The following is a 102,693-nucleotide window of genomic DNA, read 5'->3' as shown; positions in this document are numbered from 1 at the left end:
CAAAGTTTGCGACACATCCAGGCGGAAGCGTCTCAAAGAAGCGGAGCAATTTTGCGCGCTTGATGGCTTTGTTGAAGATGACCCGGCCATTCCCAGAAATACCGTTCACTTGAAAAACATCGTTGGCCAAATCCAAGCCTACGGTTTTTACTGTCAGTGGGTGGCTCCTTTCCTAGCAGTCGATGATAACTGCACTTTGGCACATTCGATGCCGGTGGAGCAGGAGCCACCCACCTCATCCGCAACGGGCCGTCCTCACTTGGGCAAAGCGAGGCTCAACTACAAGCGGTGTGCAAGCCTACATTGCTGCGGCGTGGACGGGTGTAAATCTCATGAGACCCCTTAGTTTGGCTCACACGTTCGTCGATTGTCATGGGACGAACGACGCTTGCCTCACCTATCGGAATTCAATGCGACGACAACGTTGCCGCGCTTTCGACCGGTATCGATATACCGATGGGCCTCTGCCATCTGATCAAATCCGTACGTTTGATCAATGACGGGGTGAAGGCCGCCAGACGTCGCAATTTCAACAACGTTACGGACGACTTCAGAGGACTCCGACGATACGCCGCCAATGACTCGTCTTCCACCTAGTCGAGCATGGAAACCGCCAAACAAAACATCGAGCAGGCTTCCGGAAATGATGATCAGCCGACCCTTCGGCTTCAGAATGTGTCGCACGCGCGACCAACGGGCCGTTCCAGCGTTATCCACGACGATGTTGTAGCCGGCATCCTCTTTGGTGAATTCGCGACTTTTGTAGTTGATCACATGATCGGCGCCGATGCTTCGAACTAAATCTGTGTTTCCTGCGCAGCACACTCCAGTGACTTCCGCACCAAAATGCTTGGCAATCTGAACACATGCGGTTCCTGTTGACCCAGAGGCACCGTTGACCAGCACATTGTCACCGGCTTTCAATTTCCCTTTGTTGTTAAGAAAGTCATAGGCCGCCGTCCCACCAAAGCAGATTGCGGCTGCTTCCTCGAAACTCAGGTTCTTCGGTTTTGGGACAATGTTTCCACTCTCAGACATCAGAACATATTCAGCATATGCGCCAAACGAACTTCCGCCCGGAAAGCCAACAACTTCTTGTCCGGCTTCAATTCTAGTGACTTCATCCCCGACGGCATCAATCACGCCGGAGAGCTCGGTTCCCAGTACTTGTTTTCTCGGGCCGAAAACCCCGAAGACCAACCGCATGATCAATCCCATTCCTGGGGACGCAGTCAGCGAGCGGGCACGCCAGTCTCCGGAACTAACTGTTGTTGCGTGGATCTTGATCAGGACATCGTTTGGTCTTGGATCGGGTTTGGGAAGTTCTACGACTTTTATAACTTCCGGCGGCCCGTACTCAGTATTTGCATAGGCACGCATCCGAGCTGTCCTTCCGCTTGATCTACTGCTTGTAAAACTCAAGTACGTAGCATGCGCCATTTCTGGCGGATGAGGACTACTTCGGTGTCGGCATCTAGAGTGAGCACCCGAAGGATGCTGTACCCGAATTTCCCTTTATCTTCCTCGATCGCTTCATGGGTGATGCGCACCGACAGGCACGTCTCCGGCGGGATCGGTTTGGTATAGCGAATGTCGCTGATTTCCGCTCCGATCAACGGTTGATCGCCAAAGGGGCGCGCTTCGACCGCCAGGCGCATGGTGATCGCAAGCGCGTGCCAACCGCTGGCGACAAGCGATCCGAAGAAACTACCCGCCGCCGCAATCTCATTAATGTGCATTGGCTGAGGATAAAATTCTCTTGCAAACTCAATCGCAGCATCTTTGGTCAGTCGCATTGACCCACTGGAGATCGACTGTCCGACCGCAAGTCCTTCGGTCTCAACCATGCATCTTGGCTCCTTTGGTGATCTTATCGACGATTTTTTTCTCTGCGCGAAGGGCAATGCCGACGGTGTTGTGCTCATCAGGGCCATGTTCCGCAAAAACGGCCCGGTTGGCGTCATCATGACCAGTGGCAAACATCTCTTCGACATACGCCACGGTTTCGACGCCACGGTCCCGAGCGCGATTGCGGATATTGGCCAGCACATTGGCCGCGCCAGACAAAACGATCACCGGTTGAACAGACATCGGAAGGTGGAAGTTACCGTCACGGTCCCTATAGGGCGCACCGATGATGTCAGCGTTGGCGCCAGCAATGCCGCTCATCAAAAAGGCGGTTACATTCAGCTTCTGCCAGGTGGCGAGATCATCTCGGACAATGATGGCAATCTTGGTATCAAACATACTCTCGTGTTTCCTTCTTATATTAGCATGATCATCGACACTGCGAGGCCGAGGCCAAGCGCCATGTTGAACATCCGGGCAACCCTTGGGTTTTGTAGTAGTGTCTGCATCGCTGCACCGCTGGCAAGCCAGGGAAAACAGCCCGCAACGGCGGCAATGACAAAAACCGTACTCAGCGTCGCGGCTTAGTAGAACGCGGAACCCTCCGACACCATGAACGCTCCAACAATAGAGACCGATACAATCCACGCTTTCGGGTTGACCCATTGAAGCAAAAGAGCAGGCATGAGGCCAAATTCGAACTCACGGGCATATCGAGCTGTGTCTTTTGAAACCGGGGCGCTGGCAATAACCCAAGCCAGCCAAAGTATGGCTCCCATTCCGGTAATGCGTAGCGTGGCAAGCAAAAGTTTGTTTTCGAGGATTGCGGCGCCAAGGCCAAATCCTACGATAAAGAGGACCAATCCTGTCCCCAACGCAGTCCCTAGCAATGCGGGTATCCCACGCACTACACCCATCCTAGCGCCAATGGTTGTTAGCAGAACATTGGAGGGGCCCGGCGTCACTGATGCGATGAGGGCAAAAAGAAAGAATGCCGACAGTTCCATATCCGAGATCCTTACAAAAAGTGTTTCGTTTCATGTGACGTGCTACGACATTTTGTTCTGTATTGTGTGCAAGAATCCGTATATCATTCGGTAAGGTGGAAGGTTATCGAAGGTACTTCGGTATAGGTGAGAAATAATGGACATTGACCGAACGGATCGCAGAATTTTGGCACTTTTGTCGAACGATGCACGGATGACTAACAAAGAGCTCTCAAGCGAGGTTGGTTTAGCAGCCTCAAGTGTTCACGAACGCCTAAAGCGTCTGCAGGAGTGCGGCTTGATTGCGGGGGCCTACACCGACATTCAGTTGGAGCACTTGGGTCTCTCACTAAAGGCATTGCTGTTCGTTCAAATGGCAGAACATAGAAAGACCGATCTTGATCGATTTCTGCAGGAGGTTCTCATAACTCCAGAAGTGCGCGCCGGATGGATGATCACTGGCCGTTTTGACGCGGTCGTGGAGGTTCTGACAACAGACACCGCGCACCTACATCGGCTGGTGGTCGAACGGTTTTCGTCTCGCGAGGAAATCAGCCGGATAGAAACATCCATCGTCTTTGAAAGCGTTGCGCAGCGCGACCTTTCAGAAACGCTCGAATTGACTGACCAGCGTGGCTAATGCGGTTGGGCCTCAGTAAGCGGCAAATTTGAAACGCCGTCTTCGCCATGCGTGAGAAGCGGAAGTCGGCATATCGACAAAATGACCGCATCGTCTGCGACCGGTGAGTACGGGTATGTTAAAATTTTGCGCGTGCGGTGAATGTCCTTTACGACCTTCTCACCGTGGCTCTGCTTGGTTCCGGGTTTCTTTCTCATCTCCACTCCTTGGCGGTTACGATGAGCCAGAAACCCTCTCTTATCAAATCGACCTAAACTGTCCCATTGGTGCTGACGTCAGACATTCAAATAATTTGGGACTTTCAGTCCCATTGGAGATTGCGTATCAGGAACCGGTTCAAGCGGGATTATCCGTTCCTTCCGCAAAGTCGCTTTGCGTAATCCTTTCATTTCGGTCCAGCAACCCGCCGATGGATATATCATAGCGGCTCTTGGCGGCCATGGTTTCAATCGGCAATCGTAAGATGCGTACGGCCACCGGCTCTGCGGCACCATGGATCGTAACCGAGCGGTAGTTTGCGGAATGGTGAAAGGCCGAACGACCCAACAGCAGGCCATCAAGGTGCGAGACATTGAGGCACACGGAACCGCCCTTTGCCATTTCCCGGATAGCTCGGCTGGCGGAGGAACCGTGCCAATAGATATGCTCTCCGCTGAGCCAATAGAGCTTCGGCAGCGCCCCTGGCGTGCCGTACAGTATGAAGGACAGATCGCACAGATGGCCGCTGTCCAGAATACCAAATGCTGTTTCACGGCTGTCGTCAGCGTGTTCATGGCCACGTCGGACGCGGTTTGTTTCGGCGACTGTGAAATCGTTCGTTGCAAGTGGCCCCTCCACGCCGCCTCGGCTTGGGTGAGACACACCGCCCGCGATCTTACTCATAACCGTACCGATTTCATAAAGTTGACGTAAAGCATTTCGGCTGCCCCAAGAAAGTCGTCCATAGCCGCCGTTGCTGCGGCGTGCATGTCCGAAACACCGTTTTCTCCCAGAGCGACAATCAGCGCTTGGTGGTAAGCCGGGATCGCGGCCCAGTTATCTACGGTATCGGGCTCTACCTCGACATGATACTGCATCGACCAGGCATTGTGACCCACGCGCATCGCCTGGACCGGGCAAGTAGGTGAACGGGCCAGAATGGCCGCACCCTCAGGCGCCTGCGCAACCTGAACGGAATGCCATTGGAGGCATCTTTGCTTCACCGGCAGCCCCTGCATTAACGGATCTTCCTCACCCTCGGCAGTAAGTTCCACATCCAGCACGCCGATCTCTGACGGGCGCTGTGGCCCACATGTACCGCCCAATGCGTCCGCCAAGAGCTGATGACCCAGGCAAAGCCCAAGGAAAGGCTTCTTCATGTCGCGAACCCAGGTGCGTATAGCCGCCTTTTCGAGAATGAGCCAAGGATTTTCGTGGACATCCCAGACATCCATCGGGCCGCCCATTACCCAGAGGGCATCATAGTTATTCAGATCAGGGATCGGTTCTCCTTCATCCAGTTCCACCGCGTCCCATGCAATGCTGTCACGGGCGAGAAAGCGTCGTAAGGAACCTGGATGCTCGCAATCGACATGCTGAAAGACAAGAAGTCTCATATGTTTCACCTTTTTGCTGCCTCGGGATTCAAGTTGTGGGCTCGCAGGTTGCGGTGGTCCGCACGGAGATTGCTCGGACCAGGGCCATCGTCGCCTCGACACCGGCCATGGCGGCGGCGAGTATTAGCAAAGCGGCGCTGCCCATCTCCACGATCATCCAGCCTGCTACCAGTGGGAAGCCGAAGATGCCGATGAAATAAGTCAGCGCGAAGACCTGCAGGGTTTGTGGGAGGATGTCGGGATCTGCGTCATTGGCCGCCATTGCAGCAAGGATCGGATAGCTGACGCCGTACCCAATGCCGAACAGAATGGCCGTGAGCAGGTAGAGCGACAGGTTGCCTCCGCTGAGGAGAAACAGCACGACGGAACCCAACATCACGTATTGAAGCAAAGCGATGGTCATATAGGGATTGGTCCCGCCCTTGAACCGCGCCAGAAGCACGCGGAAGAGGATCACGGTGATGGTGTAGGCAAGGAAGAAGTCAGCATAGTCGAGGCCGCGCTCATCGGCAAAAACTGTTTGGAAATTGTTCATTCCTGCAAAGACCGCCGCCCCAAGGCACACCATGATCACCGGCAGCCGCGCGGGCGAACGCAAGATGGCCACGACACTGGACAGGGTGAGGGATGACCGCGCCTCAGGACCCTTGGCCTCGGAATGGCGGCGCACCGGACCGGTCAGGGCAAAAAATAACCCGGCAGAGACAAGGCACAATCCGGCAGTGACAAAGAAAGCGTCATTCACGGTCAGGCCGGCGTTTTCCATCATCGAGGCCATGACCGGTGACAGGCCAAACCCAGCCATGACAGCGATGGTCAGCATGGCAAAAAAGCGCACCCGTTCTGAAGGATCAATCAGGCGGGTCAGGACGATGGGAGGCAGAGCATAGGTTAGCCCCCAGCCAGCACCGAGCGCTGCGCTTGCGAAGACCAGCAGGAAGCCAACCCCGGTGGCGGCCCCGAACGATGCCAGTGATGCTGCGATCATCAAACCGGCCAGAGAAAGCGTTCGCATCCGGCCGATTTTGTCTGACAGATGGCCGGCGAAATAGACGGCGATCAGGGTGATAATTGTTGTGATGAAGAGCATCACGCCAACGACCTTTTCGTTGGCCCCAAAGCCTTCGAACAAGCGCGGCAGCATGAAGGTCAGCCCGTAAACGCCCGCCTGCAGGAAGACCGCGATATAGAAGATAGTAAACAGAATCGGACGGGACATCAGCCAAACTCCTTTGCTAAGTTAGCCGTCCTTGCCATGGATTTGGTTTTTTCTTAACATCCAATATCGAATAAAATGGGCATACCAATTTGCAGCAAACCTCATGGCTCGCCTTTTCGATTGACCGTTCTGCGAAGATACCCGTCTTCGAGCAAATCTGCGCGGCGATACGTGGGCGCGTCGTGTCCGGAGGCTTGACCGAAGGGACCGCTCTACCAGCCACAAGGGTTTTTGCGACCGAACTGGGCGTGTCGCGATCCACCGTAGTCACGGCCTATGAACAACTGGTGGCTGAAGGCTATCTGCGAAGCAGGCAAGGCTCCGGTTATGCTGTCTGCACGATCAGCGAAACCGAGCCAAATCCCAGCCCCGTGCCCTCAATCCGCCCCGCCGAAGACACAGCACTCCCGCCCATTCCCTTCGAAATCGGCCAGCCTGACACACGCCTCTTCCCCCACCGACAATGGGCCAAATCCGTTGCCCGCGTCTGCCGCACGAATCCCGAAGCAATGCTGGCCGGTGGAACAAGCTTCGGCAATCCCGCCTTGCGACAGGCAATTGCGGCGCATGTTGCGGAATGGCGGGGCATCGACGCCGCGCCCCATCAGGTCATCGTAACGGCGGGTTCGGCGGATGCCTTGGAAATCTGCATGTCCGTCCTGGCCGAGGCCGGAGACCAGATTGGCCTCGAAAGCCCCGGCTATTTGCCCGCCCGTCATTTCGCCAAGATGCGCGGTCTGAAATCCGTTTACATGCAGATCGACGACCAAGGTGCTGAATTGCCCCTAGGCACACCGAAGTTTGTTGTACTCACCCCTTCACACCAATACCCGCTTGGCGGCGCGATGTCTCCGGGGCGGCGGCTGGAGTTCATCCAATGTGCGGAATCCACTGGTGCGTGGATCGTCGAAGACGACTATGACAGCGAATTTCGCTACGCCGGGCGGCCCATTCCGGCGCTGGCCGGGTTCGACCGGATGAACCGGACCATCTATGTCGGTAGTTTCTCCAAAATTTTCTCGAACGCATTGCGGCTTGGCTACTTGATCGTCCCCGACATACTGCTGGACCGCTTTCGCGCTGCCATCAAACGCTCCGGCGTCAAGGCCAGCTACATGCCGCAACAGGCACTGGCGGAGTTCATGACATCAGGCGAGTTCTACCGCCACCTGCGCCGTGTCCGACGGGTTTATGGGGAACGGCGAAAGCATCTGGTGGACCAACTGTCCCGCGAATTTGCTATGTTTGGCACATTCGAAGATCATCAGGCCGGAATGCATATCGCCTTTCACTTGAATGACGGGTTGTCAGACAAAACCATCGCGTGCAGAGCGTCTGATGCAGGCATTGCCGTTCAGCCGCTATCTGCACTTTCTGGCAAGCCATATAGTATGAATGGGCTGGCTCTGGGGTTTTGCGGATATACCGAAGATGAGGCTGATAGTGCGCTTGAGAAGTTGAAAACGTGTATCACAAAATCTGTTGGTTAATGGGATTCACTGCTTCGGCCAGGGTCAGCTTTGCGCGGATAAAAGCCGTTGGTGCCGCTTGCAGCATAATGCAAAACTGGGCTCAAGGCGGTCATCAGAGGCGGTGCAGCATTGCCCCCTGCCCCAACTCAGACGAATCTCGCGGACGGCCCAAAAGAGAAGCCCATTCGGTCGGCCCACGCTGCGGTGTGGCTTACGCATTCCTGCCATTCGTGGTCTTGCAGCATTTGCCAATTACAGTTGATCGGAGTGTGAGGCGTGGCGTTACTCCTTTCTGACAACGTGGAAGCGATCAAGTAAGGATGCCAAGCGGCAATAGATCTGGCCGGAATGGGTTGCTTTTCCCTGAGACCGCGGCCATTCACGGTCACCGTGGTACATTCAATTGTTCAATCACCCCTGTCTTTGGTCGATCTCGGCTGGTCTCAGTTCTTTGGCAACCAGCTGGGAGCTGACGAGACGGGTCTTGCCCGGATGCGCATTGCGACTGTCCACCGATCTCGTATGACTGCTGTATCTGCAATCGGCCCAGTGAAGCTGAACCTGCCCGCCCAAACTACTACGGCAGATTTCGCCGTGGGGGACTGGATCTTGGCGGATCCTGCAACTCACATAGTCCTTCGCCGTTTGGAAAGACGTACCCTGTTGCAGCGTTGGACCGAGGGTGCTCGGACCCAGCAACTGATTGCCGCGAACGTGGACACGCTTTTCATTGTTACTTCCTGCAATGACGATTTCAATCAAGCCAGGCTGGAACGCTACCTGGCCCTTGCAAATGAGGCTGGCGCGACCCCGGTGATTGTCTTGACGAAAGCCGATCAAGCGCCAGATGTGCAACCTTACCGGCAGCAAGCAGAAGACCTTCAGCGCGGAGTGGCCGTCGTTGCTTTGAACGCAAAAACCCGAAATGCCGTGGTGGCTTTGGCTCCGTGGTGCAAATCGGGGCAGACGATTGCTCTTGTTGGATCATCCGGGGTGGGGAAGTCAACTCTGCTTAACACCCTTGCTGCCAAGCCAGCTGAGGACGCACAGCTTACTGGCGGCATTCGGGAAGACGATGCCAAGGGACGTCACACAACGACATCGCGCTCTCTCCACTCCATCGAAGGCGGTGGTTGGGCGATTGACACGCCGGGAATGCGTACGCTGCATGTCAGCGATGTCCGGGCAGGTCTGGACATGCTGTTCTCGGAGATCACTGAGCTTGCCCCCAAGTGCCGCTTTCGGGATTGCACCCACGCGCATGAGCCGGGCTGTGAGGTTCAGGCTGCGGTTGCGACTGGGCTGATCAACCCAGTTCGACTTGGCCGGTGGCGAAAGCTACACGAGGAAAATCGCAGCAACACCCGCTCTGAATCCAGGGCTCGTGGCTACTTGGCCCCAAACACCCGTGGCAGGCGACACTGAGTCCTTTCTTACTGTGCACGACCTGTGTTTCGCCGAGATCGAGCTCTCACAGCGCAGACCAGGCATCCTTGGTGTCCTGGAATGTTGCGATGCTGCTTCACCGTGCAGACATTGTCTCCCCTACAGGACTTCGACAAAGGGGTCCTATGTCCGAGCTTTCTTCGCAAAAGAAGAGCGCTCATTTTTCTTCATGTAAGTCCAGGCAATAAAACGACTGGTTTTTTGCCCCTGTGCCATTTCGACGACTTTGCAATCAGCAATCCTGGCTTTTCCCAAAATTCGGCTGAGGGGCTGGAGGTTATCTTTTTTCGACACCAACGAAGTAAACCACAGGCACTGGTCGGCGAACTCCATGCTCTGTTCAACCATACGGGCGAGGAACTTTATCTCCCCACCGGGACACCAAAGTTCAGCGTTTTGACCACCAAAGTTGAGTTTGGTTGAACGCCCCTTGCCAAGGTTCGCCCACTTGCGTTGGGTACCCTTTTTCGCTTTCTCGATAGACCCATGGAATGGCGGATTGCACATGGTTACGTGAAAAGCATCGTTGGGCTGGATCACGCCGCGAAAGATATTCACAGCTTTGCTTTGTCGCCTAAGGGTAATTTCCAACTTGTTTAATTCACAAATTTGCCTTGCCGATTTGATCGCGCCTGCGTCGATATCGACGCCAGTAAAGTGCCAGCCGTATTCGCTCTGGCCCGTAAGGGGATATACCAAGCTTGCACCGGTGCCGATGTCCAATGCCTTGATATGACGCCCCCGCGGGATTTCTTGGTTATTGCTGCCAGCCAGCAAGTCCGCGAGATAGTGGATGTAGTCGACGCGGCCGGGGATTGGTGGGCATAGATAGCCGGCAGGAATATCCTAAAAATCAATATCGTAATGCGCCTTTAGCAACGCCCGATTAAGCATACGAACGGCCTGCACGTCTTGAAAATCAATCGTCGCCTGACCGGCTAGGCTTTGGATTGTAAAGGCCTCAAGCTCAGGCGTCTGCGCCGTCAAGAGCTCGAAATCGTAACCTCGTGAGTGTTGATTGCGGGAGTGCAGCTTCGTCTTGGTGGTCATGGGGACGCCCTCATTACAATTTGGTGGACGTCACTCGCCAGACGATATGTTGCTTTTAGGCCCTTATAGACAAATAGTAAAATGTGGAGCGGTGCGGATCCTCCGCTGATGCGACGCCCCGACCGTTCATTTCGTGTGCTGCATCTGTATTTTGGTCTCGAAGCTGACTTTCTATAACGCGCAGCATTTCGCTGATCCAATAGGTGAGTCCGTCTACCCGGCCCAGAGCTGACATCCAGCCGCTGATCGCGATACTGCGGTCGCAGCCCGCATTGCCGCCGTTCGCTGCACCCGCAAAATCGGCGGATGGTCGAACTGACACATTGAGGGACAATGCTGTCCGTTCAACCTTCCTAAATCAATGTCAAGTACCAGCCCGAAACAGACATGACCAATCTTTACGCTAGGTGGAACGCCAATATCCTTGAAATTCAGGATCTCCTAGACCAAACCGACGCATCCCATACGCTACAAACTCCCTTCAGGTCCAACAAATCCGGACTAGAAACGAAGTTCGCTCCAATGCTTCAGGCAGTCTAAGCTTCATTTGATCAGGATTAAGCACGATCATACTAGGAGGCGATCACTTTGGATCATACAGGTATCCGATGCCACGTACGGTTCGGATTATTTCCGGTTTTTCAGGATTAGCTTCAAGCTTTCGGCGCAATCGAGATATTCTGATATCTATGCTGCGATCAAATGGGTCCCAAGTGCGGTCATGCGCCTGTTCCAAAAGCTGATCCCTGTTTAGAACACGCCCCCTATTTTCCGCAAAAACCTTGAGCAGGCTATATTCCATCGCAGTCAACTGGACTTCAGAACCATCGGCCGCAAGAAGCTTTGCTGCTTCTCTGTCTAGGGTAAAGTTTCCGAAAGGCACCTCGTTCCCGTCAGAGTTTCCTGTGGTCGCCTTTGTGTTTATGGATTCCCTTCGGAGTATTGCTTTTATCCGGGCTTCGAGCTCTCGAAGATCTACGGGTTTGCCAAGATAGTCATCCGCCCCCATTTCCAAACCTATTACGCGATCAATCGCGTCACCGGCGGCGGTGAGCATTATGACGGGCGTTGTATTCTCTGGGCGAAGAGATGTCAGAATTGAAAGACCATCTTCCTTGGGCATGTTAATGTCCATGATGATGACATCCACTGTGTTTACAGAAAGTTTCTCCCGGAGTTCTTCTCCGCCGGAGGCTGCCGACACCTTGAACCCACGTTTACCAAGATATTCCTGAAGCATTTCGCGCACGTCGATCTCATCATCGCAAACCAGGATGTGGGTTTTCTGATTATCCATCTGAGGCTTCCTTCTGATCGGCAAGCAACTGTCCGACAAGAATTCTAAGGTCTGAAGGGGAAACGGGTTTTTCCAGATAGGGCAAACCGGAGTCTCTTAGGAGGCCCAGAGAACTCTGTCCCATCGTGTCACCCGTAATATAGGCCGTTCTGTTTAACATTTCTGGGAAATGGGTCACCAATGCATCATAGATTTGGCGCCCATCGACACCCGGCATATTCAAATCGCTCAGGAATATGTCGTATTTTCGGGTACGAAGCCGGTCTATTGCCTCTTCGCCTGACAAGACGAAATCAACTTCGAACCCTTCTTTTCTGAGTATCTCAGCATTCAACTCGCCCACTTCAATCTCATCATCCACGACCAAAGCCCTGAGGTCTGCAGCGGTTGAGATCGGCTCAACCGGCTCGTCCACCTCTGATTTTAAACCATCGGCCGCGGGCAGTGCGATCCGAAAACAGGTGCAGGAATTGTCGGCCCGGTCGAGCCTGATCTGGCCGCCATGAGAAAGAATGATCCTGTGACAGAATGCCAATCCAATCCCGGTTCCCTCACCGACTTCCTTGGTGGTGAAGAATGGCTCAAAAATACGAGCGCGAATGCCCTTGGGAATTCCGGGACCATTGTCCTTGACCGTCACTTCCACCATGCCTGTGTCAGGCTTTGCTTCGGCCAACAACTCAATAAGGTCGCCGCGACCAGATGACGTCATTGCCTGCTCAGCGTTGATGATGAGATTGATGATGACCTGCGTAATCTGATCGGCATCCGCAGCGATTGGCGGTAAATTTGCCGGAAGATGTTGCCTAATGCTGATTTCCCCTGACTTGCTGCCAAACCCAACCACGTCAGCGGCCGTTTCAATCACTCCGGAAAGATCGACCGGTTCAATATTGCTTGGTTGCTGGCGTGCCATTGCAAGGAATGTCTTGACGATCTTGGCGCAGCGTTCGGCAGCATTGCTGATCTTTTCAATCCTGGTGGTCAAATTCGGATCGGTAACTTCCTCTTTCAGCATTAGAGAATGCCCCACAACGACAGATAGCGGGTTGTTAAGCTCATGTGCTACACCGGCGAGCAACTCTCCGAGCGCGGACATCTTTTCATTCTGGAACAGAAACTCTCTTTGTTTTTCAAGCTCGTCTTCGATTGCCAATTCGTCGGTTAAGTCACGTGTGCTGGAAACGATGACCTCTTCACCGTTGAACTTGATAAGGCGCGAAGAATCAGCGCCCCAGAACCTTCTTCCATTCGCATCGATGAATTCCATCCGCCGATCCTTGAGCGAACCAGCTTTCCAAAGGTCCTTTAAATAGCGTTCCCGTTCAGTCGGATCCGCATAATAAGACTTGGAGCAATCGGCAGGGCCAAAGAGCGCCTCGGTGTCAGGGGTGGCGAACAGAACCTTCCCTGTCTCGGCATTCGTCATGTTAATGGCCGCCGGATAAGCCTCCATCACCTGTCTGATAAGCGCGTCCGCTTCTTTTTGGACGGTCAAGTCAATGATACTGGTTACAATGACTTCTTCGCCTTTATAATCGACAAGTTGTGAAGAAATAGTGGCGGGAAATATGTTTCCGTTGGCATTGAGCAGATCAAGCTTGAAGTCATCAACCCGCCCATCTGCCAATAGCAGCGTTATGAAGTCTGCACGTTCTTCTGGATTGACATAATGTTCCTTAGCAGACTTGGAGGGGCCGAACATTTGAAGGGCTGCAGGTGTACGGTACAATATCTGGCCGTCACCAATTCGCGCCATTGTCACCACAGCGGAGCTGGCATCCAGCACCTTTCTAATCAGAAGGTCTCCGTCGCGTTCTTCGACCTCTGCTTGTTTTCTGTCGGTGATATCCTCGCGGGTAACAACAAAGCCGCCTAGTTGTGTGGGATGGACGGAAACCAGATAAGTTCGCCCGTCTGTCTCGGTCAGCTCGAAATCCTGGATAAATTCGACACCATTGGCCAGCCTGTCAGAAACCCACTGCTGTTCATTGCCGATGGCATCGGCATAGATACCCCTGCGCGCCGTCTCGCGCATCAGTATCTCCCAGTCCAGACCGGGCTCCAGTAAATCGGCAACACCCTTGTTCATCTCAGCATATTGCTGGTTGAACATCACAAGACGACGGTCGTCATCATAAAGGGCGAACCCTTCCTTGAGAGACTCGATTGCATCGCGCAGAAGATCTCGCGCCCTCTCGATTTCTTCAAAACCGTTCGCCATGTCCATCGTCATCCTGATTTTCTAAGATATCATTGTTTCAGTGCCATTTCAAAATCAGCTTCTAGTGTTTCAATTGTTTCACAAGGATCGCTCTTAGCCTAGATCAAGCTGCAATTTCCCATATTTTAAAGGCTGGTAGCCGTTTGTGTGAAGCGCTTCACACAACTACAACTGAAACACTTTGGTCGCCCGTCAGACATTACATTGAAACAATGGGGTGTCAGTAATTTCTCATCACAAACGCAAGTGAGTTATGAGTTATGACGATTTCATTCCAACCAACAGAACATATCAATGCGCCAATTGTTGCATTGCATTCTTCTGCATCAAGCAGCGGTCAATGGACCCAACTGGAAGAAGACTTCAACGGCAAATTTTCTGTCATTGCGTTCGACCTTCCTGGCTATGGTCGCGCACCCTTGACCGGTGATCTGTCGCAAAATGGAGCTGCGGTTTCCGCAGCCGCAGTCATCCGGGAAATTGAAAAAATCGGATGCGCTGTTCACCTTGTTGGTCACTCAAACGGTGGCGGAGTTGCGATTAAAGTCGCGCTGATGCGCCCCGATCTTGTAAAGAGCCTGACTGTCTATGAACCCGCAGCATTTCATTTTCTTCAGCACGGGAACCGCACAGGCCAGCGCCTGTTCCAGCAGATCCAATTCGTATCGGGGCTGGTGACGGCCGCGGCTGCGGAGGGCGATGCAGCTGCAGGGATGGCGCGTTTTCTGGACTTCTGGAACGGTGAAGGATTCTGGAGCAACCTGCCGACCTCGGCCAAGCAACGGTTTGCAGGTATGATCTCTTCGGTCATGACTGATTTTGCCAACGGCATTGCGGAAACCTGGGACTTAAAGGACCTGTCCGAGCTCGACGTACCAACACTGGTGATGACGGGTATGGAATCTCCGGAAATTACACAACACGTGTCTGCGGTCATTGCCAAAGCGTTACCCAAGTCGCGTTTCGCGCTCTTGCCAGAACTTGGACATATGGCGCCGATCTTCCAGCCCGAATGGGTCAATTCAAGAATACTCGAACACTTGAACAGCGTCGAAAGACCAATCGTGACCTGTGGTTGGCCCGGTCTGGTAGCTGCATAACCCGCTGCATTCACAGAATGCGGCATCTATTGAAATCGCTGGTGACGACCCAGCAAAACCCTCAAAGGATATGAAACATGGGCATTCAAACATCTATTAATCAAACGACTGACTTCTTGGCCATCAAGGCGAAGCAAAACGTCGCCTGGGGATCCGGGGATTATGCTAAGGTCGGCGTAACCCTGCAGATCACCGGAGAAGAGCTTGCCGAAGCGATGGCCATGAACCCGGATGCCAAGGTTCTGGATGTGGCGGCCGGGAATGGCAATGCAACATTGGCCTTTGCCAGACGCTTCTGCGACGTCACGTCGACGGACTACGTAGAGGCACTGCTAGAGGCCAGCAGCCAACGCGCAAAGGCAGAAGGTTTGTTCGTGAGCTACAAGGTTGCAGACGCCGAAGACCTCCCATTTACGGATCAGTCGTTTGACGCGGTTGTGTCAACATTTGGGGTGATGTTCACGCCAAATCAACAACAATCCGCTGCAGAACTTCAGCGGGTGGTGAAACCTGGCGGCAAGATCGGCATGGCCAATTGGACGCCAGAAAGCTTCATCGGCCAGCTTTTCAAGACCATTGGAAAGCATGTTCCGCCGCCTGCTGGTGTAAACTCTCCGGCTTTGTGGGGAAGCCGGGAGTGGGTTGACGAAACATTTGGCAACAATTGCGAAATCTCCTCGTTCCGACGCAAGAACTTTATGTTCCGCTATCGCTCTGCTGATCACTTCCTGGAATACTTCCGCACATTCTATGGCCCAATGCAGAAGGCATTCGAAGCGCTTGATGCGGCCGGACAGACGGCATTGCGGGGCGATATTCTGGCACTCATCGAGAAGTTTGACATTTCGACCAACGACTCTGTGTGTATCGCTTCTGAATATGCTGAGATCATAGTCGCGCGTCTCTAAAGTGGTGCGATGTATCTATGACGCCCTTCGGCACACGATCCGAAGGGCGTCGAATTATTGTTTTAGCAGCTGGCAGGTTTGAACTGATCTAAGGCGCGGTTTTGAACCTCGGCAGATTGAGCGCCTTTGTGAATTTACTGTGTTTGAAAGGGTTTTTGGATGACTGAACGCACACTGTATGAGAAGTACGGAGGCTTTTCCAAAGTCAGCAAAATCGTGCTCTCATTTTATACCACCCTACTGGACAGCGATGAGATCGGCCCGTTTTTTGACGACGTGGATATGTCTCGGATCGTTGACCACCAGACCAAGTTCATCGCGACCTTGCTTGGTGGACCAGCGTCTTACACGGACAAGCAGCTACGCCATCTGCATTCGCATCTTGAGATCAGCCACGCACATTTCGACGAGCTCGAAACCGTGCTCCGGCGCACACTCTTGGAACACGGTATGGCTGCCGACGATGTTGACGTGGTCGCCACAGAATTCGGCAATCGCCGCCCATTGATTGTCGGGTGAGCCATGACCATAGAAGCGATTAATGAACAGCTATTGCGCGCAATTGGTGTTGGTGTTGCGCTATTGGACCGGCAAACGTTCCAGTTCAGTTTCAGTAATGATACCTTCGACGAATGGTTCAGTAGTGAAAGTCAACCAGGCCAGCTGCAGCAGCTTTTCCCGGACTTGGATGTTAACGAAATGCAGAACGGTCTGGCAGATAGTGGGCGATACACCTCTGAAATCAGGTTCAAAAGGAAGCGTAGAACGCTGGTTATCGCGCTTGATTTCACGGCTGCGAACGAAGGCGTTCTTGTTCTTGTCTGTCAGAACATAACACGCATCAAGGAATTGGAATCCATGATTGATTCCTACTCGATGATGGTCGAACGGAACACCCGCGAGATCAAACGGGAAAAAGAGCAGGTGGAAAAACTCCTGCTCAACATCATGCCCCGTTCTGTCTACGAAGAGTACAAGACCTTCGGCGTTGTCACACCGCAACTGTATGATCCTGTGTCCGTTCTCATGCTCGACTTTGTCGGGTTTACGGAAATGGTTGCTTCGCAAGATCCCAGCGTTACCGTCACTGAATTGAACGATATTTACAGCGCGTTTGACCGTATCGGCGAACAATTCGGCTGTGAACGCATCAAGACCATCGGTGACGCCTATATCACTGTTGCGGGTTTGCCGGATCCAACGCCAGATCACGCAAAGGCGGTTGCCAACACTGCCATTCGATTTGTGCGCTACCTGACCAGACGCAACCTTAGTCATCCGCATCAGTGGCAATGCCGTATCGGCTTGTCCTCTGGCCCAGTTGTTGGATCTGTGGTCGGAATTCAAAAGTACGTCTACGATATCTTCGGCCCAGCCGTTAACCTTGCGACCCGACTTCAGGAGTTTTCTGATCCAATGGAGATCAGTGTTCAACACGAAGTAGCAGATGTACTCAAAGATCAGTTTGATCTTGAGAAAATTGGGTCAAGGACAATCCGAGGTTTCGGTGCACGGGAGGTGTGGCAGTTGTCAGACCGGAATTGAGCCACTATGGCAGTAATGCTGTCGATAATTGAGCGAGTTCCGCTAACAAACCTCCACAGCTTTCGTGGAGCGAACACCAAGACTCAGAACAATTACCGGCAATGCAGCGTTGGAGTCGTCAACTGAAGATTTGCACCAGAGTTTCGTTACACTTTGCAAGGTCGGCTTTCGGCGCATTGCGGACATTGATCTATACTCCACGTCGCTGCGGTGCGGCCCTAAGGAGATGGGGTGGATGGCTCCTGCTCCATCGGCGTCGCAATGCGCCATACTGCAGTTGTCTATGACTGCTAGGAAAGGAGCCACCCCATGCAGGTTACAACAGTCGGCCTTGATCTGGCCAAGAACATTTTCCAAGTACACGGGATCACATCGGACGGAACCGTCGCCTTCAATCGGTCTTTGAGGCGTGCGCAACTATTGGCGTTTTTCGAGAAGCTGGAACCGTGTCTCATTGGCATGGTGGCTTGTGGGTCGAGCCATCATTGGGCGCGGCAATTTCAGATACAGGGTCATGAGGTTCGCCTCATGCCTGCGATGTACGTGAAGGCCTATGTCAAACGTGGCAAATCTGATGCCATTGACGCTGAGGCTATCTGTGAAGCAGTCACGTGCCCGACGATGCGTTTTGTCGCGATCAAGACCGAGAAACAGCAGGGAGTTTTATTCCTACACCGTGCCCGTGACATGGTCGTGCGGCAACGAACCCAGCTGAGCAACCAGATAGTTGCTCTACACCTGCGCATCCTTTGGTATGAGAAACGCATGCAGCTAGAAGCGCGCAAAGACCCTCGGGTCATGTTGCTGAGAACAATCCCAGGGATCGGTCCGATCACCGCATCGGCCATCGTCGCGACCGCTGGTGACGGGCATCAGTTCCGCAGCGGTCGAGAGTTTGCTGCCTGATTGGGGCTCACACCGCTCAACCGATCAAGCGGCAAGGCGCGTCTTGGGCGGATATCAAAGATGGGCGACAGGTATGTAAGACGCTTGCTGGTGGCGGGCATGACGTCGCGTCTCAGGCAAATGAAGGTCAATCCAGACCGCGTTGATCCATGGGCCGTCGCTCTGCTGGAGCTAAAATCACCGAGACTGGCGACGGTGGCAATGGCCAACATGTCCGTCGTCAGAGTTTTTGGAACCAAGAGCGGCGTAAACTAAGTGAGTGTTTGGCTCATCTGGTTTGTGTGATTATGCTGCGCGCTGGCTGTGATGCAAGCGTCGCGCTTCGAACGTCTTCCGTTTGATCCTTTCTCGTTGTTCCAGAATGGCTTGATCACGCCCGAAGTAGACATCGGCGGGTGTGACGTTGTTTAGGCTCTCGTGATATCGCTGATGGTTGTAGTGATCGACGAAGGCTTCGATCTGGGCCTCGAGATCACCTGGCAGGAAGTAGTTTTTCAATAAGATGCGGTTCTTCAAGGTTTGATGCCATCGTTCGATTTTGCCTTGGGTCTGCGGATGATACGGCGCACCACGACTGTGTTTCATGCCTTTGTCCTTCAACCATTCAGCCAAATCGCCAGAGACATAACTTGAGCCGTTGTCACTGAGCAGTCTTGGTTTGTGGACGACATGGACCTGATCACAGCCGGAGGCCTGCAAGGCTAAATCGAGGGTGTCTGTCACATCCTCAGCCCGCATGTTCGTGCAGAGTTTCCATGAGATGATGTAGCGGCTGTAATCGTCCAGAATTGTGCTGAGATAAAACCAGCCCCAACCCAGAACCTTGAGATAGGTAAAGTCGGTCTGCCAAAGCTGGTTGATGGCTGTTGTCTTATGCTCAAACTCATTCGCGGCTTTCAGCACGATGAAGGCAGGGCTGGTGATCAGGTCATGCGCCTTGAGCGTGCGATACACCGTAGATTCCGACACAAAGTAACACTCTTGATCGGTGAACGTGACGGCCAGCTCGCGCGGCGACAGCTCCGTCTCTTTTAGAGCGAGATCCACAACCTTGCGCTTCACTTCGGTGGGTACCCGGTTCCAGACATGATTTGGCTTTGGTGATTGATCATGCAAACCAGCCTCACCGCGCTGCAGATACCGATCATACCAGCGGTAGAAGGTGGTGCGGGGGATACCCAGCTTGGCCAATGTCCGGCGTGCCGAAAGATGGCTCTCTTCGACCAACCTGATGATCTCCAACTTCTCAGATGCAGGATACCTCATTCTTGGTCGCCCCCATCGCCTGTCATGCTTTTTTTGAGCAGGCGGAGCTCGAGTGTTTGTTCCGCCACCACTTCTTTCAGATCACGGGCCTCGCGTCGTAGGTCCTTCACCTGCAAAACATCGAGGTTTTGCGCACCAATTCCCAAATAAAATGAACGCGAAGTCTCAGTGACTTTGCACACATAGAGCAAAGCGAAAAAGATCGTTATCTGATCAAAACTAAACATCGGTCATTCGCGCAGATCGCAGCAAATGACTGGTACGAGCCCAAATTGCCGAATGCTGCGTTGTTCGCCTAAGTCAGCTTTCGGATTTTGCCAGAACCGAGTTTACATACTTCTCTATGTCATCCGCGAGGTCGGCTTCCCAGAAACCTGCACGCGCCCTAAACACCATGCCTTGTCGTAGGTCGAACATCAGCTTGGCACGATCAGCGCTCGGGAAGTCTTGGGGTAGTGTTCTCAGTCCAACTTCCTTGTCGAAGCGCGCTTTTATGCGTTTGTCGGTTGACGTGATAGCATCACGCAGCATTTCGGCGGTGCCGTCCACGTGTCCGGCACTTGTTGCGACGCACGATACGAGGAAGCACCCTTTTGCCCCACTGGGATGATGTGTGGAATAGTCAATGACTGCCTCGAAAAATGCTCTGACGGCTTGGCGAATAGCGGGCGTGGTTTCCAGAGCAACCAAAGGTGTGCAGGCGTCGTTGGTCGCGTAACTGTTGATGGCTTCCAGGTAGAGGCCATGCTTGTCGCCGAACTCGGCATAAAGGCTGGGGCTGTTGATGCCCATCGAGTCCGTCAGCAACTTCATGGACGCCCCTTCATAGCCCTGTTTCCAAAACACACCGATCGCCTTCATGAGGGCATCGTCGCGGTCGAAGTTTTTGGGTCGTCCAATTTTTTTTGTGACGGTCATTACAAAAGTCCTTGACGTTTCGCTTTTGGTATTTTTATAACGATCATCACAAAACGCAAGGGCTAGCAAAATGTCGTCACAAAAAACATCTGCCGGATCACAGTTTCCAGAAGTCACCGTCCCCAAGCTAGGTGGGGGAGAGCTTTTGCTCGGCACTCCGCAAGAGGGCCATGATTGGAAAATTGCCGTCATTTATCGTGGCAAGCACTGCCCGATGTGCACCAGCTATCTGAAAGAGCTGGAAGCGCTGCTTCCCGAGTTTCATGCTCTTGGAGTGGATGTCGTTGCCGTTTCTGCTGATACGGAAGCCAAAGCAACAGACCAGATGGCGCTAGTGCAGCCTAGCTATCCGGTTGGCTATGATCTGAGCGTGAATCAGATGCACGAGCTTGGTCTTTACGTGTCCGATCCCCGTTCCGCAGAAGAAACGGATCGCCCCTTTGCGGAGCCCGGTATTTTCGTCGTGAATGCCAATGGACAAGTTCAGGTCACGGATATCTCAAATGCACCATTTGCACGGCCCGATCTGAAGACGCTGCTGGGAGGTCTTCGCTTCATCCGCAATCCTGAAAACAACTATCCCATTCGGGGGACACGCGCGGCATAAGGCTCAATTTCCATCTAACGCCCTAAAATTAATATACTAAATTGAAAGGACAAGCTCATGCGCTTGACATCCGCCCTCTCTACTATTGCCGTCATTGCTTCTTTGACGCTGCCAGCTTTTGCCGAAACGACAGCTCAAGCCGAAGCACGCGAAAGCCTTTTCGCCTTCAATGATCGTTTCAACGAACTTGCTGCCACATATGACGCAGCCGGTCTGATTTCTCTATATGACGAGGATGCGTTCTGGATCGCTCCAGCAACCCGCCCTGCGCAGGGTCGCGACGGTGTGCCCCGTCAGACGATCACCTTTATGAGCGAGAATAGAGGGGAGCTGTCGCACACAATTGAAGACCTTTTCATCTCTGATGATGGCACTCAAGCAGTCATGAAAGGCGTGACCAAAGCTTCCGTTGAAAGCCAGGAATTCGAGCTGGAAGGATCGTACATCTACGTTCTAGAGCGCGAGAACGACGACGCACCGTGGCAAATTGTGCTGGATATGTTCAGCAACTACACAACCGAGTGATCCTAATAACCAACTCTCCCTGAAACACGAGATTCCAAGAAAAGTCTTATAATGGCAATTTCTGAAAACCACCCGAACGCAACCGCCGTCAAAGAGACATTGGATGGTTTGATCCATGGCGTCTCAGGGCATTCCTTTGATGTTCTGGACAAGCTCTATCACCGCGACATGCAGACCTATGTTCTGTTGAATGATGGCACCTTGATGCGCAACGACAAGACCGGGTTTATGGCGTTTATCAAGGACAACATGGGCGCGTTGAAAGACGATAATCCGTGGGTGAAGTATCACTTGGTCGAGGCCGATGACACGCATGGGCACATCGTGGTCAGCCGAAAGAACGACGCGACAGGACGCTATCAGCTCATCTCGCTCAGCATTGACTTCGTGCTTGAAGATGGACGTTGGCAGATCACCCGCGAGATCATCATGACACGTGGTGAGGCAACAGACGCCTGAGCAGAGCGCCGTGGTGCGTCCTCACCTATGGCGGGTTGGCATTGCCACAAAAACTGCCCCTGATCGGAACGTTTAGGTGCTTACAGATGCAAGACACCAAAACCGGTGCACTGTCTGGCGGACAAATTGCGCGTTTGGCGATGCTGATACTACGGCTCAGAAACCCGAATTTCTACGTGCTAGATGAGCCGACAAACCATCTGGACTTCGACAGACAAGAAGCTCTTGAGGATGAGTTGATCACGCACAATGCATTGTGGCTGCTTGTCGGCTACGACTGCTGCTTTTTGCGTAATGCAGGCCATCGGTTCTGGATGATCATTGGGAAACGACTGGAAGAGGTTGAGGGTCCTGAACCGTTTCTGGCGGGAGAAATGGGGGAGTAGTAGGCCTTATTGTTCGACATGCTCGAGATGGGGTGAACCGTCCTCGGAGAGTTCATTGCCCCAGGTCTCATGAAGGGCTGTTCCGAGCTCGTAATTGTGTTTGGTGTCGGAAACTCCCGCTTGCAGCATTTGATTGGGGTCGATCACCATTGCGATAACGGCAAACTCCAAAAATAGATTGCCATTCAATTTTTTGCGTCTGCCACGCAGACTACAGATTAGGTGGGGCGTCGTTGCCCCACCTGCTAAGTTGTCAGCTTGTTTGGGCATTATGCCCGAAATAGAGGAACTCGCGATCCATGCCGGCAACGTCATCAGCTTCCAGTGATAGGCTGGCGGTGTCTAACATCTTGTAGCTATTTTGCGATTTTACCCATTCGTCTGCGTTTTGCAGGGTCGTCAACGTATAGCTGGTAGTCTCACTCAGGTAATGCGTTGGAATGATAATTTTTGGCTTGAGTTTGGTGACGATGTCATTGCCCTGCTGGTAATCCAGAATGTGCTGGGATCCGTCAACTGGCAGCGTCAACACATCGACCTGACCGATGGCGTCCCAGAATTCCTTTGGCGGATTATGGCGATTGTCGCCCCAAATCAAGGTGCGGATGCCGCCGGTTTCGACTAGATAGACCACCATATCCATGTGGCTGACATTGTCGGGAGGGCAAGCCTGTACACCGAACTCACCCAGCGCGTTTGTCCAGTCATACCAACCCGGTGCCCGACATACATGCTTGTCAGCAAAGCCTGTGATCTTCATGTCTGCAAATTCAAAATTACCTACCATCCGATCCAGTACCATCGTCGAAACTGGTCGGTGAATGGCGTCGTGATCGAAATGGGTGTGCGTTGACATGCAAATGTCCACCGGCGTTTCCGGGAATTCGTTTTTGAACCAAAGCCCCCACGCGCCCGACGGATCGTCTCGCCAGGGATCGAAGAGAACTGTCGCTCCGCCCGGGGAAGTAATCTTGATTGCGCAATGACCGAAATAGTCGATACCAACCGCGCCATCGACGGTACTGCCGGTTGTTTTCTGCAGCTCGATCACACCGTTGTTGTTGCCCGGCTGGGTCCAATCCGTGGATTGTGCTTCGGCCGGCGATGTACTCAGGGCAGTCGCCGCACCCCCGAACCCGGCGGCCCCGGCCGCCATGAAGAAGGATCGGCGCGACAGTCCCGGTGCCAAATGGTCCTTGTCACCGCGCAGCAGCGTCGGTCTCAGATTAAGTTCGTCTTTATCCATATCGCTTGTCCCTGTTGTCGAATGATCCGGGCTTGTCCTCGGATGACGCAAGGGTACCAATCAGGATTGCCTCAACAGGCATTGAATTTTCATGGGTAAAATATGGGGAAGACCCCCACATTCTATTGCATTGAGAGTAGCAAACTCCTCAGGTTCTGCCCGCTGCGACGCAAGCCAAGCTTTGAGCGAATATTGTTCCGGTGAAACTCGATCGTACTGGGTTCGCGCGAAAGCGTATGGGCAATGTCTTTGGTTGTTTGGCCGCGCATGATCATCTGCGCAATCTCCTGCTCGGTAGGTGTTAACATCTCGAATACCGTGGTGAGTTGTCCGCTCATTTCTGAGGTTATGGACTTCAGGCTTTCTTCGGCCAACTCCAAGTAGGCGCGTCCGGCGGGATCTCCCTCCAGTCTGCTGCGCAATTTGACCAAATGCGGCACGACCAGTCCTTTGATCTGACGTAGTATTTTGGTGTCGTACTCTTCCCGTGATGTTTCGACGCTGCCGAGCAGAACACGAAGCGCGGTATTTGCCTCCTCAAGATCCGCTGTGCGGTTGGCAACTCGCTGTTCCAGCTGGTCCAGCGTCGCCTGCAATTCTGTTTCAAGGGTAATGCGCCGCTCAATCTCGACCAGCAACTCAAGATCGGCCTCAATAACCCTCGCAAACTCCCGCAAGCCTTCACGAAACAGCAAGGCGCGTCGGTTGCGGCGATGGTCGAGGACACAAATGGTGCCAAATATCGATCCGTCCGGCCATTTTAGGGGGTAACCAATGTAGAACCGCATTCCATGTTCCATATCGTCATTGTCTATCCATTCAGGATCACAGGTTGCATCCTCGACCGCCAGCTCGCCATCTCGCTGCAGAACACCGTAACAGTATAGTTTTTCGTTCAGTGTGAATCGGCGGTCAGCGGAATACGGATTTCCCTCGGAATTGCTGGTGACAAAAACAGAATGATACGGTTCATGTGTGCGCATGACCAAACTTGCAGGCACGTCGGCAACGCGCGCGATCAGATCAACAATCCGCTGCCATTTCTTGACTGTCTCTTGCGATATCGACGGTTTCAAGTGATTGGACCATCCCTTAAACACTCGATGTAGTTTATTGATCTGAATCGTGATCCGACAAGTATCTTGTCCGATCTACACCTGAGTGATCATGAAATGTCCGAGCCAACTTAGCATACGGAGTGCGCCAAGTCAGCCGTTCCAACGTCGAACAACAAGCGTTCTCGTCTGGAATGAAGCAATCAAATTAAGTGAAGTGAGCTTGCTCTATCCGGAAGAGGTCGATGTCCGGAGCGAAATGGCTGCAGCGTGTGATTTAGTGCTTTTCGGCAATGATGGTTTTATGATGTTTGCGATGCTGTCCTGAAACGGCGAAAAGCCAATAATTATTGTCATTCATATTTGTGGCGTTTCGGCACCGCGCCCATGATTTGCGGAGATTGGCCGTGCAAGATGGTTTCAATAATCGGTGCGTCGCGAAAATTAAGAGAAGCCTGAAAAGTCCACCCGCTGGACACAGTTATTCCGCGACTTCAGAAATTTGGCCAAACCCAGAGCCCAAAGGCAAATCGAATTGCCGTTTTCGGATCATGTTCACTGCCTCGGTGCCGTCCAGTATCGCCGATGCGGAAATGATTAATTTGACTCGACACATGTGCTGGTCACGTCGTTTGATGAACCGGTGATCCCGCTCGATCATGTTGTTCAAAAATCTGGATTTGATGGTTTGTAATTTGGTTGGATAGGCAAAGCTTTTTTAGGTTTCGTTACTTCTCGAATACGGCTGCCTTTCCGCCACTCTTGTCGATTACGATCTTACTTGGAATCCCGTTTGACGAAAGTGCCTTTGCAATGAACCTTGTTTCTGCAGGACCGTTTCTTCACTCAGGCAACGTGAAATCAAGGGTGTTTCCCGCTTTGTCGACGGCTCGATAGAGGTACATCCACCTACCGCCAACACGCAGGGGTTCTGTGGCCAATTTTAACCATTGGAGCCGGGCAGGTTAGGCGGTGGCTGGCCAGCCGTATTCACCAGTTGAAAGCCAGTTCATGATCTACGTCAAAGGCGCGCAGTATCCGAAGGACGTGATCCTGTTCGTAGTTTTCTTTGATGTCCGTTACGGTATCTGCTGTCGAGACCTGGAAGAAACCATTGCTGACGCCGCGCGATGACGGAAGGGCTCGTGTGACCGATCTTGGCGAATGGTGGAATTTATACCAAGGTGAAGGGCTCGTGGGTTTATCTCTATCGAGCCGTCGAAAAATACGGCAAAACGCATGATTTCATGCTTCCTCGACGTCGCAATAAACCGGCCGCCACAAAGCTCTTTACCAGGATGCTGGAGGTCAACGGCATTCCGCGAAAGATCGTCATGGACAAAGGCGGCGCCAATACTGCCAGCATAAAGGTGATCGATAAGTTGTTCAAAGGCCTTGGTTGTCTGATCCCGATCGAGATGGTGAGGTGGAAATACCTCAATAACATCGTCGAACAGGATCATCGTTTCATCAAGAGGCGCACTCGACCCGCAAGGGGAATTCAAACCCGGATCTGTCCGTTTCGGCGGTTCGCCGAGCAGAAACTGGCGCAGAACGCCTGTGAGACTGGGGCCTACCGGAACGCAGCCGTGGCGGCGATGCTTTCCTTAGGGTCGTCCTCGCCAAGGTAAGGGCGGCTGACCATCGTATTCTGAACTGCCTCCCACGTCTCCTTCGAACCCGGAGCGGTCATCGATGCTACCGCCTTGCCAAAGCATTCGGCGCCGGGGGCAAACGTCCGGCATCAGTCGATTTGAACGATCCACCACACCAAGCTAGCCGCAACATTGGCGCCTGATGATAGACGAGGCAATCTCGATATTGGACTAACGAAAGCAGGGCCGTTCTAACCTTCAATCATTCACGTGAACGAATTCGGAATTGATAACACCGAAGTTTAGGACAGATGAAACGAACAGGGTCTCGTCAGTCGATCGGGCGCGATCAAGATAAAGATAATGGCAGAGTTCGCGACCCTGATGGACCGAAGGAAGTCTGCGACAAATCTGATCGCCAGCGATCCGCCATGTTCCGGTCAAAGATATCCCATTCATCCAGGCGAAGTTCATTGAGATCGTCCCATCGGGCATCCGCACTTCGGAATAAGGAGCACCGAAGGGTCCAATCGTGTGCTTTTCCTCGAATTCGTCGGAATGCAGCTGAACGAGTTGTTCATGTTCGATACGATCGCCTTCCCGCCCTTTGGGAAAGTCGAACGGCCACTCCGGCAGGCCAGATCCCAGCATGACCTCGGCATACGTCTGATAGACTGTCGGATCCTTGTAGATATCGAACCATGGTTTCATCCAATTCAGGTTCAGCCAAACATTGTTCACCAGAAACCGCTCGATGTTGCCTCGGGCGGCCTCGACGTTTCCTTGCTCATACTGTGCATCGGCCATAATCCTGAGATGCTGTTCTTTTATCTCGTCCTCCGGAATCCCCGATAGGAGCGTGAGTGCCCTGTCGCTGTCTCCGGCACGCAGATAGCTCCAAGAAAGATCACCTTTCTCGCCGGAATTCAGCCGGGGCGACAGCCGTTCAAACTCTTCGAATGCCTCGATCGCCTTGTCGTAATCACCTATCGCGGTCAAGCTCAGGCCGTGGACATATCGCAAGACTGGCTCATTGGGATTGCTGAACACGGAACTTCGCGCAATCGACAGGGCGCGGTCACGTTCGAGGTGTTGAATCAACATCTGGACCTGCAAGCCAATGGCCACTGGGTGCTTTGGATCGTTCTCCAAAACCTCGTCGATAGTGTCAGTTGCAATTTTGAGGGCGTCCAGTGTGAAGCGGATCGTATTGAAACTGCCTTCCCAGACCTTGAAATTGGCTTCCGCATATCCGAGCTTTGCTTCGACAAAAGCCGGATCCAGTTCGATCGCTCGTTCATATTGGCTGAGCGCTTCGCCGATGTCCGTAAAATCCTTGCTATCGAGCAAACGTTCAGCCTTGGCAAATGCAAGAAAGGCCTCTGGACTGCCTGTTGGCGCCGTTTCAAAAATGGTCCGTTCAACGGGATTGAGTTTGAGTTTCATTGCGCCGGCTGCGCCCAGTTTGAGCGTTACGACCATGTCGAGAAACTGATCCCGATCTCCGGTCAGGGACCGCTGCCAGATCGTGCTGTCACCCAGTTCCTCCGTATCACGCAGACGCGCCTGCACTTCGATCTGGCCCTTAGCCGTCTCTGCTGACCCATCGAGGACATAACGCAGGCCCAGGTTTTGCGAGACCTCGTCCAGCGGCACATCAACGCCCTCGTAGGCCAGAGTCGTGCTGTAGGTGGAAATGGGCATATGGCGCTGCCGCTCGAAAGACAGAAACAGCATTTCGGTCGCCGCATCGGCAAGGACTTGATCGCCGCCATCTTCAGACTCAAAAGGTAGGATCAGCAGGCCCGCCGTGCCTGGTGCGGTGTCCAAGAAAAGATCCTTGGCCGCAAATACGCCGATGACGGCCGCAAGGCAAAGAACTGCCGCGATCAACGACTTCCGGCGGCCGACGCGCAGCCGCTCTTTGCGTGCGACGATTTTGCCCGCATCTCCCGGATCGAGAAGGACACTGTAGGCATGCACGGGTTCAGAGATGTTTTTTACTGACAAAGTGCCCTGGTCCGCGAATCCGAGGGCGAGCTTGCCTTTGACATTCCGAAAAACCGCTTCGGACACGAGGATGCCTCCTGGCTCGGCCAACCCTTCGAGGCGCGCGGCGACGTTGACCCCTTCTCCGAAAATGTCATCGCCATCAACAAGAATGTCACCGACGTTGATGCCAACCCGATAGGTGATCCAGCGGTCATCGCTGATCTCGCGTGCTCTTTTGGTGATCGCGCGTTGAAATTGGGCGGCCCATCGGACGGCGTTGACCGCACTGCCGAACTCGATCAAGGCACCATCGCCAGTCGTCTTGACGACGCGCCCACCGCATTCTTCGACCGCGGGGCCAAACACTTCGTCCTGAATCGCCTTTTGCAGCGCGAGCGTACCAACTTCGTCGAGTTCCATGAGCCGGCTGTAACCAACCATGTCTACGGCCGCGATCGCCGCAAGCCTTCTCTTTCCGTTCAGCTCCGCTTTTCTCATTCCGCAGCAGCCCCGCAGTTGCGTTCTCTTGCTCGGATCATTGAACCATAGTTTCAGGGACGCAGTAAGTTTGGATTACGGGGATCTGTAATTCCGACATCTCCAATGACGCTATGTCCGCAGATCTGTCATCGGCACCCTCGGAATGTTACGCTGACTATCAACGTCCACTTTGTAGAAGCCGCATCACAGACGTCTTTCCCTATAGAGGGCAGCTTTGGGCCGTGATACGACCTGTTGGGCTCAGCCGTTGAACCAATTCGGTGCGTCGTCTTCTGACCAAGTTGCGTACCTTCTCATGACTAGCAAAAATACTTCACTGTCCAGGAATTGATCCAGCCACGCTGTTAAACTCTGCCACTCCTGCGCGTCAAACCAGGCCCGGTCTATATGCGCAAACTGGCGCACAAATGGTAGAAGCGCCAGATCGGCAAGGGTGGGGCGATCTCCGAAAAGCCAGGCCTGCCCGACTAACCGTTCGTCGAGGCTGAGCAAGTATCTTGCCGCTTTCCTGCGTTCCTCTTTGGGATCTAAATCCGGATGCCGCGTGGTGTATTTTGTGTGATCTAAAGCCGCCTTGAATGGACCATCATTTACCGTAATCAGGCCCCAACCTTCTTGAGGCATGTCCAAAAGCCGCTGTGGATCATTTTGTTGGAGCGCCCAAACCATGATTTCCAGACTTTCATCTATAACTTTGTCTGGAAGTTGAAGCGTGGGAACTGTTCCGGATGGGGATGTTTGTAAGAAGGCCTCTGGTTTGTCCCGTAAGAGAATTTCGCGCAGCTCGACTGTAACTCTTGAACTCGCCAATGCGAGACGGGCCCTTATCGCGTACGGGCAGCGACGGAACGTCCATAAGATAGGGTGGTAAGCCATAGGAGAATCTATCTCCAATCTACCAGCTTGGTCAAACCTCCCCTCGTTTCCCAATGGGACTGCTGCATTAATCGTCGCCTTTAGGGATTTTTGTATTTTTGAGGTTTCTCATGCCGCGAAGATCGCCATTCAAACATCACCGCTTCCCGCGCGAGATTATTCTCTGCGCGGTTCGTTGGTACCGGCGGTATCCGCTTTCGTACCAAGATGTTGTCGATTTGCCCTCCGAGCGTTGCGTCGAAGTTGATCGCTCGACCGTGTTCTGCTGGGTCCAGAAGTTCAGCCCGGAACTGACCAAACGAACCGAGAAGCACTTACGCCGCGCCAGTGTAGACTGGCATGTGGACGAGGCTTACATTCGGGTTGGCGGCAAATGGCGCTTTTTGTGAAGAGCGATCGAGGCGAATGGCCAGATGGTTGACTTCCGGCTCACGGCTCGGCGAGACGTTAATGCTGCCAAGACCTTTCTGAATGAGGCGATTGAACGCGTCCGGCTGCACCGACCTGTAACAATCGTGACTGACAAGGCCTACGCTTATCCACGTGTCATCCGCGAAATCAACCACCGATACGATCCGCATTTCGACAGCATCAGGCATATTGATCGACAGTGGCGGAACAATTTGGTCGAAAGTGACCATGCAGCGATGAAGCGCCCACTTGGGTACCGTCAAAGATTTCGATCCTTGCGAACCGCGAAGGCAACACTGAGTGAGATAGAGACGATCCGGACCATCAAACGCGGCCACATTTGTCATAAACAACCCGGTGTTCGAAGAGAGATCGACTTCATCTCATACCTGTTCGAGCATGTATAGTTCGGCCGCGTCCGCCGCGCCTGACCCAGCTTCAGCTGATTAATGCAACGGACTCGATCGGATGTAGCCTGGTGCGCCGCGCTGAATGAACAGATCGCGTAAGGCATCAATGACCTAGCCAGAGTTCAGACCGGTGTCCGAACTGGTTGTCGAATTTGATCAAAAATCGCTCGGTAGTAGAGGGCGAAGCGGTGGCCAAGAAACTTTGAAACGCGGCTAATGGAGTGATGGCGGCCCAGGGCAAACCTGACCGCGCGTTGTGGGCATCGAGGCCGCCGACATGATCCGGAAGGGGCAGCTTGGGGCTTCTACAAGTGAACCCAAATTAATTGCAAAGCGCGCAGCTTAGTTTCGCTTAAGTTTGCGCAACATCCAGCCGCTTTCAGGACTCTTTCAGATGCTTGCGGACAGTCGGATCGATCCTTGTACTTTGAGCTGGATAGATGCCGCAGGCGGCAATTGCTTCGCGGGCACTCACACGCTCGTGCAAGCGTTTCCAGATTGTTTTGGCAGCATAGGGGTGCGGGTAGGGGCGCCAGGCGACGCCCATGGTCATGCCGCGCAGATACTTTAGTTGCTGGCGGTGTGCGGAATACAAGATCGTATTGGCGACGCTTCCTTCGCGTGCAAGCTCGTGTTCGGTCACGAATATCCTGTTACCGCGCATTGTTACCAGGCCAGAGTAACGCGAAATCTGGTGAGTGCTCTTGTCTGGCGAGGTGGCGATTTCCCGGGATCGGATCGTGAACAGCCCATCCCATTCCTGAATGCGGATCAGGGAACAAAAGATCTTTCCTTCCCAGGACGGCGTGCAGAAATAGGAATGATAAAAGCCCACATATCGCCTTAGATTTTTCTGCTGGCCCCGAAACGGGCCCAGAAACGTGTCCGTTGGCGTATTCCCGGCTTGCGGCAGGGCACGCACGAGCATTCGTTCGAAGCTTGCTGTTTCCGCGAACAGGTCGGCTTCTGTCAGGTCGAAATGACGTGCAATGCGGCGCATGTTGTGGGCAGACGGCAGGCTGGCGCCATTCAGGTAGCGATTGAATTGCTGTCTGTTGACGCCGATATCACGGCAAATCTGTGAAATATTCCCATGCTCTGCGCATAATGACCGAAGGTTGGAAGAAAAATTTTCCGACACAAGAAAAACCTTTCGCGTTCTGACGCTATATCACGACAAGCCGCGTCAGTTCGCGTAAGATCGCACAATTTGCTTTAGCTGCAAATCGGTTTCTTCTTAGGCATCAACTCGCAACAGACAAGCACCCAGATGCCAATTGAAACCATCGAAAACACATGGATCACGCTCGCCGATGGGCAGCGGCTGGCTGCGCGCATCTGGTTGCCCGAAACCGGTCCCGCCCCTGCAATTCTGGAATACCTGCCTTACCGCAAACGCGACGGCACCGCGCCAAGAGATGAAACGACGCACACCGTATTTGCCGAGGCAGGTTATGCCTGCGTCCGGGTCGACATCGCGGGCACCGGGGACAGCGAAGGGCAGTTCGACGACGAATACTCCGAGCAGGAACTGCGCGATGGTGAAGAGGTCCTGGCCTGGATCGCCGCGCAGGATTGGTGCGACGGTCATATCGGGATGATTGGAATATCGTGGGGCGGATTCAACGGCCTGCAACTGGCCTTTCGGCAACCACCCGCATTAAAAGCGGTGGTCAGCGTCGCATCGACCGTGGATCGCTATGCGGATGACATCCATTTTATGGACGGGTGCCTGCTGAGTGACAACATGAACTGGGGCAGCCAGATGTTTGCCTATCTGACCCGCCCCGCTGATCCGGACCTTCGTACAGATTGGCGAGAGGATTGGTTGGCCCGACTTCAAAACGTTCCATTCTCTGCTGTGGATTGGCTGCGCCATCAGACGCGTGACGCGTTTTGGAAACATGGATCGGTTTGCGAGGATTGGTCCGCGATCCAAACCCCCGTCTTGGCCATCACCGGGTGGGCAGATGCTTATGTCAATGCGCCCACGGCATTGGCAGCCAACCTGAGGGTGCCAACCAAAGCCGTCATTGGGCCGTGGGAACACCGTTATCCTCATATCTCAAAACTCGATCCTGCAGACTTTCATTCCGAAGTGATCGGCTGGTTTGACCGCTGGCTCAAGGGGCAGGAAAATGGAGCCGAGGACCTGCCTGCTTACCGGACTTACATGCAGGAACACTTCAATCCGACGGCGCACAACTCTGCTCGGCAAGGTCGTTGGATTGCAGAAACCACCTGGCCGTCGCCGCATGTTTCTGAGCAGGTCTGGCATTTGACGCCCGGCGGGTTTTCTCGGGAACCGGCCACGGGCACGGTCGCAATAACATCACCCAGTCATGTTGGTGCGGAAGGCGGGTATTTCTGTGCGGGCATGCGGATCGACAATGAACTTGCAGGCGACCAGGCAAGGGATGATGCCCTGTCGGTGTGTTTTGACAGCGCGCCGCTGCAAGCTCCGCTGGAACTGCTGGGCCGCGCAAAGCTAAAGTTTCGATTCTCGGTGGATCAGCCCGTTGCCCAGTTTGTCGCAAGGCTGTGCGATGTCTCGCCCGAAGGTGTGTCCCAGCGCATCAGCTATCGTCCGTTGAACCTGTGCCACTACCGCAGCCACGAAACGCCTGAAACCCTGCAACCGGGTGAAATCTATGAGGCCGAGATTGGCCTGAACGAATGCGCGCACCGTTTGCGTGAGGGTCACGTGTTGCGGCTGGCGCTGTCGACGTCGTACTGGCCTATCGTTTGGCCAGCGCCGCATTCGGCAGAGGTGACTTTGCACTTGCGGGATTGCGCCCTCCATTTGCCAGTGCGCGACGTCACGCACGAGGTTCAAGCCTCGGAACCCGGCCCGGCGCAGGACTATCCGGTTCTTGCCGCTGAACAATTGCGTCCGCCATCCGCGCGATCCCATCGCACCAAGACCGACGATGGTCGGGTGGTTCTGGAGACGTTTGATGACTATGGCAAAACGCGTGACCCGTATCACGATTTGATTGTCGGCAGCGATGTTCACATGCACTACAGCATTCACCCCGATGACCCAACAACCGCGTGTTTCAAGAGCGCCTGGAATTTCACATTTGAACGGGCGGATTGGCAGGTCGCCATCTCAACCGAGTGCCGAATGACCTGCGACGTGCAGAATTTCTATCTCTACCGCAAACTACGCGCCACTGAAGGCGCAGATGAAATCGAAGTTTTGACGAAGGAATGGTCCGAAACCGTTCCGCGCGGACTTCTCTGACTTAATCCAAGGGAGGATACTATGAAGATCGAATGGACAAAGGCCAATGTAGGTCGGCGGGGGTTCCTGAAAGGTGCAACCGCGCTTGGGGCCGCCACGGCGCTTCCGATGGGGTGGGCGAACCGTGCGTTTGCGGCAGATGACGGTGTACTGCGGGTGCGGGCATATGGTGATGCGCAGAACATGGATCCGGCCCATTCCGTTGGTGTCGTTGAAGAAGAGGTTCATGCCTCGATCTACAACAAGCTGATCCAGTACAAACCAGGCGAGGAATGGGGCTGGCAGATGGATGCCGCCACGATGATCGAGCAGGTTGATCCGACCCATATCAAGTTCGCATTGCGTGACGATATCGGGTTCACCAATGGATTTGGCGCCATGACCGCCGAGGACGTCAAGTTTAGTATGGAACGGATCGTGGACGACGCGACCGACAGTCCGAACAAGCCCGATTTGGGGCCATTCAGCCACGTGGACGTAACCAGTGAGCGCGAAGGCACGATTGTGCTGAACAAACCGTTCGCACCGATCTGGTCGATCGCTCTTCCGTACATTACCGGCAACATCGTCTCAAAAGCCGCTGTCGAAGCGGCCGGTGGCCGGATCGGCGCTGATCCGGTTGCGGAATCCGGTCCTTACCTGCGCGACAGCTGGTCGCCCAAGGAAAAGACCGTTCTTAAGCGTAACCCCGACTGGAAAGGGGACGCGCCCAGCTGGGACACCGTCGAGATCTATCCAATTGACGATGAGAACACCGCCGAGATTGCGTTCGAGGCAGGTGAACTGGATGTAACCCGCGTATCGCTGGGCTCGGTCGAGCGTTATCGCGCCGGGGTTCCCAATGGTGGATCGTTGGTTGAAAAGCCGTCGCTCTACTATGTCTGGATGGGCATGAACGTTGAGCATCCAAAGCTGCAAAATCAAAAACTGCGGCAGGCGATTCAGCACGCAGTGGATGTACCCAGCATTCTGGAGGCCGCGTATTTTGGTGCGGCCGAAGCAGCGACCGGCATCATCGCTCCGGGCCTCGCCGGGCATCGGGCTTCTTCGCTGGTGCCACCGGCGGCGAATTTTGAGAAGGCGGCACAGCTGCTGGCGGAATCCGGTGAAACCAATGTCACGCTGACCCTCGACACGTTGAACAAAACGACCTTCACGACAACCGCTCAGATCATTCAGGCGACGCTGGCGCAGATTGGGATCACGGTTGAAGTCAACGTTCTGGAATCCGGAGCGTTCTGGGCATCTGGCGACAACGAAAACCTTCAGCTTGTTCTGAACCGCTTTTCGATGACCCCTGACCCGTATTATGCGACGTCGTGGTTCACGCCCGAACAGATCGGAAAATGGAACTGGGAACGCTTTAACAGTCCTGAATTCAACGAAATCCATGAATCCGCGGCTGCGGAAACGGATATCGCAAAACGGGCGGAAATGTATCAGCGCGCGCAGGATCTGATGGAAGAAAGCGGGGCCTATCGCTTCATCACTCATGAGGCAACGCCGGTCATTCACAGCGCCCGGGTCATTCCTGCACTGCGGCCAGATGGCCTGTCGTTGCTTCGCTATTTCGGCAAGGCGACCTGACCTCCCCAGGTCGACCGGGTACGGCGGGCGCGTAATGCTCGCCGTGCCAAATTGAACGCCACCAAGCCACAAGGAGCCAGTTGGCCATGCTTAGTTTTGCAACCCGTCGCTTCGGGCTGTCGCTACTCATCCTGTTCGTGGCGGTCACCGTCATGTTCCTGATGATCCGCGCCGTTCCAGGCGATCCGGTCCAGATCATGCTGGGCCCGCGCGCCACGCCCGAACTTCAGGCCCAACTCACAGCGGCGCTGGGGCTTGATCAACCGATCTGGAAACAACTTTTGATCTTTTATGGGAATCTTCTGCAAGGCGACCTGGGAACCGATGTATTTTCGGGTCGGTCCGTGACGGACATCGTGTTCCAGCAGTTGCCGTTCACTCTGGAACTGATTTTTGCGTCAATCCTGTGGTCTGCAAGCCTGGGCATCGCACTTGGTGCCTACGCGGCGGCGCATCCCAACACGCTGATCGACCGGATCGCCGCAGCAATTTCCGTCAGCTTCGTGGCTGCCCCGGCCTTTGTTGTCGCACTTTTGGCGCTGCTGGTATTCGCCGTGCATTTGCAGTGGTTTCCCGCCATCGGCGCCGGAGAGGGGTTCTGGGATCGCCTCGACCATCTGGTTCTGCCCGCCTTTGCCATCGGCCTCAGCTGGGTTGGCTATATTGCCCGGCTTGTACGCGCCTCGATGCTCGAGGTTATGGGCGAAAGCCATGTGCGCACGGCGCGCGCCTTTGGCATCGCCGAGCGTCGCGTGGTCATGGTTTATGCACTGCGGATCGCCATTTTGCCGGTGGTCACCGTGATCGGGGTAGGGATGGGCTTTCTTCTCAGCTCCGCCGTTTTTGCTGAAATCGTCTTTGCCCGACCGGGTTTGGGTAAGTTGGTTATCGATAGCATTACCACCCGAAACTACCCGATTGTTATGGGCTCGGTCCTCATATCAACGGCGTTGTTCGTGGTGTCGACCGCATTGGCAGACCTGATCAATGCGTTGCTCGACCCACGCGCACGCACGGCTCATTGAGGAGGGAGCGTTATGGAAAAATCTCGTTCCGAACTTGGCCAGATCATCATCGGCGTCGCCCGCGACCCGCTTGGACTTATGGGCTTGATCATCGTCGGTGTCATCGTGTTCTGTGCCATCTTCGCCTATTGGATTGTACCCTATGATCCGATTGCGATGGATATCAAATCTCGCTTGCAAGGACCGTCCGCCGCACACCTGCTAGGTACAGATCAGTTAGGGCGCGATACGTTTTCGCGGGTTATCGCCGGGGGGCAAGTTGCGCTCAAGGTGGCATTGCCTGCCGTGTTCGGCGCAATGGCGATTGGCCTGACGCTGGGCATGATTGCCGGGTATGGGCCGAAATGGCTTGATAATCTTCTGATGCTGTTCTTCGATACCATCCGATCTTTTCCAACGGTGATGTTTGCGCTTGCCGTTGTGGCCCTGATCGGACCCAGCCTTCAAACCGTGGTCTTCGTCGTCATGGCGACCTCAATCCCAACTTACGGTCGCGTCGCGCGAACCCAGACACTGACGCTGCGCAACTCTGAATTCATTCTGGCAGAGCGGTCGATGGGGGCTAGCATGGCGCGCATTCTGGGCGTGCATATGCTGCCAAATATCATTGGCGTTCTCGCTGTGTTGGCGGCCATGGATATCCCCACGGTTATCGCGTTGGAGGCGGGCCTGTCCTTTTTGGGGCTGGGTGTGAAACCTCCGACGCCCAGCTGGGGTGCTTTGCTTAAGGATGGCTATTCTCTGATCCGTCAAACGCCGTGGCTGGTGGTGGGTGGGGGCTTGCCGATCATTCTGGCAACGCTTGGATTCACGTTCCTGGGTGAAAGCCTGCGCGATGTGGTTGACCCGAAACTGAGGAAACAACGATGACCGACACACTTCTGGAAATCGACCACCTTAGCGTCGACTACGAAACCGGCCGGGGCGACCTCAAGGCTCTGAGAGACATCACATTCGACGTCAACAAAGGCGAAATAGTTGGCATTGTCGGGGAATCCGGCTGCGGTAAGTCCACTCTGATCTCGTCCATCCTGCGTTTGACAGCGCCCAATACGCGGTTCCGCGAAGGAGAGATCAGGTTCAAAGGGCAGGATTTGCTGCAATCATCGGAACGACATATGCGCGAACTGCGCGGGGCGGACATATCCATCGTCTTTCAAGACCCGATGCAAACGCACAATCCGGTTCTGACCATTGGGCAGCAGATGCTGGATATTCAGCACCGCTCCAAACAGTCAAAACCGGACAAGCTGGCCCACGCCGCCAAAATGCTGGGCGCTGTTGGCATCCCCGATCCCGAGGCGCGCCTAAAGCAATACCCGCATGAATTCTCGGGCGGAATGCGCCAACGGATCGCTATCGCAATGGCGTTGATGTCAGAGCCTGACCTTTTGATCGCGGATGAGCCGACCACAGCGCTGGACGCAACGCTTGAGGTGCAGATCATCGAACGTCTGCAAGAGCTGCAGCGCGAGTTTCACTGTGCCATCCTGTTCATCTCGCACCATCTGGGCGTGATTGCGGAACTCTGTGAGCGGGTGGTGGTGATGTATGCCGGCGCAGTTGTCGAAAGCGGCGAAGTGCGTGAGATTTTTCATAACCCAAAACACCCCTACACACGCCGCCTGATCGAATGTGATCCCGGTCATATCAAAGAACGCGCGCGTGTGTTGCCGACCATTCCCGGTGAAGTGCCTGATCTGGCCAACCTACCGGGTGGCTGCATCTTCCGCGATCGTTGTGATCAAGCAATGGCACGGTGCGCCACCGAAGTGCCGCCGTTGGATCAATTGAAAGAAGGCCATCACGCCGCATGCTGGCTGAACCACGAGGAGGTCACAACATGAGCTTGCTGAACGTCGTGGACCTTAAAACTAGCTATGGCCCAGTCAATGTTTTGGCGGGTGTCAGCTTTACCGTGCAACCCGGCGAGACTTACGCGCTGGTTGGCGAAAGCGGATCTGGCAAAACGACCGTGATACGCGCCATTGCGGGTCTTGCGCCTGCGCAGGACGGCTCGGTTACTTTTGAGGGGCAGGAAATTCGCGGCGCGCCGGAACGTGTCATGCGTCCGCTGCGCAAAGACATGGCAATGATGTTTCAGGATCCGGTGGGAAGCCTGTCGCCGCGTCTAACAATCCGCAGCCTGATCACTGAGCCTTACCGTATTCAGGGTATGAAAGACAAAGATCTGGATGCAGAAGCCAAGCGACTGCTGGAAATGGTCAATCTGCCCACGCATTTCGCAGACCGCTATCCCTATCAGTTGTCGGGTGGGCAAGCGCGGCGAGTGGGCGTGGCCCGAGCGCTGGCGTTGGAGCCGAAATTGATCCTCGCGGATGAACCGACCGCAGGCCTCGATGTGTCGGTGCAAGGTGAGCTTTTGAACCTGCTCAACGATCTGCGCGAACGGCTGGGTCTGGCGATGGTAATCATCACCCATAACCTCAGCGTTGTACGCCACGTGGCCGACAGAATGGGCATCATGTATCTGGGCCGGTTGGTAGAAGAAGGCACAACCGAGACGATTTTCAGAGATCCGCGCCACCCCTACACCCGCTGCCTGTTAAGCGCCAACCCAGAGCCGGATCCGGATGCGCGGTTGGAACGGATTGCCCTAAAAGGTGAACCCCCCAGCCTGCTCAAACGCCCCTCTGGATGTGAATTCCGTGAACGCTGTCCTTTTGCAAAGGACATTTGCACCCAGACTCCAGAATGGGAAGTGGACGGCGGCCACGGGCTGCGTTGTCTGGCGCCGTTATCGTAGTAGGAAGCCCAATGCCAAGTACACTTTTCTTCAACGGCACAATCCTGACAATGGATGCGCAGAATTCTTCGCCGGAGGCGGTTCTGACCGAAGGACACAGGATCAAGGACGTTGGAACCGAGGCCGATCTGCGCGCTTGCATGCCTGCGGATACTCAGGAACGCAACCTGCAGGGGCGCACTCTGATGCCCGCGTTTATTGACCCTCACGGGCATTTCCCGGATCCGGGGTTCATCCGGCTGTTCCGTGTTGACCTGTCGTCGCCTCCTTTAGGGGATTGCCGGACCATGGCGCAGGCGTTGGACAGGCTGCGGGAAAAGGCTAGTGCAACGCCCGAGGGTGAATGGATCATGGGAGTGTCGATTGACAATACATCCATTCTCGAAGGTCGTATGCCCACGCGGGCCGAGTTGGACAAGGTATCACAGCGTCATCCAATCTGGGTTATTCATGCATCGGGTCACAATGGCACGGCAAATTCTCTTGCGCTTGAGAAGCGTGGGGTAACCCGTCACACACCAGACCCGGACGGTGGCCGTTTTGGCCGTGACCCTGAAACCGGAGCCCTAACGGGATTGATCGAAGGTCTTTCGGCCATGGGAGAGATGGGCGATACCGATTTCCTGATTGACCGCGAAAGGTTCTGGCAGGGCTTTGATGCCTGCCGTGACGAATATCTGACCCATGGGGTGACCTATGCCCAAAATGCCTGGACGTCGCAAACCATGCTGGATCACTTCGCCAGCCTGCCCGCAGATCAGGATCCGGGAATTGATATCGAGCTGTTACCCGTCGGAAGACTGGAGCCAGAGCTAAGTACCCAATGGATCGGCACGAACTGGCCCGGCAACCCGCATTTCACACTAGGTCCGCGCAAACTGTTCACGGATGGGGCTTTTCAGTTGCAGACCGCGTATCTGTCTGTTCCGTATTTCAAGCCGGCTGATCCAGAACATCCTCGTGGGATGACTTACACCTCGCAAGAGCAGCTGGATGCTGATGTCAGCAAACTGCATAGCAGGGGTTTACAGATTCATTGCCACTGCAACGGCGATGCCGGCGCCGAGATGTTCATTGATGCGGTTGAAAAAGTACTGCGTGCGTATCCCCGCGCAGATCATCGGCACACCATTATTCATGGCCAGGCCCTGCGGGATGATCAATTAGAGCGTATGGCCCAACTTGGCCTTACCGTTAGCTTCTTTCCCGCGCATGTTTATTTTTGGGGGGAACGCCACTATGACACCTTCTTGGGCCCCGAGCGGTCCGAGAGGATATCCCCGGCAGCATCAGCCGAGCGGTTTGGCGTGCGTTATACGATCCACAACGACGCGTCGGTCACGCCAACACGTCCAATCCATCTGGCCCATTGTGCGGTAAATCGGAAAACCTCTTCAGGCCGTGTGCTTGGCGAGGATCAGAAGATCAGCGTTCTTTCAGCTTTGCGTGCCCAAACCATCGACGCCGCCTGGCAGGTGTTCAAGGAGGATCGGCGCGGATCTATCGAGACGGGTAAAATTGCGGACTTCGTTGTCCTCTCGCGCAATCCCCTTCACGATCCGAACCGTCTGAATGATACACAGGTGCTCGAAACGATCCGCGCCGGCCAAAGTGTTTTTGCTGCAACGTATCGCAAAAAAGAAATCGAGCACACCTAATGACGACCAAGCGTATTGCGATCGCGGGGTTTCAGCATGAAACCAATTGCTTCGGTGTGTCAAAAGCAGGTCTGCACAAGTTCGAGATGGCAGATTCTTGGCCCGGCATGTTGCACGGCTCACAGGTTATCTTGGAAACTGATGGTATGAACCTACCTGTCGCAGGTTTTGCCGCGGCGGCTGCCGCCGCAGGGTTTGAAATCGAGCCGATACTGTGGTGCTCAGCCGAGCCGTCCGCTCATGTAACCGATCACGCATTCGAAACGATTTGCGGGAAGCTGTTAGATGGAATTAAAGAAGCGGGTCACATCGACGGCGTTTTTCTTGATCTCCACGGGGCAATGGTCACCGAAAATCTTGCCGACGGCGAAGGAGAGATATTGCGCCGTGTGCGTGAAGCCGTGGGCCCCAAAATTCCAGTGGTTGCAAGTTTAGACCTGCATGCCAACATATCTGCTCAGATGGTGGAACACGCGGATTACCTGTCGATTTTTCGCACCTATCCCCATTTGGATATGGCAGAAACTGGCGCACGATGCGTTCCTGTCCTGCAGTGCCTTTTCGATGGCGAAACACTATTCAAAGCGTTCCGAGCGGTGCCTTATCTCATCCCCCTGCACGCGCAATATACTGGCGCTCCGCCCTTCGACGAAATCTATCAAGTTCCAGCAAGGTTGGAGCAGCAGGGAATCCTGGCAGAGATCGCTCTAGGTTTTACAGCGGCAGATTTCCCAGACACAGGCCCGTCTTGCGTTGTCTACGCTGCCACTGCCAACAAAGCTGCCGCTGCTGCAGACGAGATCGTCAATTTGTTTATGGCCCGTGAAGCGGATCTTGATTGCTCAATGCTGTCTTTGGAAGAAGCGGTTTTGACATGCCGCCAAAGTCGGAAAAAGCCGGTTGTTTTGGCAGATGTTCAGGACAACGCCGGTGCGGGCGGGACGTCTGATACCACTGGGTTGCTGGCAGCACTGATTGAAGGTGGTACAAAAAGTGTTTTGATGGGCCTGTTCCATGATCCGGAAAGTGCAGAACAAGCCCATGCGGCAGGTGAAGGTGCAATGGTCAAACTGGCGATCGGTGCAAAGTCCAACTTAGCTGGGCACGTTCCGATCAAAGCAGAGTTTGAAGTACTGGCCTTAGGGGATGGCACATGCCGCTATACTGGTGAAATGTATGGCGGTGGTGTTGCAACGCTTGGCAAGACAGCTGCATTACGGTTGGTTGGTTTCGAAGCCGAGATCGACCTCGTTGTCACAAGCCTACCTAATCAATGTCTGGATCGTGCACATTTTACTCATATTGGGCTTGATCCAACGCATTATTCCGTCGTCTGCGTAAAGAGCACGACGCATTTCAGGGCCGATTTTGAGCCCATTGCAGCCGACGTTTTTGCCGTTTCTGCGCCAGGTGCGTTTCTGTGCAATCTGGAGCAAGTCCCCTATTCCAATGTCTCAACCAGATTGCCCAACACCGCCAACAGATAATGGTGTCAAATGATCGACTTGGTGCCCAAGTTGGGCTTTGATCCAGTAACTCTTATGTTGTTTGAAGTAGGCGCTTATGGGTCCAAGTAGGTCTTTTTGCTAAGAAATGGTTTGTTACTCATCGCTGCCACCAAGAAGTGGACGATGAGAAAAACAAAGGCGAGCACCGGCGATGAAATCGTCAAAGAAATCAAGCGTGTTATGTGCAAGCAGAATTCCAGCGAAGAGGAGATTCGGATCGTACTTGATGGGTTTCGTGACGAGGACAGCGTAGCTGAGCTTTGCCGTCGTAAGGGGCAATCGCAGGGCTTCTAATTCAAGTGGTACAAGGATTTCAAGCGGCTCGGGTGACGGCATGTGAACGTAGCTTGTCTATGATGTTTGTTTGGGAACGAAACCAAGACGCATTATCAGGCGATGTAACAGGCGTTTTAAAACCCGTTTGTCCCTTTTTTGTTGGAGTATTTTGTCCAACACGATGCCATATTGATCGACCACGCGCCAAAGCGGTTTTGTCGCAAATTTTGGCTTGGTTCAAATCTATCGCTCTGATTAGGCGAAGTTTGCCTGTGAGCTTTGCAAATTGACGGAAACCGTTTGTCGAAGGCCCAAGCTGTCCATTCCGGATCATGTTGGCGGTCTCAATCCCCGAGAGTGTTGCCGCAGCCGAGATGAGGCGTTTGAAGCCGGCATCGGTCTCGTGAGCCGTATTCGGAATACCATTGGTGCACAGAGCATTGACGAAGAATTTCTTTGCGGACTTGGTGTCTCGTTTCTCGGATAGCATGAAATCAAGGGTTTGCCCGTCGCGATTTACGGCTCGATACAGATACGCCCATTCACCACGAACTTTGACATAAGTCTCATCCATACGCCAAGATGCAACGGTGTTGGTCTTCCGTTTCTGAACCGCGTGAGGGGCCAAGGGTGAAAACTTGACGACCCTGTGGTTAAGCGTTGCATGATCGACCATCACCCCACGTTCCGCCATGATCTCTTCCAGTTCACGGTAGGCGACGCCGTAACGGACATTCCTAAGTAGCATTGCAGACCAAGCCCCAGTAGGATCAAACCGCGCGAAGGTGCAACATGCCGATCAAGGATTGCGAGAAAGCAGACGGCTTTCAAAGAAGGGGTTTTGTCTCTACCTCAAATCTGAGCGTCGCCAAGCCTCACAGCATGAATTTGCCTGGGAAAAGCCCACCTAAAAACCTTCGAATAAGTTCAGCAGAGCGTCGTCGCGAAAAAATCTGCATATCGGTCAGGTAATTAACCCACATACCTTCCAGTAGGGCCAGCGTTCCGCTGGTGGCATCATTCACCAAGTTCGGATCATGCCCGTTTTGTTGGGCTATCTCCATGAACGCACGCCGCAAAGTCTCGACAAGTTTGGGATCCTGAGTGCTGCTGTATCGGGCAATACCTGGGTGTGAGCTCGCGATGCCTCGGAATGCATGCCAGATTTTCGTACTTCGTGGATTGAGCAAAGCTTCGGACAGATCAGCCTCAATCACAGCCATCACTCGGTCTTCGGGCGATGCATCCGAGCCCAGATCGGCCAATCTGTCCATCTCGGCATAATACTCAGTACTGAAATGCTGGGCCGCTGCCGTCAGCAAATTGTCCTTCCCCCCGAAATGCAAATGGATCATTCCGCGCGACAAACCGGAGCGCTCGCAGATGCGACTGACCGAGGTATCGGTGACTCCAATATCAGCAATAGTATCCAGTGTCGCCTTGATCAGGAGCCGCCTATTGGCTTCCGGATCGCGCTTAGAACTACGCTTTCTTCCTTTGGGCTCGGTCACTCTATTCAATGATTCCATTAGCTTAGGGTCTTCTCATATGGGTGGCTCACAGGAAGATTGACACGAAAGGCCTTTCTGGCGCAACATTAAATGGACGATCGTCCATTAGAGACTCGTAAGTACCGAGATGGGAGATAGGGTGATTTTTCGTAGCGAAGCGTCCCGGGGTTATACCCTCAGCGCACCAGCCACGGCATACGTGGGCTTTCTGGTGGCGGCGCCTTTGGTGATCCTGATCGCCTATTCATTCTGGACCCAAACCTACGTAACGCTCGACAAGACACCGACGTTGAAAAACTATAGCGAGGCGTTTGCTGATCCGCTGGTTCGACACTTAATGCTAAGGTCTATCTGGATTGCCGGAGCAGTTACGGTAGTTACTGTCGCACTGGCCTATCCCATCGCGTACTTCATCGCGATGAAGGTCCGGAAAAAGACCATCTGGCTTCTGCTCATCACCATTCCGTTTTGGTCCAGCTATCTGCTGCGCGTATTTGCCTGGAAACTCATCCTTGGGTTCAACGGAGTGATGAATTCTGCACTACTGATGCTTGGTCTGATCGACGAACCGCTCGACTTCTTGCTGTATAATGAATTCGCCGTCGTGCTGACACTTGCTCATGCCTGGGCACCTTTTGCGATCCTGCCGATCTACGTCTCGTTGCAGAAGATCGATCCAAGCCTGTTGGAGGCCGCCACCGACCTCGGCAACAGTCCTTTGCAACGCTTCATGCGGGTGACGCTGCCGTTGACCATCCCAGGGATCATTGCTGCATGCCTGATCATCTTCATTCCGACTGTCGGTGACTACGTGACCCCAGCGCTGGTCGGCGGATCGGACGGGAAGATGATTGCCAATCTTATTCAGGTTCAGTTCGGGGCCGCCAACAACTGGCCTCTCGGCGCCACACTTTCGCTGATCGCGATGCTGTCGGTCGGCTTCGTCGCCATCGTGTTTGTCATTACCGCCACCCGGCTAGGGAGGAGGATCAGATGAAGCGCCCCTCGACCTTAACAGCCTATGCTTTCCTGTATTTGGTTTTTCTGTATCTGCCGGTTCTGTTCCTACCCTTGTTCTCGTTCAACAGCGGCACAATCGTTGCCTTTCCGATCAAGGGTTGGACGCTGGACTGGTATCGGAAGCTGGGCGAGCAGGATACGTTGATCCAGGCCCTTTGGAATTCACTTGGCGTCGGCACTGTCGTCGCACTTCTATCCACCGCTATAGGGCTGTTCGCCGCCCGCGCCTTTGTTCGATACCGTTTTCGGGGCCAGCGTGCGGCCGAAGGTTTGGTGATGCTGCCTTTGGTTATTCCGGGCATTATCGTGGCTTCGTCAATGCTGGTTCTGTTTCTGTTTCTCGGTCTCAAGCCATCTCTGCTGACCGTTGTTCTGGGCCATACGTTCCTCGCCTTGCCGTTTTCCGTTTCGATCCTGAAGTCTGCCTTTGATGACTTTGACGCGTCGCTGGAAGAGGCATCTTACGATCTGGGCGTCGGCGTGTTCGAAACCTTCCGCCGCGTGACACTGCCGGTCGTTTCCCCCGGTATCATAGCCAGCATGCTGGTCACTTTTACGGTCAGCTTCGATGAGTTCGTCCTAGCCTTTTTCCTGTCCGGCAACCAGCCAACCCTGCCGGTCTATATCTGGAGCCAGATCCGTTTCCCCGCCAAGCTTCCAAACGTTTTGGCTTTGGGCTCTATCCTGCTGCTTACCTCGGTTCTGCTTTTGGTATTGGCCGAGTATTTCCGCCGCCGCTCATCCGCATCAGAGGTCCGATGACAGACAGAAACATCATAGAACTCAGGGGCGTCGAAAAGCGCTATGGCACATTCCTAGCAGCCAGCGGGATCAACCTCGATCTCAAAGAGGGCGAGTTTTTCTCGCTCCTCGGCCCATCGGGATGCGGCAAGACCACGGTGTTGCGGATGATCGCCGGATTCCAGGAACCGACTGAGGGTACCGTGCTGATCGACGGTCAGGATATGGAAGGTGTGCCTGCCAACAACCGGCCAACGAACATGGTCTTTCAGAGCTACGCCATCTTCCCGCACCTGAACGTTGGGAACAACGTGGCCTATGGCTTGCGGGGCAAGGCGCCCAAGGCCGAGATCGAACAGCGCGTAGCCGAGGCCCTGGAAATGGTCGAGTTGGGCGGTCTTCAGGATCGCGGCGCAAGTGAGTTGTCGGGTGGGCAGCGGCAAAGGGTGGCGCTCGCCCGCGCGCTGATCATGCGACCCAAGGTGTTGTTGCTGGATGAGCCCTTGTCGGCCCTCGACAAGAAACTACGCGAACAGATGCAGTTTGAAATGCGCAATCTCCAGCAGTCGCTTGGCATCACCTTTGTGATGGTCACCCATGACCAATATGAGGCGATGACCATGTCCGATCGTATTGGCGTGATGTTCAATGGACGGCTCAAGCAGGTGGATACACCAACCACGCTTTACGCCCGTCCTTGTGATCAGCAAGTGGCCAGTTTCATCGGTGAGATGAACATACTGCCTGCCCAGTTATTGGGCGAAACCGACAATATGTTGTCTATCGATGCAGCCGCCTTCGGGCGGATTGAGATTGAGAGAAATCCCAACGTTGCGACCAGCTCTAAAGACATGAACATCGGTATTCGCCCGGAACAATTGGAAATCGCGGCTGAAAAGCCAGAGGACTATCCATCAACGGTTCAGGGCACTGTCAGCAACGTCGCCTTCTATGGCGAGAACATTCACTATCACATTCAGGTGGAGGGAGCTGAGAAACCAATCTCGGTCTCAGTTCCAAACTATTTTCACACGGTCGATTTCAAACGCGGCGACGCAGTTTGGCTGGGGCTTCAGGGGGCAAGCGTGATCGATCTAGGTACAGACACAAAGTAAAATAGTGGGAGGATAAAATGAGACTACAGGGAATTGCGGCCTTCGTATGTGCGACGGCATTAAGCACGGGAAGTGCCATAGCAGGTGGCGCTGATCTAACGGTTTTTGACTGGTCGGGATATGAAGATCCCGGGTTCTTTGCCAGCTACATGGAAAAATACGGGGATGAGGCGCCGAGCTATTCCTATTTCGGAAGTCAGGAGGAAGCCTTTACGAAACTGAGTTCGGGTTTCACGGCTGATCTGGCGCATCCTTGTTCCGACGCGGTCCGAAAATGGGTCGCAGCCGACCTGATCCAGCCGCTGGATGAAAGTAAGCTGACCAACTGGGCCGATGTGCTGCCCGAGATCAAGGAAGTCGACGCCATCGTCCTCGACGGTAAGCTTTACATGTTGCCGTTCGAGTGGGGGAACACGGGCCTTATCTATCGCACCGACAAAATCTCAGGCGATGATATCTCGCTGCAAATGCTGGCGGACCCGGCCTATGCAGGCAAGATCGCCGTCCCGGATGCCGCGTCATCTGCATACGCCTTGGCAGCGCTGGCCACCGGAAACGCCGACGATTATACCAATCTGAGCGACGAGCAATTCAAGGAAGCATCTGATTTCCTGCGCTCGATCCACCCGAACATGCGCTTTTACTGGTCCGATGCGGGTCAATTTGATCAGGCCATGACCAGCGGTGAGATCGAATTGGGTTGGGCTTGGAACCAGTCGGAACTCAACCTGATCTGGAACGAAGTGCCTGCCGCTATGATGCGTGATGTCGATAAGGGCATCGCGACCTGGGCTTGCGGTTACGTGCATTTGAAGTCTTCCACGACACCGGTCGATCAGGTCTATGATCTGTTGAACGCGCTCACTGACCCTGCCAGCGGTCAGTACATCATCGACAACTGGGGCTACCCACATTCCAACGCAAAAGCGTTCGAAGTTGCCGATCAGGCCAACATCGAAGCCTATGGATTCTCGGATCCAAAAAGCTTCTTTGAAGGCAGTTTGTTCTTTGATGCGGTGAACCCCGAGCTTGAGGCGAAAATGCTGGCAGAATTTGAACGGATCAAAGCCGGCTTCTAACACAACCACTTTTCCGGGGCCTTACGGCTCCGGATCCCAGATATAGGAAAACGCGTGAACATGTCGAACGCGCACCCATATGCTCTGCTTTTTGAACCGGTTCAGATCGGACCAGTCACAGCTAGAAATCGCTTTTATCAGGTGCCGCATTGCACCGGGCTGGGGCATGTCCGACCGCGGGCGGATGCCGCCGTTCGTGGGATGAAGGCCGAAGGCGGGTGGGGGGTAGTCTCCAATCAGGAGACCGAGATTCACCCAACCTCAGACCTGTCTCCTTACGCCGAGGGGCGGCTATGGGACGGGCGCGATGTGCCCGCGTTGCGGCTGATGACGGATGCGGTACATACGCATGGGGCGCTGGCAGCTATCCAGCTGGTTCACAATGGCAACCATTCGCAAAACTTGCTGACCCGCGCTCCGGTTCTTGCACCTTCTGAGATGTCCGTCGATACGACGCATCCCAAGCAGGCGCAGGCCATGGATAAGGCCGATATCCGGGAATTCCGCCGCTGGCACCGCGAGGCCGCCTTGCGCGCGAAAGATGCCGGATTTGATATCATTTACGTCTATGCCGGACACAACATGACTTTGGCGCAACATTTCATGCTGCCGCATATGAACCAGCGTAGTGATGAATATGGTGGGTCGCTTGAAAATCGTGTGCGCCTGACACGCGAACTGCTGGAAGACACCCACGAAGCTGTAGGTGACAGTTGCGCTGTGGCGCTCCGGTTTGCCATCGATGAGATGGTGGGCGCTGACGGCATGCAGGCTTCAGAAGAAGGCCGTGCCGTGGTCGAGCTTTTGGCCGATCTTCCTGACCTATGGGATGTGAACGTTGCCGACTGGTCCAATGACAGTGCCACAACCCGCTTTCAGCCGGAGGATGGCTATCAGAACGCGTTTCTGTCGCACGTCAAACAGATCACACGGAAACCTGTGGTTGGTGTTGGTCGGCTGACGTCCCCCGATATGATGTTGTCGATGGTCAAAAAGGGAGTTGTCGACCTTATCGGAGCGGCGCGCCCTTCCATTGCGGACCCGTTCATTCCGAAAAAGATTGAAGACGGCAGGATTGACGAAATACGCGAATGCATCGGCTGCAACATCTGCGTCTCATCCGACAATCTGGGCATCCCGATCCGCTGCACCCAAAACCCGACCATGGGCGAGGAGTGGCGCCGCGGTTGGCACCCCGAGATCATCGCGCCAAAAAAGAGCAACGCGGATACTTTGGTTATTGGCAGTGGCCCTGCCGGTCTTGAATGCGCCACGCAAATGGCAAGGCGAGGATATCAGGTGACTTTGGCCGAAGCCTCAGCTGAATTTGGTGGACGTGTTGCAAAGGAAAGCAAACTTCCCGGCCTCGCGGCTTGGTCCCGCGTCGTCGACTATCGCCTGAATGATCTGAAGCAGCGCAGCAACGTCCAATTGTTCACCGACAGCAGGCTTGACGGCGATCAGGTGGCAGAGCTTGGCATCGAACACGTCTTTGTCGCGACCGGTAGCCATTGGCGCACTGATGGCATGGGGCGCAACACCCAGCGCCACCAACCCACGATTAAGCCCGATGCCATAGTGCTCACGCCTGATGATATTATGAACGGCATTCTGCCCCCGGATGGACCGGTGATGATCTATGATGATGACCATATCTATCTGGCAGGGGTGATCGCTGAAAAACTGGCGACCGCCGGATACCAGGTGGTCTTCGTCACGCCAGAGAGTTTAGTTTCAACTTACGCCGTCAATACTTTGGAGCAGCCTCGTATTCAGGCCCGCCTGATCGAGCTTGGTATCGACATTCGCTGCAATCAGGTGCTGACGGCGGTTGAAGGTGACTTCGCGCGCATCGGGTGTGCCTTTACCGGTCGCGTAACGGATATTCCGTGTGCCTCGACAATTCTGGTTACCGAGCGCCATCGAGAGACAGCGCTTTATGACAGCTTGCGCGGGATCGGTTTGAAAACCCTCGAACTTATTGGCGATGCCGCGTCTCCGGGGTTGATCGTGGACGCAGTCTTCGCAGGCCACCGCGCGGCACGCGATTTTGAACGCCCAAAGGCAGAAGCAGACAAGGATTGGTTTCGCCGCGAGATAATCGATTTGGAGGAGACGTGATGAACAGCCGACCGTTTGAGTTAGATGCTTTGATGGCCTCGCACCAGTACGGCCACGCGCTGCCGCGTGAATTCTATACCTCGCAAGACATCTATAACTATGACATTGCCCAGGTCTGGAACCGTAACTGGCTTTGGGCAGGGCATGTCAGCCAAATCCCAAACCCCGGAGACTACTTCCTGTTCGACTATGGCCCGGAGAGTATCATCGTTGTTCGCGACCGCGAAGGCGAAGTTCGCGCCCATTTGAATGTCTGTCGCCATCGGGGATCTCGCGTCTGCACTGAACAGTCCGGCAACGCCCGAGTCCTTGTGTGCCCCTATCACGCCTGGACATATGAGCTTTCGGGAAAACTTCGTGCAGGCCATAACATGGGGGAACATTTTGACCCCTCCAAATTTGGGCTCTTTCCCGTTCAGGTGAGTGTCTTCAAAGGCCTGATCTTTGTCTGTGCCGATGCAAACACGCCATCGCTTGATCCTGTCCTCAGCCAACTTGCGCCTCTGGTCGAACCCTATGGCTTTGACGATCTGAAAGTAGCGCATACGGCGTCATTTCCCGTTCCAGCGAATTGGAAACTGGCGGTGGAGAACTATCTTGAATGCTACCACTGCGGACCAGCACACAAAGAATACTCTCGCTCTCATAGCCTGAAATCGCCTCAAGAAATGGCTGGCTTGGTCGAACCGCTAAAGGCAAGGGCTGTCGAAGTCGGCCTGTCACCTGGTGAATTGGCGCTTGTCGGCGACGCTGCGCCCACCCCATTCACCAGCGGGTACTATCGGCGCTATCCGCTTTACCAAGGCTATAAAACCGGCAGTAAAACGGGCGAGGCGCTGGCCCCATTGCTCGGAACCCTAAGAGGTTTCGATGGTGGCGCAACTGACTTTGATATTGGCCCGTTGAATTGGTTCCTGATCTATTCGGATCACATGGTCGGCTACCGCTTTATTCCACGTGGTCTACAGGAAACCGACATTCAGGTGGTCTGGCTGGTTCGCGCTGACGCCGAAGAAGGCCAAGATTACAACAAAGAAGACCTGACCTGGCTTTGGCATGTCACAACTTTGGATGACGAACGCATCATTCGCCACAACCAGTCCGGCGTTAATTCTCATTACTTCCAACCGGGCCCCTTGGGCGAAATGGAAACCGCGATCCAGGAGTTTTACGACTTCTATTTCGCCATGATCAGCCCGGAACCAGAACAAAGGATGGCCGGTCATGGCTGAGGCGAAATCACGCCGTCGCGGTGGTGGTGGGCGCGCCGCGCGCATAAAGGTGCAACAGGCGACCACGGGCAATGAGGCCGTACGTGGAGGCTTAAGTGGCGGACGTTACAAGCCGTTGACCCAAACAGATATGGAGAACATCCACCAAGCGGCCTTGACCGTTCTGGAAAACACCGGCGTTACTGACCATTTTCCGGAACTGCTTGATCTGGTGCTGCCCAAGGGCGCGGTGATGAATGACCTCAATCGGCTGTGCTTCCCCCGCGCGCTGATGGAAGACATCCTGGCTGGTGCTGCCAAGGAGTTTTACGTCTATGCCCGCGGAGAGCGTGAAGGCAAAGACGACATGCATTGCAAGGCAGAGAGCGTTTACTTCGCCAACTCTGGCACCGCCGTCACCACCTTCGATTCTGAGACCAAAACTTATCGGCCCTCGGTCTTGCGCGATGTGTATGATTTCACCCGTCTGGTGGACTGTTTGGACAACATCCATATGCTAGGCGACACGGTCTTGGCCACTGATGTGACCGATGATTTCGCCCACGATATGAACACCATATATGCGATGCTCGCAGGCAGCCAAAAGCCTGCCTGTCTGACCTTTCGCGACCGCAGCCATATCCCGCATGCTATCCGCATGTTTGATTTGGCCCAAGGTGGTGAAGGGGCTTTCATGAAAAAGCCAAGCGTCATATTTGGCGGCTGCCCCATGGTTTCCCCCTTGCGGATCGGCAAGGAAAACATGGAAATCCTGATCGATACCGCCAAGCTAGGTCTGACGGTCGATTTGGCGGTGCCTCCTCAGGCCGGGGCCACAGCCCCCGCGACGCTGGCGGGAACATTGGTGCAAGCCGTGGCCGAAACGCTGGCCTGTGTTGCCATCGTAAACCTTATCACACCAGGCTGCCCGGTCTGCTTTGCCGCCTGGCCCTTCATCACTGACTTGCGCAGCGGGTCGTTTACCGGCGGCAGTGGTGAACAGGCTCTGATCGGGGCGGCAGCCATTCAGATGGGCAATTTCTATGGCCTTCCCACATCCGTTGGCGCAGGTATGACCGATGCCAAAATACCCGACGCGCAATACGGGTTGGAAAAGGCGCTGACTTTCACGCTTGCCGCTCATGCTGGTGCCAATCGTCTGTGCGAATTCGGAGGTATGATTGGCAGCCTGATGGGATGCAGTTTTGAAAGCATGGTTATCGATGACGAAGCGGGTGGTATGATCCTGCGATCGTTACGCGGGATAGAGGTCACAGATGAAACCATGGCGGTGGATGTAATCCACCAGTGTGCCATTGATCCTGGTCATTTCCTCGGCAACCCACACACGCTGAACTATATGAACAGCGAATTTGTCTACCCACGGCTCATGGATCGTGAGCGTACAGATACATGGGAAAACGAGGGTAAAACTGATCTGCTGGACCGCGCCCGTGACAAGTCCAATTCCATTCTCGACAGCCATTTCCCCAACTACTTCGGCGCTTCAGACGCTCAGGTGCGCGAAGAGTTCCCAATTGTGATGAGCGCAGAAAGTATGGCCCGCCGTGGATAACTCTAACGCCAAGCACTGGGATAACGACCACTTCCTGCACCCGTGGGAAGGTATGGCAACCTTGGGGGAAAACGATCGGACCTTCATCGAAGGTGCCAACGGCATCCACGTCATGAACGAAAAAGGCGAACGCTTGATCGACGGACCGGGAGGCATGTGGTGCACCCAGATCGGTTATGGGCGAGAGGAGATGGCCGAGGCCATGGCTGATCAGGCTCGAAACCTTGCCTATTTCTCGCCCTTTAACAACTCCAACTCGACTGCCGCGCGGTTCGCACGCGAAATCGCCAAACGTGCGCCGGGCGACTTGAACAATGTCTTTTTTACTACTGGCGGTTCCACTGCGGTTGATACGGCCATCCGGTTTGTTCATTTCCGCAACAACCTCTTGGGTCGGCCCGAGAAAAAGAAAATTATTTCCAGGCAAAAAGCTTATCATGGAAGCACTTATCTGGCGGCCAGCATCAGTGGAAAAGAGCGTGACAGGCTTTGGCTCGACAAGGCGGATGACCTCGCACATTTCCTGCCAGACGTGAACCCGCTCTATCGTGCGCCAGGTCAAAGCGAAGAGAGCTTTCTGAAAGAGAAAGTTTCGGACCTGGAAAACGCCATTGTGACGCTGGGCCCAGAAAATGTTGCCGCTTTTATCGCCGAACCGGTTCTTGCCTCTGGTGGCGTGATCGTGCCGCCAAAAGGATATCACGAAAGCTGCCTAAACATCTGCAGGAAGTATGATGTTCTATACATTTCCGACGAAGTAGTGACGGCTTTCGGGCGATTGGGCCATTGGTTTGCGTCAGAGGCAGTTTTTGACATTCAGCCAGACATAATCACCTGTGCCAAAGGAATGACATCTGGGTACGCGCCGATGGGCGCCGCGATTATCTCGGATAGATTGATCGCCGATGTTGCGGGAAAAGATGCAACCTTTTCTAATGGCTATACCTATTCAGGTCATCCGGTCAGCGCGGCCGCTGGTCTGAAAAGCATGGAGATTATAGAACGGGAACAGCTTCTCGAACACGTTCGGAACGTCGCTCCGATTTTTCAGGATCAACTTCAGCAACTGCGTCAGATTGACATCGTTGCCGATGTGCGCGGCATGGGGTTGATGGGATGCGTTCAATGCTCAATCGATGGTGATCCCCAGAGCGACCTGGGACGCGACTACGAAATTGGCGGCCAGATCGATATCGAATGCCAAAAACGTGGGCTACTTGTTCGACCTGTGATCAACATGTGTGTTCTTTCACCGCCCCTAATCATTAGCGAAAGTGAAATTGAGCAGATGTTTTCAGTCTTGCGCAAAGGGCTTGAAGCGACAAGTGCGTGGCTCGGCGGGATCAGAGGCCAATGAATTGCCTGAGCTCTTGTTGTGAATGTCCGGCGATCAGGATGCCATTGCAGCATTTGAGTTCAGCGCTCAATGGCAAGATTGGGCCGTTTCGCCGTGATTACCTCAAGGGGGCGTATGACTACATCCGAGTTCGGCAATGAGCCCATGGTTGCCATTACAATTTCTCGCTGCGCGCTCGCAGCACCGAAAAAATTGTGACGGCGTCGCTTCTCACACTGCTCCACAGCAGATAAGTCGGCCGTTGGTACTCGTAGCAGCGAGCATTGGATCGCCAATTTACAGATTGCGGGGCAAAGCGCCAATTCGCTGCAAGCGCACTTGGGGCTGCGTTCTTGTGTTTCGCAAACCTTAACAAAGGAACGCACACGGATCGCACATCGCCATGTGCTAAAATCTTGATCCGGCGAGACAGGCTGTCCATTCCTTCATCGATCACCGGGCGTTTGGTTTGAGATCAAATGCGGATATGTGACATTTACGTCAGCGGCAGTGAATAAAGGATCAGGGTTCTACTCGGGAGCGGTGAATTTTTAGGCGTACGCGCAGCACTGAAACTTACTGCAACACAGCGAAGTCGGTGCCGCATTACAAATTGCAGTACGGTCCTTCAAGCAAGACTTTTGAGGCGCGTGCGCCGATCCGTTGAGGCCATCATCTTAGACACGATTTTACGCAGCGACGTCGCCTTAATCGTCGCATGTTCGTGGTCAAGACCTTCGCAGCTACGTCGCGTGATCAACCGTCACACCACGTTCCGCCATGAACTCCTCCAGGTCGCGGTACGAGACGCCGCCGCGAACGTGGAAAAAGACCGCGAACAGGATTACCCATCGTGGTTGGTGCGCTCCTTTGAAGTTGATCTTTGGCACTCTTGAATAATGTCGCGGTCAATTCATCAGTTGGCTCAAACAACCCAAACGTGCAATTGCAGCTGCTCACGAGAGACGGGCAAGAAATTGGGTTTGGGTGTACCTAGGTCAAGTGCACCAACCCCAAAATGCACCACGAAGTGAAATTTATTTCGCGAACTGGTAATTTTCCATGAGCATGTTGACGGTTCTTTCGCCACACCTTTAGAAAGCAATTGTGCAAAAAAAACCAAATGACGAAATTTCTTGCATACGTGATGCTGGAGGAGAAACGCATCGCAATAGCAAGTGCATTCCGATGGGAGGAAATTCATGAACTTTTCGAAAGCAAACAACATTATCGCGTCCGCTGCTTTGGCGGTGGCTGGCATCACAGCCACCTCAGCGCAGGCCGAGGGCATAATGTGCGAGCCGGGTGAGACTTATGTTATGAACGTCATGGTCTCGGGCCATCCCTATTGGGTACCAGTCTATCAGGGCTTCAAACAGGCAGCCGAAGCCTTTGGATGCGAGACCGTGTTCTCGGGCACGCCGGACTATGACATCACCAAGCAGATCGCCTCGTTCGAGCAGGATCTGGTGAAATCGCCTGCTGGAGTTCTGCTGCACCCGATGCAATCTGACCCTTTCATCGAGCCGATCAACCGAGCCATCGATAACGGCACGGAAATCGTGACCTTTGCTGCAGACAGCCCAAATTCGAAACGTACCGGATACATTACGTCAGACAACCATGCCGAGGCCAAGTTTGCCGCGGAAGAGATTGTCAAACAGGTGGGTGACAGCGCCGAGTATGCGGTTCTGGAAAACCCGGGTCAGTCGAACCATGACCTGCGCGTGACTTCCTTGATCGCGTATATGGAGGATAACTATCCGAACATGAAACTGGTTGGGCGTCAGGCCACGAACCAGGACAGCAACGCAGCCTATCGCGCGACTGCATCGATCATTCAGGCCAACCCGAATGTTGCCGCGATCTGGATCCCCGAAGCCGGCTCGGCGGAAGGCGCGGTTGCCGCCAAACTTGAAGCGGAATCTAATATTCTGATCATGCATGCGGATGTGACGCCGACCACGCTGGAGCATATCCGTGCCGGCAATATCCACATGTCTCTGAACCCCAATCAGGGTGTGCAGGGCTTCATGGGTTTCATGGCGGTGCACCTGGCGAACCGGGCAGACGTTTTTGATCCTTTCAACGACTGGAAGACCAGCGGCTTCAACCCGGTTCAGATCCCGTTCATGGACAATGGCTTTGCGGTCATCACCAAGGACAATGCCGACAGCTTTGATCTGAATGTCTACATGGACGGACGCGATCCGGCCTGATCGGAGCACCCCCTCCGACAAACCGTCCGCGCAATTCCAGTTAAGTTCGCGGGCGGTTCTCTACCCGAACCGATACAAGTCCCCGAGACGGTGGTGCCATGCAAGATGACGTGATCCTTCGGATATCGAACCTCAGCAAGTCCTTTGGCCCGGTCAAAGCATTGCGCGGGATTGATTTTGAACTCCGCAAGGGGGAAATCCACGCCGTTGCAGGGGAAAACGGTGCAGGCAAGTCGACCCTGATGAACGTGATCGACGGGATATTGCAACCAGACAGCGGCAAAATCGTGCTGGACGGTGACCCGGTCAAAATCTCGTCTCCGACAATGGCGCAACAATTGGGTATTGGTTTTGTGCATCAGGAAATTGCCCTGTGTCCTGATGTGTCGGTGGCCGAAAACATCTTTATGGCCAAGACCAATGTCAGCCGGTCCTGGCTGATGGACTATCGAAAACTGGAACGCGATGCAGTCGATGTGTTTCGGCAGCTCAGCGATATTGATCCCTCGATCCTGGTGAAACACCTTTCGATCTCGAACCAGCAGCTGGTCGAGATCGCCAAAGCCCTGACGCTGGAATGCCGCATTTTGATCCTTGATGAGCCGACAGCCGCACTCACGGAAGCCGAAGCCCAAACCTTGTTCGGGATCATGCGCAAACTGGCGGATCAGGGGATTTCGATCATCTATATTTCGCACCGAATGGTCGAGATATTCAACAATTGCGACCGGGTTTCGGTGTTCCGGGACGGGCAGCATATCGTCACTCAAAACGTTGCCGAAATTCAGCCCAGCGATGTGGTCAACGCCATGGTCGGGCGGGTGATCGACAATCTTTATCCCCAAAAGCAAGAAATGCCTTCGGACGAAGTGATCCTGGACGTGCGCAACCTGACCGAAACGAAGCGCTTTCGTGATGTTTCATTCACATTGAACAAGGGTGAAATTCTGGGCGTCGCTGGTCTGATTGGCGCGGGCCGCAGTGAGATCGTCAAAGGTATCTGCCAGCTTGAGGGAGATGTCACGGGTGAGGTCTGGCTGAACGGTGAAAAGCTAAACCTGCGGAATTATCAGGACAGTATTGCCAAGGGGGTGGTGTATCTGTCCGAAGACCGCAAAGGGGATGGCGTGTTCCTCGATCTGCCAATTGCCGCCAATGTTTCCGCCCTGAATCTGGAGCAGGTGGCTAATGGGATTGGCCTGATTCAATCCGGTACGGAAGAGGCACAAGCCAAGGCGTTGGGACACAAGCTGAACCTGAAATGCGGATCGCTGAGCGATCCGGTGTCGTCTCTGTCGGGGGGCAATCAGCAAAAGGTGGCGCTGGCCAAAATGCTGTCAGTGAACCCGCGCCTGATTTTTCTCGACGAACCGACCCGCGGGGTCGATGTGGGCGCGAAATCCGAGATTCACCGCATTCTGCGCGAACTAGCGACCGAAGGCGTGGGGATCGTCGTGATTTCTTCAGAGTTGCCCGAACTGATTGGTGTCTGTGACCGCGTGCTGGTGGTGCGCGAAGGGCGCATCAGCGGGCAGGTCACCGGCGATGAGATGACAGAAGAAAACATCATGCACCTGGCCTCCGTCATGGACGCGCAGGACTCGGTCGCATGAGCGGAGACACGAAAATGGACAACACTGTAAATCTGACCCCCGCGGGATCATCCGACAGCGCACCGCTGCTAAAGCGCATGTTGCGTATGCGTGAGACGGGGCTGATCGTCATTATTCTGGGTTTGTTTGTGATTATGTCATTCGCGTCGCCCTACTTTCTGACCTGGGCCAATATGCGGGCGATGTCCATGGCCTTTGCGGTCGATGGATTGCTGGTAATCGGGATGACGATCCTGCTGATTTCCGGCGGGATCGATCTGTCGGTTGGATCGGTCACCGCGCTTGCGATGGTGATCGCGGGATGGCTCTTTCTCAGCGGGATAGATCCTTGGGTGGCCTCGGCCATGGCCATAGCCTTGTGTACGGCCATTGGTGCATTTATGGGGTTCTTTGTCACCCGCGTTGGCCTGCACCACTTCATCGTCTCACTCGCCATCATGGTGATTGCACGAGGTGCCTGTTTGTTGTTCACCGGAGGGCGGCCGCTTGGCTTGTATACCCTTCCTCCGGAATTCAAGTTCATCGGGCAGGGGTCCATCGGGCCGATACCGATTGTGATTGTGATCTTTTTGGTCTTCGTCATCGCCTTTGATTTCATGCTGCGGCGCACGACCATGTTCCGCAAGGTGTTCTATACCGGCAGTAACGAAAAGGCCGCCGCCTATTCAGGCATTCGCACCAAAAAGGTGATCTTTCTGACCACAACCTTGTGTTCGACGCTCTGCGGTGTGGCAGGCATCATTTACATGGCGCGGTTCGGATCGGCACAGCCCACATTCGGGCTGGGACTTGAACTGACTATCATCGCCGCCGCTGTCATTGGCGGGGCCAGTTTGAATGGCGGTTCGGGGTCGATCCTGGGTGCGATCCTCGGTGTGATCCTTCTGTCACTGGTTTCCAGCTCGTTGGCGCTGCTGGATGTGTCGGTCTACTGGCAGGACATTATTCGCGGCTCGATCCTTCTGGCAGCGGTCACCATCGACCATTACCTAAACAAGAGGCGCGGGTGATGTTGGACAAGAAGAAAGACTTTGAACTGATCCGCCAGATCCACACCGTCCTGGTGCTGCATTATCTGGAAGGACAGAAGCAGGCCGATATCGCGCGGGCGCTGAACCTATCGAACTCGAAGGTCAATCGCCTGATCACGCAGGGCCGCAAAATGGGCATGGTCAAGATCGACGTGGAAAGCCCGTTTGAAACACTGATGGACATAGAACGTGATCTGACTAGGTCGACGAGCCTGACTGAGGCCATCGTAACCCCCTCGGTCGCGGGAAGTGCAGAGACAACCCTGCAACAGGTCGGGCGTGCCGCGGCAAATCATCTGGTCGAAACCCTGCGGGATGGTGACGTCATTGCGATCACCGGAGGTAAAGCTATCAGCGCAACGGTTGAGGCGCTGGAAGTTGAACGCGCTTTTGATGTGACGGTAGTGCCTCTGACCGGCGGCATTCAGGGCAAGTATTATACCGACGTGAACCACCTTGCGACGCAGATGGCCGAGCGTTTGGGCGGCAAAACCATGTTGCTGCATGCGCCGCTGTTTGCTGAAAGCCGAGACCAGCGCGATATGCTGGAACAGGTGTCCTCCATCCGAGAGGTTTTGGATATCGCCCGCCGGGCCAATGTCGCGTTGGTGGGGATCGGTTCGATCGAACCTGAAGGTTCAAGCTATTACGATCTGCATCCGGTGCCCGAGGCCGACCGCAAGATGCTGGTGGGAATGGGTGTGATCGGAGAGTTTCTGGCCCATCTTATCCAAACCGACGGCTCGGTGTCGAACTATGCGCTGAATTCTCGATTGGTTTCGGTGGCTCCAAACGATCTGGCGCAATGTGCGCGGGTAATAGGTGTCAGCACCGGGGCGGAAAAGGTTTTGCCAATCAAGGCGGTGCTGAACGGCAAGTTTCTCAACTCGCTGATCCTGGACGAAGACACAGCGACCGCAGTCATACAGGAAATGGAAGGAACATGAGGATGTCGCATGACATGCTGACACGCGAAATCGGTGCGTCGGGGATCCAAGCCTCGGTCATCGGGCTGGGCACATGGGCTATCGGTGGCTGGATGTGGGGCGGTACGGATGAAGCCAAATCCATCGCGGCGATTCAGGCTTCGGTTGATGCGGGAGTGACCCTGATCGACACAGCTCCGGCATACGGGCAGGGCGTGGCCGAGGATATCGTGGGCAAAGCCCTTAAGGGACGTCGCGAAAAGGTTGTTCTGGCGACTAAATGCGGGCTGGTCTGGCATACGCACAAGGGCAACCATTTCTTCGACTATGACGGAAAACCGGTGCATCGTTATCTGGGCAAGGATGCGATCATCCATGAGGTCGAGCAAAGCCTGACCCGTCTGGGCACCGATTACATCGATCATTACATAACTCATTGGCAGGACCCGACGACCCCCATCGCCGAGACGATGGAAGCGCTGGATACTTTGAAACAGCAGGGAAAAATCCGTTCCATAGGCGCCAGCAATACCTCGGTCGATGAGGTGAAGGCCTATGTCGCCACCGGCCAATTGGACGCCATCCAGGAAGAATATTCGATGGTCAAGCGCGACATCGAAGGCACGTTGTTGCCGGTTTGTCGTGAGAATGGCGTGTCAGTGCTCAGCTATTCCTCGCTGGCGTTGGGTCTGCTCAGCGGCAAGATCGGGCCGGATCGCGAATTCACGGGTGACGATCAGCGCAAGGACAATCCACGCTTTTCTATGGCGAACCGCCAGAAAGTGGCGGACCTGATGGCGGCCATCGCTCCGATTGCCGAGACGCACGGCGCGACCCTGGCGCAGACCGTCATCGCATGGACGGTTCAACAACCCGGTATCACCTTTTCGCTGTGTGGGGCACGTGATGCAGCGCAGGCGGTGGAGAACGCGAAGGCAGGGCAGTTGCGCCTGACCGAGACCGAGATTTCCCAGATCAACACGCAAACCCAGGCTCATTTGAGCGATCTGGACAGCTAAGCCTCAACGCCCGGTTACGAACAGGACTATCATGTCAGATCAAAGACAACAAAACCTGACACGGTTGCGCGAAGACGCTGCGTTTGACGTGGTAGTCATCGGCGGGGGCGTGAACGGAATAGGGGTCTATCGTGAACTTGCTTTGCAGGGGCTGCGGGTGTTGCTGGTCGAGCGGAACGATTTCGCCTCGGGGTGCAGCGCGGCCCCGTCACGGATGATCCACGGCGGCTTGCGATATCTTGAAAACGGTGAATTCGATCTGGTGCGTGAATCCCTGCAGGAACGCGATGCTCTGCTGCGGAACGCGCCGCATATGGTGCGGCCTTTGCCGACGGTCATTCCGATTACGTCGGTCTTTTCGGGCGTGTTAAATGCAGCGGCGAGCTTTGTCGGTTGGCAGGGCAAGCCCTCGAGCCGTGGGGCGGTGCCGATCAAACTTGGTTTGACGCTCTATGATTGGGTCACACGTAAGCGGCGTATCCTGCCAAAGCATCACTTCAATAGTGCAAACCGGACCCGCACGGACTGGCCTGAATTGACGACCAAAGCCACGCGGTCGGCGGTGTATTACGATGCGCAGATCACCCATCCGGAGCGGCTTTGCGTTGAGATGATCCGGGACATGCAGGCTGCGGCTCCGGACTGTGTCGCCCTGAATTATGCGGAAATGACGCGGGACGGCGAAACCCACACCATCACGGATCGGCGCAGCGGCAAGACCATACCGGTTGAGCCTAAAGTGATAGTGAACGCAACCGGTGCGTGGCTTGACGATACAGTGCAAGCCTTTGGCAGCGGCGCGAACGAAAAAATGGTCTCGGGGACCAAAGGTTCGCACCTGATCATCGACAACCCGACCCTTTTGCAGGCGCTTGGCGGGCATATGGTCTATTTCGAAAATACCGACGGGCGGGTCTGCATCGTATTTCCGTATCAAGGCAAGGTGCTGGCAGGTTCCACCGATATCCGCGTCGACAAGGCCGCGCGTGTGCGGTGCGAACCCGAGGAATTCGACTACATCCTCGGTTCGCTTCAACTGGTCTTTCCAGGGGTTGAGATCGAGGCCGATCAGGTGGTGTTCAGCTATAGCGGTATCCGCCCGTTACCACGCAGTGATCAGGATTTTACCGGCCGGATTTCGCGCGGCCACTACACGCGGCGTCTGGATGGGAAAGTTCCGCAGTTCTGCATGATCGGTGGCAAATGGACCACTTTCCGCGCCTTCGGAGAGCAAACGGGCGATGAGGTTCTGGCCGTACTCGGCACGACACGCCGGACGTCCACCCTTGGGCTGGCCATTGGCGGCGGTGTTCAGTTTCCCGATGACCCGATCACTTTGCAAAGCCGGCTGGTGGATGAGTTCCACGTCACGCACGACCGGGCGCAGCACCTGGTCGAACATTATGGCAGTCAGGCCGATGATGTCGCGCTGTTCTGTCAATCGTTTTTGGACACACCTCTGATTGTCGACTGCCCCTACACCGTGGCCGAAATCATCTGGCTGATGCACACCGAGTTTGTCGAGACACTGTCCGACATCGTCCTGCGCCGCACCCCGCTGGCCATAACAGGACAGATTTCCGAAGCATTGCTGGACCGGCTGGGCCGCATCTTTGTCGAAGAACGCCAGCTTAGCCCGCAAGAAATCACCGATCAGAAAGAAACGCTGATCCATGAATTGTCCGAGTTCTTTGGCGTCTCAGCCGCGACTCTGACCGCACGAAACAAGGAACGGAGAACAGAATGCGTGTAAGCACCAAAGCCCGGATGAACCGGATGTTTACCAACGGTGGATGCCTGGACGTCGCGATCGACCACGGGGTTTGCAACGAGCCCAGCTTCATGGTCGGGCTTGAGGATATGGCGGGGGTCATGGACACGCTCATCGGGGCCAAGCCGGATGCGATCCAATGTACCTATGGGCAGGCCGATCTGTTGCAGGCGCGGCCCGAGAAGAACAAACCTGCGCTTGTAATGCGGATCGACATGGGCAACCCCTATAATGATCAGCGGCATCGGGTGATGTGGTCGATGTTGCAGAACGCCGATGAGCCAATCATCGGCGCGCTTGAGATGGATGCGGCGGCCGTGGTCGTCAACCTGTTCATGTTGCCTGATGAACCCGAACTCTTCCGCCAATGTGTCGAGAATATCAGCCGGGTACGCGCAGCTTGTCACAAGTACGGCATGCCGCTGATGATTGAGCCACTGGTCATGCTGCCAAACGATGTTCGCGGCGGCTATCAGGTGGACGGCGACGCTGAGAAGATCGTGACGTTGGTGCGTTTAGCCTCAGAAATGGGGGCTGACATCATCAAGGCTGATCCGACCGAAAACCCAGAAGATTTCCATCGTGTCATCGAGGCCGCGCGCGTGCCAGTTCTGGTGCGAGGCGGCGGCAAGGAAGACCTGAAGAATGTGTTAATGAAATCAGCGGCCCTGATGGCGCAGGGCGCGCAAGGGATGGTCTATGGCCGCAACATCTATCAGCATGACAATCCGAAGGCGGTTGTGGCGGCTTTGATGGCAATGATCCACAACGGGGCGGGCGGCGAAGAAGCGTGGGACATCTATAACCGTGGCTGAAAACCAGTACATATTGGGGCTGGACGCGGGGAACACGGTCATCAAGGCTGTTCTCTTCGACTTGCGGGGGCGCCCGGTTGCGATGCAGGCACTGGACGGTCAATCCTCGACCCCACAACCGGGGCATGTGGAACGCGACCTGAATGAGCTGTGGGTTAATGCACGGCAGGTGATTGCCGGTTGCATTGACACTGCCGGTATCAACGCGGCCGATATCATAGGTGTTGGGTGCGCAGGCCACGGCAACGGGCTTTACCTGTTGGACAAGGCAGGCGAAGCCCTGCTGGGCATTCAGTCTCTGGATACCCGCGCTGCAGGGCTGGCCGAAGAACTTTCCGACGCGGCAGGTGATGCTCTGCACAGCTTGTGCCTGCAAAAGCCCTGGCCGTCACAGACGCCCGTACTACTGGCTTGGATAAAACGCCACCGGCCCGAGATCTATGCCCAGACCGGCACGGTGATGCTGTGCAAAGACTTCATCACTCATAAACTGACTGGTGAGCGCGTCAGCGATATTTCGGACATGTCGGGCTGTGGTCTGACGCGTATGCCCGACTGCACCTATGACGATGGTCTATTGGCGCTATACGGGCTGAGTGATGCAAGCGAGATGCTGCCTCGCCTGATAGACCCGGCAGAGGTTGCCGGAACCGTCAACGCCGAAGCCGCGGCTGCAACAGGGCTTCTCGCGGGCACACCGGTGATCGGGGGCTTTTTCGACGTCGTCTCCAGCGCAATGGGCTCGGGTGTGGTGCGCGCGGGTGAGGCTTCGATCATCGCAGGCACATGGAGCATCAATCAGGTGTTTTCGGACGTGCCTGCTGTCAATGATGACCTGTTCATGGTGTCTGGCTTTGGGCCGAAACGGTTCATAAATATCGAGTCCAGTGCCACATCAGCTGCCAATCTGGAATGGTACGTGCGCGAATTCGTCGAACGCGGCGTACATCACGACGACCCTTTCGGTTACTGCAACGCGAAGGTGGCCGAGGTTCAACCAGCTGCAGATGATCCGTTCTTTCATCCGTTCCTTTATGGTTCGGGGCAGGGGGCGTCTTTCAGGGGTGGTTTCTATGGCGTTGCCGGCTGGCATGGCGAAAGTCATATGCTGCGCGCGTTATTCGAAGGCGTTTTATTCGAGCACCGACGTCATATCGAGGTTTTGAAAGCTGCGGGCGTCAGCTTTGGTCAGGCAGTTCTTTCGGGCGGCGGATCGCGCAGCCCGGTCTGGCCGCAGATGTTCGCCGATTGTCTTGGCGTCCCTATCTACGTGGCCGAGGCACAAGAAACCGGTGCCTTAGGTGCGGCCATCGGTGTGTCGGTGGCGACCGGTGCATGTGGTTCATATGAAGAGGCGATTGGCCAAATGACCCGCCGCAAATCCGAGTTCCTGCCGAATGCGGCTATGCAATCGCATTACGAACTGCGTTACACACAATACCTTGCGCTGATCAAAGCGATGCGCGGGTTTTGGGAGACTGCACAGAATTCGATCGAAAGGTAGTTATGATGAAAGCCGTGGGATTTTTGAAATCGCTTCCTATTGATGCCGCCGATAGTCTGTTGGACGTCGACCTGCCCGACCCGATCATGCAGCCCAACGATCTGCTGGTCGAGATTGAGGCGATCTCGGTGAACCCGGCGGATGCCAAGCGCCGCATTCGAACGGCCGCTGAACAGGACCACTCCGAGCCGTTCATTCTGGGATACGACGCTGTAGGAATTGTTTGTGATCTTGGTGCAGAGGTCACAGGTTTTTCAAAAGGCGACCGGGTCTGGTATGCGGGGGATGTCAATCGTCCTGGTTCCTATGCCGAGTTTCAGGCCGTCGACCATCGTATTGCCGCGTTGGCTCCGAGTTCAGCTAGCCCACAAGCGGCGGCGTCTTTGCCTCTGGTATCACTGACGGCTTGGGAGATGTTGTTTGACCGACTGCAAGTACCGACAAACGATACGCCTTCCAGCTTGTTGGTCATTGGAGGGGCGGGAGGGGTCGGATCGATAACTCTCCAACTGGCGCGCAAGCTGACCGGACTGCACCTGATCGCGACCGCCTCACGTCCGGAAACGGTTGACTGGTGCCGGCAAATGGGTGCCCATCAGACGGTCAACCACAACGATCTGATTGCCCAAGTTCGGATGGCAGGGCACGAAAACGTGGACTACATCACGCAGTACGCCGACACGGCGCAGCATTGGGACGCAATGTGTGAACTCATTACGCCGCAAGGCCGGATTGGGACCATCGTAGAGACAAGCGAAAAGCTGGACATCTCGGCCCTGCAGGGCAAGTCCGCCGCGCTGATGTGGGAGCTGATGTTCACACGATCCCTGTACGGCACAGCAGATATGGCGCGCCAAGGGCAGATTTTGGCACGTGTCGCCCGTCTGGTTGATGATGGCATCATCCGGACAACCGAACAAAAAACACTTCATGGCTTGTCAGCGGCCACGATTAAAGAAGCCCACGCGATCATTGAATCTGGCCGCATGATCGGCAAACTCGTCGTCGCATATTAATCAGAAAGACCAATACTCCATGACAGACGTCCGGAAACTTGATGGGGATTACGACTATATCATAGTCGGCGCGGGCACGGCCGGGTGCGTTCTGGCCAATCGCCTGACAGAAAATCCCAAAACGCAGGTGCTGCTGCTCGAGGCAGGGGGCTCAGACAACTACCACTGGGTGCATATACCCGTGGGATATCTTTATTGCATTGGCAATCCGCGCACGGACTGGATGATGAAAACCGCGCCCGAGCCGGGCTTGAACGGACGTTCGCTGGTTTATCCGCGTGGCAAGGTTCTGGGGGGATGCACCTCGGTCAACGGCATGATCTATATGCGCGGACAGGCGGCGGACTACGATCATTGGCGGCAGCTGGGCAATGCCGGATGGGGTTGGGATGACGTGCTGCCCTATTTCCTGAAATCCGAGGATCACCATGCCGGGCCCGCAGACATGCATGGGTACGGAGGGGAATGGAAGGTCTCGAAACAGCGCTTGGAATGGGACATTCTTAAAGCCGTGCAGGAGGGCGCCAAGGAATTTGGCATTCAACCGCGCGCAGATTTCAACGATGGCAGCAACGAAGGGACCGGGTTTTTTGAGGTCAATCAACGCAACGGTGTGCGTTGGAACACGGCCAAAGGCTTTTTGCGCCCGGCGATGAAACGGCCCAACTTGCGCGTTCTGACCCATGCTGAAACCGAAACGCTGTTGTTCGACGGCAAGCAGGTGATGGGCGTGCGCTATCTGCACAAGGGCGTTCAATATGACGCCTATGCCGGGTCCGAGGTCTTGCTGGCGGCGGGCGCGATAAACACGCCCAAAATTCTGGAATTGTCAGGCGTGGGCCGGGGCGATGTGCTGTCTGAACATGGCATCGTCTTGCATCACGAAAGTCAGGGCGTCGGTCAGAACCTGCAGGACCATTTGCAAATCCGCACAGTGTTCAAGGTCCGGAACGCAAAAACATTGAATACGATGGCGAATTCACTGGTCGGGAAAGCAAAGATTGCATTGCAATACGGCCTGACGCAATCAGGGCCAATGTCGATGGCCCCCAGCCAGTTTGGGATGTTCACAAAATCCAATCCCGATCTGGCCACACCCGACCTGGAATACCATGTGCAACCGCTGTCCACCGATAAGTTGGGCGACCCGCTTCACCCGTTCCCGGCGATTACCGTCTCGGTCTGCAATCTGCGGCCTGAAAGCGTGGGCACCTGCCATATTCAGGCGAAGGACATCAAAGCACAGCCAGACATTCGCCTAAACTACCTGTCGACAGAAAACGACAAACGCGTTGCAGCGAAATCCGTGCGACAGGCGCGGAAGATTATGACGGCGAACGCTCTGAGACCCTTTCAGCCTGAAGAAATCTTGCCCGGCCCGGCGATGGAGACAGAGGAAGATCTTGTGAAAGGTGTAGGTGATATCGCCACAACTATTTTCCACCCTGTCGGCACCTGCAAGATGGGCTCGGATGCATCTGCTGTGGTCGGTGCGGATCTCAGGGTGCATGGACTGTCGGGATTACGGGTGGTTGACGCATCTATCATGCCAAAAATCGTATCCGGCAATACGGCTTCTCCGGTTGTAATGATTGCTGAAAAAGCAGCGGATATGATCCGCAAAAGAACCTGACAAGTGACGTATATTGCGCATTGCGGATGTAAGCCGGGAAACCGTGCAGCAAGAGCTCCTCTCTGTTCATCCCACTGAATGTTCCGAAAAGCCTTTTTTTCTTAGTGCGTTGCGCAAAGATCCATCCAGAAGAAGAACGGCGGGAACGAAGAAAGCCATCATGCCCAGCCCAATCAGGACAAACCGGACTAGATCATGGGCTTCCGAAAACAGGTTTAGCCTGTCTGCCAAGAAAATGGGAATGCAAGCCAACGCAAGCGCCGGTAGCACTGCCCAAGACCTGCAGAGGATGACATGCCAGTGAATGCCGGCATAACGCTTCATGATGATTGCGTTGATCGAAAATACAATGATCGAAGCCACCACTTCGGACAAGGCAATAGCGGTTATGCCGAAAGACGCGGCCGACAGGATTGCGGCAATTGTGATCCCTGAATACAGCGCCATAATCCAAGGTAATTTCTGAACTTGACCAGCCAGCGTTAAAATCGCGGCGCTGGCATTGCCGCTGCAACGGATCAGGGCAGCAACAGCAAGGATACGTAGCACCGGTGTTGCGGGCTCCCAGCCGGGTCCCAAAATCCCGGCTGTCAGCGTATCCGCCATGAGGAAGACACCGATAAACAAGGGAACCACCCCATAATACAGAATGGGAAAGAAGCGCAGCGAAAGTGCCCCAAATCTAGACGTATCGCCATATGCATCGCGGCTGCGGCGAAAAAGATTCCATGACAATATACGGGTCGTTTCGCTGACGATTTCTTCAAATGCCGCGACAATGCGCTGCGCCGCACGATAATATCCGGCTGAGGTCGCGCCCAAAAACCCACCAATAATCAGGGTTGCGAAATAGATACGAACATTCACCACTAGACGGGTCATTATGATCTTTTTGGAAAAGGCCACTGTATCCGCAAGCGTCTCACGCCCCATGACTTTGGGTGTGGTTTTACTGACAATACATCCACTGATGCTCCAGATTACGGCGCCGCAAAGCCGTCCCCACGCCAGTGCCATAACACCAAACCCCTGATACAGAGCCCAAATCGCAACGGCCAGGTTCGCAACCTCCGCAATGGGCGTGATCAGCGCAGCAGCCGTCAACCGGTCCTGCCGGACCAAAACGCCATTGTATGCTGCACCCATCGAAGTGAAGAACATACCGACTGACAAAACCTGAAGAAGCGGCTTAGCAACGGGGTCAGAAACTATGCCCCCGATAGCGCTGCCTATCAAAACACCCACCGCAGCGATGGTAAAACCGCATAGAATAGCCACAAAAAGAGTTTCGCGAATGCGGTCCTCGGACCCATGCCATTGCATGATGTACTCTGACCAGCCTGCCATTGAAACTTGCGTCAGGATAACGACCATTGCGGCAGCCAAAGCAAAAACGCCAAACTCGGCAGGAGTCATCAGACGTACGGCCACCAAGAAGATCGCAAACTGCGTCAACTGGGTAAAAATCTTGGATACCGTGGTCCAAACCCCGCCACGCAACGCGGTATCCGCTTTTTTGGTCGACATTGTCATTGGCTCAACCTGTCTGGCGCATCAGCCCTGATGCCAAATTCGGGCTGGTGATCACCACCATTCTCGTCAGTGAAACTGGACGGCAATCCCAGCCAATACAGACAGGAGCGGGCGTCAAATCTATCGCAATTGATGCTTTCCAAAACGCCCCTCCTTTACGTGGCCACTTGGGCCCGCACATGTTCTGCACCCGGAGTTGCGTTCAGATTTCCGAGGATATCGCGATACAGAGTCAGTAAGGCGTCGCACCAGGCTTGCGGTGACAGTGAGATGAGGCCTGCACCCGTTCTGGCATTCGAAGCCATTTGCGCGATGCGATCATCGTCCGAAGACAGGCCGACCAATGCGGCAGCCAGCGCATCCCGATCTCCGGCAGCAAAGCTCTCGCCCATCTTTTGAGCGCAAATGTCCCGACTAATTAGCAGGCTATCCGATGCCAGAACCGGAACGCCACATAACAAGGCTTCGACCGGTGCCAAACCAAATGGTTCCGGACCCAATGTCGGCGCTACCAGCATCCGGGCTTTGGCCATAGCATGCTCTAACCCAGCGCGATCTTGCCAACCATCGAACTGGTGTTCGGGGAAACCGGCTTTCAGTTCTGCCAGATCCAGACCGCTGCCCACAAAGCGCATTTTGACGCCGGCACGCCGTGCGGCCTCGGCCAATAGGAAGACCCCTTTGTACTCGTGCAGATCGCCAACGTACAGAAACTCACTGTTCTGATGGCATGGCACCGGATCTGGCAAAAGAGGTTCTGACGGATTGGCTATAGCGACTACCGGGCCGGGCGTGCCGTCCGGAAACAGTCGGTGTTCCATGCCCGGGTGGATTAGCAAGGTCGTGACGTCCGGCAATAACTTGCGTCGCGTTCGGTTTTGTAGCGCTTGCCGCGACACCCGCCAGATTTTCTGCCCGTAACTACGCTTGTCACAGTTATGCAGTATGCATGACGCGGACATCGCAACGCGTGGACAGGTGTTTTGCTGGCGGAAATCAAAAAACGCGCCATTGGGACAACTCAGAAAGTAGTCGTGGGCGTGCATGACTGCGCGGCTTCTCACCGGCTTAAGAGGGCACAAAAGCGAAGGCGACAAAGTCTGATGATACCCATGGACATGGTAGATGGTACCCGGGCAGTCATTTTTTTTGATCCAAGTGGCTAGCCGCTTCTTAACCCTATGATTCCAGAGCCCCGACGCGGCTGCGGACAGTCCACCCTGATCCAACAAGCTTTGACCACCCATAGATATCAGCTCGACCCCAGTCGGCATCTGCCCCCCATCGTCGCCACAAAAAAATGTAACAGGGATGCCCTGTCTCGCAAGCAACCAGGCCTGAAGAACCGCAAGCTTGGAAGCCCCTCCGCGAATTTTTGCGAAGTCACTAAGTACCACCACGCGACTTGGAGCTGGGTTTGTCATTCGAAACGCGCCACTTTCTCAGGGTTAATCCTGCCGCGCGCCAAGTCGCCAAAGGCATGCAGGTTTCCTTTCAAGCGCCCCAACCGATCAATTTCAGGCTCGGAATTGAAAGACCTGACAAAGTTGCTCGCCAAGTTTCTACACATGATGTTCAGAGCGCGATTAAACGCCATCGTCCCTTTTCTATGCAGATAAAGCGGGTTGGCAATTTGCGAGTACCCAACACGCAAGCCGCTTGATCGCCCAACCTTGGTTCCTAAATGGACACCTCGCAAATTGCTCGATCGAACGATGCGACCATACGCAGCCATCTGGCGTGAGAAATCTACATCCTCAAGCCAAGCGTAAAGCTTGAGCCGCGTATCAAAGAGTATTTTGTCCAACAAAGCTGGTGCAGCGCGCAGCGCCATGTTGCAGCCATAGCAATTGTAGATGTCAGTAATTTCAGGAGTAATGGTGGGCGCTGTTCGCGAGACCATTTCCAAACCTCGCAAGTGGCTGATTCCCGGGCCATGTATTCCATCTGCCAAAACTGTCCCAGTTGCCATGACGACGTCGGTCCGAGACTTGAACAGATGTTCTAGGTTGGCCAGATAATCCGGCGCCATTAGAAAATCGTCATCCAAATACAGCAGGACATCTTCTTCCTGCAGCATGCTCAAGGCTGTGTTTCGTTGAATACATGAGCCGCGTTCGCTTTGAACGATGCAAACTGGGAATGGCAAATCGGCAATTTTATGCGCGTCAATATCGTCGGCCCGCGCAACAACTACGATTACGAGGTCTGGAAATCTTTTTTGGCGCGCTATGTCCAAAACTGTAGGAACCACAATTTCTGGGCGGTTTGTAGTCGGGATAGAAACGATTAATCGCATGATGCTAACACACTTTAGACATAATATTGCCGATAAACCGCCGCCACAGCCTGCATTGTTGACAGGTATTCGAACTCAGCGTAACCGTGATATTAATCATGAAAAAGAAAAGTCGAGCATAGCAAATGGCCCTCGTTCACGAGAATAAAGCGTTGCGTTTCAACATCATCGAAATGATAGAATCCGCGTCACCAAAGTTACTACGCAGGCTGGTGATAGGCGGTTGTCTCCTCTTCTGGTTAGTCGTAATTTTATTTGTTTTCTTCTGACCGCAATCCTAGGTTTCGCTACCGAGCGCCATCGCTCATGATCATCACTTTTATCGTCTTGAGAATGATCTCGATGTCGCGTCCAAATGACCGGTTGTTCACGTAATCAACATCCATCTGTACTCTTTCGGCATAGGTTGTGTTGCTCCGCCCACTGACCTGCCAATACCCGGTAATCCCCGGTTTGACCGAAAGGTAGTCACTGAAATGCTCGCCATAGTGCGACGCTTCCGCAGCAACGACCGGGCGAGGTCCGACAATCGCCATGTCACCCACTAAGACGTTCCAGAATTGCGGCAGTTCGTCTAAGCTAGTCTTGCGAAAAAACTCACCAACTGTAGTGATCCGCGGGTCATCATCCAGTTTCTGTTGAGCTTCCCACTGAGCGCGTGCTTCGGCGTCAGATTCCAGGATCCTTGCCAAACGCTCTTCGGCGTCTCGTGCCATCGTTCTAAATTTGAGGCAGTTGAATTCTTTGCCATCTCGACCGATACGTTTGTGCCCAAAAAATATGGGCCCACCGTCCGTTATCAAAATAACCAGCGAGATCAGAATAAGAAAAGGAGAGAAAAAGATCAGCGCAAAAAAAGCGAACAAACGGTCAAACAACGATTTGAGAAAAGTGTCTGAACCACCGTTGTACTTCTTTAATCGACAAGAAGATGAGCCACCGAGCAATGAAGACTCTACTTCAGCCCCACGATCAAAATTCGTTCTCATTACACAGCCAATCGTTAATACACTATACAAAATGCGCGACCCGGAAAACATCGGCCCGCAGTACAATTCCCCGCCTTTCAAAGTATAAGTAAATCCCTGTCGAAGCCGCAACTTTTTTGTAAAATCGAGAAAGGGCAGCGGGCGTCCTGTGGATAACCTACTTCTTCAAGTCAGTTTGTCGCCAGAAGGTCAACAGTACTCAAGTTTACCTCCGGACTGTTCCAGGCAGAAAAATCCAACAAAGCTAAACGCGATTCGAAAACCCTTCGGCAGAAGGTGCTAGCGGCTCAATCGTGCGGCCCGCGAAAACCTGTTCACGGGCAACGACGCACAGCCCCGAAATCGCCATAAGAAGCAGAGTTGGATCCGGTGTCGTTGCTGAAACTAACATGGCTGTCAATAATGTCAGCGCGCAAACGCGACCAGCGCTAAACAACCGTAGCGTGCCGCGATCGGCTCCTGAAGCTGGCAAACCAATTGCGCTGAAAATGAACATCAAAAAAGCAATCGTTCCGGGAAAGCCCACACTTCCCAAAAGAACGGATGCAATGCCATTCCCCCGCACTGAGCCGACTCCGGCCCCAAGCCCCCAGGTTTGGAAGAAAGTATCAAACCCAGCCGCAGCCCACGCGCCGCGTTCCCGTCCTGATAGGGAATCTTGTTTGGAAAAAACCAAACGGTCTAGAATATCTGAAACGCTATCCATCACGACTGGCACCAGAAGTAACGCACTGATCGCAATGGCGAGACACGAAACACCTATGACCATGAGATGCCCAAACCCACGAGACATACTGAAGCCCAAGAAAACTCTGAAATGCAGAGTCACGAAGAATATCCCTGCGGCAAGAGCGGCTATGCCTGTGCTGGACATGGCAAGCACGGCGCCAACAAAATTGGCTGCTGCCAAGATGCCGTGGCTTTGCGTTCTGACAACCAAGTAAGACATAAAAAAGTAAGTAAAGAACGCAGCCGAAGCGGCCCCATAAGCGGACGCTTCGGCATATCCTCCGATCACCCTACTGAACGGCCCCACCAGATGTTCGTTTAGAAGGGTATAGTCGGCAGTTCTGACTAGGCTCAAAACCGCATCGGCACCCAGAAGGTCTAAGAGTCCAAGAACCACGTTAAGCGAGGCGGCCCAAACCAGTCCTTTTTCAATGAACTCTGCCCCGCGCCGTCTGGCGACAAAAACTGTCGCTAGAAAGAAGGCAAAGGACAGCAGGATATAGACCGATTGCGCTATGTTGGAGTTTGTAGGCCGTAGCGGCAGCATTACAGAGCTGAAGAAGTTACTAACCTGTGGCCCTCTGTTTGTCACCGTCATCGGGAAAACAAGAAACTGCCCCTCGAACAGGCGCACAAGGACGATTCCGGAGAAAACAGAGTACAACGCAAAAACAAGAAGATAGACACCCGACGGGGGCAAACGGAATTCTGCCGACCCAGGCGCATGCGTAATCCGCCGTAAGATCAATAGAAAGATCGAAAGAATAGCCAATAAATTGGCAATGATCATTGAGAGACCACCGGCAACCAACGCTGCGAACATCCCAAATGGGATGACCGCTATGGCCATCAATATCCCATTGTCAGCATTTCGTGCGCTGAGCCAAAGCCACAATAACAAGAATGCGGCTGCAGCAGGATAAACAGCCATTTTCGTCCTCGCTTACAACCTCGGAGCGTGAACCCCGAACGGAACATCTATTAATTTGGTCAAATTCACTGTTTCGTCTGTTACTTCGACAAGCATCGTTGCCCGAATCGGTTATCGGCAAGCGGCATATCGAAAATCGTTCTCTGTCAAAGTAACTGAGCATATTCAGATCGCGAACCGGAAGCACTAACACCCCAAAATTCGAGCAGCAATTGCCAACTATCTCTCACAATGTTTCTGAACTGTTAACAGTAACGAGCGCATTTTGCCTTTGGGTTTTCCCGAATCCGGTTTGAAAGTAATTTGGCGGAGTATTTTCTTCGGGCTCAGGAATCATACTGGCCGTTTTTCTCGCTTTTTGTGCGGTGGTAATTTTTTGTTTAGATCACGAGAAACCCTAAAATTTGGCTCAAGTCTTTTGAAACGTGGGATTGGGCTTCCGGTTTCAGCGGCTTGGGCTCGGCTAATGACGACCGGCATTCGCCCCCCGGCCATGGTTGGCGCTTATCCAAACTATGCAACGGCCGCCGTCAAAGCCCGCGGCAACGGGTATAATGATAAGGACGTGGCACAGGTGAACACCGGCCTGATGCGCAAAACCGTTGTCTGGGATTACCCGGTCATTCATTGGATTAACGAAGTTTTTAGCGAAGGAATGCACCTGCTGGATGCAGGGGGGCATTTCGGGTCGAAATACATCGCTTTTCGGGATTTGTGTCCAATCGACAGGTTGCAGTGGACAGTTTACGATTTGCCCGTAACCGTCGATCTGGCCCGCGCCGCACAGGAGAGTCAGGAGTTACCTGCTGAAATTGTATTTCAAGACGACCTTGCGAAAGTTGGTCAGATAGACGTGTTGCTAGGGTCGGGCCTGATGCAATACTTGGATATTTCTCTGGCTGAATTAATCGGCAAGCTCGACGCTCCACCCAGATACATCTTGCTAAACAAGGTCGCGACTCGCTGTGGCCCGACCGTAGTAACTCTGGAAAAGGTCGGGCCTGGCCGGGTGCCTTATCAAATCAGAAACAGAAATGACTTTGAAAAAAACCTAACCGAAATGGGCTATGTAATACGCGATCAATGGGACATCCCATCTCTTGGTCGTATCATTTCAACGCATCCCGGTTTGGGCCCAAGTGTCAGCCGAGGCTATTTTCTGGAACGTCGTGAGCAGGCTCGGACGATTGGATCACCGGATCGCCACCGAAGCTCGACAGGGCCACCTGTATCGCGCAGGGCCAACGCGCCGATCCAACCCGGCGCAGGTTCGAAATGAATTAAAGTCCAACTTAAAGGGTTGTCGTCTTCAATCCGCGTCAATCGGGGCGGAACGCCGGGCGAGAGGGTCACATCGAAAGAATCAAGGGGCATGTACAACCCATGCCCCAGTGATTTCAGAACAGCCTCTTTTCTGGTCCAGCAGCGAAAAAACCCTTGCAACCAATCCGACGGTTGCAAGCACGACAACTCGGCGTATTCCGCTGGAGAGAAATGATGTTTAGCCACCGCATCTTCGATAGGTCGCACCAACTCGATATCGAGACCCGGATGGGTATACGGGCACACTGCCAATGCAGCCCGACCGCCAGAGTGACTGAGGTTAAACCCAGGGCCATTTTGCAAATACGGCTTGCCATGCGGCCCGTACTCAAACTCGACCGCCTTGGCGTCAAGACCAATGTAATCCGCCAAGATTCTCCGCAATCCGGCGCGACCTACAATGTACATGCTCCGATCACTGGATTTGACAAAACGATCGGCCCTTCGCAGTTCGTCAACCGACAGTTCCTTACTAAAATGATCAAGGTGTTCGTCCGCTTCTTCCAGAGACCACAGCCAAAGATCCACACTGAGCACGCAAAAAATCCTTCCTTCTAATACCGAAACTACTCGTGGCGAACCTAGCAAGTCGATAGGGTGTTTAAATGAAACGCAAGGTTGTTCTTGTTATCTGTTCCGTGATTGCAATTGGTTGTTTAGTCCTGATGGGCAAAACCCTTTTGGACAAAAACCGAAATCAAATCGCGTGGTGGGTACAAGCTGGTGCACCGGATTTAGCGGATGTCATGGTGACGGTGCCTGACGGCGTGCGCCTGGCGACGGATGTCTACCTTCCGGCTGAATCCGGTCCGCGCCCAACGGTTTTGATGCGCCTTCCCTACGGCAAACGAACCTACGGCGAAGTGCGGTTTTGGGTTAGAGAGCTGACGCGCCGGGGGTTCGCTGTGGTCGCTCAGGACATGCGCGGACGGTACGGATCAGAAGGGACATTCGCCCCATACCCCAACGAGGGTCCGGACGGCGCGGCCACGCTAGATTGGATCATTAATCAACCGTGGTCAAATGGACGGGTTGGAACACTGGGTTGTTCAGCTTTGGGTGAATCCCAACTCATGTTGGCGGCTCAAGGACATCCAGCCCTGCATGCCATAGTTCCAATCGCAGCAGGCGGCGCAATCGGGTCGGTCGAAGGGAAGAATGCCTATTTCAGTGGCTTTGAAGGAGGAGTTTTCAACCTGGCAGCCGGCGTCGGCTGGTTTGGCACAGAAGGCGGCAAAACCGCACCCAAGTCTGGTTATCATCCAATTGATCCGGACGATGTTCTCGATGGACTTCCTGTCGTCGGCCTTGTCGCACAATTGCGCTCGGACGAGACTGATTATGAAGCGTTTTTGCAGAACTTCGATAACCCTCAATACTGGCGGGACGCCGGCTATATCACCGGCAACGAGGCGTTCTCGGTACCTGCACTATTCATTGATACCTGGCACGATCCCGGAATAGATTCGAGCCTAACACTGGCTGAAACTCTGCAAAATGCGGGCGCATCCGTAAATACTATCATCGGCGCAGGAACACATTGCAACTACCTCGGTACGGACGGTGACACGGTCGTTGGGGATCTACCAGTCTCACCGGATCGCCGCATCGGCTATGTTGATCTCATTAGCCGGTTTCTGGCTTGGCACCTGGGGAACGGACCCGCCATTGATTTACCCGAATACACCTATTTTACACTCGTGGATAACCAGTGGCGCGAAGCCAACAAATGGCCGCCTGCCGACGCAATTCAAAAGCAACTATATTTGAGCGCAGGTCAGTCATTGCTCTGGAAAAAAAGCGCAATTTCAGACTTAAAGAGTAGCTTTTTGTCCGACCCCGAAAACCCTGTTCCCTCTATCGGTGGCCCGCTTTGCTGCACTGGAAATCCCGAGGATCGAGAAGGGCCCGTGTTGCAGAACTCGATCGAGAAACGAGACGATGTGCTGTTGTTCTCATCCGCACCGCTGGAACAGCCAATAACAGTCGCGGGCCCAATCCAAGCAAAGCTATGGGTCACCATTTCAACTCCGGATTCCGACCTAGTCTTGCGCATTTCGGATGTAGATACACAAGGAAATTCGCTATTGGTGCAAGAGGGCGCATTAAGGTTGCGATACAGAGGTGGATTTGAAACACCCGAGCTGATGACTCCAGGACAGATCTACGAAGTAACAGTCGACATGCGCCAAATCGCCTATAAGTTCGAAGCTGGTCATCAAATTCGGTTGCACGTGGCCGGAACCAACTTTCCGCGCCTTTCAAGAAACACCAATACAGGCGGGCCAATCTATTCTGAAACAGAGTTCCGATCGACAGAGATCACTGTGCTCAGTGACATTAACGAACCCTCCGCGCTGATCCTGCAAACCCTGCCGAATTGAAATAGGTCAAAAACAGCGAAGCGCTTAGACGGCCCAATCACTAAGGACAGCGTCAACGACGTTGGAGAACTCACGTCGAAACCGTTCTGCACCGAACCCGCTTGCGTGTTCGCTAATGTCGCCGGAATTAAAATGCGCGCGTTCAAACCGATGAATAGTCTCCACAATAGAACTGCTTGATTGATCGTCGAAGAACAGGCCTGTACGGCCCTCAATAACACTGTCGCGCACACCGCCTTGGCCGTAGGCCAACACAGGTGTCCCGCAGGCCATGGCTTCGACCGGGACAATACCAAAGTCTTCTTCGGCCGGGAATATCAACGCTTTCGCAGTCTGATACAGACCCGGCAAGTCTGCACTGGGGACCCGACCTAGCAACCGAACATTTGGAGGAAGATTCTGCTCTAACTCGGACCGCTGGCTACCATCACCTACGACAACCAGTTGCCGGTCGAGATCACGAAAGGCCTCGATGACCAAGTCCGCTTTTTTGTACGGAACCAGTTCAGAGACAAACAAGTAGTGGCTGCGTTTATTGGTCTCGTCAGGTAGGTGGTAGGCATCAAGATCGACCGGCGGATGCACAACTTGTGCGTCACGATGATAGTAACGCCGTATTCTCTGTGCCACAAAATTGGAATTGGCCACAAACTTGTCGACTCGGGCCGCAGTGCTGACATCCCAAATTCTAAGCCTGTGCGCGAGATGCGAAAAATACATCTTTTCAATCCGTGACAACCGCTTGCTGTAGGCACCGTACTGATCCCAGATGTATCGCATCGGTGAATGTGCATAGCAAATATGAGGCGTACCCGGTGGTGCGATGATACCTTTGGCCGGCCCACTTTCGGATGAAATGATCAGGTCATAACCCGACAGATCCAGTTCTTCGAGTGCCCGAGGCATAAAAGCCAGGTACTTTTGATAGTGGCGTCGCGCGCCCGGAAGCCTGGCGATGAATGTTTCATGGATGGGACGGCTTTTTAGCCGAGGCGACAGTTTGTCTGGATCGGCAACATGCGTGAACAGGTCAGCTTGAGGAAATAGGTTGACCAATTGTTCCAACACGTGCTCGCCACCGCGCATACCAGTCAACCAATAATGAACAAGGGCAACTTTCATAACATCACTGTCTTACAAACACTCAAATCAATAGTTGTACTTGTACGAATAGCTCCCAAGATCACGCGCTGCTGCATCCTGGCGACGTACCATTGTCATCACCGTTCCAAACACCGGTTGCCCATTCTCCTCCAACCTCGCAATCGAGCTAAGCACCACCTTGGCCGGTGTCTTGCCACTACGCACGGCGACCAGGGTTGTGTCGGCATGTTTGGTCAGCAGAATTGCATCTGACAAATACAGCACAGGCGGCGCGTTTACGATGATGACGTCGTAGCGAGCACTTACTCGGCTTAACAAGCCAGCAAACAGATTAGACGACAGCAAATCCGCAGCGCTCGCGCTTTCAGACGATGGTGAAATGACATCAACGCCAGCCAGATCGGATCGGATGGGTAAGTCCTTAATCTTTGCATTTCCATTAAGGTATTCCACCAAACACGGCCCGTCGGACGGTAGGTCCAATGCTTTTCGTACATCCGGATGCCGAAGGTCAGCATCCAACAACAAAACGGATGTTTTCGAAGTGCTGATTGCCCGCGCCAAAGCACAACATAGTGACGATTTTCCTTCTGTCGGAACAGAAGACGTTATCATTATTACTTTGGGCTGACGGGATTTCCCCAGCCCGAACAGGCTCGTGCGAATGGTGCGCACGTTCTCCATGAACTGTGATTTTTCCACGCCTGACAGTTCTTGTCGCAGCCATCTGTATTTGCTTCCAAAATGCCGGACGTATGGGAGCAAAGCCAGATTGCGGCGCTGTGTCAGCGCTTCCAATTCATCCGCTGTGTTCACCGGCGACCGCGCCAGATTTCGCAAGAATACGAAAGCAGTGGCTGCAGAAAGGCCGAAAACAAAGGCCGCGATCATGTGCAGGGTCTTGCGCGGACCAGAGGGGACAGACGGAACCTCGGCCTGACCAATAATACGCGCTTCTGGAAGCTGGAAATCCGCCTGTGCGCTGGTTTCCTTGAAGCGCGAAAGAAAGTTTTCGTAGACTAGACGGTTGGCATTCGCCGCCCGTTCCAGTTGCCCTAAACGTACCGAGGCCTTGGCCAGTGAATCCGCCCTCTCAGATACAACGGCGATCTGGCTCCTCAAAGCGTTCTCTCGATTGGTGGTCACGATAACGTCACCCCGCATTTCTTCGACCCTACGCCTCAATTCGGTATCAATCGATCGATCAATATTCGCGATTTGCGCGTTAATCCGAACCATATCCGGATGCCGACGCCCGAGGGTGCTAGCCAATTGAGCCTGATTTGTCGTCAATTCTGTTCTTTGCTGGGTCAATGTTTCCAAAAGCGGTGAGGTCACAACGTCTGATACTGCGCGTAAGCCGCCAAGATCTTGTAGCGCTTTAACCTGAGAGAGGCGCACTTCAGCATCCGCGCGCTCGGTTGAGCTGCCGACCAATTTAGTATTCAATTCGGCCAATAGCTGGCTGATGCTTTCTTCATTGCCATCCGCGATTTCGATCATCTCGGCCTTGAAATCAACCACCGCTGCGTCTGCAGCTTCAAGTTGAACGCTCAATTCAGCCAACCTGTCAGATAGCCAAGAATTGGCGCGCAATGTGGCATCCATTTTCGAGTCAAGCTGACTGTTAATGTACTGGTTTGCGATGGCGTTGGTTATGTCTGCAGCAAGCACCGGATCGGTGCTCTGGAAACGCACTCCAATCACATAGGACACCCCAATCTGCGTTACAGACAGATTGTCTCGCACCGCACTGATAATCCATGAACGTAGCGTTTCTTCGGGCAATCGCGCAGCGACCACATGTGGCGGATCGTCTCCGCGCAATAGACGTTTGGCCTGGCCGAATAGGCCTTCGCTGCGCTGTTGGCGGGGGTCGTATCGGGGATGCTCCAACAAACCCAATTCGTCAACAACCTGGCCAATCAGCACGTTCGACCGCATCGTCACGACCTCACCGGCCAGGACCGAGCTGTTCAGATTAAGGTCAGAAACCACTTCCTCGACAGGCGATACACTTTCTTCGCGCGTGTCGAGAATGATCTGCGAATAAGCGGTGTAAGTCGGAGGAACAAAGAGCAGATAAATGAACATCGCTACGGCGCACCCGATGGCCGCTGCGGAAATCAATCGTGCATTAACCCGTAAAATCGAGAACAGATACATCACGTCGATAGATTGGTAAGCTAGGAAACCGGCATTCGATTTGGCAGCGCGACCCACTTCGCGCGGGTTGGACGACTCCGGGTTTCTACGCACATTCATTGTAGTTCACCCAACGTTTCGGGTGGTTTCACCACGATAACCAGTAAGTCGCCAGGCGAAAGCTCGTCCCCGGGTCGCAACAGTAGCTTGCGAACCCCGTTGTCTTCGCGTCGGCGCACTTGGAATTCGAGCAGCATTTCGCTCTCCAAACCAGAGGCCGCATTCATCCACTGGTCCAAAAGCCCCAATCTGTCTTCGATAGAATTTCTGTTTGAAATCAGCTTCTTGATCTCGTTCCAGATCCGCTGGGATTCGTTGAGCCGCTTCTGCTCCAGATCCGAAGCGAACTGGGACAATCGTCCCTTGAGAGTTGCAAGTTGCACCAATGCCTCGGACTGTCGCTCGCGTTGATCCAACAGACTGCTTTCTGCCTGGGAAGTCTTAAGCTCAAAGTCTCGGACATCAAATTTTGGGATCAAACCTCGGGCCGCCAGATCAATCATTCTCTCCAGTTCTGTCTGAGAAACATCCACAATCCTTTGCTGCACGACTTCGCGCTGCCGCAGGATGGCGATCTGGCTTTCAGCTTCGGACACGGCCTGCGTCAGAAGCTCATGTTGGGTTATCGCATTCCGCGTCTCCAACGTGATGACCTGATCTTCACTTGCTTTATGTTCGTCAAACAACTCTCGGTTCACTCCCGGGCGCAGGTCTGGCGGCAGGTTAGACCAATTCAAACTGTCCTCGCCTTTCAACAATGCCTGAGCCCGTGCATATTGGGCGGCCGACAATGCAAGATCGTATTCAAGGCTGTTCAATGTGCCTTTCAGATTTCTACGCTCTAGAACACGGGCTTCTTCGTTGTTTGCAGAAATCGCTGGACCCCCAGCCAAACCGACGGCTTGTTCTGTAGTCATGAAAGGCTGGTAGTCGAAGTTTCCCGGATTCTTAACATCCCCCAAAACCGAAATCGGCCGGAAACTTGCAACCGAAAGCTCGATCAAGGGGTCCACAAAAATTTCGTTTTTTACGTAGGTGCGATGAATCAAATCCCTCGCATCGCCAACCGCAATGGAAGATACCTGTAGACCGCCGATGTAAGGTAACTGCACCTCACCATCGAGGCCTACAGTAAATCGCTGCGGTGGTTCATTATCATCGAGAATATCCAGTTCGAGCTCGTCACCCACGTTTATCAGATATCCATCAAGGGTTGTGGCCCGGCCAATACCGCCGACCATCACTGCGCTTACAAAAACGGAAACAGCGCACAGGCTACGCACGAGACTTCGCGCGGAAGCTAAATCAGAACCCTTAAGCCAAATCATCGAATCGCTTACAACTAAATAACAACTGTCACATGATAGCGAATAATTGTGCCCTGTCAGGAGCATTTCACCCCGTGAGTTGCGAAGTGCGGGCTTAAATTTATGATTGTTGTACGGCGCCTGTAGTATTTAGCGAGTTTTATTTGACTCGCGCGACTGCGGCAGAGAAACTTGGATTGTGTAATTAGTACCCGCATTTTGCCCTGTTCGCCGCATGCCGGGAGTTTTTTGGCTCGAAATAGCTTGCGAAACGTTTTTCCGCGTCCAGGGTGATTGGGTTTAGCGGAGCGATTTTTATGAAGGCATTGAAGCAGCAGCAGATAGTCGGAACCTTTCCCACTTCTGTTACCCAAAAACGGTGCTGGTTTATGGAGCAGATTCACCCCGGTAATAAGGGACTGAATCTAGCCATACGGTGGGAATTGCGAGGACCGGTAACCAGCGACATGGTTCAAACTGCGTTCCAGAAGATCATCGACCGGCATGAGATTTTTCGAACACGTTTCGTAGAACAAAACGGGGAGCCTGTGCAGGAAGTCTTCGCACATGTTGAATTCAAACTCGATCTCGTTGATATCCTTAATGTCCCCAAAGCCGATCGCGCAGAGCGGATTAACTCGATTGCCATTGCACATTCAGAACAGCCATTCGACCTGTCTGAACCCTGTCTCTTTCGCGTTGCGATGGTTCCAATGGAAACTGAACGCGCAGCTCTATTGATTTCGGTACATAACAGCGTGTTCGACGGATACTCCATCGGTGTCCTGGGTCATGAACTGGGCGTACATCTCGAAGCGCTGCAGACTGGTACCGATCCTGATCTGCCAGAATTAACACTGCAGTACGGTGACTTTTCTATGTGGCTTTCTGATTACGAACAGAGCGGTGCCATGGATGAAGAGGAAGAGTACTGGAAGCAAACCCTCGGTGGCATGGAATATTTCGAACTGCCGCTTGATCGACCGCGTGCGGCCTCAGAGCCCGAGCCGAAGTCATTTGCCAGAGAACTTCCGCAGGACTTCGAAACCAACCTTTCTGAAACCGCAAAAGAGCTGGATACCTCAGTCTTTGCCCTGGGCGTTTCCGCTTTCAGCACGGCGCTAGAACGGTTTTCGTGCCGCAATGACGTAAGCTTTGCTATCCAGGTTGCAGGCCGAACAGAAATAGATTTGGAACCACTGATCGGGATTTTCACTAATCCCATCGTCATGCGCCTCGACATTGACGCAAGCAGATCAGTAATCGATCAAGGTCGCGCTGCTCGTGAGGTCGTAAATGGCGCCCTGGCACACCAGACATTGCCCTTCGATAAGCTGGTTCAGGTACTAAACCCACCGCGAGACCCGTTACGTATCCCGTTGGTTTCGATCATGTTTAACCTTCAGCGCGTTTTCTTAAACGAAAGGAAATATGGCGATATAGAACTGGTTTCGGTTCAATCACACTCACCTGGTACGCTTTACGATCTCAATGTTAACATTATAGGTCGAAATTCAGGATGGCGTCTGGCGATAGACTACAATGCCAATCTGTTTGACGAGTCCACTATTCAGGCGTTTTCGGACCTTTTGCTCGAGGTGTTCCAAGCCTTGATGCGACGCGACCCCGCTCCGACCTCAGCGATAGCAGCAAATCGACCCACTAAGGTAAAAAACCCTCCGCTAAACCTGAATGGTTTTACGTCACTTGCAAAGCCAACACCGTCCCCGAACAACGTTAAACCTCGACTGGCCTCCTTGTGGTCCGACATTCTTGCGCTGCCTGTTGATCACGTCGACGGAGATTTCTTTGATCTGGGCGGTTATTCCGTACTGGCTTTGCAAATGTTGTCGCGCGTAGGAGAGACTTTCGAGACCAGACCAAGTCTGCACGCGTTTTTGAATGATCCGACTCTGGACGGGCTGGACAATCTACTGGGGCAGACCGAACCTGTTGCAACAAAGCATCCAACGCCTCGAGACGAAACAACGCCCGATTCAATCTGGTCTCTGGCCGAACTCAAATCCGCGCCAGAAACCGCGCCCATCTTGCTGACGGTTAATCAACCATTCCTTTATCAATCACTGGGCAAAGAGATCGGAGCAATTTGTGCTGTTGCCAATATCGGTATTGCTGATCAGGCGCAGCTCAATGCACTATCTCAAGCCGGATTCGACCCGGCGATTGACGAAGCGGCATCAATTGTTCGAGACCGATATTCAGGGCGCGACATACTTTTGTGCGGGCTTTGCGTCGATGGTCGTGTCGCGTTACGGCTAGCTAAGCAACTAACTGCTTTAGGCGAGCGGGTGCGTTGTGTTGGTATGATTGACACTTGGGCCCCCGGCGCAATTGGCAAGTTTACACGGTCTCAACGCATACGCGATAAATGGACCATTAGAATGCGTAGGCTTCGGTATTACCTAAGCCTACGGTGGCGTGGAAAGATCAGTACAACAGATCTCCTCGGTCAGAACGATTTTGCACAGCGTATTCTCCAAGCAACAGGGCTCGCACCACCGGCGTCTCCAACCGAAACGCTGGTCGACGACACCGTGGATGCTTTAGTAAGCCAAACGCGGGCCTACAGCTTTGAACCATATGACGGCGAAGTTGTTCTTTTTATCACAAGATCTCAGGCCATGGTTCCTGAAGATGGCGTATTGGGATGGTCGGAGCTGCTTTCGGCGGACACAGCTGTCTATCCGGTGAATGGCTGGCATGGTGACTCCCTCATGCGATCGGGCTTTGGCCGAATATCCGAAGTCTTCGATGTGAAGGCACGCCGATTGGAGAGCGACAGTGCAAAATGAAAAGCTTAAAGTCGCACTGGTAACACCACCGGGACTGCTAGGCTTGCAGGATTGGCAAGCGATATTGATCGACCGATTGCGAAGTGATCCCCGGTTTGAAGTTACGGGTCAGATTGTTGGCGGAATTGATCGGCGGGACCGTTCAGGAACACTTTTGATGCGCTTGTTAATGCGGGCCGAACAGGTTCTGGCCGCGCGACGTATTCTGCCTTATGATACTCAGCCGGCCGCAGATTTCCTTAGCACTCTACCGGTCACCCAAGATCAGGCCGACCTTGCGCTTGCGCTTGGCCCCGCTTCGCTGACAAAGTATCAGTTGGCCCAGCTCCGTTTCGGAGAATGGGCAGTTGCATTTGGCGGTATGAGCGACCCTTTCAAGGCTGCCATGACAACTGGAGCGGGCCGCGCCCCCCATGTCCAGGTCGAAATCCATTCGAGATCCTACGAAGACCCAACTCAACGGGTTTTTCGGCAAACCAGCTACAACCGCAAACCTGGCAGTGTTTTGACCGGAGCCTTTGTAGCTGAAAAGTCGATCCTGTTTCTGTACCACGCGATGAATGAACTGGCAGAGCGTCGCAGTGTGCCCGAAACCAGGCAGCTTCCCGAGGCTACCAGGGAAAAACCTGACTTTGAATCCTCACTCGTCTATGCATTCAACCTTGTCAGTGACGTGTCAGAAAAGCTGAAATCTGAACGTCTCGCACGTGCCGGACAAATCAGAGAGTCTTGGCAACTTGGTAGCTCATCCGGTCCGGTCTCAGGGTTTCATCCAGGAAAGGCAAAAGGCCTGCCGCGATCGTCTTGCATAATGGCCGATCCCTTCCTGTTTGAGCACCAAGGGCAACAGTGGGTTTTTTTCGAAGCCATGAATGCCGAAGATATCAATGGTCGCATAGAGGTGGCGCGTCTGGAAGGAGACTGTCTGACCGAACCCGTTACCGCGTTGAAGTGTACTTATCATCTTTCCTTTCCTTTCGTGTTTCGGGCCGGAGACTCGATCTTTATGATGCCCGAAACCCAGGCAGCTAAACGCCTTGAGATATGGCGTTGCACCAAATTTCCAGATGAATGGGAATTGCATGCCAAAGCATTCGAGGGTCAGTACTTAGCAGATTCCAGCATGTATCTTGGGGATGATGGGCGGTGGTGGCTGATTACCAACTTATCTGATCATTTTGCTTTTCAGGATCATTCCAGCGAACTGTATCTGTTTGAGGTCGATGGCCCGGATCTGAAAACGATCAAACCTCATCCAAAAAATCCTGTCGTGTTTGGGTCAGACTGCGCCAGAAACGCAGGGGCGATCATCCGGCAAGGGGATCGGCTATTCCGGCCGTCGCAAAACAACAGCCATGGCGTGTACGGTTTTGGCCTAAACCTCATGGAAATTATCAAGCTTGACGAAACAGAGTACGAAGAGCGGTTTATCCGGCAGTTCACGCCCAAGGATCGACCTGGTGTCAAAGGCATGCATCATCTGAGTGTTGCCGGTGGCCAGATCGTGATGGACTGGAGCAGCGCAGAATGAAGTGGAAACTCGCGATCTCAGTTGTGTTTCTGGCGGGATCAGCCATCGCCGACGAAGATGGGTTCAACCTTGGCGTACAAACGCATCTGGAACAGGGATGGAGCAGAGCCGCCCTCGATCTGGCGCAAGATCTGGGTGCGACGCACCTTCGTGATGAGATTGGGTGGGCCACGGCGGAACAACGACCAGGCGTTTACAATTTTGCGGTCGCGGACAAGTACATGTTGCCGCTGATTGAAAAAGGTATGGTACCGCTTATCGTCATCACCGACAGGAATCCTTTGTACGACAACGGTGATACGCCGCACAGTAAGGAGGGTCGCGAAGGTTTCGCCGCCTGGGTAAGCGCCATTATCAGCCACTATGGAGTCGATAATTTAAAGATCGAAATCGGGAACGAATTCAACTCGAGCGATTTTGTCAGAGGTCCATTTACCCAGAACCCACCGGCATATCTGGCTGCACTGGTTCGAACGGTACGCACGCGCCTGGAGCAGGATCATCCCGATGCCAAGATCATCTGCAGCGGCTTAAACACAATTGCGATCGGGTTCTATCGTGAATTTTTTCGTCAGGGCGGCCTGCAAGCCTGCGATGCGATTTCCGTGCATCCTTATCGCGACAACCCCAATACGGTCCTGCCAGAACTGAATCGTCTGAAGGCCTTGATGCAGGAATACGGTGGAGAACGCCCAATCTACGTAACCGAGTTCGGCAACTGGTTTGAAGATCAGAATGATGCACCTGATTACATGATCTTGATGGTGACACAAATGGCGGCATCCGGGATAAACGACGCGTATTGGTATGCGTTGCTGGATGAGCCTTGGTGGCCCAATATGGGCTTGCGTACGCAAAACGCTGAAAAACGAAAACCCGCAGCGGACTCATTTGAGTTTCTACAGCGTGAGCTCCTGCCATTCGGCCGTCCTGTCGCAAGCGAAACGATTGAACCAGCGCGGATCTACGAATTTGGAAAAAACGGTGAAGCTTTCGTCGCGTGGGGCAGCGGCGTACTCGAAGTGAAAGGAGTGGCTGAGTTTTTTGACGCTCGCGGCCGCCCCATTGATCCTGTGAACACTCTGACAGATTCGCCAATTCTGATCATTGGACAGAATCTGAGAGTCGAGTTGTCAGTACAAACAGTACACGCGGACACGCGATACCAATTCAATCAGCCACCATGGAGCTACTTTGCCAGACGCCCCAGCATCGGTCTGGTTCCGCTGGAAATCATCGATTGGTATTGGCCGAGCTACCGCGGCGCACCTGATCTTTCGCCTCTTCGCATCACTGACGACGGCGTGACGACCGCGCGGTTCAATGGCAAACCTTACACCGCCATAGAACGATTTACTGCACAAATGGATGGTCGATTTATAGTGAATGGGCAGTGGAAAGCCTCCTCAGAGACCGAACCATCGCGCCTGTCTATCTTGCACAAGGGAACACCTGTTCACGAGGCCGAAGTTACAAGTGATGGCTATACTTTGCCCGAGATTGGATTGGAATTGCAATCTGGTGACACGGTGGATTTCGAAATCGCACCGACTGGCCCAAATGGCGATGGATCCGTAAAACGCCGGATCAAGATATCAGGGCCACCCGTTTCGCATCCGGGTGGCTCCGAAAATCGCTTATAGTCCCCGGCGGGCACCACGACGATAGGATTTCAGCGAAGGTTTGCGCGGTGCGCTGTCCTCCTCTGCCCGATTGTCAGCAAATGCGGCAAGGCGCGCAATTGAGGGGTATTCCAATAGGTGTCTCGCCTCAACGTTCAAATCAGCATCGATCATGCGCGCGGCAATACGGAATACTGTTAAGGAATCTGCGCCCAACGCAAAAAGGGTTTGCGACGTTGAAATTTGATCGATACCCAGAGCGTCTTCCCAGATTTTTGCCATTTTCTTTTCCGTCGGCGTACTGGGCTCAGTGTACAATGCGGTGACTGTCGCAACAACGTCCGGATCAGGCAGAGCTTTGCGATTCAATTTTTCGTTGCCGGTTTTGGGCAAATTACTGAGGAATACCCAAGCAGTCGGCACCATGTAGTGCGGCAGCCGTTCGGCCAATGCCGTAGTCAGGCTTTCCGGTTTGGGATCATGTCCTGGCTCGGCAACGACATATCCGACCAGCTGCTTGTCTCCACGCGGCGAAGGACGCAAAGTCGCGGCGGCCGCCTGAACGCCGCGCACCGCGCGCATTGCCGTTTCAATCTCTCCAAGCTCGATGCGGAAACCGCGCAATTTGATCTGCCCATCATTGCGACCCAACACTTGGATTGTGCCGTCGACCAAACGGCGGGCAACATCGCCGGTCTTATACAAAAGACGTGGGTGCCCGTTCAGGGACACTTCACGAAATGCTGCTTGTGTTAGATCGTCGCGTCGGAAGTACCCCTTCGCCAACCCTGTACCACCAATGTTCAGTTCGCCCTCAGCCCCGATTGGCAACGGCTGGTCGTCAGGACCAAGCACATGCAATTCGGTATTGGCTATGGGATGACCAATCGTAATCAGTTCGCCCGAATGAACCTTTGAAACAGCAGACCAGATCGTGGTCTCGGTCGGGCCATACATGTTCCACAGATCCGCGCCGCTTTCCATCAACCTCTCTGCGAGATCGGCTGGCAAGGGTTCACCGCCCGCCAACATGGTCAAACCTTTGTCAGGCCGTAACCCAGCTTCAAGAAGCATGCTCCACAGCGTAGGCGTGGCCTGAATATGCGTGACATCGCCACGCTTCAAGCGTTCGACCAATCGGAACCCGTCCAGAACGTCTTCTTGTGCCGCGATAACCACTCGACCACCCTGCAGCAACGGCAGGAACAGTTCCAGAACCGAGATATCGAACATCGTTGTAGTCACTGACAACATTACCGATTGCGGGTCGAAACCGGGTTCGTCCGCCATAGACGTCAGGAAGTTGATCACCGAGCGATGGCCGATCTCAACCCCTTTTGGCGTGCCGGTAGAACCCGAGGTGAACATCACATACGCCGTTGGATCAACTCTATCTGCGATGATCAAAGGAATGCCACCCGCTCTTACTTGACTCATCTGAAGCTCAGGCAGATCAAGACCTTCAGCGCAGTCGGGTAGATTGCCCTGATCGTGCAGGACGGCAGAAACATCTGCCGTCTCAAGTATCATGCGCAGCCGCGATGCGGGTTGAGCGGGATCAATCGGCACGTAGGCGTTGCCGCTTTTCAAAACGCCGAGCAAAGCTGCCAGGCATTGTGATGACCGAGACATGGCCACGGCAATCCGGCCGCCGGACCCGCGGACAAGGGCCTGGATGTCAGCGGCGACCGCATCACTTAGCCGGTCAAGTTCCGTGTAGCTGAGCTGTCCCAGATTATCCTCAACTGCGATCGCGTTTGGATAAGTTTTGGCAGTTTCCGAAATTAGCCTGTCGAGCGTTGTCGCCTGTGGCAAAGCCTCGCTCGTTCGATTCACCGTCTCCAGCATCCACTCGAGCTCGTCGGCGGGCTGAACGTTAACCCTAGACAGAGGGCGCGCGGTATCCTCTGCCAGTTCGGAAAGAACTGTCTCAAAGTACTTCATCCAACGCATCACCGTGTCTTCGTTATAGACGTCAGTGTTGTAATCGACATCCACTCGCAGACCGTCGCGACGTTCGATTACGTTAAAGAACAGGTCGAAATTCACAGCTGTTTTAGGGTTGGGTGCCGACGTCATGCTAAGCGGGCCCATATCTACGGCCTCGCCCAGTCGTTCCAGATTGAACTGCACTTCTGTGAGCGGTAACCGGTTCAACGTGCGCTCGATATTCAGATCGCGAACGAGCGTTCCGTAGGTATAATCCTGGTGGTCAAATGCATTCATTACCTGATCACGAACCTGAGTCAGAAAGTCAGCAACCGAAGCAATCGGGTCTTGAATGGCGCGGATCGGTAGGAAATTGACGCAGTGACCAACCATTTCATTGTTATCCAGCAAGGCCTGCCCGCCGGTTGGCACGCCTATTACCAGATCATGAGACCCGGTCAGCCGTCCTAATACAATCTGCAACGAGGCAAACAGCGTTGCAAACAGCGTACAGCCCTGTGCGGCACCGGCCTTACGTGCCGCTGACGCGACATCTCCCGATATGCGCGCCGTGCAGGTCGCACCGGAGAATGTTTTGATTACAGGCCTAGAATGATCTGTTGGTATTTCCGGCAATTCAGTAGGTTCTGAATATTGTTCTTCCCAATAGGCGCGCGTCGCCGGTAGCACATTTTTATCGGATTGTGCGACGGCATAGGCTGCGAAAGACGGGGCCGGCGGAAGGTTCGCCGGCGTACCCGAAACCTCTGCTTTGTAAAATGCCACCAAGTCCGAAGCCATTACGTTGTATGACCAACCGTCGCAAACGATATGGTGTGCATTGATGATCAGAACATGTTCTTCTGCCGACATTCGTGCAAGGAAAGACCGTATGGGAGGCCCCAAAATCAAGTCGATTTCAATCGAAGAGTCTTCGTACACGAGGCCGGCCAACGCAGCTTCTGGATCTTCTTTGTCACTCAGATCATGAAGCGTAAGCTGCAGCTCGAATGGATCGATAATGTTGAACGTCTCACCGTTTTTGGCAAAGACCTGACACAACCCATCATGCCGTTCAATTACACGGTTAAGCGCCTGTTGTAATGCGTCTTGGTCCAATGGACCCGTTAGACGGAACGAGGCGCTTTCATTGAAACTGCACGACGCTTTCTCTCCCAGTTGACTGGTCATCCAAACTTCGCGCTGTGCTTCGGTCAGGGGGATACCTTCGGTTGGCGGTTTGGCTACTGGCGTTGTAGCGACGGGTTTGGCTTTCCCATCGCCGACAAGGATACCAACGCTTCTGAGCGCATCGATGGATTGTTCAAACGCGTTCACAACCGCATCGAAGTCCTGTTCAGTATGGGCAGTCGTAAAGAAGCAGGCGTACCCGACCTGAACATGGATACCGGCCATCTTCATGAGCGGGTAAAACAGGGCGGCATTGGGATCGAAGCCCATTAGTTTTGGAACAAACCAGCTTGAATAGCTTTCGACCAATTGCGGCAACCCGCGCGCTACAAGAATGGCATTCATCCTGCCGACTGCATCAGCCGTGCGGGCGGCCGTGCGCTGCCAAAGATCGGACCCATTTGTGCCCATATGTTCTAGCGTTGCGTCCACCGCGGCAACAATCAACGGATGGCGAACGAACGTTCCCGCAAAGAAGGTTGGAGAAACTTCCGGGACCGAGTCATCACCGAACTGCCACATGCCGCCGTCGAGTGCATCCATAAACCGGGCTGAACCCGCCAGCATGCCAATTGGCATACCGCCTCCGATTACCTTGCCGTAGGTTGCCATGTCGGCCTGGATATCCCACTCGCCCTGCATTCCCCGGGCACCAACCCGGAAACCGGTCACAATTTCATCCATGACCAAGGCCGCACCGCTTTCGCGTGTGATATGGCGCAGTTCACGCACAAATTCCTGAGGGCGTAGGTTTGGGTTCCGGCTCTGTACTGGTTCGACAACAACAGCAGCGACTGAGCCAATATTTTCGCGAATCCAGTCGATGCTTTCTGGCGCGCCGTACGGCAACACAACCATGTTGGACAGGCTCGAGCGCGGAATTCCCGGTGTAATCGGCAGAGCCGCAGGGTCGCCACCACGTGACTTGCCTTTGACCAATACTTCGTCGAACTGGCCATGGTAGTCACTGCCAAATACCACGATCTGGTCGCGGCCTGTTACCGTTCGTGCAATGCGCATTGCTGCCATCACAGCCTCGGACCCGGTGTTGCAGAAGGTAGCACGCTCATGACCTACAAATTTTGCAAAGCGTTCCAGAACTGGGCCGGCGAGATCACATTGCGGTCCAATTGCAAAGCCACGTTCCATCTGACGTGATACAGCATCAATGACAAAATCCGGCGAATGGCCAAAAGCTATAGGCCCGAAACCACTGACCAGATCTATGAATTCATTCCCGTCGATATCCCACAGGCGCGCACCTTTGGAACGATCGGAAACGATCGGGAACACCAACTCCTTCCATTCAGCGCGAAACCCTGCTGCCGTGCGTGGGTCGGCCATCACAGACCGGTAGGTCTGTACATACTCTTTGGATTTGGCGTGTCGCTGGCTGTAACTGGTTGCCAAGTCTCGCGCAAAGGCCAGTTGCTCGGACGTAAGGTCGCCGCCCGCTGCATTGGTTGCACGTCCGATCGAAAAGGTGCCTTTGCTCGCCGCATTTTTGCGCAGCGCAGGAACTACTGGTTTAATCTCTGTCTCAACTTTTGGTGTACTGGTCACAGCAGTAGGTGCCGCTGTCTGAGCTCCAGACAAAGCCTGAAGCTGTTGTGCAAAAAGTGACTGCATGGCATCGACCTGCGCCTGCATGACAGCAGCGACTGACCCATCACCAATCGGCGCGGCGGGCACAACTGATGGTGGCAATACCGCAGGAGCCACGGGTTCCGTAGCGCTTTGCGTGACCGTTTGTGTGGCCTCCGGTTCAACCGAGGGAACAGCCGTTTCGGGGGGTAGGCTTTCATCCAGGTAATCAACGAGCGCCTCAGCGGACGGATAGTCGGACATCAATTGCCGGAATGTCAGATCGATCCCGTAATCAGCATTCAATTTTTGGGTGACCTGTCCGAGGAACAAGGAGTCAAACCCAAGTTCCAAAAATGTTGCCGGTGCATCTTCTGGCCCCAGATCTTCACCAGAAACTTCGCTCAAAATGGCTAGAATCTCACTGATCAGGCGCGGCTTGCGCTCAATCTGTTCTTGTGAATTGGATGTCGGCATAGAAGAGAACTCACTTAAACTTGAAACAGGATTTACGGTTGCCGTGGTCGGTGCGGATGACGAGGAAGTTGCTGCTCCGATGGAAGGCGCTGGCGCATCGACCCAATGCAGTTTGCGTTGGAATGGATAAGTTGGCAGAGGTACGCGCCGGTTTCCGCGCGGACCCAGCTTGTTCCAGTCTACATCGACGCCGCATCCCCACAGGCAACCCATTGCAGCGGCCATCGCGACTTCATCCGTTTCTGGACGGGTGTGATCCGGCAAAGACTGTATGACCGCAACCGAGGCATCCCGCGGCAATGTTTGGATGCTGAACGCAGATAACGTGTTCCCAGCGCCAACCTCGAGCAACGCGACTGGATCTTCGGTCACGAGTGTCGAAACCGCGTCCGCAAAATTCACCGCTGCTCGCGCCTGGGTCGCCCAATATGACGGGTCTGTGCATTCATTCTCGGAAATCCAATCGCCCGTTACACAGCTGACATATGGAATTTTCGTTGGTTGCAGCGTTTTTTGAGTGGCCGCTTCCAACAGGCCTTCACACACCGGATCCATCATGCGTGAATGAAACGCATGAGAAGTGTGAAGACGTGTACACGGGATACCGGCGTCTTTCAGTCGATCTTCAATCGACGCAATTGCATCAAAGTCTCCGGCCAAAACGTTTAAACGAGGCGCATTGCGCGCGGCGACATCGACGGTATCATCCAGATAATCCTCCAGAGCCTCAAGCGGCGCTCTAACGGACAACATCGCACCGCCTGGCTGATCCTGCATCAGTTGGCCTCGTTTCGCGATGATCGACAACCCGGTTTCAAAATCCATGACGCCACCCAACGTGGCGGCGGTGAACTCGCCAACCGAATGGCCAATCAATGACGCTGGGCTTATGCCACGAGCCATCCACAACTTTGCACAGGCGTATTGAGTCAGGAACAAAGCAGGCTGAGTCAGGCGGGTTTCGCGCAACGCACGCGCGAGGTCCTGGTCACTGGCGTCTGCGAAACACAGCATTGTCTTTACGTCTAAGCCAAGAACCGGGCGTAATATTTCCGCACCTTTATCAATCCACTGCGCAAATTCTGGTTCGGTTTGGTACAGACCGCTGCCCATGCCCGGGTACTGAGATCCCTGACCCGGGAACATGAATGTTACAGTTGGGTTGCCCTGCATCGCGGGCTTACGGATAGCGGGTGCAGCGCGTAAGGTTTTGGCGACCTCTTCAGGATCCGAGCCCGCGACAGCCTGACGATACTCAAAAGCGGCTCGTCCCTCTTGCAAGGTATAGGCCGCATCCGCCAGTCTCGGCGCGTCGGGTTTCTCCAAAGCATCCGCTAAGTCACCCTTCATTTCGGCCAAGGCTTCCGGCGTCTTCGCCGAAATGACAACCGTTTGAACGGAAGCAGTCTCAGCGTCCTGCACTATTTGCGGTGCCTCTTCCAGCACCAAGTGGACATTGGTCCCCCCCACCCCGAAAGAACTGACACCGGCGCGCAATGGTCCATCCGACACCCATTCCGAGAGGGAACTCGGAACCCGGAACGGAGTACCTTCCAGTTCTATTCTAGGGTTCAGACCGGAGAAGTTTGCCACAGGGGGAATCTTGCGATGGTTCAGCATCAGCGCTGTTTTGATTACGCTGGTTACGCCGGCAGCCGCATCCAGATGACCGATATTGCCTTTGACGGACCCGAGCGCACAGCCCCCTTCGACAGCTGCTTCGCCGAACGCCTGACGCAGCCCACTAATTTCAATTGGGTCCCCGAGAGGTGTCGCGGTTCCGTGGCATTCGACGTAAGTCACACTTTTAGGTTCGATTACAGCATCTTTGTGCGCTCGGCGAATTGCATCCGCCTGACCGCGTACCGTTGGTGCCGTGTAAGATATTTTGTCGGCACCATCGTTATTGATACCGCAGCCCAAAATAACCGCATGGATGTGATCACCGTCTGCAACGGCATCTTTAAGTCTGCGCAATACAACAACCCCGGCACCGTGCCCGAAAACCGTTCCGCTGGCTTCAGCGTCAAATGGTCGGCACGTGCCGTCATCTGACGACAACCCACCTTCTTGCGCGATGTATCCACGCTTTTGCGGAAAGGTGATCGAAACGCCTCCTGCCAAAGCCATGTCGCATTGGCACGCACGCAATGCCAACAATGCCTGTGAAATCGCGGTCAGCGACGTCGAACACGCCGTCTGTACCGTCATCGCAGGGCCGTGCAGGTCCAGCTTGTACGACACCCGAGTTGCTAGGCAGTCCCCAATATTGCCGGTCAGTTCAGAAATCTTTCCGGTCTGATAATTCGACATATACGCCTCGGCTGCCTGACGGTCGGCCAATATGTTTTGAATCAGATATGTGGTCGACGACGACCCCGCGTATACGCCCACCGGCATGCGTGTCCGCCACGGGTCGTGACCGCTGTTTTCCAAGGCATGATAGCAAATCTCAAGGAACACTCGGGCTTGCGGGTCCATAGTTGCCGCCTCACGGGCGTGCATCGTAAAAAACTTGGCATCGAACATCCCTGCATCCGAAAGGATGGGGCGGGCCGCTACAAAACTGTCCGATGCACGTTGTTCAGGCGTGAAGCTATCTTCAAGTTCGTCCGACGAGAATGGCTTGATCAGATTATCGCCGTTCTGAATGTGCTCCCAGAACTCATCAAGAGACTGTGAACCGGGCAGTTTAGCTGCCATGCCCACAATTGCGATTGCATTCTCAGGTAAGTTCAGGTCAGCCCGTTCCTCAACTCCTTGTTCTGGCTCCTGAGACAACAGCGACTCGTTTCCACTCACTTCGATCGCGGCTATCGCCTCGGACAAAGGGCCCAGACGCGGGACTTCGAACATGAGTGTAATGTCGAACCGTACGTTTAAACGTTTCATCACTTCTGCATGGACACCAATTAATTGCAGAGATGTTCCCCCAGCTTCGAAGAATGTTGCGCCTGCATCCAACTCTCCGCAACCCAATGTCTCATCATAAATCTTCGCAATAGTTCGTGCGATCTCGGCAGCGTCTAGCCGTTTACGGGCCGATTGGAATATTGGAGTTCGGATTGACTGGAAAACTGGCCCAGTGTTGCCGTTGCTTTCCAAGTCCTTCGATTCGACGCTGTCGACCAACGCTTCTCGGTCGATCTTGTTGCTTGGGGTTAATGGAAAGTCTGCCACAACCCGGTTCGTCCGAGGCAGGGCGCCCTCCGGCAAGGCTCTCCCGAGTTCTGCCATAACCTCACGGACGAAGGCGCGTTTATCAGCAGGCATATCGCCTGACGGTTTCAAAAAGGCTGTTATGCGTTTCTCACCCGTATCTGCCGTGGTCAAAGTAACCGCAGCATCCAAAATCATCGGCAATTCACGTAGGTGATGTTCAATTCCGTCCAGTTCAATGCGACGACCACCAATTTTCACCTGTCGATCGACACGTCCTAGAAATTCATAGACACCATCGTCGCGCTGGCGGACCAGATCTCCGGTCAAATACACTTGTCCGGTGTGAGTTGGGCGCGGATCTGAAATAAAGGACTCGGCCGTCCGTTCGGGTTTATTGAGATAGCCAAGTGCCACACTCGGTCCCGCGGCAACCAGTTGCCCGACCTCTCCGGCCCGCAGTTCGTTATGATTTTCGTTCACGACGAAACAGTCGCAGTGACCAGTCGGCACGCCTATCGGAATTGTACCACCAACAAGGTCCGCTTCGGTGACGACGTGCATCGTGGTTAGGGCGGAGTTTTCTGTGGGACCGTAACCGTTTATGACTTCGATTCCGGGATGCGCATCTTTGAGACTACGAACATGTGAAGGGGACAGCACATCACCCGCCGCACCAAAACGGCGCAAACTGCTTAGCGCATCAAGGTGATGTTCGATCAGCAGATGTGACATTCCGGTGTAAAAGAACGCGACACTTACACCATGACGGGAAATAGTTGCGGCAAGCTTGTCCAATGCCGGCTTGGGCTCGGCCACAACTGCGACCGACCCTCCGTTCAAAAGCGCAGGCCATGTTTCCCAAGTGAAACCGTCACATGCAATGGTCGAACTCGCCAACGTTATGTCGTTGGGAAGGACTTGTCCGATTGGTTGATCAAAGCCGAGCCGAACGATGGACCGATGAGGTAACACAACACCTTTTGGCTGTCCGGTCGATCCAGACGTATACATTATGTAACAAGCATCCAGACCAGTTCTGTTCGGAAAGTCGCGCTTCTCATCGGGATCAGAATTCAATAGGTCGAGCGCATTCAGACTTGCAACCCGGTTCGAATTCAGTTCATCGGCAATGGGCTTGTGGTGCTCCTCCCACAGGATCGCGGATGGTTTGGAATCCGCAATAACGTACCCTGCTTGCTTTATGTCATAGGCTGGGTCCAATGGCACAAAGGTCCCGCCCGCACGCATGATACCGCACATGGTTAGGATTGCTTCGGGCGTGCGATCCATGATCATCGCCACGTTGTCACCCGGAAAAACACCCTTTGACATCAAATGCAGGGCAATTCTATCGGCGGCATCTGCAATTTCCGCGTACGTGTACCCCCGATCGTCACCGATCAGCGCGACCTTGTTTGGTACGATAGCGCACACGCGAAGCATGCTTTGATAGAGGTCCAGCGCAGGATCAAAATTCAAAGAACGCAAAGACCTGACGGCAGAACCATTTAACATATCAACCCCTAAAACCGACCAAAGGGGGTTATCGTAGCAAACAGTGCAAAATAGGTTGCGTCTTTGACAATTGCCCTACGAAATTTGCGCTACGGCCCCTCAGGTCAAATACATCGGCAAAACAAACGAATTCGATGTAGACAAGCGTATTGTATGCTTTTCTGGCTGTCGACTGCCGGCTGCCCATGGCAGCATCAAAGAGTCGCTGTTGGTCGAATGAACTGGCAATCTGACCTGCATGACTTTGAAAAATAGATAAAAATTTGCAGGAGGATGCAACAAGGTCCGTTTGAGCACGTCTTTGGACGACTCGCGTTTAAGTTCCAAAAACCCACCAATCTTCTTTCCATCCGACTATTTATTCCCACCCCGACACAATCAGAGCAGTCTGAACCTTCAATGCGGGAATTTGCGCTTTTTTGCCCAGAGTCGATTCTGAGCCGTAAAGCGAAAAAGAGAAACTTGGCGAAGGGTTCTACGCTTAACTTTTCCGGACATTTTGAGACGATGCTGTATTGTTAGGGTCGCCTTACGGCACGAAAGCCCTACCCTCTGCCTCATGACCGAGCCCCTTTCCTGCACACAATACTCGTCTTTGATTGTTGTGCTTGGTGATCAACTCTCAATGAATATCTCTGCGCTGCGCGCGGGTGATCGGGACCGTGACACAATCTTGATGGCCGAAGTCATGGAGGAAGCTCGTTATGTGCGACATCACAAAAAGAAGATTGCTTTCGTTCTTTCCGCCATGCGCCATTTCGCGGCGGAACTTAAGTCGGACGGGTGGACCGTGCGCTACGTTCAATTGGATGAGCCGGACAACACGCAAAGTCTGATCAGCGAAATCGCGCGAGCGAAGCACGATCTAAGAATTAAGCGCGCGATCGTGACCGAGCCCGGAGAATACCGTCTGGTCCAAGAGTTCGCGCAGTGCGAAGGGTTGGAAACGGTAGCCGATGATCGGTTCCTTGCCAGCCATCATGACTTTCAAACCTGGGCCGCAGGTCGCAAACAGCTTCGGATGGAATACTTCTATCGTGAGATGCGCCGCAAAACCGGTCTGTTGATGTCAGACGGTGAACCTGAAGGTGGCCGCTGGAACTTTGACGCCGACAATCGCAAGCCCGCCAAAACTGACTTTTTCTTACCTCGCCCGTTGGAAGTGGAGCCGGATGAGATCACGCGGGACGTTTTGGAGTTGATAGAAGCACGCTTCCCTGACCGTTTCGGAAAGCTGGAACCGTTCTGGTTTGCCGTCACGCGAAAGGGCGCCTTGGCGGCATTGGATCATTTTGTCGAACATGCCCTGCCAAAATTTGGAGACTACCAGGATGCGATATTAAAAGGCGCGCCGTTTCTGTACCACTCGGTCCTAGCACAATACCTAAACGTAGGTCTTCTTTCCCCGCTCGAGATTTGTCAGCGCGTTGAACGGACTTACTACGACGGCCACGCACCTTTGAACGCCGTTGAGGGGTACATTCGCCAGATAATAGGTTGGCGCGAATTTGTACGAGGAATCTATTGGTTGCGAATGCCTGGCTACACACGGTCAAACTACCTGTCCGCACACCGCTCTTTGCCTTCGTTTTTTTGGACAGCGGATACTGATATGGCGTGCATGGCAGCCGCAATCGTACAGACTCGGGACGAAGCATATGCGCACCACATTCAGAGGTTAATGGTGACCGGAAATTTTGCCCTGTTGGCTGGAATTGATCCGGTTGATGTGCACGAATGGTATCTGGCTGTTTACTCCGACGCCTATGAATGGGTCGAGGCTCCAAACGTGATCGGCATGAGCCAGTTCGCCGACGGGGGTCTGTTGGCGTCAAAACCATACGCCGCAAGCGGGAATTACATCAATAAGATGTCCGATCACTGCGTCTCGTGCAGGTACGATGTTAAACAGAAAACCGGCGATGGCGCATGCCCGTTCAACCCACTTTATTGGGATTTTCTGGCGCGAAATGCCAACCTACTGCGCGGCAATCCCAGACTGGGCCATGCGTACAGAACTTGGGATCGAATGACCCAAGAAAAACAACAAGAGTATCTAAACAGTGCCAAAAGGATATTGGAGCGACTGTGAACCGAACGAAAGAAAGACCCATGCCAACTGCCAAATTCAGACTGACGTGTTAAGCGCCTCGCTGCAATGACGTCTGATCCGATAATGTACACTAAGGTTAAACGCATCCAAGTAGCGACGTACTCCGAATTACAGTCGGCCCCTGCACTTCGACCACTCGGCGTGGCATAGTCCATTCGAGACCAATACTTAGAAGGCGCATACATGTCCGAATTTACTGTAAACCTGATCGGAGCGAGCCGGGTTGGGCAGACATTGCTGACCCTGTTTAATGTGTTGGATTATTGCCGGGTACAGGATGTTTATAGCGCCAGTCAAAGCTCGGCAGAAAAAGCCGTTCGGCGGGCGGGCGCGGGTCGTGTCGCAACTGATTTGTCAGAAATGCGAGCTGCCAATCTTTGGATTATCACAGTCCCCGCACACAAATTTCTGTCGTTGCATCTGACCTCATTACAGCGCGTTTGGCAAAGGACCGCTCAGCCGAACGATCCATAGCCTTTCACTGCAGCGGATTTCTCTGCGCTGATGAGATGGCCTTATTGCGAAAGCTGAACTGGCGTTTGGCCAGTGTGCATCCGGTCCTATCATTCGTTGACCCCGATACGGCAAAAAAACAGTTCCGAGGCGCTCTTTGCGGTTTGGAAGGAGACGCCGATGCTTTGTCGATCCTGCAACCTCTGCTGGAACGGCTCGGGGCGGAATGTTTTTTAATCCGCTCCGAAGGAAAGAGCCTATATCACGCGGGAGCGGTGATCTCGAACAACTTTGCCGTAGTACTGCAAGCCATTGCGCGTGAAGCCTGGGCTGAAGCGGGTATTGCGGACCATATCGTGCCACAGTTGAACTCTAAATTACTGGAAGGCACAGCGGAAAATGTCGTTGCTCATGGACCGCGACACACATTGACGGGCCCAGCGGCGCGTGGGGATGAACGGGTAGTGGCCTCTCAAGGCCGCGATGTAGCAGATTGGCATCCACAGGCCGGAGTCGTCTACCGAGCCTTAAGTGACATGGCCGGGTTATTGAAAGTAACTGGTGTAACTAATGCCTCGGTTAAGTCTTCAAAGAAATAAGTGCTATTTCCCCCGGGCTTCGGCCCGCGTGATCCAATCGGCACCGGCATAGGTGATCGTCAAAACGTGGACTTCCCGCAAGTCTTCGTCGATCGTAAAAACAATAACCGCACGCTTCGCCGCTGGAATAGCGCGTAAACTTGGTAAAACATGATCCCTTCGCGACCCCTTGTGCGGCAACGTCTTTAAGCCCTGGGCCACACGCGCAATCTCATCCAGTTTGCGCCTTGCCACCCGAGGTCCAGCGTAGTCTGTTATCATCTCTACAATCCGGTTTAGGTCTTCGGAGACTGCAGGATGGTAACGCAGGCGATAGGTCACTCAGCGGAATCCAGTCTACGTAGCGCTGTCGCGAAAGCAGTCTCGTGATTAACAAATTCCTGGCGCGGAGTTGCGGCACGACGGCGGATTTCTTCGGCCATCGCCTCAAGCGCAGTTTCACGAGCCTGCTCATCCTCGATCATCCGTTCGACAGCAGCTGCCACGGCAGCAGAGGCCGACGCATACACCCCCTCACCCACTTTTTCCTTGAGAAATTGGTGGTGCCTATCTGTAAAGCTGAGTGTGGTTTTGACGGTCATCGCAGCGTCCTTTCACAGTAATACTTAGTCATACCGACTTGCGAGTCAAGCCAGCGAAGATGCGATTCAACATACCCTTTTTCAGGTCAGATATCCGGTCACGTCTTACGATTTTGCCTAGGCAAATGTGTGCCTGGGCCGCCGTGGCGTGTTATTTTGATCAACTAGTAAAGCTCATTTCACTCTCCAGAAATGCTTCAGGGCTATCCACTTCCTCAAGTTTGCGACCATTGATCCACCAGAACCGGTTACCAACGTTTCTCAGAAAACTCCGGTCGTGGCTGACCAGCAAACAGGACGCGCCGTGGGTGACCAATTCGGCCTCCAGTGCCTCTTGACCTTCGATATCCAGATGGTTCATCGGCTCGTCCAGCAGATAAAAGTTCGGGTTCCTAAGCCGCAGGACCAACATCGCCAACCGCGCCTTTTGTCCGCCGGACAGCACCTCGATCCGGGTGTTCTGCATTTGGAAATTGATAGCCGCACAACCAAGCGGCACAATTGCCGGGCG

78 protein-coding genes and 8 pseudogenes are annotated in these 102,693 nt (G+C 54.1%); 50 read left to right on the top strand and 36 right to left on the bottom strand.

Annotated features, from left to right (window positions below):
• Positions 1-393 precede the first annotated feature (393 nt).
• The 4 genes from DS906_RS20680 to DS906_RS20665 form a co-directional block, all read right to left on the bottom strand.
• A complete protein-coding gene (locus tag DS906_RS20680; RefSeq protein ID WP_113791945.1) occupies positions 394-1,380 on the bottom strand; it encodes an NAD(P)-dependent alcohol dehydrogenase in 987 nt (328 codons plus the stop codon).
• A 38-nt stretch (positions 1,381-1,418) separates the two neighbouring features.
• Complete coding sequence (locus DS906_RS20675) at positions 1,419-1,847, bottom strand: MaoC/PaaZ C-terminal domain-containing protein (protein ID WP_158541352.1); 429 nt, start codon at positions 1,845-1,847, stop codon at positions 1,419-1,421.
• A complete protein-coding gene (locus tag DS906_RS20670) occupies positions 1,840-2,247 on the bottom strand; it encodes a DUF2000 family protein (protein ID WP_113791943.1) in 408 nt (135 codons plus the stop codon). Before DS906_RS20670 ends, DS906_RS20675 begins: the two co-directional genes overlap by 8 nt.
• Before the next feature lie 185 nt (positions 2,248-2,432).
• Entirely contained in the window at positions 2,433-2,855 is a 423-nt protein-coding gene (locus DS906_RS20665; protein WP_113791942.1) for a LysE family translocator, read from the bottom strand.
• Between the two features lie 136 nt (positions 2,856-2,991).
• Between DS906_RS20665 and DS906_RS20660 the strand changes: the two genes are divergently transcribed.
• On the top strand, positions 2,992-3,474 hold the full coding sequence (locus DS906_RS20660; RefSeq protein WP_113791941.1) for an Lrp/AsnC family transcriptional regulator: 483 nt from the start codon (positions 2,992-2,994) through the stop codon (positions 3,472-3,474).
• A 336-nt stretch (positions 3,475-3,810) separates the two neighbouring features.
• Here DS906_RS20660 and DS906_RS20655 read toward each other — a convergent pair whose 3' ends face one another.
• From DS906_RS20655 to DS906_RS20645, 3 genes are read right to left on the bottom strand one after another with little or no spacing between them, the layout of a single operon-like run.
• Positions 3,811-4,356, bottom strand: a complete 546-nt coding sequence (locus DS906_RS20655) for a pyridoxamine 5'-phosphate oxidase family protein (protein WP_113791940.1) — start codon at positions 4,354-4,356, stop codon at positions 3,811-3,813.
• A complete protein-coding gene (locus DS906_RS20650) occupies positions 4,353-5,069 on the bottom strand; it encodes a type 1 glutamine amidotransferase (protein WP_113791939.1) in 717 nt (238 codons plus the stop codon). Before DS906_RS20650 ends, DS906_RS20655 begins: the two co-directional genes overlap by 4 nt.
• 28 nt (positions 5,070-5,097) lie before the next feature.
• Complete coding sequence (locus tag DS906_RS20645) at positions 5,098-6,288, bottom strand: MFS transporter (RefSeq protein ID WP_113791938.1); 1,191 nt, start codon at positions 6,286-6,288, stop codon at positions 5,098-5,100.
• 89 nt (positions 6,289-6,377) lie between these two features.
• Between DS906_RS20645 and DS906_RS20640 the strand changes: the two genes are divergently transcribed.
• Both DS906_RS20640 and rsgA read left to right on the top strand, forming a co-directional pair.
• Positions 6,378-7,778 carry a PLP-dependent aminotransferase family protein gene (locus DS906_RS20640; RefSeq protein ID WP_113791937.1) on the top strand — a complete coding sequence of 467 codons (1,401 nt, stop codon included), beginning with the start codon at positions 6,378-6,380 and terminating at the stop codon, positions 7,776-7,778.
• 372 nt (positions 7,779-8,150) lie between these two features.
• Positions 8,151-9,185 (top strand): ribosome small subunit-dependent GTPase A, encoded by a 1,035-nt coding sequence (rsgA, locus tag DS906_RS20635; protein WP_233494868.1) that lies wholly within the window; start codon positions 8,151-8,153, stop codon positions 9,183-9,185.
• A 144-nt stretch (positions 9,186-9,329) separates the two neighbouring features.
• Here rsgA and rlmF read toward each other — a convergent pair.
• The 3 genes and pseudogenes from rlmF to DS906_RS20620 all read right to left on the bottom strand — a co-directional run bounded on the left by rlmF (position 9,330) and on the right by DS906_RS20620 (position 13,783).
• Positions 9,330-10,256 (bottom strand): annotated as a pseudogene (gene rlmF, locus DS906_RS20630) (23S rRNA (adenine(1618)-N(6))-methyltransferase RlmF).
• A 583-nt stretch (positions 10,257-10,839) separates the two neighbouring features.
• The gene (locus DS906_RS20625) at positions 10,840-11,553 is read right to left on the bottom strand and encodes a response regulator (protein ID WP_113791935.1); all 714 of its coding nucleotides are present in this window, start codon (positions 11,551-11,553) and stop codon (positions 10,840-10,842) included.
• A complete protein-coding gene (locus DS906_RS20620) occupies positions 11,546-13,783 on the bottom strand; it encodes an ATP-binding protein (RefSeq protein WP_233494867.1) in 2,238 nt (745 codons plus the stop codon). The genes DS906_RS20625 and DS906_RS20620 overlap by 8 nt, the downstream gene beginning before the upstream one ends.
• A 254-nt stretch (positions 13,784-14,037) precedes the next feature.
• On the opposite strand from DS906_RS20620, the gene DS906_RS20615 reads away from it, so the two are divergent.
• The 5 genes and pseudogenes from DS906_RS20615 (at position 14,038) to DS906_RS20595 (ending at position 18,491) form a co-directional block, all read left to right on the top strand.
• On the top strand, positions 14,038-14,877 hold the full coding sequence (locus DS906_RS20615) for an alpha/beta fold hydrolase (RefSeq protein ID WP_113791933.1): 840 nt from the start codon (positions 14,038-14,040) through the stop codon (positions 14,875-14,877).
• A 77-nt stretch (positions 14,878-14,954) separates the two neighbouring features.
• Entirely contained in the window at positions 14,955-15,785 is an 831-nt protein-coding gene (locus DS906_RS20610; RefSeq protein WP_113791932.1) for a class I SAM-dependent methyltransferase, read from the top strand.
• Between the two features lie 159 nt (positions 15,786-15,944).
• On the top strand, positions 15,945-16,304 hold the full coding sequence (locus DS906_RS20605; RefSeq protein ID WP_113791931.1) for a group 1 truncated hemoglobin: 360 nt from the start codon (positions 15,945-15,947) through the stop codon (positions 16,302-16,304).
• Positions 16,305-16,307: 3 nt separating this feature from the next.
• A complete protein-coding gene (locus DS906_RS20600; protein ID WP_113791930.1) occupies positions 16,308-17,330 on the top strand; it encodes an adenylate/guanylate cyclase domain-containing protein in 1,023 nt (340 codons plus the stop codon).
• A 309-nt stretch (positions 17,331-17,639) separates the two neighbouring features.
• Positions 17,640-18,491: pseudogene (locus DS906_RS20595) on the top strand (IS110 family transposase).
• 30 nt (positions 18,492-18,521) lie between these two features.
• Here DS906_RS20595 and DS906_RS20590 read toward each other — a convergent pair.
• Positions 18,522-19,615, bottom strand: a pseudogene (locus DS906_RS20590) (IS3 family transposase); the annotation flags it as partial.
• Between the two features lie 187 nt (positions 19,616-19,802).
• Positions 19,803-20,420: a TetR/AcrR family transcriptional regulator gene (locus tag DS906_RS20585; protein WP_233494866.1), complete on the bottom strand. Its 618-nt coding sequence runs from the start codon at positions 20,418-20,420 to the stop codon at positions 19,803-19,805.
• Positions 20,421-20,490: 70 nt separating this feature from the next.
• Between DS906_RS20585 and DS906_RS20580 the strand changes: the two genes are divergently transcribed.
• From DS906_RS20580 to DS906_RS20565, 4 genes are all read left to right on the top strand, one after another.
• Positions 20,491-21,027, top strand: coding sequence for a redoxin domain-containing protein (locus DS906_RS20580; protein WP_113791929.1), 537 nt, complete (start codon positions 20,491-20,493; stop codon positions 21,025-21,027).
• A gap of 57 nt (positions 21,028-21,084) precedes the next feature.
• A complete protein-coding gene (locus DS906_RS20575) occupies positions 21,085-21,552 on the top strand; it encodes a nuclear transport factor 2 family protein (protein WP_113791928.1) in 468 nt (155 codons plus the stop codon).
• Between the two features lie 51 nt (positions 21,553-21,603).
• On the top strand, positions 21,604-22,011 hold the full coding sequence (locus DS906_RS20570; protein WP_113791927.1) for a hypothetical protein: 408 nt from the start codon (positions 21,604-21,606) through the stop codon (positions 22,009-22,011).
• 86 nt (positions 22,012-22,097) lie between these two features.
• The gene (locus DS906_RS20565) at positions 22,098-22,397 is read left to right on the top strand and encodes an ATP-binding cassette domain-containing protein (RefSeq protein ID WP_113791926.1); all 300 of its coding nucleotides are present in this window, start codon (positions 22,098-22,100) and stop codon (positions 22,395-22,397) included.
• 6 nt (positions 22,398-22,403) lie between these two features.
• Here the strand turns inward: DS906_RS20565 and DS906_RS20560 are convergent, their stop codons facing one another.
• The 5 genes from DS906_RS20560 to DS906_RS22760 form a co-directional block, all read right to left on the bottom strand.
• Positions 22,404-22,667 carry a hypothetical protein gene (locus DS906_RS20560; protein WP_147235326.1) on the bottom strand — a complete coding sequence of 88 codons (264 nt, stop codon included), beginning with the start codon at positions 22,665-22,667 and terminating at the stop codon, positions 22,404-22,406.
• Positions 22,651-23,643, bottom strand: coding sequence for an MBL fold metallo-hydrolase (locus DS906_RS20555; protein WP_113791924.1), 993 nt, complete (start codon positions 23,641-23,643; stop codon positions 22,651-22,653). The genes DS906_RS20560 and DS906_RS20555 overlap by 17 nt, the downstream gene beginning before the upstream one ends.
• A gap of 122 nt (positions 23,644-23,765) precedes the next feature.
• Positions 23,766-24,626 carry a helix-turn-helix transcriptional regulator gene (locus DS906_RS20550; RefSeq protein WP_158541353.1) on the bottom strand — a complete coding sequence of 287 codons (861 nt, stop codon included), beginning with the start codon at positions 24,624-24,626 and terminating at the stop codon, positions 23,766-23,768.
• 553 nt (positions 24,627-25,179) lie between these two features.
• Positions 25,180-25,383: a DDE-type integrase/transposase/recombinase gene (locus DS906_RS22765; RefSeq protein ID WP_369935507.1), complete on the bottom strand. Its 204-nt coding sequence runs from the start codon at positions 25,381-25,383 to the stop codon at positions 25,180-25,182.
• Positions 25,384-25,540: 157 nt separating this feature from the next.
• Entirely contained in the window at positions 25,541-25,639 is a 99-nt protein-coding gene (locus tag DS906_RS22760; RefSeq protein WP_113791921.1) for a DDE-type integrase/transposase/recombinase, read from the bottom strand.
• Between the two features lie 70 nt (positions 25,640-25,709).
• Here DS906_RS22760 and DS906_RS20535 point away from each other — a divergent pair.
• Positions 25,710-26,206 (top strand): annotated as a pseudogene (locus DS906_RS20535) (transposase); the annotation flags it as partial.
• A gap of 345 nt (positions 26,207-26,551) precedes the next feature.
• On the opposite strand, the gene DS906_RS20530 reads toward DS906_RS20535, so the two are convergent.
• Both DS906_RS20530 and DS906_RS20525 read right to left on the bottom strand, forming a co-directional pair.
• Positions 26,552-28,705 (bottom strand): adenylate/guanylate cyclase domain-containing protein, encoded by a 2,154-nt coding sequence (locus tag DS906_RS20530; protein ID WP_158541351.1) that lies wholly within the window; start codon positions 28,703-28,705, stop codon positions 26,552-26,554.
• Between the two features lie 321 nt (positions 28,706-29,026).
• Entirely contained in the window at positions 29,027-29,662 is a 636-nt protein-coding gene (locus tag DS906_RS20525) for a glutathione S-transferase (RefSeq protein WP_113791919.1), read from the bottom strand.
• A 110-nt stretch (positions 29,663-29,772) separates the two neighbouring features.
• On the opposite strand from DS906_RS20525, the gene DS906_RS22575 reads away from it, so the two are divergent.
• Positions 29,773-30,051, top strand: a complete 279-nt coding sequence (locus DS906_RS22575; RefSeq protein WP_233494865.1) for a hypothetical protein — start codon at positions 29,773-29,775, stop codon at positions 30,049-30,051.
• 24 nt (positions 30,052-30,075) lie between these two features.
• On the top strand, positions 30,076-30,480 hold the full coding sequence (locus DS906_RS22570) for a transposase (RefSeq protein WP_233494864.1): 405 nt from the start codon (positions 30,076-30,078) through the stop codon (positions 30,478-30,480).
• 382 nt (positions 30,481-30,862) lie between these two features.
• Here the strand turns inward: DS906_RS22570 and DS906_RS20515 are convergent, their stop codons facing one another.
• A complete protein-coding gene (locus DS906_RS20515) occupies positions 30,863-31,624 on the bottom strand; it encodes a helix-turn-helix transcriptional regulator (protein WP_113791918.1) in 762 nt (253 codons plus the stop codon).
• Between the two features lie 129 nt (positions 31,625-31,753).
• On the opposite strand from DS906_RS20515, the gene DS906_RS20510 reads away from it, so the two are divergent.
• From DS906_RS20510 to DS906_RS20470, 9 genes are all read left to right on the top strand, one after another.
• Positions 31,754-33,730: a CocE/NonD family hydrolase gene (locus DS906_RS20510; protein WP_113791917.1), complete on the top strand. Its 1,977-nt coding sequence runs from the start codon at positions 31,754-31,756 to the stop codon at positions 33,728-33,730.
• Between the two features lie 21 nt (positions 33,731-33,751).
• Positions 33,752-35,317: an ABC transporter substrate-binding protein gene (locus DS906_RS20505; RefSeq protein WP_113791916.1), complete on the top strand. Its 1,566-nt coding sequence runs from the start codon at positions 33,752-33,754 to the stop codon at positions 35,315-35,317.
• 86 nt (positions 35,318-35,403) lie between these two features.
• Positions 35,404-36,342 carry an ABC transporter permease gene (locus tag DS906_RS20500; RefSeq protein ID WP_108859860.1) on the top strand — a complete coding sequence of 313 codons (939 nt, stop codon included), beginning with the start codon at positions 35,404-35,406 and terminating at the stop codon, positions 36,340-36,342.
• Positions 36,343-36,354: 12 nt separating this feature from the next.
• On the top strand, positions 36,355-37,212 hold the full coding sequence (locus DS906_RS20495) for an ABC transporter permease (RefSeq protein WP_113791915.1): 858 nt from the start codon (positions 36,355-36,357) through the stop codon (positions 37,210-37,212).
• Entirely contained in the window at positions 37,209-38,189 is a 981-nt protein-coding gene (locus DS906_RS20490) for an ABC transporter ATP-binding protein (RefSeq protein WP_113791914.1), read from the top strand. The genes DS906_RS20495 and DS906_RS20490 overlap by 4 nt, the downstream gene beginning before the upstream one ends.
• Positions 38,186-39,109: an ABC transporter ATP-binding protein gene (locus tag DS906_RS20485; RefSeq protein WP_113791913.1), complete on the top strand. Its 924-nt coding sequence runs from the start codon at positions 38,186-38,188 to the stop codon at positions 39,107-39,109. The genes DS906_RS20490 and DS906_RS20485 overlap by 4 nt, the downstream gene beginning before the upstream one ends.
• Positions 39,110-39,120: 11 nt before the next feature.
• Positions 39,121-40,767 carry an amidohydrolase gene (locus tag DS906_RS20480; protein ID WP_113791912.1) on the top strand — a complete coding sequence of 549 codons (1,647 nt, stop codon included), beginning with the start codon at positions 39,121-39,123 and terminating at the stop codon, positions 40,765-40,767.
• A complete protein-coding gene (locus DS906_RS20475; RefSeq protein ID WP_113791911.1) occupies positions 40,767-42,254 on the top strand; it encodes a M81 family metallopeptidase in 1,488 nt (495 codons plus the stop codon). The genes DS906_RS20480 and DS906_RS20475 overlap by 1 nt, the downstream gene beginning before the upstream one ends.
• Positions 42,255-42,398: 144 nt before the next feature.
• Positions 42,399-42,569, top strand: a complete 171-nt coding sequence (locus DS906_RS20470; RefSeq protein WP_199528616.1) for a hypothetical protein — start codon at positions 42,399-42,401, stop codon at positions 42,567-42,569.
• Positions 42,570-43,013: 444 nt separating this feature from the next.
• On the opposite strand, the pseudogene DS906_RS22755 reads toward DS906_RS20470, so the two are convergent.
• Both DS906_RS22755 and DS906_RS20460 read right to left on the bottom strand, forming a co-directional pair.
• Positions 43,014-43,284, bottom strand: a pseudogene (locus tag DS906_RS22755) (DDE-type integrase/transposase/recombinase); the annotation flags it as partial.
• A 142-nt stretch (positions 43,285-43,426) separates the two neighbouring features.
• Entirely contained in the window at positions 43,427-44,080 is a 654-nt protein-coding gene (locus DS906_RS20460) for a TetR/AcrR family transcriptional regulator (RefSeq protein ID WP_113791909.1), read from the bottom strand.
• Between the two features lie 109 nt (positions 44,081-44,189).
• Between DS906_RS20460 and DS906_RS20455 the strand changes: the two genes are divergently transcribed.
• Genes DS906_RS20455 through DS906_RS20420 form a run of 8 tightly spaced genes read left to right on the top strand, consistent with a single transcriptional unit; the run spans position 44,190 to position 54,282 of the window.
• Positions 44,190-45,059, top strand: coding sequence for an ABC transporter permease (locus tag DS906_RS20455; RefSeq protein ID WP_113791908.1), 870 nt, complete (start codon positions 44,190-44,192; stop codon positions 45,057-45,059).
• Positions 45,056-45,844, top strand: coding sequence for an ABC transporter permease (locus DS906_RS20450; protein ID WP_113791907.1), 789 nt, complete (start codon positions 45,056-45,058; stop codon positions 45,842-45,844). Before DS906_RS20455 ends, DS906_RS20450 begins: the two co-directional genes overlap by 4 nt.
• The gene (locus DS906_RS20445) at positions 45,841-46,938 is read left to right on the top strand and encodes an ABC transporter ATP-binding protein (RefSeq protein WP_113791906.1); all 1,098 of its coding nucleotides are present in this window, start codon (positions 45,841-45,843) and stop codon (positions 46,936-46,938) included. Before DS906_RS20450 ends, DS906_RS20445 begins: the two co-directional genes overlap by 4 nt.
• Before the next feature lie 17 nt (positions 46,939-46,955).
• Positions 46,956-48,017 carry a PotD/PotF family extracellular solute-binding protein gene (locus DS906_RS20440; protein ID WP_113791905.1) on the top strand — a complete coding sequence of 354 codons (1,062 nt, stop codon included), beginning with the start codon at positions 46,956-46,958 and terminating at the stop codon, positions 48,015-48,017.
• A gap of 60 nt (positions 48,018-48,077) precedes the next feature.
• The gene (locus tag DS906_RS20435; protein WP_113791904.1) at positions 48,078-50,138 is read left to right on the top strand and encodes an FAD-dependent oxidoreductase; all 2,061 of its coding nucleotides are present in this window, start codon (positions 48,078-48,080) and stop codon (positions 50,136-50,138) included.
• Positions 50,138-51,370 carry an SRPBCC family protein gene (locus tag DS906_RS20430; protein ID WP_113791903.1) on the top strand — a complete coding sequence of 411 codons (1,233 nt, stop codon included), beginning with the start codon at positions 50,138-50,140 and terminating at the stop codon, positions 51,368-51,370. Before DS906_RS20435 ends, DS906_RS20430 begins: the two co-directional genes overlap by 1 nt.
• Complete coding sequence (locus DS906_RS20425) at positions 51,363-52,925, top strand: trimethylamine methyltransferase family protein (protein ID WP_113791902.1); 1,563 nt, start codon at positions 51,363-51,365, stop codon at positions 52,923-52,925. The genes DS906_RS20430 and DS906_RS20425 overlap by 8 nt, the downstream gene beginning before the upstream one ends.
• Positions 52,918-54,282, top strand: coding sequence for an aminotransferase (locus tag DS906_RS20420; RefSeq protein ID WP_113791901.1), 1,365 nt, complete (start codon positions 52,918-52,920; stop codon positions 54,280-54,282). Before DS906_RS20425 ends, DS906_RS20420 begins: the two co-directional genes overlap by 8 nt.
• 725 nt (positions 54,283-55,007) lie before the next feature.
• Here the strand turns inward: DS906_RS20420 and DS906_RS20415 are convergent.
• Positions 55,008-55,142 (bottom strand): annotated as a pseudogene (locus DS906_RS20415) (IS6 family transposase); the annotation flags it as partial.
• 321 nt (positions 55,143-55,463) lie between these two features.
• On the opposite strand from DS906_RS20415, the gene DS906_RS20410 reads away from it, so the two are divergent.
• The 10 genes from DS906_RS20410 (at position 55,464) to DS906_RS20365 (ending at position 67,808) form a co-directional block, all read left to right on the top strand.
• Positions 55,464-56,480: a substrate-binding domain-containing protein gene (locus DS906_RS20410; protein WP_113791900.1), complete on the top strand. Its 1,017-nt coding sequence runs from the start codon at positions 55,464-55,466 to the stop codon at positions 56,478-56,480.
• A 98-nt stretch (positions 56,481-56,578) separates the two neighbouring features.
• Complete coding sequence (locus DS906_RS20405; protein WP_113791899.1) at positions 56,579-58,093, top strand: sugar ABC transporter ATP-binding protein; 1,515 nt, start codon at positions 56,579-56,581, stop codon at positions 58,091-58,093.
• A complete protein-coding gene (locus DS906_RS20400) occupies positions 58,090-59,103 on the top strand; it encodes an ABC transporter permease (protein ID WP_233494861.1) in 1,014 nt (337 codons plus the stop codon). The genes DS906_RS20405 and DS906_RS20400 overlap by 4 nt, the downstream gene beginning before the upstream one ends.
• Entirely contained in the window at positions 59,103-60,071 is a 969-nt protein-coding gene (locus DS906_RS20395) for a sugar-binding transcriptional regulator (RefSeq protein WP_113791898.1), read from the top strand. The genes DS906_RS20400 and DS906_RS20395 overlap by 1 nt, the downstream gene beginning before the upstream one ends.
• Positions 60,068-61,069 (top strand): aldo/keto reductase, encoded by a 1,002-nt coding sequence (locus DS906_RS20390; RefSeq protein WP_233494860.1) that lies wholly within the window; start codon positions 60,068-60,070, stop codon positions 61,067-61,069. Before DS906_RS20395 ends, DS906_RS20390 begins: the two co-directional genes overlap by 4 nt.
• Positions 61,070-61,100: 31 nt before the next feature.
• Positions 61,101-62,822, top strand: a complete 1,722-nt coding sequence (locus DS906_RS20385) for a glycerol-3-phosphate dehydrogenase/oxidase (protein WP_113791896.1) — start codon at positions 61,101-61,103, stop codon at positions 62,820-62,822.
• Positions 62,813-63,655, top strand: a complete 843-nt coding sequence (locus DS906_RS20380; protein ID WP_113791895.1) for a class I fructose-bisphosphate aldolase — start codon at positions 62,813-62,815, stop codon at positions 63,653-63,655. Before DS906_RS20385 ends, DS906_RS20380 begins: the two co-directional genes overlap by 10 nt.
• Positions 63,648-65,159 (top strand): FGGY-family carbohydrate kinase, encoded by a 1,512-nt coding sequence (locus DS906_RS20375; RefSeq protein ID WP_233494859.1) that lies wholly within the window; start codon positions 63,648-63,650, stop codon positions 65,157-65,159. The genes DS906_RS20380 and DS906_RS20375 overlap by 8 nt, the downstream gene beginning before the upstream one ends.
• A gap of 5 nt (positions 65,160-65,164) precedes the next feature.
• Complete coding sequence (locus DS906_RS20370; protein ID WP_113791947.1) at positions 65,165-66,175, top strand: zinc-binding alcohol dehydrogenase family protein; 1,011 nt, start codon at positions 65,165-65,167, stop codon at positions 66,173-66,175.
• Positions 66,176-66,194: 19 nt separating this feature from the next.
• Positions 66,195-67,808, top strand: coding sequence for a GMC family oxidoreductase (locus tag DS906_RS20365; protein WP_113791894.1), 1,614 nt, complete (start codon positions 66,195-66,197; stop codon positions 67,806-67,808).
• Between the two features lie 66 nt (positions 67,809-67,874).
• Here the strand turns inward: DS906_RS20365 and DS906_RS20360 are convergent, their stop codons facing one another.
• The 5 genes from DS906_RS20360 to DS906_RS20340 form a co-directional block, all read right to left on the bottom strand.
• The gene (locus DS906_RS20360; protein ID WP_113791893.1) at positions 67,875-69,341 is read right to left on the bottom strand and encodes an oligosaccharide flippase family protein; all 1,467 of its coding nucleotides are present in this window, start codon (positions 69,339-69,341) and stop codon (positions 67,875-67,877) included.
• Positions 69,342-69,496: 155 nt separating this feature from the next.
• Positions 69,497-70,162: a glycosyltransferase gene (locus DS906_RS22245; protein ID WP_158541350.1), complete on the bottom strand. Its 666-nt coding sequence runs from the start codon at positions 70,160-70,162 to the stop codon at positions 69,497-69,499.
• A 599-nt stretch (positions 70,163-70,761) separates the two neighbouring features.
• The gene (locus DS906_RS20350; protein ID WP_113791891.1) at positions 70,762-71,640 is read right to left on the bottom strand and encodes a glycosyltransferase family 2 protein; all 879 of its coding nucleotides are present in this window, start codon (positions 71,638-71,640) and stop codon (positions 70,762-70,764) included.
• 287 nt (positions 71,641-71,927) lie between these two features.
• The gene (locus DS906_RS20345) at positions 71,928-72,629 is read right to left on the bottom strand and encodes a sugar transferase (protein ID WP_113791946.1); all 702 of its coding nucleotides are present in this window, start codon (positions 72,627-72,629) and stop codon (positions 71,928-71,930) included.
• Between the two features lie 244 nt (positions 72,630-72,873).
• Positions 72,874-74,289, bottom strand: coding sequence for a hypothetical protein (locus tag DS906_RS20340; RefSeq protein ID WP_113791890.1), 1,416 nt, complete (start codon positions 74,287-74,289; stop codon positions 72,874-72,876).
• Positions 74,290-74,755: 466 nt separating this feature from the next.
• Here DS906_RS20340 and DS906_RS20335 point away from each other — a divergent pair, with 466 nt between their 5' ends.
• A complete protein-coding gene (locus DS906_RS20335; RefSeq protein WP_113791889.1) occupies positions 74,756-75,568 on the top strand; it encodes a methyltransferase, TIGR04325 family in 813 nt (270 codons plus the stop codon).
• Positions 75,569-75,609: 41 nt separating this feature from the next.
• On the opposite strand, the pseudogene DS906_RS22750 reads toward DS906_RS20335, so the two are convergent.
• Positions 75,610-75,798 (bottom strand): annotated as a pseudogene (locus tag DS906_RS22750) (4'-phosphopantetheinyl transferase superfamily protein); the annotation flags it as partial.
• On the opposite strand from DS906_RS22750, the gene DS906_RS22335 reads away from it, so the two are divergent.
• Together DS906_RS22335 and DS906_RS20325 are read left to right on the top strand one after the other, a co-directional pair.
• A complete protein-coding gene (locus DS906_RS22335; protein WP_199528618.1) occupies positions 75,787-76,170 on the top strand; it encodes a hypothetical protein in 384 nt (127 codons plus the stop codon). The pseudogene DS906_RS22750 and the gene DS906_RS22335 sit on opposite strands and share 12 nt — an antisense overlap.
• A 47-nt stretch (positions 76,171-76,217) precedes the next feature.
• Positions 76,218-77,996: a CocE/NonD family hydrolase gene (locus DS906_RS20325; protein ID WP_113791887.1), complete on the top strand. Its 1,779-nt coding sequence runs from the start codon at positions 76,218-76,220 to the stop codon at positions 77,994-77,996.
• Positions 77,997-78,020: 24 nt separating this feature from the next.
• Here the strand turns inward: DS906_RS20325 and DS906_RS20320 are convergent, their stop codons facing one another.
• The 3 genes from DS906_RS20320 to DS906_RS20310 are packed head-to-tail and all read right to left on the bottom strand — an operon-like array spanning position 78,021 to position 82,633.
• Positions 78,021-79,118 (bottom strand): glycosyltransferase, encoded by a 1,098-nt coding sequence (locus DS906_RS20320; protein WP_113791886.1) that lies wholly within the window; start codon positions 79,116-79,118, stop codon positions 78,021-78,023.
• Positions 79,119-79,145: 27 nt separating this feature from the next.
• On the bottom strand, positions 79,146-81,365 hold the full coding sequence (locus DS906_RS20315; protein WP_113791885.1) for a polysaccharide biosynthesis tyrosine autokinase: 2,220 nt from the start codon (positions 81,363-81,365) through the stop codon (positions 79,146-79,148).
• Entirely contained in the window at positions 81,362-82,633 is a 1,272-nt protein-coding gene (locus DS906_RS20310) for a polysaccharide biosynthesis/export family protein (RefSeq protein WP_158541347.1), read from the bottom strand. The genes DS906_RS20315 and DS906_RS20310 overlap by 4 nt, the downstream gene beginning before the upstream one ends.
• A 296-nt stretch (positions 82,634-82,929) precedes the next feature.
• Here DS906_RS20310 and DS906_RS20305 point away from each other — a divergent pair, with 296 nt between their 5' ends.
• From DS906_RS20305 to DS906_RS20295, 3 genes are all read left to right on the top strand, one after another.
• Positions 82,930-85,425 (top strand): condensation domain-containing protein, encoded by a 2,496-nt coding sequence (locus DS906_RS20305; RefSeq protein WP_113791883.1) that lies wholly within the window; start codon positions 82,930-82,932, stop codon positions 85,423-85,425.
• Positions 85,426-85,981: 556 nt separating this feature from the next.
• Entirely contained in the window at positions 85,982-86,956 is a 975-nt protein-coding gene (locus tag DS906_RS22565; RefSeq protein ID WP_233494858.1) for a hypothetical protein, read from the top strand.
• Positions 86,957-87,177: 221 nt separating this feature from the next.
• Complete coding sequence (locus DS906_RS20295; protein ID WP_147235322.1) at positions 87,178-88,599, top strand: hypothetical protein; 1,422 nt, start codon at positions 87,178-87,180, stop codon at positions 88,597-88,599.
• On the opposite strand, the gene DS906_RS20290 is transcribed toward DS906_RS20295, so the two are convergent.
• Positions 88,594-98,364 carry a non-ribosomal peptide synthetase/type I polyketide synthase gene (locus DS906_RS20290; protein ID WP_158541346.1) on the bottom strand — a complete coding sequence of 3,257 codons (9,771 nt, stop codon included), beginning with the start codon at positions 98,362-98,364 and terminating at the stop codon, positions 88,594-88,596. The genes DS906_RS20295 and DS906_RS20290 overlap by 6 nt on opposite strands.
• A gap of 631 nt (positions 98,365-98,995) precedes the next feature.
• Between DS906_RS20290 and DS906_RS20285 the strand changes: the two genes are divergently transcribed.
• Complete coding sequence (locus DS906_RS20285; RefSeq protein WP_113791879.1) at positions 98,996-100,528, top strand: cryptochrome/photolyase family protein; 1,533 nt, start codon at positions 98,996-98,998, stop codon at positions 100,526-100,528.
• Positions 100,529-100,989: 461 nt separating this feature from the next.
• Positions 100,990-101,601, top strand: a complete 612-nt coding sequence (locus DS906_RS20275) for a DUF2520 domain-containing protein (protein ID WP_233494857.1) — start codon at positions 100,990-100,992, stop codon at positions 101,599-101,601.
• Between the two features lie 3 nt (positions 101,602-101,604).
• Here DS906_RS20275 and DS906_RS20270 read toward each other — a convergent pair whose 3' ends face one another.
• From DS906_RS20270 to DS906_RS20260, 3 genes and pseudogenes are all read right to left on the bottom strand, one after another.
• A complete protein-coding gene (locus tag DS906_RS20270; RefSeq protein WP_113791876.1) occupies positions 101,605-101,922 on the bottom strand; it encodes a type II toxin-antitoxin system RelE/ParE family toxin in 318 nt (105 codons plus the stop codon).
• Positions 101,919-102,182: a type II toxin-antitoxin system ParD family antitoxin gene (locus DS906_RS20265; RefSeq protein WP_113791875.1), complete on the bottom strand. Its 264-nt coding sequence runs from the start codon at positions 102,180-102,182 to the stop codon at positions 101,919-101,921. The genes DS906_RS20270 and DS906_RS20265 overlap by 4 nt, the downstream gene beginning before the upstream one ends.
• 160 nt (positions 102,183-102,342) lie before the next feature.
• Positions 102,343-102,693, bottom strand: a pseudogene (locus DS906_RS20260) (ATP-binding cassette domain-containing protein); the annotation flags it as partial.

Source organism: Ruegeria sp. A3M17 (assembly GCF_003318255.1).
In the GTDB taxonomy this organism is placed as follows: Bacteria; Pseudomonadota; Alphaproteobacteria; order Rhodobacterales; family Rhodobacteraceae; genus Ruegeria.
This window is presented reverse-complemented; position numbering and strand designations above follow the sequence as displayed.

Excerpts from the sequence above, each read along its gene's own strand:
- DS906_RS20310 (WP_158541347.1), bottom strand. The coding sequence starts at position 82,633 with ATGATTTGGCTTAAGGGTTCTGATTTAGCTTCCGCGCGAAGTCTCGTG.
- DS906_RS20510 (WP_113791917.1), top strand. The coding sequence starts at position 31,754 with ATGCCAATTGAAACCATCGAAAACACATGGATCACGCTCGCCGATGGG.
- DS906_RS20485 (WP_113791913.1), top strand. The coding sequence starts at position 38,186 with ATGAGCTTGCTGAACGTCGTGGACCTTAAAACTAGCTATGGCCCAGTC.
- DS906_RS20350 (WP_113791891.1), bottom strand. The coding sequence starts at position 71,640 with ATGCGATTAATCGTTTCTATCCCGACTACAAACCGCCCAGAAATTGTG.
- DS906_RS22575 (WP_233494865.1), top strand. The coding sequence starts at position 29,773 with ATGCCGCGAAGATCGCCATTCAAACATCACCGCTTCCCGCGCGAGATT.
- DS906_RS20450 (WP_113791907.1), top strand. The coding sequence starts at position 45,056 with ATGAAGCGCCCCTCGACCTTAACAGCCTATGCTTTCCTGTATTTGGTT.
- DS906_RS20320 (WP_113791886.1), bottom strand. The coding sequence starts at position 79,118 with ATGAAAGTTGCCCTTGTTCATTATTGGTTGACTGGTATGCGCGGTGGC.
- DS906_RS20435 (WP_113791904.1), top strand. The coding sequence starts at position 48,078 with ATGTCGAACGCGCACCCATATGCTCTGCTTTTTGAACCGGTTCAGATC.
- DS906_RS20295 (WP_147235322.1), top strand. The coding sequence starts at position 87,178 with ATGTTGCCGCTGATTGAAAAAGGTATGGTACCGCTTATCGTCATCACC.
- DS906_RS20665 (WP_113791942.1), bottom strand. The coding sequence starts at position 2,855 with ATGGAACTGTCGGCATTCTTTCTTTTTGCCCTCATCGCATCAGTGACG.
- DS906_RS20335 (WP_113791889.1), top strand. The coding sequence starts at position 74,756 with ATGACGACCGGCATTCGCCCCCCGGCCATGGTTGGCGCTTATCCAAAC.
- DS906_RS20385 (WP_113791896.1), top strand. The coding sequence starts at position 61,101 with ATGTCAGATCAAAGACAACAAAACCTGACACGGTTGCGCGAAGACGCT.
- DS906_RS20500 (WP_108859860.1), top strand. The coding sequence starts at position 35,404 with ATGCTTAGTTTTGCAACCCGTCGCTTCGGGCTGTCGCTACTCATCCTG.
- DS906_RS20680 (WP_113791945.1), bottom strand. The coding sequence starts at position 1,380 with ATGCGTGCCTATGCAAATACTGAGTACGGGCCGCCGGAAGTTATAAAA.
- DS906_RS20580 (WP_113791929.1), top strand. The coding sequence starts at position 20,491 with ATGTCGTCACAAAAAACATCTGCCGGATCACAGTTTCCAGAAGTCACC.
- DS906_RS20570 (WP_113791927.1), top strand. The coding sequence starts at position 21,604 with ATGGCAATTTCTGAAAACCACCCGAACGCAACCGCCGTCAAAGAGACA.
- DS906_RS20565 (WP_113791926.1), top strand. The coding sequence starts at position 22,098 with ATGCAAGACACCAAAACCGGTGCACTGTCTGGCGGACAAATTGCGCGT.
- DS906_RS20670 (WP_113791943.1), bottom strand. The coding sequence starts at position 2,247 with ATGTTTGATACCAAGATTGCCATCATTGTCCGAGATGATCTCGCCACC.
- DS906_RS20305 (WP_113791883.1), top strand. The coding sequence starts at position 82,930 with ATGAAGGCATTGAAGCAGCAGCAGATAGTCGGAACCTTTCCCACTTCT.
- DS906_RS20625 (WP_113791935.1), bottom strand. The coding sequence starts at position 11,553 with ATGGATAATCAGAAAACCCACATCCTGGTTTGCGATGATGAGATCGAC.
- DS906_RS20620 (WP_233494867.1), bottom strand. The coding sequence starts at position 13,783 with ATGGACATGGCGAACGGTTTTGAAGAAATCGAGAGGGCGCGAGATCTT.
- DS906_RS20605 (WP_113791931.1), top strand. The coding sequence starts at position 15,945 with ATGACTGAACGCACACTGTATGAGAAGTACGGAGGCTTTTCCAAAGTC.
- DS906_RS20440 (WP_113791905.1), top strand. The coding sequence starts at position 46,956 with ATGAGACTACAGGGAATTGCGGCCTTCGTATGTGCGACGGCATTAAGC.
- DS906_RS20560 (WP_147235326.1), bottom strand. The coding sequence starts at position 22,667 with ATGCCCAAACAAGCTGACAACTTAGCAGGTGGGGCAACGACGCCCCAC.
- DS906_RS20455 (WP_113791908.1), top strand. The coding sequence starts at position 44,190 with ATGGGAGATAGGGTGATTTTTCGTAGCGAAGCGTCCCGGGGTTATACC.
- DS906_RS20475 (WP_113791911.1), top strand. The coding sequence starts at position 40,767 with ATGACGACCAAGCGTATTGCGATCGCGGGGTTTCAGCATGAAACCAAT.
- DS906_RS20365 (WP_113791894.1), top strand. The coding sequence starts at position 66,195 with ATGACAGACGTCCGGAAACTTGATGGGGATTACGACTATATCATAGTC.
- DS906_RS20360 (WP_113791893.1), bottom strand. The coding sequence starts at position 69,341 with ATGACAATGTCGACCAAAAAAGCGGATACCGCGTTGCGTGGCGGGGTT.
- DS906_RS20290 (WP_158541346.1), bottom strand. The coding sequence starts at position 98,364 with ATGCTTCGCGTGTGCGCTATCGTACCAAACAAGGTCGCGCTGATCGGT.
- DS906_RS20400 (WP_233494861.1), top strand. The coding sequence starts at position 58,090 with ATGAGCGGAGACACGAAAATGGACAACACTGTAAATCTGACCCCCGCG.
- DS906_RS20390 (WP_233494860.1), top strand. The coding sequence starts at position 60,068 with ATGAGGATGTCGCATGACATGCTGACACGCGAAATCGGTGCGTCGGGG.
- DS906_RS20370 (WP_113791947.1), top strand. The coding sequence starts at position 65,165 with ATGAAAGCCGTGGGATTTTTGAAATCGCTTCCTATTGATGCCGCCGAT.
- DS906_RS20380 (WP_113791895.1), top strand. The coding sequence starts at position 62,813 with ATGCGTGTAAGCACCAAAGCCCGGATGAACCGGATGTTTACCAACGGT.
- DS906_RS22245 (WP_158541350.1), bottom strand. The coding sequence starts at position 70,162 with ATGGAACACCGACTGTTTCCGGACGGCACGCCCGGCCCGGTAGTCGCT.
- DS906_RS20340 (WP_113791890.1), bottom strand. The coding sequence starts at position 74,289 with ATGGCTGTTTATCCTGCTGCAGCCGCATTCTTGTTATTGTGGCTTTGG.
- DS906_RS20425 (WP_113791902.1), top strand. The coding sequence starts at position 51,363 with ATGGCTGAGGCGAAATCACGCCGTCGCGGTGGTGGTGGGCGCGCCGCG.
- DS906_RS22570 (WP_233494864.1), top strand. The coding sequence starts at position 30,076 with ATGGTTGACTTCCGGCTCACGGCTCGGCGAGACGTTAATGCTGCCAAG.
- DS906_RS20655 (WP_113791940.1), bottom strand. The coding sequence starts at position 4,356 with ATGAGTAAGATCGCGGGCGGTGTGTCTCACCCAAGCCGAGGCGGCGTG.
- DS906_RS20315 (WP_113791885.1), bottom strand. The coding sequence starts at position 81,365 with ATGAATGTGCGTAGAAACCCGGAGTCGTCCAACCCGCGCGAAGTGGGT.
- DS906_RS20555 (WP_113791924.1), bottom strand. The coding sequence starts at position 23,643 with ATGGATAAAGACGAACTTAATCTGAGACCGACGCTGCTGCGCGGTGAC.
- DS906_RS20650 (WP_113791939.1), bottom strand. The coding sequence starts at position 5,069 with ATGAGACTTCTTGTCTTTCAGCATGTCGATTGCGAGCATCCAGGTTCC.
- DS906_RS20675 (WP_158541352.1), bottom strand. The coding sequence starts at position 1,847 with ATGGTTGAGACCGAAGGACTTGCGGTCGGACAGTCGATCTCCAGTGGG.
- DS906_RS20525 (WP_113791919.1), bottom strand. The coding sequence starts at position 29,662 with ATGGCTTACCACCCTATCTTATGGACGTTCCGTCGCTGCCCGTACGCG.
- DS906_RS20645 (WP_113791938.1), bottom strand. The coding sequence starts at position 6,288 with ATGTCCCGTCCGATTCTGTTTACTATCTTCTATATCGCGGTCTTCCTG.
- DS906_RS20445 (WP_113791906.1), top strand. The coding sequence starts at position 45,841 with ATGACAGACAGAAACATCATAGAACTCAGGGGCGTCGAAAAGCGCTAT.
- DS906_RS20430 (WP_113791903.1), top strand. The coding sequence starts at position 50,138 with ATGAACAGCCGACCGTTTGAGTTAGATGCTTTGATGGCCTCGCACCAG.
- DS906_RS20495 (WP_113791915.1), top strand. The coding sequence starts at position 36,355 with ATGGAAAAATCTCGTTCCGAACTTGGCCAGATCATCATCGGCGTCGCC.
- DS906_RS20490 (WP_113791914.1), top strand. The coding sequence starts at position 37,209 with ATGACCGACACACTTCTGGAAATCGACCACCTTAGCGTCGACTACGAA.
- DS906_RS22565 (WP_233494858.1), top strand. The coding sequence starts at position 85,982 with ATGAATGAACTGGCAGAGCGTCGCAGTGTGCCCGAAACCAGGCAGCTT.
- DS906_RS20550 (WP_158541353.1), bottom strand. The coding sequence starts at position 24,626 with ATGCGCACACATGAACCGTATCATTCTGTTTTTGTCACCAGCAATTCC.
- DS906_RS20480 (WP_113791912.1), top strand. The coding sequence starts at position 39,121 with ATGCCAAGTACACTTTTCTTCAACGGCACAATCCTGACAATGGATGCG.
- DS906_RS20345 (WP_113791946.1), bottom strand. The coding sequence starts at position 72,629 with ATGAGAACGAATTTTGATCGTGGGGCTGAAGTAGAGTCTTCATTGCTC.
- DS906_RS20615 (WP_113791933.1), top strand. The coding sequence starts at position 14,038 with ATGACGATTTCATTCCAACCAACAGAACATATCAATGCGCCAATTGTT.
- DS906_RS20460 (WP_113791909.1), bottom strand. The coding sequence starts at position 44,080 with ATGGAATCATTGAATAGAGTGACCGAGCCCAAAGGAAGAAAGCGTAGT.
- DS906_RS20660 (WP_113791941.1), top strand. The coding sequence starts at position 2,992 with ATGGACATTGACCGAACGGATCGCAGAATTTTGGCACTTTTGTCGAAC.
- DS906_RS20610 (WP_113791932.1), top strand. The coding sequence starts at position 14,955 with ATGGGCATTCAAACATCTATTAATCAAACGACTGACTTCTTGGCCATC.
- DS906_RS20530 (WP_158541351.1), bottom strand. The coding sequence starts at position 28,705 with ATGGAACTCGACGAAGTTGGTACGCTCGCGCTGCAAAAGGCGATTCAG.
- DS906_RS20265 (WP_113791875.1), bottom strand. The coding sequence starts at position 102,182 with ATGACCGTCAAAACCACACTCAGCTTTACAGATAGGCACCACCAATTT.
- DS906_RS20285 (WP_113791879.1), top strand. The coding sequence starts at position 98,996 with ATGACCGAGCCCCTTTCCTGCACACAATACTCGTCTTTGATTGTTGTG.
- DS906_RS20505 (WP_113791916.1), top strand. The coding sequence starts at position 33,752 with ATGAAGATCGAATGGACAAAGGCCAATGTAGGTCGGCGGGGGTTCCTG.
- DS906_RS20575 (WP_113791928.1), top strand. The coding sequence starts at position 21,085 with ATGCGCTTGACATCCGCCCTCTCTACTATTGCCGTCATTGCTTCTTTG.
- DS906_RS20585 (WP_233494866.1), bottom strand. The coding sequence starts at position 20,420 with ATGACCGTCACAAAAAAAATTGGACGACCCAAAAACTTCGACCGCGAC.
- DS906_RS20410 (WP_113791900.1), top strand. The coding sequence starts at position 55,464 with ATGAACTTTTCGAAAGCAAACAACATTATCGCGTCCGCTGCTTTGGCG.
- DS906_RS20405 (WP_113791899.1), top strand. The coding sequence starts at position 56,579 with ATGCAAGATGACGTGATCCTTCGGATATCGAACCTCAGCAAGTCCTTT.
- DS906_RS20325 (WP_113791887.1), top strand. The coding sequence starts at position 76,218 with ATGAAACGCAAGGTTGTTCTTGTTATCTGTTCCGTGATTGCAATTGGT.
- DS906_RS20395 (WP_113791898.1), top strand. The coding sequence starts at position 59,103 with ATGTTGGACAAGAAGAAAGACTTTGAACTGATCCGCCAGATCCACACC.
- DS906_RS22335 (WP_199528618.1), top strand. The coding sequence starts at position 75,787 with ATGTTTAGCCACCGCATCTTCGATAGGTCGCACCAACTCGATATCGAG.
- DS906_RS20470 (WP_199528616.1), top strand. The coding sequence starts at position 42,399 with ATGAGAAAAACAAAGGCGAGCACCGGCGATGAAATCGTCAAAGAAATC.
- DS906_RS20600 (WP_113791930.1), top strand. The coding sequence starts at position 16,308 with ATGACCATAGAAGCGATTAATGAACAGCTATTGCGCGCAATTGGTGTT.